At 47.8% G+C, this 115,343-nt stretch carries 83 protein-coding genes and 2 pseudogenes (1 of these 85 running past the window's edge); 73 read left to right on the top strand and 12 right to left on the bottom strand.

All coding sequences use genetic code 11. From position 1 onward, the window contains the following. Positions 1-1,459: the 3' portion of a sensor histidine kinase gene (locus tag E0496_RS13010; RefSeq protein ID WP_141502122.1), read on the top strand. Its footprint begins 254 nt before the window's first position; only the last 1,459 of its 1,713 coding nucleotides appear in the window; the start codon falls outside the window, past its left edge; it ends in the stop codon at positions 1,457-1,459. A 17-nt stretch (positions 1,460-1,476) separates the two neighbouring features. Further along, complete coding sequence (locus E0496_RS13005) at positions 1,477-3,090, top strand: response regulator transcription factor (RefSeq protein ID WP_141502121.1); 1,614 nt, start codon at positions 1,477-1,479, stop codon at positions 3,088-3,090. Positions 3,091-3,326: 236 nt separating this feature from the next. On the opposite strand, the gene E0496_RS13000 is transcribed toward E0496_RS13005, so the two are convergent. Then, entirely contained in the window at positions 3,327-3,779 is a 453-nt protein-coding gene (locus E0496_RS13000) for a putative periplasmic lipoprotein (RefSeq protein WP_206669766.1), read from the bottom strand. Positions 3,780-3,839: 60 nt separating this feature from the next. After that, positions 3,840-5,489, bottom strand: a complete 1,650-nt coding sequence (locus E0496_RS12995; protein WP_141502119.1) for a hypothetical protein — start codon at positions 5,487-5,489, stop codon at positions 3,840-3,842. A 526-nt stretch (positions 5,490-6,015) separates the two neighbouring features. Between E0496_RS12995 and E0496_RS12990 the strand changes: the two genes are divergently transcribed. The 5 genes from E0496_RS12990 to E0496_RS12970 all read left to right on the top strand — a co-directional run bounded on the left by E0496_RS12990 (position 6,016) and on the right by E0496_RS12970 (position 11,474). After that, on the top strand, positions 6,016-6,582 hold the full coding sequence (locus tag E0496_RS12990) for an RNA polymerase sigma factor (RefSeq protein WP_241674780.1): 567 nt from the start codon (positions 6,016-6,018) through the stop codon (positions 6,580-6,582). 431 nt (positions 6,583-7,013) lie between these two features. After that, positions 7,014-8,465, top strand: coding sequence for a sensor histidine kinase (locus E0496_RS12985; protein ID WP_141502118.1), 1,452 nt, complete (start codon positions 7,014-7,016; stop codon positions 8,463-8,465). Next, a complete protein-coding gene (locus E0496_RS12980) occupies positions 8,458-9,141 on the top strand; it encodes a response regulator transcription factor (protein ID WP_141502117.1) in 684 nt (227 codons plus the stop codon). Before E0496_RS12985 ends, E0496_RS12980 begins: the two co-directional genes overlap by 8 nt. 198 nt (positions 9,142-9,339) lie before the next feature. Next, on the top strand, positions 9,340-10,704 hold the full coding sequence (locus tag E0496_RS12975) for a DJ-1/PfpI family protein (protein WP_141502116.1): 1,365 nt from the start codon (positions 9,340-9,342) through the stop codon (positions 10,702-10,704). Between the two features lie 269 nt (positions 10,705-10,973). Continuing rightward, complete coding sequence (locus E0496_RS12970) at positions 10,974-11,474, top strand: hypothetical protein (RefSeq protein ID WP_141502115.1); 501 nt, start codon at positions 10,974-10,976, stop codon at positions 11,472-11,474. A gap of 338 nt (positions 11,475-11,812) precedes the next feature. Here the strand turns inward: E0496_RS12970 and E0496_RS12965 are convergent, their stop codons facing one another. Then, a complete protein-coding gene (locus E0496_RS12965) occupies positions 11,813-12,670 on the bottom strand; it encodes an SDR family oxidoreductase (protein ID WP_141502114.1) in 858 nt (285 codons plus the stop codon). A gap of 396 nt (positions 12,671-13,066) precedes the next feature. Here E0496_RS12965 and E0496_RS12960 point away from each other — a divergent pair, with 396 nt between their 5' ends. The 8 genes and pseudogenes from E0496_RS12960 to E0496_RS12925 all read left to right on the top strand — a co-directional run. Next, the gene (locus tag E0496_RS12960) at positions 13,067-13,954 is read left to right on the top strand and encodes a carbohydrate ABC transporter permease (RefSeq protein WP_141502113.1); all 888 of its coding nucleotides are present in this window, start codon (positions 13,067-13,069) and stop codon (positions 13,952-13,954) included. Positions 13,955-13,972: 18 nt separating this feature from the next. Next, positions 13,973-14,830 (top strand): carbohydrate ABC transporter permease, encoded by an 858-nt coding sequence (locus E0496_RS12955; protein WP_161601400.1) that lies wholly within the window; start codon positions 13,973-13,975, stop codon positions 14,828-14,830. A 138-nt stretch (positions 14,831-14,968) separates the two neighbouring features. After that, positions 14,969-16,243 (top strand): ABC transporter substrate-binding protein, encoded by a 1,275-nt coding sequence (locus tag E0496_RS12950; protein ID WP_141502111.1) that lies wholly within the window; start codon positions 14,969-14,971, stop codon positions 16,241-16,243. A gap of 153 nt (positions 16,244-16,396) precedes the next feature. Further along, complete coding sequence (locus E0496_RS12945) at positions 16,397-17,998, top strand: glycoside hydrolase family 43 protein (RefSeq protein WP_141502110.1); 1,602 nt, start codon at positions 16,397-16,399, stop codon at positions 17,996-17,998. A 7-nt stretch (positions 17,999-18,005) separates the two neighbouring features. After that, positions 18,006-19,058, top strand: coding sequence for an NAD(P)-dependent alcohol dehydrogenase (locus E0496_RS12940; RefSeq protein WP_141502109.1), 1,053 nt, complete (start codon positions 18,006-18,008; stop codon positions 19,056-19,058). Positions 19,059-19,135: 77 nt separating this feature from the next. Next, positions 19,136-20,908 carry a sensor histidine kinase gene (locus E0496_RS12935; protein ID WP_141502108.1) on the top strand — a complete coding sequence of 591 codons (1,773 nt, stop codon included), beginning with the start codon at positions 19,136-19,138 and terminating at the stop codon, positions 20,906-20,908. Continuing rightward, positions 20,883-21,653 carry a response regulator transcription factor gene (locus E0496_RS12930; protein ID WP_141502107.1) on the top strand — a complete coding sequence of 257 codons (771 nt, stop codon included), beginning with the start codon at positions 20,883-20,885 and terminating at the stop codon, positions 21,651-21,653. Before E0496_RS12935 ends, E0496_RS12930 begins: the two co-directional genes overlap by 26 nt. An 11-nt stretch (positions 21,654-21,664) precedes the next feature. Next, positions 21,665-22,006 (top strand): annotated as a pseudogene (locus tag E0496_RS12925) (oxidoreductase); the annotation flags it as partial. Between the two features lie 234 nt (positions 22,007-22,240). Here E0496_RS12925 and E0496_RS12920 read toward each other — a convergent pair. Further along, complete coding sequence (locus E0496_RS12920) at positions 22,241-24,226, bottom strand: beta-galactosidase (protein ID WP_141502106.1); 1,986 nt, start codon at positions 24,224-24,226, stop codon at positions 22,241-22,243. A 116-nt stretch (positions 24,227-24,342) separates the two neighbouring features. Here E0496_RS12920 and E0496_RS12915 point away from each other — a divergent pair, with 116 nt between their 5' ends. The 23 genes from E0496_RS12915 (at position 24,343) to E0496_RS12815 (ending at position 56,411) form a co-directional block, all read left to right on the top strand. After that, the gene (locus E0496_RS12915) at positions 24,343-25,185 is read left to right on the top strand and encodes an AraC family transcriptional regulator (RefSeq protein ID WP_141502105.1); all 843 of its coding nucleotides are present in this window, start codon (positions 24,343-24,345) and stop codon (positions 25,183-25,185) included. 74 nt (positions 25,186-25,259) lie between these two features. After that, positions 25,260-25,403, top strand: a complete 144-nt coding sequence (locus E0496_RS36170) for a hypothetical protein (protein ID WP_206669765.1) — start codon at positions 25,260-25,262, stop codon at positions 25,401-25,403. A gap of 40 nt (positions 25,404-25,443) precedes the next feature. Beyond that, entirely contained in the window at positions 25,444-26,337 is an 894-nt protein-coding gene (locus E0496_RS12910; RefSeq protein ID WP_139993517.1) for an ABC transporter permease, read from the top strand. 3 nt (positions 26,338-26,340) lie between these two features. Further along, complete coding sequence (locus E0496_RS12905) at positions 26,341-27,237, top strand: carbohydrate ABC transporter permease (RefSeq protein ID WP_138755973.1); 897 nt, start codon at positions 26,341-26,343, stop codon at positions 27,235-27,237. Positions 27,238-27,309: 72 nt separating this feature from the next. Next, positions 27,310-29,010 (top strand): type 2 periplasmic-binding domain-containing protein, encoded by a 1,701-nt coding sequence (locus E0496_RS12900; RefSeq protein ID WP_141502104.1) that lies wholly within the window; start codon positions 27,310-27,312, stop codon positions 29,008-29,010. A gap of 90 nt (positions 29,011-29,100) precedes the next feature. After that, positions 29,101-30,888, top strand: a complete 1,788-nt coding sequence (locus E0496_RS12895) for a cache domain-containing sensor histidine kinase (protein ID WP_141502136.1) — start codon at positions 29,101-29,103, stop codon at positions 30,886-30,888. Then, positions 30,888-32,486: a response regulator transcription factor gene (locus E0496_RS12890; RefSeq protein ID WP_241674777.1), complete on the top strand. Its 1,599-nt coding sequence runs from the start codon at positions 30,888-30,890 to the stop codon at positions 32,484-32,486. The genes E0496_RS12895 and E0496_RS12890 overlap by 1 nt, the downstream gene beginning before the upstream one ends. Before the next feature lie 36 nt (positions 32,487-32,522). Beyond that, a complete protein-coding gene (locus E0496_RS12885) occupies positions 32,523-35,336 on the top strand; it encodes a glycoside hydrolase family 2 protein (protein ID WP_206669764.1) in 2,814 nt (937 codons plus the stop codon). A gap of 233 nt (positions 35,337-35,569) precedes the next feature. Continuing rightward, positions 35,570-37,360: a cache domain-containing sensor histidine kinase gene (locus E0496_RS12880; protein WP_241674775.1), complete on the top strand. Its 1,791-nt coding sequence runs from the start codon at positions 35,570-35,572 to the stop codon at positions 37,358-37,360. A gap of 4 nt (positions 37,361-37,364) precedes the next feature. After that, a complete protein-coding gene (locus tag E0496_RS12875) occupies positions 37,365-38,960 on the top strand; it encodes a response regulator transcription factor (protein ID WP_141502102.1) in 1,596 nt (531 codons plus the stop codon). 179 nt (positions 38,961-39,139) lie between these two features. Then, entirely contained in the window at positions 39,140-40,576 is a 1,437-nt protein-coding gene (locus E0496_RS12870) for a carbohydrate ABC transporter substrate-binding protein (protein WP_141502101.1), read from the top strand. A gap of 224 nt (positions 40,577-40,800) precedes the next feature. Continuing rightward, complete coding sequence (locus E0496_RS36165) at positions 40,801-40,941, top strand: hypothetical protein (RefSeq protein ID WP_206669763.1); 141 nt, start codon at positions 40,801-40,803, stop codon at positions 40,939-40,941. Positions 40,942-40,993: 52 nt separating this feature from the next. Next, the gene (locus E0496_RS12865; RefSeq protein WP_141502100.1) at positions 40,994-43,132 is read left to right on the top strand and encodes a discoidin domain-containing protein; all 2,139 of its coding nucleotides are present in this window, start codon (positions 40,994-40,996) and stop codon (positions 43,130-43,132) included. Between the two features lie 345 nt (positions 43,133-43,477). Next, entirely contained in the window at positions 43,478-44,374 is an 897-nt protein-coding gene (locus tag E0496_RS12860; RefSeq protein WP_241674773.1) for a carbohydrate ABC transporter permease, read from the top strand. Position 44,375: 1 nt separating this feature from the next. Then, positions 44,376-45,215 carry a carbohydrate ABC transporter permease gene (locus E0496_RS12855; RefSeq protein WP_141502099.1) on the top strand — a complete coding sequence of 280 codons (840 nt, stop codon included), beginning with the start codon at positions 44,376-44,378 and terminating at the stop codon, positions 45,213-45,215. 43 nt (positions 45,216-45,258) lie between these two features. Beyond that, the gene (locus tag E0496_RS12850; RefSeq protein ID WP_141502098.1) at positions 45,259-47,013 is read left to right on the top strand and encodes a glycoside hydrolase family 35 protein; all 1,755 of its coding nucleotides are present in this window, start codon (positions 45,259-45,261) and stop codon (positions 47,011-47,013) included. 23 nt (positions 47,014-47,036) lie between these two features. After that, positions 47,037-48,491 carry an alpha-L-fucosidase gene (locus tag E0496_RS12845; RefSeq protein WP_141502097.1) on the top strand — a complete coding sequence of 485 codons (1,455 nt, stop codon included), beginning with the start codon at positions 47,037-47,039 and terminating at the stop codon, positions 48,489-48,491. Further along, positions 48,472-49,554 (top strand): peptidylprolyl isomerase, encoded by a 1,083-nt coding sequence (locus E0496_RS12840; RefSeq protein ID WP_141502096.1) that lies wholly within the window; start codon positions 48,472-48,474, stop codon positions 49,552-49,554. Before E0496_RS12845 ends, E0496_RS12840 begins: the two co-directional genes overlap by 20 nt. A gap of 390 nt (positions 49,555-49,944) precedes the next feature. Then, positions 49,945-51,015: a Gfo/Idh/MocA family protein gene (locus E0496_RS12835; RefSeq protein WP_141502095.1), complete on the top strand. Its 1,071-nt coding sequence runs from the start codon at positions 49,945-49,947 to the stop codon at positions 51,013-51,015. Between the two features lie 159 nt (positions 51,016-51,174). Beyond that, complete coding sequence (locus E0496_RS12830) at positions 51,175-51,945, top strand: sugar phosphate isomerase/epimerase family protein (RefSeq protein ID WP_141502094.1); 771 nt, start codon at positions 51,175-51,177, stop codon at positions 51,943-51,945. Between the two features lie 78 nt (positions 51,946-52,023). Continuing rightward, positions 52,024-54,360 carry a helix-turn-helix transcriptional regulator gene (locus E0496_RS12825; RefSeq protein WP_141502093.1) on the top strand — a complete coding sequence of 779 codons (2,337 nt, stop codon included), beginning with the start codon at positions 52,024-52,026 and terminating at the stop codon, positions 54,358-54,360. Positions 54,361-54,583: 223 nt separating this feature from the next. Continuing rightward, the gene (locus E0496_RS12820; RefSeq protein WP_139993490.1) at positions 54,584-55,486 is read left to right on the top strand and encodes an ABC transporter permease; all 903 of its coding nucleotides are present in this window, start codon (positions 54,584-54,586) and stop codon (positions 55,484-55,486) included. 16 nt (positions 55,487-55,502) lie between these two features. After that, the gene (locus E0496_RS12815; protein ID WP_141502092.1) at positions 55,503-56,411 is read left to right on the top strand and encodes a carbohydrate ABC transporter permease; all 909 of its coding nucleotides are present in this window, start codon (positions 55,503-55,505) and stop codon (positions 56,409-56,411) included. Positions 56,412-56,450: 39 nt separating this feature from the next. On the opposite strand, the gene E0496_RS36160 is transcribed toward E0496_RS12815, so the two are convergent. Then, a complete protein-coding gene (locus E0496_RS36160; protein WP_206669762.1) occupies positions 56,451-56,717 on the bottom strand; it encodes a hypothetical protein in 267 nt (88 codons plus the stop codon). Between E0496_RS36160 and E0496_RS12810 the strand changes: the two genes are divergently transcribed. The 6 genes from E0496_RS12810 (at position 56,716) to E0496_RS12790 (ending at position 67,934) form a co-directional block, all read left to right on the top strand. Beyond that, positions 56,716-58,080, top strand: coding sequence for an ABC transporter substrate-binding protein (locus E0496_RS12810; protein WP_206669761.1), 1,365 nt, complete (start codon positions 56,716-56,718; stop codon positions 58,078-58,080). The two genes, E0496_RS36160 and E0496_RS12810, sit on opposite strands and share 2 nt — an antisense overlap. Positions 58,081-58,184: 104 nt before the next feature. Then, entirely contained in the window at positions 58,185-64,226 is a 6,042-nt protein-coding gene (locus E0496_RS12805) for an Ig-like domain-containing protein (RefSeq protein ID WP_206669760.1), read from the top strand. Between the two features lie 16 nt (positions 64,227-64,242). Beyond that, positions 64,243-64,407, top strand: a complete 165-nt coding sequence (locus E0496_RS35570; protein ID WP_161601399.1) for a hypothetical protein — start codon at positions 64,243-64,245, stop codon at positions 64,405-64,407. Next, complete coding sequence (locus tag E0496_RS12800) at positions 64,404-66,989, top strand: beta-mannosidase (protein WP_161601398.1); 2,586 nt, start codon at positions 64,404-64,406, stop codon at positions 66,987-66,989. The genes E0496_RS35570 and E0496_RS12800 overlap by 4 nt, the downstream gene beginning before the upstream one ends. A 12-nt stretch (positions 66,990-67,001) precedes the next feature. Next, positions 67,002-67,292, top strand: a complete 291-nt coding sequence (locus tag E0496_RS12795) for a hypothetical protein (RefSeq protein WP_141502088.1) — start codon at positions 67,002-67,004, stop codon at positions 67,290-67,292. 363 nt (positions 67,293-67,655) lie between these two features. After that, entirely contained in the window at positions 67,656-67,934 is a 279-nt protein-coding gene (locus tag E0496_RS12790; protein ID WP_141502087.1) for a hypothetical protein, read from the top strand. 8 nt (positions 67,935-67,942) lie between these two features. Here the strand turns inward: E0496_RS12790 and E0496_RS36155 are convergent, their stop codons facing one another. The 3 genes from E0496_RS36155 to E0496_RS12780 form a co-directional block, all read right to left on the bottom strand. Then, the gene (locus E0496_RS36155) at positions 67,943-68,098 is read right to left on the bottom strand and encodes a hypothetical protein (RefSeq protein ID WP_206669759.1); all 156 of its coding nucleotides are present in this window, start codon (positions 68,096-68,098) and stop codon (positions 67,943-67,945) included. Between the two features lie 82 nt (positions 68,099-68,180). Then, on the bottom strand, positions 68,181-69,440 hold the full coding sequence (locus E0496_RS12785) for a Gfo/Idh/MocA family protein (RefSeq protein ID WP_141502086.1): 1,260 nt from the start codon (positions 69,438-69,440) through the stop codon (positions 68,181-68,183). 145 nt (positions 69,441-69,585) lie between these two features. Then, on the bottom strand, positions 69,586-70,587 hold the full coding sequence (locus E0496_RS12780) for a LacI family DNA-binding transcriptional regulator (protein WP_161601397.1): 1,002 nt from the start codon (positions 70,585-70,587) through the stop codon (positions 69,586-69,588). Positions 70,588-70,831: 244 nt separating this feature from the next. On the opposite strand from E0496_RS12780, the gene E0496_RS12775 reads away from it, so the two are divergent. The 15 genes from E0496_RS12775 to E0496_RS12705 all read left to right on the top strand — a co-directional run bounded on the left by E0496_RS12775 (position 70,832) and on the right by E0496_RS12705 (position 96,350). Further along, the gene (locus tag E0496_RS12775; protein WP_141502084.1) at positions 70,832-72,109 is read left to right on the top strand and encodes a Gfo/Idh/MocA family protein; all 1,278 of its coding nucleotides are present in this window, start codon (positions 70,832-70,834) and stop codon (positions 72,107-72,109) included. 58 nt (positions 72,110-72,167) lie between these two features. Then, positions 72,168-73,643 carry an ABC transporter substrate-binding protein gene (locus E0496_RS12770; RefSeq protein ID WP_141502083.1) on the top strand — a complete coding sequence of 492 codons (1,476 nt, stop codon included), beginning with the start codon at positions 72,168-72,170 and terminating at the stop codon, positions 73,641-73,643. Between the two features lie 62 nt (positions 73,644-73,705). Further along, positions 73,706-74,650: a carbohydrate ABC transporter permease gene (locus E0496_RS12765; protein ID WP_141502082.1), complete on the top strand. Its 945-nt coding sequence runs from the start codon at positions 73,706-73,708 to the stop codon at positions 74,648-74,650. Positions 74,651-74,676: 26 nt separating this feature from the next. After that, positions 74,677-75,513, top strand: a complete 837-nt coding sequence (locus tag E0496_RS12760) for a carbohydrate ABC transporter permease (protein WP_141502081.1) — start codon at positions 74,677-74,679, stop codon at positions 75,511-75,513. Beyond that, positions 75,510-77,420 carry a beta-N-acetylhexosaminidase gene (locus E0496_RS12755; RefSeq protein ID WP_141502080.1) on the top strand — a complete coding sequence of 637 codons (1,911 nt, stop codon included), beginning with the start codon at positions 75,510-75,512 and terminating at the stop codon, positions 77,418-77,420. The genes E0496_RS12760 and E0496_RS12755 overlap by 4 nt, the downstream gene beginning before the upstream one ends. Positions 77,421-77,452: 32 nt before the next feature. Beyond that, positions 77,453-83,188 (top strand): DUF4838 domain-containing protein, encoded by a 5,736-nt coding sequence (locus tag E0496_RS12750; protein WP_141502079.1) that lies wholly within the window; start codon positions 77,453-77,455, stop codon positions 83,186-83,188. Between the two features lie 346 nt (positions 83,189-83,534). Beyond that, positions 83,535-84,425 carry a carbohydrate ABC transporter permease gene (locus tag E0496_RS12745; RefSeq protein ID WP_139993480.1) on the top strand — a complete coding sequence of 297 codons (891 nt, stop codon included), beginning with the start codon at positions 83,535-83,537 and terminating at the stop codon, positions 84,423-84,425. Positions 84,426-84,439: 14 nt separating this feature from the next. Then, the gene (locus tag E0496_RS12740; protein WP_141502078.1) at positions 84,440-85,276 is read left to right on the top strand and encodes a carbohydrate ABC transporter permease; all 837 of its coding nucleotides are present in this window, start codon (positions 84,440-84,442) and stop codon (positions 85,274-85,276) included. 50 nt (positions 85,277-85,326) lie between these two features. Next, complete coding sequence (locus tag E0496_RS12735) at positions 85,327-87,072, top strand: cache domain-containing sensor histidine kinase (protein ID WP_241674771.1); 1,746 nt, start codon at positions 85,327-85,329, stop codon at positions 87,070-87,072. Beyond that, complete coding sequence (locus E0496_RS12730) at positions 87,069-88,703, top strand: response regulator transcription factor (RefSeq protein WP_141502076.1); 1,635 nt, start codon at positions 87,069-87,071, stop codon at positions 88,701-88,703. Before E0496_RS12735 ends, E0496_RS12730 begins: the two co-directional genes overlap by 4 nt. A 134-nt stretch (positions 88,704-88,837) precedes the next feature. Beyond that, positions 88,838-90,244, top strand: coding sequence for an ABC transporter substrate-binding protein (locus tag E0496_RS12725; RefSeq protein ID WP_141502075.1), 1,407 nt, complete (start codon positions 88,838-88,840; stop codon positions 90,242-90,244). A gap of 74 nt (positions 90,245-90,318) precedes the next feature. Continuing rightward, the gene (locus E0496_RS12720; RefSeq protein WP_141502074.1) at positions 90,319-92,196 is read left to right on the top strand and encodes an alginate lyase family protein; all 1,878 of its coding nucleotides are present in this window, start codon (positions 90,319-90,321) and stop codon (positions 92,194-92,196) included. Next, complete coding sequence (locus E0496_RS12715; protein ID WP_206669758.1) at positions 92,193-94,631, top strand: hypothetical protein; 2,439 nt, start codon at positions 92,193-92,195, stop codon at positions 94,629-94,631. The genes E0496_RS12720 and E0496_RS12715 overlap by 4 nt, the downstream gene beginning before the upstream one ends. Positions 94,632-94,688: 57 nt before the next feature. After that, positions 94,689-95,003, top strand: a complete 315-nt coding sequence (locus E0496_RS12710) for a cupin domain-containing protein (protein ID WP_141502072.1) — start codon at positions 94,689-94,691, stop codon at positions 95,001-95,003. Between the two features lie 558 nt (positions 95,004-95,561). Continuing rightward, complete coding sequence (locus E0496_RS12705) at positions 95,562-96,350, top strand: TerC family protein (protein ID WP_141502071.1); 789 nt, start codon at positions 95,562-95,564, stop codon at positions 96,348-96,350. A gap of 656 nt (positions 96,351-97,006) precedes the next feature. On the opposite strand, the gene E0496_RS12700 is transcribed toward E0496_RS12705, so the two are convergent. Beyond that, positions 97,007-97,657 carry a hypothetical protein gene (locus E0496_RS12700; protein WP_206669757.1) on the bottom strand — a complete coding sequence of 217 codons (651 nt, stop codon included), beginning with the start codon at positions 97,655-97,657 and terminating at the stop codon, positions 97,007-97,009. A gap of 39 nt (positions 97,658-97,696) precedes the next feature. On the opposite strand from E0496_RS12700, the gene E0496_RS12695 reads away from it, so the two are divergent. From E0496_RS12695 to E0496_RS12680, 4 genes and pseudogenes are all read left to right on the top strand, one after another. After that, positions 97,697-98,032 carry a PIG-L deacetylase family protein gene (locus E0496_RS12695; protein ID WP_141502069.1) on the top strand — a complete coding sequence of 112 codons (336 nt, stop codon included), beginning with the start codon at positions 97,697-97,699 and terminating at the stop codon, positions 98,030-98,032. Between the two features lie 12 nt (positions 98,033-98,044). Beyond that, positions 98,045-98,662, top strand: a pseudogene (locus E0496_RS12690) (fumarylacetoacetate hydrolase family protein). Positions 98,663-98,995: 333 nt separating this feature from the next. Then, complete coding sequence (locus E0496_RS12685) at positions 98,996-100,219, top strand: chromate transporter (RefSeq protein ID WP_141502068.1); 1,224 nt, start codon at positions 98,996-98,998, stop codon at positions 100,217-100,219. A gap of 140 nt (positions 100,220-100,359) precedes the next feature. Continuing rightward, positions 100,360-101,220 carry an AraC family transcriptional regulator gene (locus E0496_RS12680; RefSeq protein WP_175598053.1) on the top strand — a complete coding sequence of 287 codons (861 nt, stop codon included), beginning with the start codon at positions 100,360-100,362 and terminating at the stop codon, positions 101,218-101,220. A gap of 66 nt (positions 101,221-101,286) precedes the next feature. Here the strand turns inward: E0496_RS12680 and E0496_RS12675 are convergent, their stop codons facing one another. Next, complete coding sequence (locus tag E0496_RS12675) at positions 101,287-103,335, bottom strand: Na+/H+ antiporter (RefSeq protein WP_141502066.1); 2,049 nt, start codon at positions 103,333-103,335, stop codon at positions 101,287-101,289. A gap of 344 nt (positions 103,336-103,679) precedes the next feature. Here E0496_RS12675 and E0496_RS12670 point away from each other — a divergent pair, with 344 nt between their 5' ends. Together E0496_RS12670 and E0496_RS12665 are read left to right on the top strand one after the other, a co-directional pair. Beyond that, entirely contained in the window at positions 103,680-104,333 is a 654-nt protein-coding gene (locus tag E0496_RS12670) for a FusB/FusC family EF-G-binding protein (protein WP_141502065.1), read from the top strand. A gap of 240 nt (positions 104,334-104,573) precedes the next feature. Then, entirely contained in the window at positions 104,574-104,918 is a 345-nt protein-coding gene (locus E0496_RS12665; RefSeq protein WP_141502064.1) for a DUF805 domain-containing protein, read from the top strand. A gap of 170 nt (positions 104,919-105,088) precedes the next feature. On the opposite strand, the gene E0496_RS12660 is transcribed toward E0496_RS12665, so the two are convergent. Beyond that, positions 105,089-105,538, bottom strand: a complete 450-nt coding sequence (locus tag E0496_RS12660) for a YdeI/OmpD-associated family protein (RefSeq protein ID WP_141502063.1) — start codon at positions 105,536-105,538, stop codon at positions 105,089-105,091. A 721-nt stretch (positions 105,539-106,259) separates the two neighbouring features. On the opposite strand from E0496_RS12660, the gene E0496_RS12655 reads away from it, so the two are divergent. The 6 genes from E0496_RS12655 to E0496_RS12630 are packed head-to-tail and all read left to right on the top strand — an operon-like array spanning position 106,260 to position 111,901. Further along, a complete protein-coding gene (locus tag E0496_RS12655) occupies positions 106,260-107,111 on the top strand; it encodes a class I fructose-bisphosphate aldolase (RefSeq protein ID WP_141502062.1) in 852 nt (283 codons plus the stop codon). Beyond that, the gene (locus E0496_RS12650) at positions 107,104-108,264 is read left to right on the top strand and encodes a Gfo/Idh/MocA family protein (RefSeq protein WP_141502061.1); all 1,161 of its coding nucleotides are present in this window, start codon (positions 107,104-107,106) and stop codon (positions 108,262-108,264) included. The genes E0496_RS12655 and E0496_RS12650 overlap by 8 nt, the downstream gene beginning before the upstream one ends. Position 108,265: 1 nt before the next feature. Further along, positions 108,266-109,507 carry a carbohydrate kinase family protein gene (locus E0496_RS12645; protein ID WP_241674764.1) on the top strand — a complete coding sequence of 414 codons (1,242 nt, stop codon included), beginning with the start codon at positions 108,266-108,268 and terminating at the stop codon, positions 109,505-109,507. Continuing rightward, positions 109,504-110,052: a D-lyxose/D-mannose family sugar isomerase gene (locus E0496_RS12640; RefSeq protein ID WP_141502060.1), complete on the top strand. Its 549-nt coding sequence runs from the start codon at positions 109,504-109,506 to the stop codon at positions 110,050-110,052. Before E0496_RS12645 ends, E0496_RS12640 begins: the two co-directional genes overlap by 4 nt. A 3-nt stretch (positions 110,053-110,055) precedes the next feature. Then, entirely contained in the window at positions 110,056-111,087 is a 1,032-nt protein-coding gene (locus tag E0496_RS12635) for an aldose 1-epimerase family protein (RefSeq protein WP_141502059.1), read from the top strand. Positions 111,088-111,142: 55 nt separating this feature from the next. After that, positions 111,143-111,901 (top strand): DeoR/GlpR family DNA-binding transcription regulator, encoded by a 759-nt coding sequence (locus E0496_RS12630; RefSeq protein ID WP_141502058.1) that lies wholly within the window; start codon positions 111,143-111,145, stop codon positions 111,899-111,901. A 305-nt stretch (positions 111,902-112,206) separates the two neighbouring features. Here the strand turns inward: E0496_RS12630 and E0496_RS12625 are convergent, their stop codons facing one another. Then, complete coding sequence (locus E0496_RS12625) at positions 112,207-112,533, bottom strand: hypothetical protein (RefSeq protein WP_141502057.1); 327 nt, start codon at positions 112,531-112,533, stop codon at positions 112,207-112,209. 1 nt (position 112,534) lies between these two features. Between E0496_RS12625 and E0496_RS12620 the strand changes: the two genes are divergently transcribed. Then, positions 112,535-113,230, top strand: a complete 696-nt coding sequence (locus E0496_RS12620; RefSeq protein WP_141502056.1) for a hypothetical protein — start codon at positions 112,535-112,537, stop codon at positions 113,228-113,230. Positions 113,231-113,588: 358 nt separating this feature from the next. Next, positions 113,589-115,145, top strand: a complete 1,557-nt coding sequence (locus E0496_RS12615; protein WP_141502055.1) for an ABC-F family ATP-binding cassette domain-containing protein — start codon at positions 113,589-113,591, stop codon at positions 115,143-115,145. The last annotated feature ends 198 nt before the right edge of the window (positions 115,146-115,343 follow it).

The following is a 115,343-nucleotide window of genomic DNA, read 5'->3' as shown; positions in this document are numbered from 1 at the left end:
CGATGTCTTAGATAAGTATAGAATCAATCGAACGGTCTCCGAAGAAATTAATCGGCTTGCCGGTTATGGCGATTGGAAAGCCGTGATTGCCGTTCTCTACCCTCGTACTGGAATCGTCATCAAAAGCAACTCCAGCCTAAATGCGCTTCCGAAACAGTTTCCCGCGCAGGATACATTTTGGCAATACTATTCCGATCCTAATGAAGACTATTTTATGGAAATATTGTCTTATCCGGAAAATTCAGCGGAGTCAGGCGATGCGCATATGAGAGTGTTGCTTAAATTCGGCGTGGCAGCCTTGCGCAGCGCGTTATCTGAATTTAAAGGCAATGGCTCGGGAGATCCCTTCTTGTATCATCCGGGAGCAGATCCTATTTATAATTACACCGTAAACGTAGATCAAATTGACGAATTTCTTCCTAGGCTTGGAGAGATCGACAGCTCAATGGAAAGCGGATACATGCTGCTTAAATCCGATAAGACGAGGTTTCAGGTCCACTATCAAAAGCTGGAATCCTTAGGCTGGTATCTGGTTGATTACGTGCCCATCAGCCATATTATGGCGCCCATCAGCCGGAATCAGACGATGTTTTATGTGATAAGCGGAATGCTTCTGTTTATGGGGGCGTATCTTGCTTTTGTGATGTATCGTAATATTCAAATCCCCTTCCGTAAACTGATTCAGAACATGAATTTGATCGAAAAAGGCATCTATTCCGTAAGGATGGTGGACAAGCCCAAAGGGGAGTACCGATTTCTATATGAGAAATTCAACTCCATGGCTGCAAAAATAGAGAAACTGATCGAGGATGTGTTTAAAGAGCAGCTTCGGTCGAAGGATGCGACGCTGAAGCAGCTGCAATCGCAGATCAATCCGCATTTCCTGTACAATACGCTGGCTTATATCAAAAGCATGATTGAGCTGAAGGAAGACAAAGCAGCCATTTCAATGACCATGAATTTGAGCAAGTACTACCGCTACACAACCAAGACGGGGAACAGAATGGTACAGTTGAAGGAAGAGCTGGATTTGGTCCATTTCTATCTGGAAATCCATTGCATGCTGAGAGATGATTTTGAATTTCATATCGAGGTTGAGCCGCAGATGGGAGACCTGGAAATTCCGCGGTTAATCGTTCAGCCACTTGTTGAAAATGTCATCCTTCATTCGTTCAATAATCATTCAGAATATGGTTTGATTCGAATCCGGTGCTGGAGAGATGGAACCATGAACCATGTAGCGGTTGAAGATACGGGCACGGGCATAGATTATGCGGTAATCGATTCGATTAGAAGAAAGATTCATTCGAGCAATGAAGAAATAGAGTCCGGCCTAAAAAATGTGCATCAACGTCTGCGTCTAATGTACGGTGGCGACTCAGGTTTGCTGCTCAGCCAATCGAAATTAGGCGGGCTTTGCGTAGAATTATGCTGGAGCGGCAGGGAAGACGCGTCTTGAACTAAGGAGGGACAAGGATGTACGAGATATTAATCGTGGACGATCACACACACTTGGTTGACAGTCTGGCGATTGGGCTTCCGTGGGAGCAAATGGGGATCACCAATGTCTATAAGGCTTATTCCGGCGAGGAGGCCCTGGAGCTGCTCAATTACCGTTCCGTTGATATCGTGGTTACGGATATCCATATGAACGGAATGACTGGACTTGAATTGATCGCCCGAATCAATGAGAAATGGAAAAACACAAAAGCGGTGATTATAACCGGATTTGATGAATTTCAATATGCGAAGGAAGCCATCCAACAGCAAGTAAGCGATTATCTCTTGAAGCCGGTATCGAATGAGGAATTGGAGCAAACCCTAAGAGGCATTATTAATCGGATTACAGAAGAAGGAAATGAGCTGTTGAATCAGCAAAAATTCGTTTACCGTTTCCGCGAAAGCCTGCCCAAATTAAGAGAGCTGTTCTTGTATGAACTGATATCCGGCAAAAACTACCCCATAGCTGCCTTGAAGGACAAAATCAATCTCTATGGGCTTCCATTCTCTGTTGAAAAGGAAGTGATCCTCTTAGGTATGAGAGTGGAGGAGGATTATTCGAATACGGATCTTTACAGTCTCTCGTTGATTGAATATGCAATGTTTAACATCGTAGAAGAAGTCTTTTCAAATAAATTTAATGTGATGTATTGTAAGGACTCGCATGATTATTTGATTTTCTTGGTTCAAGTAAGTTCAACAGAGCAGTCAGACAAAGAAAACTCCGCTATGGTAGAAGATTTGGCTAGGCTCTCCCAGCATCAAATCAAATTGTATTTAAAATCGAAGGTTTCCATCGTACTGAGCAATTGGGGGGGATTTCCGAAAGACATCCTGTCGATGTACCATTCTGCTTTATCCATCTACACCGATTACATCGGTTATCAGACGGAAAGCTTTTTTCATGTGACGCAAATAAAAGAAGAGTTCGAAATTCAGCCGCTCGCAGAGCTTTATCGTTCTCAAACGTTAATGGAGTTAATTGATATCGAACAGTGGACGGCATTTGAGAGCAAGCTGAACCGGATATTCGATGAGCTTGAACGTGCGGGCAATGGAGTTCGTGAATACGGGGTTGAAGTATACGTTACGTTGCTGCAAACCTACTCCTATTATTTGCACAAGAAAGGCAAACGGATCTTTGAAGTGTTTGGAAGAGATATCGAGAAAATGCTGAAAGTGGATGCCAGCTGGAGCGTGGGGCCGTTAAAAGAATGGGCTTTCGCCAGCTATGTCCAAATCAAAGCATACAGCCACAGCCGTTCGGATAATATTCGATTTGACTTGATGGATCGAATTCGCCGCTTTATACAAGAAAACGTAAAGGATATCACCCTTCAAACGGTAGCTGATCATGTCAATCTGCATCCCGTATATGTATCCAACTTATTTAAGCAGGAAACGGGAGAGAACTTCTCCAACTATGTGCTTCGCCTGCGAATGGAGAAAGCGGTACAAATGTTGAAGCACAAGGATTTGAGGATCAGTGAAATTGCGCATGAGGTTGGCTACCAAAAACCGCAGTATTTTATTAAGCTGTTTAAATCCCACTACGGGATGACGCCGCAAGAATTTAAGAATAGTTTATGAGGCGGGATGGCGGGGAAGCAAATAAAGGTACTTGACCGGGAGGCTTGGAACATCTGATGCTATTATATGCAGAAAAACCGCGATTTCCGCGGTTTCTGCTGCATAGATGTTCTTATTTTTAAGAAGTGACTTATTTAGCAATATTGCATAAAGGGGGAATGATTTTTTCTTTTTATTGAAGAACAGGTCTCAGATATAAGGACACTTTTACTTTTACATCATGACCTATTTATCAATTAATTTTGTAAAGTAATGATATTATCATTTACAGAGAAAAAAAGTGTTTTAATATTAGCTCGTTTATTTCCATTATTACTAGGTGTCTCGACAGTAATATCGATTTGATAATTACCATCTTCTACCTTTTCCAATGTAACTTTTTCTACACTTTTTTCATTTAATGATATATGGCCTTTGAAAAAGGTATCATCTTTGATCAACTTTGGTGAATCTGCTATCTTTCGAGTAAAAAACTTATAAGATCCTGTAATTTCGCGCTTTTCCTCCCGATTTAAAGAAATGATAATATTTAACTGAATGTTTTGATTTGTTAAATTTTCTGATGGAAAACTCGCATCAATGACTATTGTGTCCTCGGTAGGTTCTTTAATTGGTTTTGATTCAGTTTTCTCGCTACAGCCAGTTAAAACGATAAGGAGAAGAAAGAATATAAAGTATTTTTGTCTCATCACGATGTGTCTCCTTTCGATAAGAAGCCGTTATCAGACCACATAATGGATAATCACAATTTAGGAATACGTTATAGAGTTTTGTTTTATGCATTCTTTTGCGTTAGTGCTGTATCCGAGAGTTTTCCATTTAGCCCAATACTCGCTGAATGTATTAACTTTTGAATCGTACATTGCACGATATATTGAACTGAATGAAAAATTGTAGATATCCGTACCATCATTCGTTGAATCATACATATCCCAGAGTGCTCCTGCCACACGTCCTTCTACACTATCACCGCTTGAGAACGAAGAAGTATTTTCAAGATTATCGGTACTTCCCCCTGTGTACTCATAAATTGGACTAAAGTTAACATAAAGAGATATAAAATTCGCCCATCCTTCAACCCATGCACAACCTTGGCTTGAAGCAGTTCCCATATAATGCGGACTGCAACTTGGAGATGACGGCATACTTCCATAAATATTATACATATAGTTATGAGCAATTTCATGAACTGTAACCGACTTTGATGATGGACTATTTTGATTCAGGTAGATTTTTCCTCCATGGGTATAGTATGAGCCACTCGTATTTGTTGGATACCAAACAATTGTAATAATTCCGCCATTTACATAACTTCCAATAGTTTCTTTGGTTCTTACAATATCCTCAAAACTCCAAAATGCTTTTTGCTGATCAGAACCACTCGTCACATACCACGTACCGATGCTACCGCCTGTTGAAAGATCACTATACTGAGTGTAACTATAGTATAGCCCACCACTTTGATTTTGCACCTCGCCGTACGAAGGGTTTTTAGAGTAAACGCGTACTTCCCATAAGTTAGATTGAGAAGGTGTATTATAAGATGCTGACCAATTACCTGAGGAATCTGTATAGGTAGTTGCTGCTGTTCTCCAGATATAAAACTGATCCCGATAGAGAACTTCAACAAGAGCGTATCTAACATTTGTTGTTCCACCATCACGTGTATACCTCGACCATTTTCCTGAAGAATTCACTAGTGCGTTCACACTAATTGTATCTTGTTGAATTTGTTCTACTTCACCAGGTGATGCTTGGCTTTTCCCATATTCATTTGAAAATGGTTGGGATAAAATTTGTGTTTTATCTCCGTTTATTCGTTCAGCTGGTAAATATGATGGTAATTCTATATCCCAACCATTTTTAATTCCTTTAGCTGTAACATGAAAGAAGACAGTTTCTTCATTTGCAATTATTGTTCCATCATTTTGATATCCTTTAGCTGTGACTACTAGTTTATAGTACACACCTATTTTTAATGCATTCAAAGAGATAGGCACACTTTGTGAATGGTTAATTTGTAATCCCTTTTGGTTAATTTTTTGTTGTATTATTGATTGAATTTGAATCCTATCATCAGCAAGTTGATTGAGTTCATAAGAAACTTCAATTTCATTATCTGGATCTTTGTTAAGAAAAATAGATGTGTTGAAAATGGCATTCCAATCTGTTTCAGATTCTTTTTCGGAATCTAGTTTTACGCTAATTGTAAGAGAATCATTGAGAGGCTCATACGTCCGAACCTCATTAGTATTTATATCAGCAGAATAAGATGCCGCTGTAGCTAAACTAGGAAGGAAGATGGAGCCACCTTCATCTGCACCAAGACCCAATGAACCTATTAATACTGATGTAACAGTTAACAAGGATATAATCAGCTTTTTTGATTTTTTTTGCACCTATAAAACCTCCTGTTTTTAGCGATATTCGCTTGATAATAACTATGATTGAGAATGTGAATAATTATAATAAAGAACTAACTAATTACTCTTTACTATTCCTTCTCAAAATCATTATTCCAACAATGGGCTCTAAACCTCCTCTCTAAATTAAAGTAGGTTAGGTGAAATCATGTTGCATACTTATATAACGTTTGTTACATGGATAATCTTACGGTATTTTCAAAAAAAACTTAAATTATTTATTCCATATAATAGATGAAATAGGTTTAAAGTAATAGCTGACCAGAGATCTTATGGAGCATATACAAGTATAATAATCTGTCTGTCCAAGTAGGGAAGCCTCAGGAATAAGGAATCTAGTATCTGATCTGAATAAGCTCAAGGCATTTGAAAAATAACCTAGCAATTAATTTCATTAAATTTCCTTTAAACCCAATTATGAAGTATAATAAAATGAAGAAATTGAAATATAATTTTATATTAATTGTTTAAAATGGCCGTTTGGCACCGCGGAGGACCTTTTATGAAACAATGGTTTTACATGTTGCGTAGCCCATTTAACAGTTTAGATATCGACACACAAAATTGGGTATATCGATCTTTCTATCAATTCGTGTATAAAGACATATATTTTATGACGCGTGATCATGCACTTACTGAAGATATTATTCAAGAAGTATTCATCAAATCATCCGCTAAAGTGCATCAGCTACGTTTGAATCCCTACATACCAAGTTGGATTAAAACAGTTGCAAGGAATACTACCATTGATTTTTTGAGAAAGTTAAAAAAAGAACGTCAGATGTTAAGCACTTCCTGGGTTAATATAGTTGATATCAATCTAAATGAAACATGTGTTGCAATAGAGTTTGAATTAAGAGAAAGAAATAAGCTGCTTTATCAGACAATCAACGAGTTGAAGCAGGACTATCAAACTGTGCTAATACTGTTTTATATAGAAAGCAAATCATACAGGGAGATTTGTGAATATCTTCAAATCACGGAGAGTGTCCTTACTCAGCGGATGGTGCGGGCAAGAAAAAAATTACTTAACCACTTTCTAAGAAAGTGGGCTGATGATAATGATTGAATCAGATGTAAAGGACCGCAGGGCGATTTACATAAGTAATTATATGTTTGTGTACGCAGCGATCAAGTTTCTTTAGAATCTCGCCATACTATCTGGAAATTTTATAAGTACTTTATAGGTCATGAACTTGAAGACATTAATTAGTTGAGACAAAAAAACTGGTAACTAACGCTCTCGTTGGAACGATGTATACATTACATGGTACGGTCCTGATGACATCGACCCCAAGGGGTCTTTTTTTTATTTGGCAGGCATTTTTGGGAAATTGTCAAACCGCATTCCCTGTGCGAAAACATGAAAAATTAATAAAGATTATTCAGGTGTTAATCAGTCTTAAACAGGAGTTAATAAAGATGGGGTATGATACTAGTTGAAGCGAAGCGAGAAGCGTTTGGCTAGAACTGCTAATCTTAATGATATAGAGGGATGTTATGTCGATTCGTGCTCGTTTATTGTTATCCTATATATTAATGTCTTTCCTGCCGTTGATTCTGTTAGCCGTTACCGTGTACATCGTTTTGAATGCTTTTGTGGGTGACTTTATTGGGCGTTACAATCTTGACTTTAGCCATAATAATAACCCCTTTAAGACTATCTTAGCACAGGAAAAAGAGGTCTTTACCGATATGAAGCTGCAGGCCTCTACAAATCCTGACCAACTGCTATTGGAACCATTGTTGCTTGAAGGCTGGGATAGCAAGCTTAAAGAAATGAATATGGCTATTGTTTTGCTGAAAAACAATCAAACGGTGTATGCGTCTACTTCTTTGGATAAAGCGGAGGTCGTTAAAGCGTTTGATCATGATGAGATAACCGGCAGCTTTGTTGATTTTTTCTTCATTTCAAATGGCTATACTTTTCAATACAATGATCTGAGCGAGGGCAGTTTTTATATCGTGACGGATATCGGGCCCTTGTCTGAATTTATTGGGAAATACTTCGTTATTTCCGTTTTGTTATTGGTTTTTATTCTTTTGCTCACCAATGGCGCGCTTACTTATTTTGTATTTCGCAGTACGGTTACCCCGTTAAAAGCATTGCGACGCGCCGTTGACCAAATCAAGCAGGGCAATTTGGAATTCGCTGTGAATTTTAAAAAAGATGAAATTGGTGGCTTGTTTCAAGCCTTTGAAGAAATGAGAGAGCAATTAAAGCATTCGATTGGCATACAGCAGCAGTATGAGGAAAATCGGAAGGAGCTCATCTCGAACATTTCGCATGACTTAAAAACGCCAATTGCGAGCATTAAAGGTTATGTAGAAGGGATTTTAGATGGCGTAGCCGACAACCCGGATAAGATGGATAAGTACATCAGAACCATTTATGCCAAAACGAAAGATATGGATCGTTTGATTAATGAGTTGTTTATGTTATCCAAGCTGGATATGGGTAAGATCCCGTTTTATTTTGAAAAGGTAGATATCATTGAATTTCTTGAGGATTGTACGGAAGAGATGCAATTTATTCTGAATGAAAAAGCGATCACACTTACATTGGAGTTATCAACGAATGAACCTGTTATGATTACGGGGGACCGTGAAAAGCTTAAGCGAGCCATCAGCAATATTTTAGATAATGCCGTTAAATATATGGATAAAGAATGGGGAACCATTCGGATTCGAGTAGATGAAGAAAGCGAATGGGTCAAATTGCTGTTTGAAGATAATGGGCAGGGGATGCAGCAGGACGAGCTTCCTTATATATTTGAACGATTTTACCGTTCCGATCTATCGAGAAATTCGGAGACGGGTGGCAGCGGACTAGGTTTAGCTATCGTCAAACAAATTATTGAAGAGCATGGCGGAGAAGTACAGGCTGCAAGTGAAATTGGAGTTAGCACAAGTATAACGATTAGGCTAAGGAAGGTGAGGGGACATGAGTAGAATCTTAATTATAGAAGATGAGAAAAGCATTGCCGAGCTGGAGCGGGACTATTTAGAAATCAACGGATATCAAGTGGACGTGGAGCATAGTGGCGATAAAGGATTAATTCTTGCTTTAAACGAGTCCTATGATTTGATTATTCTTGATGTTATGCTGCCCAAAGTAGATGGCTTTGAAATTTGCCGTAAAATTCGCAGCGAAAAAAATACACCGATTATTTTGATCTCCTCTAAAACGGAGGACATCGATAAAGTCCGTGGGCTAGGCCTGGGCGCTGACGATTATATCATTAAACCGTTTAGCCCAAGTGAAATGGTAGCTAGAGTAAAAGCGCATATTTCTCGTTATGAGCGTTTTCTAGGAAAACAGCAAAATGAAGAAATAAGTCTGGGCGGACTCCGGATTGATAAACTGTCGAGAAGAGTCTATTTGAATGAAACGGAGGTGCAGTTTACGACCAAGGAATTTGATCTTCTCTCATTTCTGGCAGCAAATCCGAATCGTGTTTATAGCAAGGAGCAATTGTTTGATCGGATATGGGGCTCGGAGTCTCTTGGGGATCATAATACAGTGGCGGTACATATCCGTAAATTGCGTGAGAAAATCGAGCCGGACAGCTCCAATCCGCAATACATTGAGACGATATGGGGAGCGGGATATAGGGCTAGGCACTGACAAATGGTCTTTGTGTCAATAGACTTCCAGCGAAACAAGCTGGAGGTCTTTTTTTCGTTTTTTTTATTTAAAAATGTTTATCAAAATTTAATACATTATTATTTTATCAACCAAAGGTTTTTAGCGGCAGATAATATGGCGCAGCTAGAATTGTAAATATAGAAAATAGAACCGAATGCATAAAAGGAGAAGTCAAACATGAAAAAGATTGTACGTATGGTTGTTTATTTATTAGCCTTTATCCTTCCGCCTGTCGTTGCGGGATTAGCCAGCATTAGCAGCTTGCCGAAGGCTGGTAGCTTCACCGTACAGCCTTCCGCGGAACAGATAGCCGGCAATGCAAAGCCCCCTGTGTATGACTCGCAAAAACCAACCGTGGCTATCATGCTCGGCGATGAGAAAACCGAGGCGATCGACTTTATGGCGCCCTACGAATTGTTTGCAGCATCCGAGTCCTTTAACGTTTATGCCATCGCTCCTGAGAAACGAGCAACTACGTTAACGGGAGGACTCAAAGTGATGCCTCATTATTCCTATGTTGAGCTTGATGAAATGCTGAAGAAGGAGCCGGATGTCATCGTTATCCCTTTCATCCCTCCAGGCTCGGAGAAGGGGCAGCAAGCGGTACGTGATTATTTGATTAAGCACTCAACCGAAAAAACAATTTTGTTGTCCATTTGCAACGGAGCGGAAAACTTGGCAAGCACGGGGTTATTGGACGGGTTGTCGGCAACGACCCATTGGGGAGATATTGGCGGGGTGGAGAAAAGATATCCTAAGGTGAACTGGGTTCGTGGACTAAGGTATGTGGACTCTGGCCATATCGTGAATTCCTCTGGCCTTAGCTCTGGCATCGACGCATCGCTCTATGTGATAGCTAAATTTGCCGGTGAAGCTACCTCCAATAGATTGGCCGAGAGCATAAATTACCCAACATATCATTTTGTTAACAACCCTGAAATGGAGCAGTATCAATTACAGATGAGCGATGCCTATGTTTATTTAAATTATGCATTTAAGATGAAGGAGCCAACGGGCGTACTTCTCTACCAGGGAATGGATGAGCTTTCGTTAATCACTTTATTCGATACCTATGCAGCAACCGGAACGACTGATCTAATCACAATTGCTAATACGATGGAACCCATTCGGACAAAACACAATCTTTATCTCTTCGCTCAGCACGATTTTGCAAGTGCGCCAAAAGTAGACAGAATGCTGCTGGCGGGAGCTGAAGTGAAAGAGCTCGCCAACACCGATTTAGAACATTGGAATAGCTTGAAGACTGATACAGAGATGGTCTATTTGAATGCGAATGTTCCAGACCGCTACGTTCTGGAGCCGATACTGGAGGATCTGGCGAAACATACGGATATTTTGACGGCCAAATACGCTGCAAGGCGATTGGAGTATAGAGGCGAGGACATGCATTTGGGAGGGAGTTTTGTTGCATTTGGCAACGTGCTAAAACCGCTGGTGATTGGATTGTTATCTTTACTGCTGGTCATTTATTTAGATAATCGATTTATTAAGAAAAGAAAGAGCAAACGCCCAATAAACTAAACCATTCATGTAAGTAAAGGCCCAGTTGAGTTCATCAACTGGGCCTTTACCATACAGTGAAAATGACAAGTGCATCACCATTCCATTACTGCTCACTAAGGTTATTAACGGACATCCGGTCTTCGGAATGTATTTGTGAAACCTTAGTAGAGTTCAATACGTCAGAAGGAGTAAATTCTATTATTTTGGAATGGCGTCATATTGTTAACGATTAAAAATTTTGAATAATACAAGTAAGGAACAGTCTTATAGAAAACGGAGGAATTAAGATGATAAACGCTAAGATATTGTTCGGAACCGTTTGGATTGCGCTTGCCTTACTACTTGGGGCCTGCTCCCAGCATGAAAATAACAATGTTGCTAAGGATAATATAAATAATGCAAAATCGACAGTTGTCGAAAATGCAAATCCAGAGAAAATTGCATTTCATGAAGGAGTCACTATTGATATTACGCAGTATGAAAATGAAGAACAATATCATTCGCTTTTACAAACACTACAACAAAATCTCAAGGCTATTGTTCAAAAAGACAAGGCCGAGTTTGAAGAAGGATTTCTATCACAAGCAGCAGTTGAGGCAAATATATTCTGGATAGAAAATTCGAATAGGTATCAATTTTTAGGTAAACCAATTATCACCGAACAAAACGCATATCGAATTGATATTTCAGTAGAGTATAGGACTAGTGACGATGGAAAAATAAAAACTACAATATATAATTTTGGGAAAAATGACGATGGCGATTGGAAAATTACTCTTATCGATTAATTATCTATTTGCACTATGAAGATGCTCATGCCTATTTGGAAAGACGAAACGTAAACAGACGAAGTTCCGAGTGTTTCCATTTTCACTTCGTCATATGCGATTCCAAGGGTTGAGGAAGCCGACGGCTGTAGCGATTTCTGTTGCCTTTAATGGAGTCACGGCCAGCATTTGCTTGGCATGGTTGATTCGGATTCGGTTAAGATAATTGTTGAAGGATTACCCCATTCTCTTCTTGAACAATTACGCGTTTGCAAAAGAGTACAAAACGACCGCCCCTGGGTGAATACCGGGGAGCGGTCGTTTGGCATTTTCGGAATGAGTACCGTACTCTATCTAAATTAACGCGCAGCTAGACCTGAAACAAATACGTTCAAAGGAGTAGCGGGGCGACCAAGCAGCGTCTCCAGATCAGCACTTTCTACATCAAGGGAGCCTGCACGAATTGGACCTTGCATATCTACAAACATCGCAACGACAAAGTCCGGCAATCCCGCATCGCGCAAAGCTTGGCCAAAGGCTGCGTCGTCTACCTCTATGACGTTAATTGCTTTGCCGAGCACCTCGCCCGTAATCGCGGCTAGCTCCGCTTGCGTAAGAGGCTTGCCGGACAGCTCGTAGATCGTATTGTCATGTCCTTCGCCAGCGAGAACAACGGCAGCCGCTTCGGCGTAGTCGCTGCGCAATGCCCAGCCTGCGCGTGCGCTACCGGCAGCATTCAGCCAAGGCGCGCCATGGATGGCACCTTGCACGCTGCCTGCTTCGTTCTCGGCGTACCAGTTGTTTCGCAGGAACGAATAAGGAATTCCCGTTGCGCGAATCGCTTCCTCTGTCGCGCGGTGCACTTCGGCAAGAGAGAGGGTACTTTCATCTGCTTTGGCTACGCTTGTGTAAGCAATGAAACCAACGCCTGCTTTCTTGGCCGCGTCGACAGCAGCTTGATGCTGACGAATGCGCGTGGCATTATCTCCGTCAGCGGAAACAATCAACAGGCGGTCTACGCCTGCAAAGGCTTGATCCAGTGTTTCCGGCTGATCGAAGTCACCGTGGCGTACATCAACGCCTTGAGCTTGCAAATGCGCTGCTTTTTCTGGCGTACGTACACTTACGGCCAGCTTCTCCGCAGGTACTGTCTTTAACAAAGTATCGATTACGATAGATCCAAACTGTCCCGTTGCACCAGTTACTAATATCGTCATTTTTCATTCCTCCATTGGGTATATGTTTATGAAAAAAAGGTATTCACAGCGTAGTTTGAAATTCTTATGGGAAGCGAAGCAATGTCCCTTAGGAATGGCTTCATTGTTCACATCCCTCTTGTAACTATAATAGTTACATGTCGGCGTGTTGTCAACCCGTGCTGTAAGAATAGCTGCTCATCCTACTTGAAAGAAGCTGACTTTTCATATCAAATGCTGCATTCGGAAGAATGCGGTTGTTTGTATTCTTTCCAGTATGCTATCGGATGAACCAATGAAAGTGCTATTTTACCTAATCAACGTATCATTACAATGATTTATTAGCTTGATAGAATGATGAAAACGGATACAAAGAAGTTAGACATCATGCGCATGAAGCCGGAGAGGGTGTTACGGATGAACGAGACAGGCGCCAGTCGCTTGGGAAGCAGGCTGTTTTTTATGGGACCTGCGCTGTTGATTTTTTTGGCGGTCATTATTGTGCCGATCAGTATGAGTATTTATTATAGCTTCTTCCAATGGAACGGAGTATCGGCAAAGGTTTTCAACGGAGTTGGCAATTTCAATCAGCTGCTTCATGATCCGATTCTATGGATTTCATTGAAAAATTCGGTGTATTTGACATTGGGAGCGCTTTTAATTCAGCTTCCGGTCGGATTATTTCTAGCGATTGTGCTTGGTTATAAGCTAAGAGGCTCCAATTTTATGAAAACGATTTATTTCACGCCGGTGATGCTGTCTACAGCGGTACTCGGCATCTTGTGGGGTCAAATCTACGATCCGAATTTCGGGCTATTGAACAATTTGCTGGTGCAGCTTGGACTGGATCAGTGGGCGCACGCGTGGCTAGGAGATGAAGCGACAGCGCTCGGTTCGGTTATCGCCGTTGTGGCGTGGCAGTTTATCGGCTTTTACATTATCGTTTACTTCGGTGCGCTTCAGGGAATCTCAGACGAGGTGCTGGAGGCGGCACGGGTAGAGGGTGCAGGAGAGTGGAAAATCATTTTCAGTATCCAGATCCCACTAATTTGGCCGACCATTACGTTCACAGTGCTGAACTGCGTCATCAATTCTTTGAAATATTTTGATTTGATTTATATTATGACCGGTGGCGGTCCGAATAATAGCAGTGAAGTGCTAGCAAGCTATATGATGAAAAATGCATTTCGGATGATGGATTTTGGTTACGGAAGCACCATCTCGACCTTCCTCCTGCTGTTTGGTCTTTGCCTTGCATTAATTATATCAAAGGTTCTGGGCCGCACTGGCGCCAGATTTCAATAGGAGAAAGGAGAGATGAAGATGAGCGCGACTCAAACGATGCAGCCGGCAGGGACACGCGGCAAAGGCTTATCCCGATTGCTGCTGTACGTACTGCTTCTGGTCCATCTCGTATTTACAGGATATCCGTTCGTATGGATGGTCATTTCATCATTTAAGACGAATAAGGAATACTTCGCCAACCCATGGGGGCTGCCGAAGTCCTGGCATTTCGATAATTATGTACAGGCATGGAACCAGGGAATCAACGGCTACTTGTTCAACAGCTTGTACATTACTTTTTTCTCCGTTGTCGGACTGCTGGTTGTAGCAACGCTAATCGGATTTTACTTATCGATTCGTCCTTTTAAAGGCTCGAAGCTGCTGCTGGGGGCGTTTTTTCTCGGCATGCTGATTCCGATCCACAGCACGTTGATTCCGCTGTTTACAATGGCGAACAAGCTTGGCGTATACGATACGTTTTGGGCATTATTTTTCCCTTATGTCGCTTTCAATCTCCCGGTTGCAGTCTTTATTGCCCACGGGTTCTTCCAAGGCGTGCCGAAGGAGCTGGAGGAAGCGGCGATGATTGACGGCTGCTCGATCTATCAAACCTTCTTTAAGGTATATTTTCCGATTGCGAAGCCTGTGCTCGCGACGATTACGATTCTTTCTTTCTTCAATATTATGAATGATTTCGTCTTTCCGCTGGTCATGGTATCCAAAGAATCGCTCAAAACCTTGCCGCTTGGCCTTATGATGTTTAAAGGAAATTTTAGTGCGGATTATTCACTCATTAGCGCGGCACTCGTCATTACGACCGCCCCCATTATTATTTTGTATATGTTTCTGCAAAAGTATATACAAAAGGGGGTGGTAGCCGGAGCGGTGAAGGGTTAATGGGCTGGCATGGAAAAAGGGGATTGCAGGCTTGAAGGAAAAAGAGAAGACGGAATAAGCCGCCTGTTTCATCATGCAGGGAGCCTGTTTGATTGAGCATGCGGCATTCGACACTCACTATACTAGGAGGAAATCAATATGAAAAAAGCTCTTATCTTACTATTAGCGATGATGATCGTAGTTGTGGCGGGCTGCTCTAGCGCAGGAAATAAAGCAGAGGGCGGCAAGAACGGAGAAGCCGCAGGCGATGTGACCAAGCTGACCATGTGGAGCATGGAGACGAGAAACAAGGCGATTATTGAAAAGTCGATTAAGCAGTTTAATGACGAGCATCCGAATATTCAGCTTACGGCCGAGTTCTTTGAGGACGAGGCGTTGAAAACGAAAATGAAAGTGGCGATTACAGGCAACCAGGTGCCGGATATTATTACGTACTGGAGCGGTGAAACCTTCGAAACTCTGGTATCCAACAGCATGCTGGGTGATATCACAGAGCAGCTCAGCAAAGATGAAGCCTTCAAAAACGATGTGCTTAACGGCGGTTTGGAAACGTTCTCTTATGACGGCAAAAACTACGGCATTCCGGTTCTGTTCAGCGGAGTATCCCTATGGTACAATAAGCAGATTTTTGAGGAAAACGGTCTGACTCCTCCGACAACTTACGCGGAGCTGCTTACGTTGGTGGATCAGCTTAACGCCAAAAATATCGTTCCGATTACAGTAGCAGGCAAAGACCGCTGGCCGGTTCTGCACTGGTTCTCTTATCTGGCACAGCGGATCGGTGGCATGGAGCCGTTCGAGAGCGCTCAAAAAGGCGAAGCGGATTTCACTCAGGACACGTTCGTAAAAGCGGGCGATATGCTTCGTGAGCTTGCGGTAGATCACAAGGGCTTCATTAACGGCTTCTTGGGTCTGGATTATGCGGCGGCGGAATCGCTGTTTACGAGCGGCAAAGCGGCTATGTACCTTCAAGGCGAATGGGCAATGAACTCCTTCCTGGACGATGATTTTGCCGATAAAGTAGGCTTTGTTCCGTTCCCGGCAGTAGATGGCGGCAAAGGCGGTATTAACATTTACCAAGGCGGCTTTGGCGCAGGCATGGCGATTTCTTCGAAGACGAATCAAGAGGCTGCTTATGAAGCAATCCGTTTCCTTACCGATTCCGTACAGCGGAAAGAAATTAACGAAGGCGCGAACATCAGCCCGATGAAAACGCCAGGACTTGACCAGTCGAAGATGAATCCGCTCTCGTATGCCTACGGCAGCTCGATCAGCAGCAGCCTGGAAGGATTCTTCAGCTATTACGACCAAGCGCTTGACGCCAAGCGTGCGGAGCAGTTCCTGAATTCGGTTGGCGCGATTGTTGGCCAAAACAAGATCAGCGTCAAAGACGAGCTGGCGAAAGTGAAGTAAGCTGTCAACAGTTAATTAGTAGCAACAACTAAATGAATTGCACTTGAAAATAAAGTTTCAGCGAAGCGAGAAGATCATTCTTGAGGAACGCAGTGTTCGCCTTTGCGGCCGTAAGAATGATCTCCTTGCGCAGCGAAATAGGAGGCGTTTACGATTAACGTAATCAACAATCCGATATTGCGGGGCTTCAACCCCGATCCTTCGATTATACGTGTCGGCGACGATTATTATATTGCGACCTCGACCTTCGAATGGTTTCCCGGCGTCCAGATTCATCACTCACGCGATCTGGTGAATTGGCGGGTGCTCACGCATCCGCTAGCTCGGGCCAGCCAGCTGGATATGATTGGAAATCCCGACTCGGGCGGAGTGTGGGCACCTTGTCTAAGCTATGACAACGGGACATTTTATCTAATATTTACGGATGTGAAGAGCCATATGGGACCCTTTAAGGACACCCATAACTATATGGTAACGGCTGCTGATATTAAGGGGCCATGGTCGGAACCGATTTATTTGAATAGCAGCGGCTTCGATCCTTCCCTATTCCATGACGAGGATGGCACCAAATGGGTGACCAATCTGACATGGGATCATCGGAAAGGTAAAAATCCGTTCGGGGGGATTGTCATTCAGCAGTATTCCGAGGAGCTGAAGGCGCTGACGGGGCCGATTCATACGTTATTCGGCGGTACGTCCCTTGGCTTGACCGAAGGGCCTCATATTTACCGTCATGACGGTTATTATTATCTGATCACGGCCGAAGGCGGCACGCGCTATGGGCACGCGGCCACCGTGGCCCGCTCGCGGACGCTGCTTGGCACATACGAAGCCGATCCGGCAGGCCCGCTCGTTACATCGGCGGACCGCCCTGAGCTGGAGCTGCAGAAGGCGGGGCATGCCAGCCTCGTAGAGACACAGGATGGACAGCTTTACATTGTCCACTTATGCGCGCGGCCGCTGAGTACGCTGGGAAGCTGCACGCTGGGCCGGGAAACGGCCATTCAACCAGTGGAATGGACAAAGGACGGCTGGTTGCGTCTGAGCAATATGGGCCACTCGCCACAGGTCCAAGTGAAAGCTCCCGGACTGCTGGAGCATCAACATGAGGCGGAGCCGGAGATCGAGCATTTTGACAGAGAAATGATCAGTATTCATTTGCATACGCTGCGTGAGCCGCTCGGGGATCAATGGGCAACATGGAAGGAACGTCCCGGTTATATGCGGCTTAAAGGAAGAGAGTCACTCTATTCCACGCACCGGCAGAGCCTGATCGCGCGACGCCAGCAATCGTTCACGGTGGATGCGGAAACCGTGGTTGAATTTGAGCCAGATACCTATCAGCAGCTAGCTGGACTTGTTTACTATTACAATACAAAGAATTATTATTATTTATGGATCAGTCGCGACGAGAAACTGGGCAAATGCCTAGGCTTGATGTCAAGCGACCGCGGCGTATATGACGAGCCGCTTGAGCAGCCCGTATCGATTGACGGGGCAGAGCGCTGCTATTTGAAGGCGGAAATCCGCCATGAAGCGCTGCAATTTTATTATTCGCTGGATGGGTTGGCTTGGCAGCCGATTGGCCCGGTTCTGGATGCCGGCAAAATATCGGATGAGAACGCGGAGCTGGTGAAGGATGGTTTTGCACTGGATCAAGGCTTCACAGGGGCCTTTATCGGCATTTGCGTGCAGGACTTGAGCGGACAGGCTAAGTATGCGGACTTTGATTATTTCAAGTATTCCGAAGGGTGAGATGATAATGAGCATGAATATGATGGATGCAGCCGTTATGAATAAACCGCTGGATATAGAGATCAAGAAAGTACCGGTTCCAACACCGAAGGACGATGAAGCGCTTGTCAAAGTTTACTGTATTGGCGTATGCGGCTCGGACGTTCATTACTATGAGCACGGAAGAATTGGCCGCTATGTGGTGGAGAAGCCGATTATTCTCGGCCATGAACTAGCTGGCGAGGTGGTTGCTGTCGGCAAGGGCGTAGCCAATGTAGCGGTAGGCGACCGCGTAGCCGTAGAGCCGGGCGTGGCTTGCGGACGCTGTGAATATTGCAAATCGGGGCGTTACAATTTGTGCCCGGATGTTGTGTTTATGGCAACGCCGCCGGTTGACGGCGCATGGGCCGAGTATGTAGCAGTACGCAGCGACTTCCTGTTCAAGCTGCCGGATGAGATTAGCTTTGAGCAAGGCGCTCTTCTGGAGCCGTTGTCCGTTGGCTTGCACGCGATGAACCGCGCGAAGGTTACGCCGGCAGACCGTCTGCTGGTTACGGGGCTAGGCCCAATCGGCCTGCTTGCGATTCAAGCAGCTAAAGTGTACGGCGTTAGTGAAATTTATGCGACCGACGTTGTGCCGTTCCGGCAGGAGCTGGCGAAGGAAATGGGCGTTACAGCGGTCATTGATCCGATGAAGGAAGATGTACAAGCTCGCATTGCCGAATTAACAGGCGGCAAAGGTGTCACAGTTATCGTCGAGACATCAGGAAATGGACGAGCAATCGCAGATACTATCCGTACGGTTAAGCGCGGCGGGCGCATCGTGCTTGTCGGGATGCCGGCAGCTTCCGAAATTTCGGTTGATGTGAATGCGATTATCGATGCCGAAGTGGATGTGCTCGGATTATTCCGCTATGCGAACACCTACCCGGGTGCTATTCAAGCACTCAGCCAGTCGAGCGTAGACATTGAGAAGGTCATTACGCATAAATATTCGCTTCAGGATACGAAGGCAGCGGTGGAAATGGCCCGCACACAGAAGGACACTAGTATAAAAATTATGATTTATCCAAATAAATAAACCGTATGCGGACAAAACCTATCCACTCGTGTAAGAGAGGATAGGTTTTGTGCCAGTTTCTCTGGAGGAACAAGCAATTGGGATATCTCAAAAAAATAGGACTGGATCAGACGAGAGGTCAAATTTTTTTCAGCTTTATTTTGACGATGACACTGGTCCTGCTGCTTACGGTAAGCAGCCTCTATGTGCTGCTGTCCAAAGTGCAGCGGGACAACGCGGCGCTTTACATTGATGAGATTGCCCTGCAAACCAGCGGCAGACTGGAATCGCAGCTTAACGAGGTTAACGTTCTGACGCTGCAGCTGGCGATGGATGACCGGATACAAGAAGTGCTGAGCTTGGAGAAGCAGGGGCATGAGACGGTCTATGACGAGAGAATGAAGCTGAGGAAGCTGCTTATTGAGAAGACGGCTTACTCCGATACGATAAAGGATATTGAGCTATACAGCTTGACCGGCAGTCTCTACCCGATCGTGGAGAAGAGCATCGAAGAGCGGATAGAAGAGCGTTATTTGAAGCAGGCCGATGATATTCATCATGCGGGCGAAATGATATGGATCGGACGCGATCCGGAAAATCCGGATGATTTGCTGGCCGTCAGGCAGTTAAAGATCGAGAAGGAGAAATACGCCAGCGGCGGTTATCTGCTTATTCGGCTCAAGCCTTCGATTATCGAGCTAGGCACTACGGATAAGGCGAAGGATAAGGGTCGTGTGACGCGTCTGCTTGATGAGAACAACGACAGCATGGTTGTTGGGGAAGAAAGCGGACTGCTCTTATCTGTGGGTACGCTTGAAGGGGGGAGCAGCGATTATGTGACGGTAGAGCGAGCCATTCGGTCAACGGGCTGGAAGCTGCAAATCATGATTCCGAAACAAACGCTGACCGCCGATATTTACTTTTTGCGCGATGTGCTGCTTTGGGCAAGTGTGCTGAGCATCTTCGCATTTGCGATACTGTCCTATTATTTATCCAAGTTTATTACATCGCCAATCAGAAGCCTGACGCGCATTATCCAGGGCGGCAAGCATGGCAGTCCACGGGAGAATCCCGATCAGTATTTCAACCGCGAGGTCAATCAATTGAGTTTGACGTATAACCAGATGGTTAAGCAGATTAATCATTTGATTACCTCGGTGTACGAGATTGAAATTGTGAAGAGCAAAAGTGAAATTAAAGCGCTTCATTCGCAAATCAATCCGCACTTTTTGTTCAACACGCTCGATTCGCTTTATTGGGACCATATCCGCAAGGGCGAGCAGGAGCGAGCCCAAACGGTTATTGAGCTAGCTGACCTGTTCCGCTATACGATTCATTCGAGCACGCAGGACGGATTTGTGACCATTGATGAGGAGCTGGAGCAGGTTAAGCGTTACGCCGATATTATGAAAATGCGCTGGCGCGACAGGCTGACGATTGAGATCGACTGCGAGCGGGAACTCGGTGACATTAGAATTCCGAAGCTTTCCATTCAGCCGCTGGTGGAAAATGCGATCGTGCACGGCATCGAGCCGATGGAGCACGGCGGCACGATCAGGCTAAGCGTAAAGAAGGAAGCGGGCATCATTTCCTTTACGGTGCAAGATAACGGCATCGGCATTGTCCCAGGCCAGCTGCATCAGATCAGAGAACGCTTACAAAATGACGTGAGCATTGCCTTTGTAACAGGGAGCAACGGGATCGGGCTATTCAACGTGTGCAAGCTCATCCAGCTCCACTACGGGAAGCAGTACGGCTTGACCATTGACAGCGTGCCGGGCGCAGGAACGACAATTGTTTTGAAGATACCGCTGCAGCTCGAGCCAGAGAGGGGAACTACGGACGATGACTCACAACATCCTGGTCGTTGACGATGAGTACAACTCTCGCATGGGAGTAACATTCACGCTGGAGCAATGGGGAGAGGATAGGGTAAAGGTCGATATGGCCGATAATGGCAAGCAGGCGATTCGTCTGCTGGGCGAGAATCCTTACGATTTGCTCATTACCGATATTCGAATGCCTCTGATGTCGGGCATTGAGCTGCTTGAGACATTGCGGGGCGAGCAGAATGAGATTAATACGATTTTGCTCACCGGCTTTGCAGAATTCGAGTATGCACAGAAGGCGCTGAGGCTTGGTGCCGTCGATTATTTGCTGAAGCCGATCCGGCAGGAGCAGCTCATTGCATCGGTAGGGAAAGTATTTCAGTCCAAATCGGAGGAAACGGCAAACTTGCTGTCGTATGGCATCCCATCCAGCAACGCCTATATCCTTAGTGCGGTTAAGTATATTCATGAAAGCATTGGCATGCCCTTGTCCATTAAGGAGATCGCGCAGCATGTCCATCTGAATCCGAGCTATCTCAGCGTTCTGTTCAAGGAAGAGACCGGCGTCAGCTTCAGCGATTATGTCATTCGTCTGCGAATGAAGCGGGCCAAGGAGCTGCTCTATCATTCCCCGCTCAGCATGGATAGCATTTCGGAGCAGATCGGCCTTCAGACGGCGAGCTATTTTATCCGGATTTTCAAAAAATACGAAGGCATTACGCCGAAGCAGTACAGGGAGCAGCATAAGGCGATCACGGCTGGAGGCAGCCAGGGTTCTCATTCATAAGGGGAAGAGCTAGCACTGCTTATGCCAAAGAATATCAAGCAGCTGGAGTAGATATGTTTGATATTACTTCCGGCGGCGGAGAAGGACCTATCGCTGCATGGGGCAGACCTGGAACTCATGCTGCATATCAGGTTCCACTGGCTAAAGGGATCAAAGAAGCTATAGATGTTCCGGTGATAGCCGTAGGTAGACTGGATGACCCCATTTTGGCAAATGCCGTTATTGGTAATGAAGAAGCGGATTTGGTTGCCGTGGGCAGAGGATTGCTGAGAAACCCTTACTGGGCACTGGAAGCTGCTTCAAAATTAAGTAAAGAAACACAAATTCCTAAGCAGTACACAACAGGATTCTAATCAAAAGCTGAAGGTGATAACGAGCAGCATTGCACGAAAGGCGTAGTACATTCAAGTAATCCGCGCGGACCAGATTAAAGAGACTTACGAACGTGAATTGAAAAGTGATGTGAGTTGTCGGCTTGTAATTGAGGTATCAACTTTATAAAAACTAAAAGAAAAACTCAGAGACATGTCTCTGAGTTTTTTTGGCTGTCGAGCAAAATTCCTTCAATAAGATGCAAGCCGCTGATCTTATAAAGTTAGAATATCTACTCCCAAAGCTGGGAGCGTCATTTTCAGCTCCAATTTCTCGCTGGTTAACAAACTGCGATAGGGAACGTCAAGCGTAACCTCACGTTCCTCGTTCGTCAAGTTGATCAGGAACAGGAAGCATTCCTCCCCCTTTGTTCGAATTGACAGCTCGACACCTTCCGGCAGCTGGAGCTTAGGCGCCAACTCCTTTTCCTTTAATATGCCTTCGAACAGCTGATAGAAATACGATGGCTCCGGCCAAGTGCCGACATAGTACACTTCACCTTCACCAAGTTTATTGACTGTAACCGCCGGCACACCCTCGAAAAAGTCGTTGTCATACCAGGCAATCGGTTCTGCTCCTCGCAGTTCAAGCAGATCGCACCATTGCTTCGCAGCGAATGTCTGGCCCTCTGCATTCCGAATTCGATGCTCGCTGTTGCCGATGGCATCATATTCACTAACGACAACACCCGCCGCTTCCGCCAGCAGCCCCGGCAGAGGCAGCATCTCACATACATTCCTCATGTTCTTCACGCCTGTTCGATTGGTGAGGACGACCGTACCGCCCCCGGCCGCGAACCGCTCCAGCCGCTGCGCTACTTCTTCACTTAACAGAAAGAGGGAAGGGACAATGACCAGCTTGTAGCCATCAAGCTCCTCGGACCAGTTGATAACGTCCGTACCGACGCCCATTTTCAAAAATGCATTGTGCATAGAGGACAAGTTGTCTATATAGTGCATTCCTCCCTCTGCCTGTGGCTGAAGGGAAAGCGCAGTATGCTGGTCATGCGAATGCAGAATCGCAACCTGGGTAACGATTGTCGAGCCAGCAAGCAGTTCTCCTAGCTGGTTCACCTCGCGAGTAAGCTCCGCGAACTCTCTGAACCTGCGTCCATGAACATTGCTATGATCGATAAGCCCGTGCCAGAACTGTTCGGCTCCGACGGCAGCACTCCGCCAGCGGAAATGGACGACCATATCCGCGCCGCGGGCAATTGTCTGCCAGGAACGAGCTCGGATCAGTCCAGGATAAGGGGTGCGTTGAATCGGCATCCAGGCGCCCTGCGGTCCGCTGAGCTGCTCCATTACCCAGAAATTGCGGCGCTTGATACCGCGAACCAAGTCCAGCGACAGCGCTCCATTTCTCGGAAATCGATCGCCATAATCGCGATACAGCTCATTCGGATAATAATCTACAGAAACGAAATCCAGCTCTTTGTGGAGATCATAATAGTCCAGGGTATTCGGAAATTGCCACATGTTATGCGTTGCGAATTGGCCTGGACAGTTTCTACGTAGAATTTCAAGCTGCCATCCCAGCAGATAGCCTACGCTGTCCGAGCAGAATCGTTTGTATTCCAGAAGATAGGAAGGATTCATCGGCTTGCTGCCACCGAGCGGCGTCGTTACCTCGGCCCAACTGCTGTATTCCCCGCTCCAGACGACCGTGCCCCATTCCCGGTTCAACTCCTCCAGACTGGAATAACGTTTCTGAAGCCAAGCGACAAATGCACGATTGCACGTATCGCAATGGCATTCCTGATAGTGCATCTCGTTATCGATTTGCCAGCCTATGATGGCGGGATGCTTCGCATAGCGCTGTGACATCGCTTCCACAAATTTGGAGCCCAGCATTCTCAAGGAATAGCTGTTGTTGCAGCGATGTCCACGCACACCCGGCCGGATTATTTGACGCTGCTCATCCATTGGCAGCACATCCGAATAACGGGTTGTCATCCAGTTCGGCGGGGTATTGGTAGGTGTGCATAACACGATCTCCATGCCGCGTGCGGCGAATACTTCTATAGCCGCATCCAACCATTCAAACCGATAATCACCCTCGGTTGGTTCCATTCGGCTCCAGGCGAACTCCGCCATTCGCACAACAGCAACACCCGTCTCTTGCATAAGCGCTGCATCCTTCTCCCATAGCTCGACAGTCCATTGCTCTGGATAATAATCAATTCCGATCTTAATCGTCATCCTGTGATCTCCTTTATTCATCAATATATTGCGATTATATGCTATATTAATTCGAGTGAATATCTTAAATAATTAATACGATATAACAATATTAAGTTGAAAGGAGAATTGGTCGCATGCCTCATCCCCATCGCGCTTTCCCGGTACTATCCGCTCGAGACAAGCTGCTCCCTTTTTATTTGCTTGGCATTGGTCTGCATCATGAACAGGAGCATATACGCCGAGACACGGGGATTCAGGATTATCAGTGGATTCAATGCCGCAGTGGCGAGGGTAAGCTCAAGCTAAGTGAAACGGAGCATATCGTCAAGCCAGGCATGGGCATGCTGCTGTTCCCCGGCCAGAAGCACGAATACTATGCTTTATCGGGGAGTTGGGAAGTGGACTGGATCATCTTCGATGGCAGCGGGTCAGCGAACTTGTTTGAAACAGTCGGCATTGTCGACACATGCGTATACACGCTTGCATCACCCGATTACCTTCTATCCCGAATGAGGGAGCTGCTGCAAGCTGCCCTTACGCCTCATGAGCAAACGTTAAGCAATTACGCGTGCTCCGCCATCCTCTATACCTTATTGACGGAGATTATTCAACGTGTCTCTGTCGAGGGCAGCGATACCGTCGGGCAGCAGTATGAACGGTTAAAGCCGGTCCTGGACTATATTGACCAGCATTATGCCAAAGAGATTACTTTGCAGACGCTCGCCGGACTGATGTGCGTCACACCGGAATACTTTTGCCATTTGTTCAAGAAGACGACAGGCATTCGTCCCATCAGCTATGTCAATCAGGTAAGGATCAACAAGAGCAAGGAACTGCTGCTCGACAATGTGCAGCGCGGGATGCAGGATATTGCTCATCAAGTCGGCTTCGAATCTGCCAGCTATTATGGAGCAATCTTCAAGAGGCTGGAACGGCTAACACCTGGCGCCTTCCGCCGTAACTATAAGAAGTCGTAACATTTGTACTCTCCGTGCTCGTTTTGGTGAATAAAGGTGTAGAATAAACGCAGCAAGCGGTCCTTTTTCTCCAAATGGATAAGGTAACAATAAGCATTCTCAAGAAAAAAATGAAGATATTAACAGGCGGCCTCATGGCCGCTTGTTTTTTGTTATCGTACAAAGAGCAAATCATTACGATGAAAATCCAATCAACGTTATATGGTTTACCTATTTGAAACCCCTTACAATGTATAACAGAAGGAGGAATGCGACATCATGTTAGCACAACTATACAAATATCGTTGGCAATATGTCATGATTTTACCGGCAGTTTTGCTTTTGTTTCTATTTAATTATGTTCCTATGGCGGGCATTCAAATCGCATTCCGCGATTTTCAGATCGGGTCCTCCATATGGGACAGCGCTTGGGTTGGATTGCAAAACTTCACGTTTCTGCAAGAGCCTCAGTTTTGGATCGTTGTCAAAAACACATTGTTCATCTCGGTATTAAAATTTGTATTCGGATTTCCGGCTCCAATTATATTGGCCATTATGATTAATGAATTGGTGAGTGCAGGCTTCAAAAGATTCGTTCAATCGGTCAGCTACCTGCCTCATTTCTTCTCATGGATTGTTGTCGCTTATATTTTGCAATCATTTCTTACGTTAGACGGCGGCTTGGCGAATGATTTGATTACAAAAATGGGCGGAGAGCCTATCTTCTTCCTAGGCTCGGAGAGCTGGTTCAGACCGATGATCGTCTCCAGTGGATTGTGGAAGGAAGTAGGATGGAATACGATTCTTTATCTCGCAGCCATTACAGCTATTGATCCTCAGCAGTATGAAGCAGCCAAGGTGGAAGGCGCAGGGAAGTGGGCGCAAATCCGGCATGTTACGCTGCCAGGCATGATCCCGACGGTTTCAATCGTTCTCATTCTTAGCATTCCAAGTTTGATTACCGTGGGCATGGATCAAATTTATCCGCTCTTGAATCCGGCGAACATGCAGGTGGCGGACGTTCTCGATACGTATGTGCTTCGAACCGGCCTTCAACAGGGGTATTTCGGAATGGCTACAGCAATCGGTCTCCTGTCATCCGTTATCGGTCTTATTCTAGTGGTGCTCACGAATCAGATATCTAGAAAATTGAATGGCGAGGGGTTATGGTAATCGATGAAACGTACATCTGGAGAGATCATTTCCCAAATCATTCTTATTGTTCTTATGCTTCTGCTATGTTTATCCGTGCTCTATCCATTCGCGTATATGCTGGCGATCTCACTGAATGAGGGAACCGACGCAGCGAAGGGCGGCGTATATTTGTTGCCACGGGCATTTACACTAATCAACTATGAAATCGTGCTTGGCAACGAAGTGATCCAGCATGCTTATCTCATTACGATCCTTCGTACCATTGCAGGTACGATAGCTGGCCTTATGGTCACACTGATGGTGGCATTCGGTTTATCTTATACGAAGGTGCCATTCCGCAAATCGATTCTGAGCTATATTTTGCTCACGATGCTCTTCAGCGGCGGACTTGTCCCCCTCTATATTCAGCTCTATAATTTGGGTCTTATAAACAATTTCTTGGTTTATATCATACCGGGTATGTTCTCTGCCTGGAATATGTTTGTCATGCTGAAGTTCATTCAAGGTATTCCAGAGGCACTTGTTGAGTCGGCGGAGCTGGATGGCGCAGGGCCATTCCGCGTATTGCTTCAAATCATCGTCCCGCTGTCGAAGCCAATGCTTGCGGCAATCGGATTGTTCACAGCCGTAGGTCATTGGAATGATTGGTTCGCTGGAGCATTCTATGTAACCAAGCAAGATTTGATTCCCGTACAAACGTTTCTGCAGCAACTGTTGTCGGCGCAGGATATGTCGGCCATCTTGGGCTCGAACTCGAATCAGGAAGCACTCGCAAGAGGAACGCAAATGCAGAACGTGACGCTCATGTCGGTCAAAATGGCGACGGTAATGGTCAGCGCGATTCCGATTCTATGTGTTTATCCTTTCCTTCAGAAGTACTTCGTGAAGGGTGTATTGATCGGCTCCGTCAAAGGATAGGAGCGGCTACTTTAGGGTATTGGGCATCATCACATACCGTTAATCATGCAAGTGAAAAGGGGAGAAATAAGCATGCAGAGCAAATGGGTAAAGAAGACCGGTTTAATGGCCATGTCCGCGGTGGTATTGCTTTCTGTGGTCGCAGGATGTTCAGGCTCAAACACACCTAAGAACGAACCAAAAAGCACGAATGCGGCGCAAGGCGGAACGGAAACGACAAAAGGCTCACAGAAATTCAATCTATGGTTGGGCTGGTCGGCAACGGTTAATAATGATAGCCTTGTCCAAAAAAATTGGAAGGAAGCGGAGCCGGGCATTGAGGTTGTGCTTGAAGCTACTCAAGGTGACGCCGTCACGGCGCTTAACTTGAAGCTGAATACGGGCGGCTTCGAAGATGCAGCTGTCTTCAACCGCAGCGAAATCGTAAAAGCAGCGATGATCCGTTCCAATAAAATTCTGTCAGTAGAGCAATATTTCGATATGCCTGATCAATATCCTAACCTTGCAGCGATTCCTAAGCTATATTTGGACCAAATGAAGGATGCGGACGGGCATATTTGGTCCATTCCGACCTGGTTCGACCAAAACCCTGACAATCCATGGCCGGGCTGGGCGTCGCAAACATGGCTTGTTCGTACGGACGTTCTGGAGAAAGCCGGAATGACCAAAGCGGATTTGGCTACGATTGAAGGCGTTGAAGCGTACTTAAAAAAAGCCGCTGAGCAAAAAGACGCGTCAGGCAAGCCGCTGATTCCGCTTAGCTTCTTAATGGATCCTAACGATACGGCTGGCTGGAATGATGAAAATGCGATTTTGAGCGCATTTGGCGTAACGACAGGAGGCGGTATTATCCCGGTAGAAAAGAAGGGTGACGAACTTGTCCTCTTGTATGACGACCCACAGTATAAAGCGGCTTACCAATGGATCAACAAAATGTATCGTTCCAATCTGGTGGACCCAGAGGTTGTAACCGATAAAAAGGAACGCTACAAAGAGAAAAACAAAGCTGGACGCGTAGCGATGAACGTAGGCTCCTTCTTTAACGTAGATAATTCAATCTGGGAGACGCTGGACGGCCCGACTGAGCCAGGCTGGTTCTATGAAGTCGTTCCATTCCCTAAGGTAGAGGGCGTTGAGGCGCTTGGAGCGAACACTGTCATCAACCCGTATCCAGGATATGACGTCTACCTTAGCAAAGATTCCAAAAATCTAGAGGCGGTTCTAAAGTTCCTTGATTACACGCTTCAGCCTAAAGCGGATCAGCAGCAAGTCGTTAACGAAGGACCAGAAGGAACGTTCTGGGGCTGGGTCGATCAGCCGCTAGGACGATGGAAATATATTGATGCAGAATATGATAAAGCACGTAATTCCGGCGAGCCTGCGCAGAAAGCGAAAGTTACGCCAGAGCTGTATATGATTTCTTCCTACAATAATGACTGGTATCCGTGGTGGAATTACGGTGAAGGAGATAAAGTCGGAAACGACAAAACGTCGAAAATGACGGAAACGGTTGGACAAATGGGAGCCGTGCGCAGCACGCAAACCTATGACTTGGTTAAAGCGAAGGGAGGCGGACTGCTAGAGAAATACTTGCCTGAGCTCGAAAACATTCGCAAAGAGTATAGAGCGAAATTCATCATGTCCAAAAGCGACGAGCAGTTCGAAGCAACCTGGCAGGCGTTCCGTGATGCCCTTGAGAAACGTGGACACTGGACTGAAGTTAAGCAAGAATGGCAGGAGCAATATGAAGTGCTGTTGAAAGAACAAGGCTAGCTGTAAACGATGGTGGAGCAACCCCTTCTAGGAGGTTGCTCCCTTTTCCATTGTTACGAATACGATTACAATACGGAAAGGAGGGATATGATGCAATTTCGCCGCAGCCTTGAACGAATCGTTATCAAGTACACCCAGAAAATGAATCTTCGTACAAAAATATTAATTCTTTATGGAGCGATTATTTTTGTTCCCACGATCTTTTTAGGCATTGGAGCGGGTTATCTTGCGCTTGAAAGCTTCAGAGCGAATTATTTGGTTACCATTAATGAAGCGATGCGCCAAACTGTTCAAAATATAGACTTTCGCAAGCAGAGCTACGATGTGCTTGCCACGCGGACGGCAACGGACGGGGAACTAATCTCGCGATTAAGCCGCGATTATTCGGATATGTTCGAGCAGTTGAACACAGTCGAGTATGTGGACCGTTCATTCGTATTCACGAGTAAATATTTGCCGGGTATCGACGATTTTCGAATTTATCACACGAATCCGACGCTTGTGCAGGATGGACGATTACTTTGGAAGCCGGAAGGGCGTATGTTACAGCCTGGCTTAAATGAAACGGATTGGTTCACAAAAACGGCCGAGGCTTCAAGCTCGTTAATATGGAGCAATGTAAACAAGGATAAGCTTGTAATCTCCCATAAAGTGATGAGTCCTGCCGGCAATATGCAGGGCATTATTTATATGCTGCTAGACTATAAGTCGGTCTTCGGCAACCTTTTTAATCAGCCGTTCAGCGGTTCGGGTGAATTATCGATTATTGACGATTACGGCACGATCATCGTTTCCTCCGATCCAGAAAAAATCGGATTAAAGATTCAATCGACAACGCTGAACAATCACTGGAATGAAGCGAGCCTATCTGACGGCGTAATGGTGGGTGGCAATCTGCTTATGGTCAGGCCGATTGATTCGAACTGGCATGTGGCCGCGCTGATCCAGATGGATCAGCTTGAGCGCCAGTCCAAGACGATTTTATACGGCATTATTGCTGTTATTTTTTTATTTCTGCTTTGTTCGACTTTTTTGATCATGACGGTGCTGAAAAATGTCGTATGGCGGATTCGTAAGCTTGGCACGCGCATGTACGATGTTAGTCAAGGACAATTCGATGTCAGTATTCGCAATACGGCTAAAGATGAGCTCGGCGATCTGGAAATTTTGTTTAATTCGATGTCCGGCCGTCTGGGTATGCTCGTTGAAGACATTACGCAAGCGAAGCTCAAGGAACGCGAGCAATCATTCAAAGCGCTGCAGGCTCAAATCAATCCGCATTTTATATACAATTCGTTAAGTTTGCTAAGGTGGCGTGCGCTGGATCTTCAAGACGAAAAACAGCTGCGCACTATAGACGCCTTGACCGCCTTTTACCGTCTGGCGCTGGACAATAAAATTAATGTTATACAAATAAAGGGCGAACTTGATCATGTGAGAGCTTATTTGGACATTCAAGAAATGCGTTATCCGGGAAGGGTGACCATCGAGTGGCATATCGAGCAAGAGCTGCTGGAGCTTTACACCATCAAGCTGTTATTACAGCCTATTGTGGAAAATTGTTATTTGCATGGCAACATTACAGGGAAGAAGGGCGGCGTTATCCGAATTTCGGCGCAGCTCGAACAAGACAACATTCGATTCGAGGTGTTCGATAACGGGATAGGCATCTCAAGCGAGCTGCTGGAACAGATTCAATTAGGAAAGCAGGCGGGGAACGGAAACGGATACGGTACGGCTAATATTCGCGAGCGGCTCCAGCTCTATTTTGAGAACAAGCATGAATTTACCATCGACAGCAAAGAGAACGAATGGACGGCGGCAACGATTATCATACCGGCAAGCGTTCATAAGCCGCAGATTAGGAAGGTGATGTAATGTTGTTACAAGCGTTGATTGTGGATGATGAGCCTACCCATATTCAGGGGCTGGTGCGCTATATCAAGTGGAAGGAGTTAGGCTACGATAGCCCTTTCACCGCAGAGTCCGGTCAAGAAGCGCTCGACATATTGCGGAATACTTCTATTGATGTGTTGATATCAGATGTATCTATGCCTGTTATGACGGGAATTGAGCTTGTAGCAAAGCTTAAAGCCACTCAGCCGCAGCTTCAAGTGCTGATGATCAGCGGCTACAACGAATTCGAATTCGTACAGGAAGCGATGAACGTTGGGGCGCAAGCGTATGTGTTGAAGCCGATTAAAGTGGAAGAGGTAGAGAGCAAGCTTATCGGGTTCCGCAAGACATTGACTAAGCTAAAGCAAATCGAGAATCAAGCACAGGAGCTGCAGCAGAAAGTATCCGGCAGCCTCGATATCGTCAGAGAACGGTTCGTATCCGATGTTATTGGGGAGGCAGGCATTCATGCCCAAATGCTGCATTCATGGGGCAGCCTGCTGGAGCTTCCTGCAAGCAACCAAGAAATCGGCTTAATCGTTTTGGGCTATGATCACTTTCATTCCTCGGTGCAGGACGCAAGAGAGCGGGTTGTGATCAGCAACGGATTTTTGAGAACGGTCCATATCGGCTTAAGTGATTTTGATCATGTTTATGTCGCAAAGACCGTCACCGATGAAATCGTGGCCTTGCACATTAATTTAACTCCGCTTGAACGCGCATCAATTGAAAAACAGCTTGCTTTCATCCAAACTGTCATGCAGGAGCAGTACGGCTCAACGGTTACGATTGGCAATAGCAGAGTATGTACCGTCTGGGAGGATGTACCGACGCTTTATAAGGAAGTTAAATTCATGATGGCAAGATTCCGCTTGATGGAGAGTGGGCAAATTCTGCACTATGATCGACTGGATGAATCCGAATTTCAACAATTTCGTCTGCGTGAAGAGATTATACCCGAGATTATACAGCTGACAGAAGATGCTGCCGATGCTCATAAGGTTGTTGACTACGTTAATAATGTGTTCGATAGGCTGATGCCTCAGCCTTCTATGCCATTTACGTATATACAAGCGTTTGGCATGGCAGTGCTCAGCGAACTGGCTCGCAAGCAGACATGGAATAAAGAGCTGGGCGGGGAAATGAATTTGGAGATGTGGCAGAAGCTGATCGATTGCAGAAGCGAGGCGCAAATTCGTGAAGTTGTGATCGATTACGTTCAACGCCATATGGCTAACGAAAAGAAAGGTGAAGCCAGCCAAAGGCATAATCTGATTGGCAAGGTTTCCGAGTATCTGGAGGCACATTTCCAAGAACATATCACAGTGAAACAAATTGCTGAAATTCATCATCTGAATGCGAGTTACTTGAGCGTGCTGTTCAAAAAAGAGATGGGCAAAACAATATCTGATTTTCTACAGGAAACGCGCATGAATAAAGCCAAAGAGCTGCTTAACAATCCAAGCATAAAGGTGTACGAGGTATCTGAGCAGGTCGGATTTCAGACCGCAGCTTATTTTGCCTATTTGTTCAAGAAGACGACGGGCTATACGCCGCAAGAATATAGAGATTACCATTAAGGCGGATCATGCCAAGAGCTGGAGGATAGGATAGAAATGATGATAGAGTCCATTGCGGGAACGTGGAGATTTCAACTAGACGAGTCGAAGAAAGGTATCGACAATCATTATTATAAAGAGCAGCTGCAAGATGATATTCAACTGCCGGGAACGACTGCCGAAAATAAAAAAGGTGAATACGACCTTGCAAGGGAAGTTGCCCATCTGACCGAAACGTATCCGTTAAATGGATATGCTTGGTACCAGCGTGATATTGAAATTAAGGAAGCCTGGGCGGGCAAGCCTATTCGGCTGTATATGGAACGAACAAGAATAACGCAGGTGTGGATCGACGAAGAATGGAAGGGTACGCAGAATAGTGTCAGCGCGCCTCATGTCTATGAATTTGGAGCGATGGCTCCGGGAACTTATACGTTAACGGTATTGGTCGATAATAGCAGCTTGCCGGTAAAAGGCGGGCATATGACATCCCCCGACACGCAAACGAACTGGAACGGACTGCTGGGCAGAATCGAAATACAGGCGGCAGAATTGATCCGTGTGGAACGGATTAATGTCCATCCCGATGTAGCGAATAAGTCGGTGCGTTTCGTCTTTCAGTTGATTAACGAAACTTCGAGCGTTGCCGATGTCCGGCTTTCATTTGAGTTGTCGGATGTTGCAGGGACAGCTCTCGCAGCCTCTAAGCACGCAAGGAGGATACTGAATATCTCTTCAGAGCCGGGCTCTCAAACGGTCGAATGGGATTACGTGATAGGCGAGGATGCTGTGCTGTGGGACGAATTTACTCCTGCGCTTTATCGTATGGGAATTAATCTGGAGGCCATTGCCGGGCAGGGAACCTATCGGGATGAGCAAGCTGTAAGCTTCGGCCTGCGTCAATTCAGCACAGAAGGAACTCAGTTTACGAATAATGGCCGAAAGGTATTTTTGCGGGGCAAGCATGACGCTTTGACGTTTCCGATTACGGGCTATTCGCCGATGACCGTGGAGGAGTGGGTTAAGGTATTGTCCATCGCGAAAGCTTATGGCATTAACCATTACCGCTTCCACACCTGTTGTCCACCAGAAGCGGGCTTTGCAGCTGCGGATTTGCTAGGCGTTTATTTCGAGCCGGAGCTGCCGTATTGGGGAGCCTTCCAAGATCCAGAGGATGAGGAGTATGATGAAGCAAGGGCGGACTATTTGCGTGAGGAAGGCTTGCGTATTCTGGAAGCATACGGAAATCACCCATCATTCGCGTTGTTTACGCTTGGCAACGAATTGCATGGAAGCCGCAAAGCGATGCTGGCACTGCTGAGGGAGTACAGGGAACGAGACAGCAGACGCCTATACGCTGAAGGAGCAAATAACTATTTCTGGGCGCCTTCCTTTACGGAAGAATCTGATTTCTGGGTGACGATGCGCACGGGTCATGCCGGTTCTATCGTTAGAGCTTCGTTCTCGCATGCGGACTTGCCGCTTGGACATGTGCAGGCAAGCTATCCATCAACGCTCACGGACTACAGGCATAATCTGCCGGATATCCAAGCACCTATCGTCAGCCATGAGATCGGTCAATATCAATCATTCCCTAACTTCGGCGAAATCGATAAATATGTCGGTGTTCTACAGGCACGTAATTTTGAAGTTTTTCGTGAAAGGCTTGGGCAGGCGGGGATGGGCGATCAAGCGGATGATTTCTTCCAAGCATCCGGGCAGCTTGCCGTTCTATGCTACCGCGAAGAAATTGAGGCCGCTTTACGCACGCCGGGCTTCGGCGGGTTTCAATTGCTCGATCTGCAGGATTTCCCTGGTCAAGGGACGGCACTAGTCGGCGTATTGGATGCGTTCATGGATTCGAAAGGTTTTATCGAACCGGAGAAATGGCGTGAGTTTTGCTCGGACATCGTGCTGCTTGCCCGTTTCCCACGATATACGTATACCGTGAATGAGACATTCGAAGCGCAATTGGAAATGGCGAATTACGGTGCTAACGAGCTCTCGGGCATTCAACTGGACTGGTCGCTTCATCAAGGCGATCAGCTAATTGAGGCTGGCGCGACAGACGCTGCAGAAGCCCAGCAAGGAGCTTTGGCTTCCATAGGAACACTTCAAATCAAGCTGTCTAAAGTGAAGGCGCCAGCTAAGCTTACGCTGCAGCTTGCATGGAAGGAGGGCGGGATCACGAATCATTATGACATTTGGGTATACCCGGAAGCAGTCGATACGAATGCAAATGGAGACATTCCTGTACGCCGGCGGCTCGACCAAGAGGTTCATGATTTGCTGGATCGAGGCGGACGCGTGCTGCTGATTGCCGAGCAGGACCAGCTATCTTCCCATATTGACGGGGCTTTCGCTTCAGATTTCTGGTGTTACCCGATGTTTAGATCCATTTGCGAAGGAAATAATGCGGCACCTGCACCGGGAACGCTAGGCTTGCTATGTGATGAGCAGCATCCCGCATTCCAGGCATTCCCGACTGAGTTCCATAGCAATTGGCAATGGTGGCCGATTATGATGAACTCGCACTCGCTTGTATTGGATGATTTGCCAGCTGATTTCCGCCCAATCGTGCAGGTTATTGACAACTTCGAGCGTAATCATAAGCTCGGCTTGATCTTTGAAGCTAAAGTAGGCAGCGGAAGCCTGCTCGTATGCGCGAGCGATCTAATTGGCCAGCAGGATAAGCCGGAAGCTAGGCAACTGCTTCACAGTCTGCGCAGCTATGCTGCCTCAGAGGTGTTTAAGCCAACAAGCGAGCTAAGCTTCGAGCAGCTTCGCAGCGTGTTAGATCCGAATGCGGCGACCGGAAGACAGTCGCATCGCGGCCAAGCGGTTATTAATCCTTCTTATCCGAACGAATAGCTTAGAATATTAACAGCCTTGCTCTCAGGTGAGCAGGGCTGCTGCTGTTGGAACCCCCTTTATACTATAGCTAATCTAAAGGGTCATCCTGATGGTATAACATTGGGGATGGTCCTTTTTGTGATGAGGAAAATTGTTTTTTTTAACATAGTAGACTGAACATTATTTTCCACTTAAGATAGAGTTATTCTTTTACGGATACATGATTGGAGTAAGAGGCGGGCGGTGCAAGGATGAAAGGAAATTTGAAGCTGAGAAATTTGCAGGACTCCACGTTTTTACGGAAATTGTCAATTAAGCATCGCTTGTTAATCGCTTTTCTGATCACCTCTCTTCTGCCTGTCGTCTTTGTTGCTCTTTATTCGAATATTAGCTACGAAAAGTCCATATCGGAGAAATTAAGCACGTCCACTCTGCAAGTACTAGCCGGCTCTGCTATAAATGCTTCACGAGAGCTTGAGCAATACGAGACGCTCAGTGAATCTATTATTATCAACAGCCTCATTCAGAACGGGCTCCAGCATGTGAACAGCATGACTGATTTCGAAAAATATGGTTTGCAGACGAATATTAAAGACGCACTGGGAGAGCAAGTGTTTCGGCTTAGCAATATTTCCAATGTAGTCATTCTTGCCAATGATGAACAAGCGTTTTTTGATTTGGGCTTCGAATGGTACCCTCATAATCAACTGAACGACGCCCTTCAAGGAATAGCGGAGACGGCGGGCAACATTAAGTGGACGCACCTGCAATCCAATCGAGGCTCGAACAAAATTGCGCTCAGCCGCATCATTTACTCGCAAGATAATCTTAACCAAAGCTTAGGTTACCTTATTATCGTAATTGATGAGAAGGTCTTCTCGCGCAACACCTTTGAGCATGTGGATCTGGGGAAAGGCGGAAGGCTTTATATTGCGGATAATAAGGGTATTGTCGTGTCTTCGGTATCTTCGTCCATTCCTCAAGGACAGTTGTACAATCAACAGAAAGTGTTCAACACCCTGATTTCCAATGCTTCGGGCCGAACCTTTTATGCGAATATCGATGGGAAAAGAGTGCTCGTAGGCAGTAGCTATATTAGGTCAGCAGACTGGTATATGATCGGACTCATTCCTCACTCGTATATTATTTCGGAGCTTGCTGTTATCAGAGAAAATATCATTTATATTTGCTTGCTCATTCTTCTATTGGCAGGATTGCTAGCCATGTGGATTTATCGCAGCATTAATAGACCCATGCGTGACCTGCTTCAGTATGCGAAACAAATCAAGCTGGGAAAATTAGAAACGAGACTTGGCGTCACCCACCCCGATGAAATGGGAAAGCTGTCCGAGACGATCGATCAGATGGTGGACCGGCTCAAAAGGCTGATCTACCAGGTGGAGGAAGAGCAGCAGGCGAAAAGGGATGCGGAGCTGAAGATGCTCCAAGCGCAGATCAACCCTCATTTTTTATTCAATACGTTAAACTCCTTGAAATGGAGCGCCATGATGAGCGGCAACGAAAACGTGGAGCAGGGAATAGCGTCACTGTCGGAATTGCTCCGCAATACGATTCTGGACACGGAGGAAATGATCACCTTAGAGAAAGAACTGGACAATGTATTGCATTACGCAGTCATCCAACGAATTAGGTACGGCGACTCGTTCAAATTAGTATGCAGCATGAATGATGTCCAGCTTTATCGCTGCCTTGTCCCGCGATTCATTTTGCAGCCGATTGTAGAAAATTCGATTCTCCATGCGGGAAGCGGGGAGGGTCGGAGAGTGCAGATCGTTGTGGATGGCTCGATTAGCGATGGAATGCTTTTGCTCAAAATTTCGGATGATGGAAAAGGCTTTGATATGGCAAAGGTACATCAGCGGAAGTATTCCCATGATAAGCTTTCAGGTATTGGGATGAGCAACGTGGATGAAAGGATACGCTTACATGTTGGAAAGCAGTATGGGATTGAAACGTGGAGTGAGCCGGATATCGGGACGGAAACCTTAATCAGATTGCCAATGACGATGAAAGAAGGGTAAAGACATGTATAAAGTGATTATCGTAGATGATGAGATGATCGTTCGCCATGCTGTCAAAACCATCATCAAATGGGAGGATAGCCGCTTTGAGTATGCGGGATCCGCTGCGAGCGGCGTGTCGGCGCTTGAATTGGTGCGGAGAACGAATGCGGATATTGTAATTACAGATATCAAAATGGCGGAAATGGATGGCCTTAAGCTCATCAAATCCTTAATGGCGGGCGGTTTTAAAGGAGAAGTCCTTGTGCTTAGCAATTATAATGATTTTGAACTTGTCCGAGAGGCACTCAAATGCGGAGCCCACGATTATATGCTCAAGCTCACGTTGAAGACGGAAACCTTTATGCATACCCTTGAAGAAATCGCGGTTAAGCTGGATGGGAAGAAGATTCATGCTGCAGCCCCCATGGACCTTAATGAGGATGTAAACGGAGAGATCGAACGGCTGTATGATTTGTTGAAAAATAATGGGCAAGGAGAAGCGGATCATCGCAATCTAGCTGCTTTCAATCAAGAGCAGCAGAGAGCGGCAGCTATTCTGGATGGCTCATGCTGTTATACGTTTAATTTCTATTTGCAGGAGGGTGAACTCCACCATAATCAGACGATAGATTTTCATGAAACGTTAGAAAAGCTTGCCGAAGGATTATTCCCGAAAAAGCTATTTTTATTTGTGTTTCATACTCACCCTAACCGTTATACGTTGATTACTGCGACGCCGTTTGTCCAAAATATCGTTGATCCTGAAGAAATTGCCCAACGTATGGTCAAGCTTTCGGAAATGTATTATGGGCTGGGCATCAATGTGATTTATGGTCAAGTAGCCGCATCATTTGAAAGTCTCATAGAGCAAATGTACAGGAACAAGCAGGCGGAGGAGCTCAGGTTCTATTCTGCTTATAAAGAAGGCTACCATTCAAATGCGAAGCTTGCGGTCGATACGGATGAAGGTTTTCGCGCAGCGGAAACGAAGCTGAAAGAGAGCCTGCGCGGCTTCGGCGGGAGCGCCATCGAGCTTTGGGTGGAAAGCGCTTTTGTTTTGATTGAATCTGCAGCGAAGCATGGCATCCATTCGAAGTCGCTTAAGCGAATTTTAGGGGGCGGCATTTGGGGGTTGTCTAACTTGATCGCGCAGCAGAAGGAAACGCCGTGGAACGAGAAATGCTGGATAGAGAAAATCGAAGCGGCGGACTCGGATTCCAGCTTAATGCTTCTCATTAAGGAAATGTCGGATGAGCTATTGGGCTCCATCGGGAAGGGCCCCCAAATTTCGGCGCTGCGTGAGGAAATCCAACAAGCCTTGGCGTATTTGGAACAACATTATGCAGACCGAGTGTCCATTTCGGATGTTGCTTCTTATGTAGCGCTGTCAGAGCCTTATCTTTGTCAAATATTCAAAGCAGAGACGGGGAGCAGCATTCTCACGCGGTTAAATGAAATACGAATGAACAAAGCCTATGAGCTGTTACTATCCGGAAAGTACCTCGTAAAGCAGGTTGCAATCGAGGTAGGCATTCCAGATCCCTTTTATTTCAACCGTTTGTTTCGAAAGCGCTTTGGCAGCGCTCCCAAAAACGTCATTGGCGTTTCTTCAAGGTAAAAGAAATCATAAGATCGTACAGGTAAGGGATGAGATTAATAAGAATCGGATAGGCTCGTTCATTCAGTTCCGGCGCAGGCTTAAAATTCTCCATCATCATCCGCTCTTTTGTTCATTTGGTAATGCCCCCGGTGAACTTATAATAAAGCTCATCACAAACGAAAGGGGTCACTAAATCCATGAGAAAAAAGAATTGGTTTACGGCTGCATCAGCCGCTATTTTGTTGACCACGATGTTAGCTGGCTGTGGATCAAGCAACAACGCAAACAATGAGCCTTCACCGACATCCTCGACTGCAACGGAGGCAGCCACCGCTGCTCCATCGGAGAGCACTGCACCAGAGAAGCAAACATTTGAAAATCCGGAGCTTGATGTCGCTGTTTTCCAAGGCGGCTATGGCAGGGAATTCTGGGACAGCGTCGCAGAGGAATTCATGAAGGATTACCCTGGAACGAAAATCAGCATTACGGCAAGTCCTAAAATAGCTGAACTCATTCGTCCGAAAATCGTTGCCGGTAATCCGCCTGATTTCATGTACATCGCGGGCAGTGACAATACGCCTCTTGTGAACGGCCTGATTAAAGACAAAGCACTGCTTGATCTGACGGCTGTATTTGATGAGTTAACGCCGGAGGGTGCACCGCTAAAGGATAAAATCCTCGATGGCGTACTGAATTCCCGCGCAACGGCACCCTATGATGACGGCAAAGTTTATTTGGCGCCCTACAACTTTGGCGTTATGGGCTTGTGGTACAACAAAGCGTTATTCGATGCCAAAGGGATTACGCCGCCAAAAACATGGGATGATTTCTTTGCTGCAAATGCGGCAGCCAAAGAGAACGGACGCGCGCTCTTTACTTACCAAGGGATTTATCCTGGCTATTTGGAAGAAATGATCGTGCCTGCCATTTATGCGGCGGGAGGACAAGACGCATTGAAGCAATTTTTCGACTTCGATCCTGAGTTTTGGAAGAGCGATACGTTCAAGCAGGTATGGGCCCTCGTTGAGAAGCTTGCGACAGAGGACAATGCCCTGATGAATGGAACGGTCGCGCTTAACCACACCCAATCGCAGACGGCATTCCTTCAAGGAAAATCGATGTTTATTCCAAACGGCAGCTGGTTCGAGGATGAGATGAAGGATGCGCCTCGAGAGGATGGGTTTAAATTCGGTTATCTGGGGGTTCCATCGTTCGGAGCGGATGCACCGGTATCAGCCCTGACCAGCGTAGAGACCGTCATGATTCCCGCCAAAGCCAAGAACCCTGAGCTTGCCAAAGCATTCCTTAAGTATCTGTACACGGACAAGGTCATTAAGCTGAATGGCGAGAAGGCCAAAGCGGTTATGGCGGTCAAAGGCGCGCCGGATCTAGTGAAGGAATACATCACGGAGACGACGTATAATGTGTATAAAGCGGCGGATGACGGAATGATCGCAGTAAACGGCAACTTTATGCCCGTAGCGAAAGGCAGCAAATACAATCCTAGCGATGAAGTGTATAAACCATTCTCCTCGATTATGAGCAAGCAAATGACCTTGGAGCAATATAGTGAAAAGCTTTATAAAGTATATTCGGCAATTAAGAAGGAATTGGATGCTGCTGGAGCACAGTAACCTATTTTGGAATCATAGCCATAAGGGGAATTAAGAAGCAGTTGAAAAGCAGGATGAGCGGAGGGATTAGCCTCCAACTCATCCTGTTTTTTTGTTGCGGGCATTTTATTTGTGAGGGACCTGAAAATCCTCTATATAGATCGTCCATTTTGTTCATTTGGTGAATTCTAATGTGAATCTATAATAAGGAGCAACTGGCGGCGCAACGCACACACTTGAAGTGAATGGCTTTACTGTCTCATTCCATGATCGGCTTGTTTCGGAATGGAGAGGGGGTGATAGGCATCTACCCGGAACCGGCAACAAACAATAGGGTTAAAGAGGTGATGTGCATTCAGGCTAACGGCAGGATAAAGGAAAGCTAGCGATTTTCCAACTTAATGAAGAGTTCAAACAAGTTTGGGAGGGAGCAATAACATGAAAAAGCATTTTTTAAGCGTATTAGCTTTGCTAGTTCTATGTTCCACTATATTTGTAATCGGGCCAGCGCCTGCAAGCGCGGCAAATACAATCTATTACGTTGATTCTGCTGCCGGAAACGATACGAACAGCGGGACCTCAACCAGTGCCGCATGGAAAACCTTAACGAAGGTGAACGCAACGACATTCCAGCCAGGCGACCAAATTCTGTTCAAATCGGGCGGAGTATGGAACGGTCAGCTATGGCCGAAAGGCTCAGGAGATGCGAATGCCCCCATTAAAATTGATAAGTACGGAGGAACCGCTCGTCCCATTATTAATGGCGGAGGAACCCAGCGCGATTATCAAGCGACAGGTGCCGTTATGCTGCGGAACCAGCAGTATTGGGAAATTAGCAACCTTGAAGTGACGAATGACGATAACTTTAACGTAGATTCGGTTACGACTACGTATGTAAGCAGCAAGCCTTCCAACATTCGAGACGGCATTCTGATCGTGCTGGATACGAATCAAGTGGCAGCAGGCGGAGACACCATCATGGACCATATTTATATTCATGATAACTATGTGCATGACGTGGATAGCCCGAACGAATGGCCAAACTTATATGGAAACGCTTCCTTTAACGGCGGTATTATGTTTTATGTCATTGGAGCGTTGAAGGCCAACATGACCTTCAACGACGTCAGGATTGAGAACAATACGATTGAGAAGGTTGATTTGCTTGCGATTGCCAACTTCAATTACACGACAACAACAGCATTCCAAGATGAGATTGGGCCTAATAATTTATGGCAAACGAATATTTATATCGGCCACAACTACATGCGCAACATTGGGCAAGGGGCCATCGATGTATGCGATGCGAAGGATGCAATTGTAGAGTACAACGTTGTCGACGGCTGGTCGAAACGCTACAACGCTGAAAGCGCAGGCATCTATCCTTGGAAATCCCAAAACGTCACGTTCCAGAACAATGAGGTTTATGGCGGTCCCACGACAACAGGTGCCAATAATGGAGATGGAACGGCCTTCGATTTTGATTCCCCCAACAGCAATATCGTCTATCAATTCAACTATACCCACAACAATCCAATGGGGTGGATGTCCTACCTTGGAAGAAGCAGCAACAATATCGCCAGATATAACATTAGTGACGATAATGCCGCATACCTGATTAAGTTCGGATGGTTCGATGTCGACACTTCGGCAACCTATTTCCTGAACAATGTGTTTATTTATAACGGCGGCGTAACGAAATTCACGAATTCCAACGCTAACCTTGCATCTACTTATTTTAAAAGTGTGCCTTATTATTTTTACAATAACGTCTTCTATGACAAAAATACGCCTTCCTCCAGCTTCTGGCCGAGCAGTTCCGGCAGCTATGGAACGGCCGTATTTAGAAACAATGCATTTTATGTCACTACGGGCAGCCATGCCGCTGGAGAACCGAATGATCCGGCGAAGGTCATCGCGCCTCCGCAAATGGTTAACCCAGGGCAAACGCCGACGCTAGGGGCTAATGGCTTTAAAAGCGGTGCTACCGTATGGGATGGATACAAGCTGCAAGCCACATCCCCATTGATAAATGCAGGATATAATGTGCCGCAGCTGGGGACCAAGGATTTCTATGGCAATTCCTTATTTAACGGAGCTGCTCCGGATATCGGCGCATTCGAATCCACCGTCATCGGCGGAGGAGGAGGCGGACCGACGTCGGTGACTGTAGGCGGAACGGTTACGGCAAGCTCGACAAGCAGCCCCGCGGGAGAAGAGAAGGAGAAAGCGTTCGATGCCAACACCTCTACGAAATGGTTAATTACAACGGGAACCGGCTGGATTCAGTATCAATTTGTAACCGGCGTTACGCATAAAGTAACCTCGTATGCGATTACGTCGGCCAACGATGTGCCGGACAGAGACCCTAAGAATTGGACGCTACAAGGCTCCAACAATGGCACGAGCTGGACGACGCTCGACACGAGGACGAATGAGGCATTTGCAAGCCGATTCTTAACCAAAACGTATACCTTTACGAACACGACTGCTTACGCATATTACCGATTGAACGTGACAGCCAATAGCGGCGGTGCAGCACAGCTGCAGCTTGCTGAGCTAGGCTTGTTTACGTAAAAGGAAGTGGAATGCCGCCGCCTGGCTTCAGACGGCGGCATTTGTACAAATATAGGAAAGGAGATCATTTCGCCAACTTTCTCTCTATTTCTACGCGAAACGTTAGCTTAGCCACCGGAGGTCGGTTTCAGCCGTTTACGCTTGGTGCTGCATCGTTAGAACCTGTACGATTTTATGATTCGGCAGGCGGAGGCGCCATGAATGTCGTGGTTTTCTCCATAAACATCTTCGCTTTTGTTCATTTGGCAATGCCCTCTGCGAATATATAATTAGCTCATCACAGACATCCGTGCTGCATGAAGCCGGCAAGAATTCGTGCAGCATGTGCGGCAGGGGGAAGGAACGATGACGATGGCCATGACCATGAAAACAAAAAGAACACTATTTATCATTGCCTGTTTATTACCGGGACTGGCGTTATTCTGTTTATTTAAAGTGTATCCCACGTTTCAAATTTTTCAGAAGTCGCTGTACCTTTGGACGGGATTAAGCGATAAGCCCCAATTTATCGGTTTCAAAAATTTTGTTGACCTGTTCCATGATGAGACATTTCTACTTTCCATGCGCAATACGGGCTTTCTTATGCTGGTTGTGCCAGTCGTGACGATCATTGTCGCCTTAATTAATGCCTCCGTTCTAACGCAATCGAAATTAAAGGAACGCGGATTTTACCGTACCGTTTTCTTTTTCCCAAGCATATTGTCGTTCGTTGTCATTGCGATTTTATGGTCCTTCATTTATCATCCGACGATGGGGTTTGTGAACTCTGGCTTAGACATCCTTGGACTTGGCGAATGGGCAAAGCCATGGCTTGGAGACCAGCGAACGGTTCTCTGGGCACTGGCTATCACCCTCATATGGCAGGCTGCCGGATATTACATGGTAATGTACATGGCAGGCATCGACAGCATTTCACCTGAGCTTTATGAAGCAGCTAATTTGGATGGAGCAACCCGAATACAGCAATTTTTCAATATTACGATTCCGCTGCTCTGGGAAATCATTCGCGTCACGATTATTTTCAGCATTAACGGTGTCCTCAGCATTAGCTTTATCATCGTCTCGATCATGACAGGGGGCGGTCCTGACCGTCATTCAGAGGTCGTCATGACCTACTTGTATTCCCAAGCGTTCACCAACTCGAATTTCGGTTATGCCATGGCTATTGGCGTTGTTGTGTTCATTATTTCGATGCTGCTTGCCTTTATAAGCAATAAACTGACGGAAAAGGGGGCGCATTAAGATGTCCACTCGAGTATCCCTCATGGGAAAAACTGCGCTTCGCCTCTTCCTACTCGTACAGGCCGTTTTGGTCGTATATCCGCTCTTATGGAATGTACTGGCCTCCTTTAAGACCAATGCAGAGGTCATGGAAAGCCCGTGGAAGCTGCCAACGAGCATCAATTGGAACAATTACGTTCAAGCATTCTCGACGGCAAGAATCGGTGACTATATGGTCAACTCGGTCATCATCGTTTTGTTATCGATGGCAGTTCTCTTGTTTGCGGCGGTTCCCTCTGCCTATGTATTGGGGCGAATGAAGTTTCGCGGCCGCGGATTTATCTCGCAATTTTATATGGCTGGACTCTTTATCGGGGGCGTCTATATTATTGTTCCGCTATTTATTTTCATGAATGATTTGCATATGCTCGATAATCGCTTTTGGTTAAGCGCGGTCTACGCAACAGGCAGCCTGCCGTTTTCGGTATACTTGCTTACCGGTTTTATGAAGTCGATTCCGCTCGATTACGAGGAAGCCGCCATGATTGATGGCTGCGGCTATTTCGGCATATTGCTGCGCATTATTGTGCCTATGGCACGGCCTGGCATTATTACGCTTATCGTATTTAGCTTCTTTGATTTTTGGAATGAATACGTTCTAGCGATGACCTTTATCACAAGCGACAGCAAGAAGACGATTCCGGTGGGCCTGTCTAACCTCATGCAAATCCAGCAGTTCGCTACCGATTGGGGCTCTTTATTTGCCGGATTAGTCATTGTGCTTGCCCCAACCATCCTCGTATATGCTTTGCTGCAGAAAAAACTGACAGAAGGCATGTCGCTTGGCGGAGTAAAAGGATAGTCCGGTATGTCTTGACTTGACAACCAGGAAGGGTGGATATCGATTGGCAACTTTTGAAGTGCAAAGGGATCAATTCATGTACGAAGGCGCGCCTGTGCGCCTGCTCTCGGGAGCGATCCATTATTTCCGGGTCGTGCCTGAATATTGGAAGGATAGACTGCTGAAGCTGAAGGCTTGCGGATTGAATACCGTAGAGACCTATGTGCCTTGGAACATCCATGAGCCTCGCAAAGGGGAGTTTCACTTTGCAGGCCAGAATGATCTGGAAAGCTTTGTTAGGCTAGCGGGCGAATTAGGATTGCATGTGATTGTAAGGCCTAGCCCTTACATTTGCGCGGAATGGGAATTTGGCGGATTGCCGGCATGGCTGCTTGAGGATGCCAATCTGCGATTGCGATGTTATGATGAGAGTTATTTGAAGCATGTAGATGAATATTTCGACGAGCTGCTTCCGCGTTTGAAGCCGCTGCTATGTCCGAATGGTGGTCCGATTATTGCGCTTCAGATCGAGAATGAATATGGGAGCTATGGGAATGACAAACGGTATCTTTCCTATATTCGTGACGCAATGGTGGGCAGGGGAATGGATGTCTTGCTCTTCACCTCTGATGGGCCGGAAGACCATATGCTGCAAGGAGGTATGATTGACGGTGTACTTGCGACAGTTAACTTCGGCTCAAAGCCGACAGAGGCCTTTCATAAGCTTCGAGAATATCAGGCAGATGGCCCGCTTATGTGTATGGAGTTCTGGAATGGCTGGTTTGACCATTGGATGGAAAGCCATCAAACTCGGCCGCCTTCGGAGGTAGCAGAGGCTTTGGATGAAATGCTAGGCGCAGGCGCCTCGGTCAATTTCTATATGTTTCATGGGGGAACGAACTTTGGTTTCTATAACGGTGCCAACCATATTCATCAATATGAGCCTACTACAAATAGTTACGATTACGACACGCTCCTTAATGAGTCGGGAGAGCCCACGCCTAAGTTTTATGCAGTGCGGGAAGTGCTTGAGAAGCATGTCCAGCTGCCCTCTTTGCAATTGCCAGAGCCCATAGCCAAACGAGCCTATGGAAGAGTAGTGATGAAGCAGCAAGCAAGCTTGTTCGAGCAGTTGGAAGCCCTCTCAGAGCCCATCTTGCGGGCTTGTCCGGAGCCTATGGAGAAGCTGGGCCAATCGCAGGGCTATATCCTTTATTCGATTTTTGTCAAAGGCCCGAGATCAGTGGCACAGCTGACGCTGCAAGAAGTAAGAGACAGGGCTTTGGTTTTTGTCGACGGTGAACATAGGGGCGTCATTGAACGTTGGGCACCTTGTACCTTGCCAATAATCGTACCGGAACAAGGTGTTCGTTTGGATATTTTGGTCGAAAATATGGGCCGTATTAATTATGGGCCATATCTCCGTGATCCGAAAGGAATTACGGAGGGGGTAAGGCTAGATAACCAGTTTCTATACGGCTGGACCATTTATCCGCTGCCATTAAGCAGCTTAAGCGAGCTGGTGTTTACGGAGCAACAAGGGGAAGGGGAGCTGGTGAATTCCCAGCCTGTTTTTTACAAAGGGATGCTTGAGATAGACCAGCCCGCGGATACTTTTATCACCCTTGATGGCTGGACCAAAGGAAATGTCTTCATTAACGGTGTTCATTTGGGCAGGTATTGGGATGCTGGTCCAACCAAAACATTGTATATTCCTGCTCCTTTCCTGCGAGCTGGAGTAAATGAGTTCATCGTATTCGAGCTTCACGGCACTGCCGAAGCCGTAGTTACGTTAACCGATCAAGCGGATTTAGGCTGATTAATTATTAAGGAGGTTAGAGAATGAGTGTTTCGGTTATAGAAGCGGCGCTTGTCGCTCCATCATTCAGGCAGCTGGCCTGGCAAGAAATCGAGTTTTACGGATTCATTCACTTTACGGTAAACACGTTTACAGATAAGGAATGGGGAACGGGGGAAGAGTCGCCCCAGCTCTTTAATCCGACAGAGCTGGACGCAGCGCAATGGGTAGCCGCATGCAAAAGCGCAGGGATGAAAGCCATTATTCTGACTTGCAAGCATCATGACGGGTTCTGTTTATGGCCAAGCGAGTGGACGGATCATTCTATAAAGAGCAGCCCTTGGAGAAGCGGCGAAGGTGATTTAGTAAGGGAAGTATCCGACGCTTGCCATGAGGCCGGATTGAAATTCGGCATTTACGTATCCCCATGGGATCGTCATGAACCATGCTATGGAGATTCCGAACGATACAACAGCTTCTTTCTGAATCAGTTGCATGAGCTGTTAACAGGATACGGAGAGCTGTTTTGCGTATGGTTTGATGGCGCATGCGGCGAAGGACCGAACGGCAAGCGGCAAGTCTATGACTGGGATGCCTATTACAGCTTGATTCGCAAGCATCAGCCTCACGCGGTCATTTCGGTTTGCGGTCCTGATGTCAGGTGGTGCGGCAATGAAGCCGGTCATACAAGGAAAGTGGAATGGAGTGTCGTACCCGCAACCCTGCAGGATAACGAGAAAATACAAGCTAATTCGCAGCAATTAGAAGGCGACGAGTTCTCGAGGCGTATCGGGTCGGATGAAGAGGATTTGGGAAGCCGTCATGTACTAGCAGAGGCAGAACGCGTCGTTTGGTATCCGGCAGAGGTCAATACTTCTATTCGTCCGGGTTGGTTTTATCATGAAAATGAAGATGCCTTGGTTAAATCAACGGAGGAGCTTGTCGATCTCTATGAGCGAACGGTAGGCGGCAACTCTACCTTTTTGCTAAATCTTCCACCTGACAGGCGAGGTCTTATTCACGAGAATGATGAGCAGCGAATGCGAGAGCTTGGAGAACGGTTAGGGAGAATGTATCGCAGAAATGCAGCTGCAGGTTCACGGGTGGTTGCCTCTGTTTGCAAAAGTGAAGAACATGAGGGGTCCCGAATAACGGATGGTCTCAAAGAGACGTATTGGCGCCCCTCTGCCGGCATTGAACAAGCTTGGCTAGAGGTAGAGCTGGGCGGCAAGCAAATGATAGACCGCATTGTGCTCAAAGAATATTTGCCGGAAGGCCAGCGCATTGAGAAGTTTCATTTAGAGTGGTTTGACGGAGAAAAGTGGCAAACCTTCTACGAAGGAAATGTGATTGGATACAAGAAGATTTGCCGCTTCGAGCCGATTGAAACCGAACGTCTCCGCATTCAAATTACCGAGTCCAGATGGTATCCGACAGTAAGCGAATGTAGCGTCTACTGGACGCGGATGGAGGAGAAACATGAACCGGACCGTGGCTAACCAATCGATGGGTACCGGTGTCAAGCATCGGCGTGCATTAATCGTTGCGGCTGTTGGAATAGTAGTGGTTGCTGCCCTATTGGCGGCAGCCTTTTTGCCGTCTCATTCTAAGGGGGACGCAGTCATCATGGAGGTCGGCGGGTTGCCCGTCACGCACAACGAATTTCTGCTTTATATGAGCAAGGAAAAAGGCGAGGTCACCAACTATTTCAATGTCACTTATGGGGCAGAGGACAGTAAACACTATTGGACGGAAACATTTGGCGATGAGCGTCCGATTGATAGGCTGAAGGAACAAGCGATGGATGAGGCTGTAAAAGGGAAAACCTTGCAGCTGCTAGCTATGGAGAAGGGGCTCATTGAAGACAGCTCTTTTCAGAGCTTTGTGATGAATTGGGAGCAAAATAATGCAGGCAGAGCCAAAAGCTTGGAAAAGGGAGAAGCTATTTTTGGGCTAGGAGAGTATGAGCTCAGCCAATACTATTTCTACTCCTTAAGCAATGTAAGGCTTGATCTCGAGAAAAAGCTTGGAGAGGATGAATTGAAGGTTTCAGAACAAGAGGTTAGCGAGAGCTACCGCACGCATGAAGCAGAGTTTGAGAATCAAACGCAAATCACCTTCGATGAATTTTCTATCCCGTATAGTGATGGAGATAGAGCAGAAGTCCTCGAAAGCATAAATCTAGCCATAAAGAGCCTAGATTCGGGAGCCGAATTCTCGGAGGTAGCGAAGGAATACAGCAAGGATGGCATCCGCAAGAGCTCCATCATTCTGAATGATCAACAATCGCCGCTAAAAGCAGACTTCATGCTGCAGCAAGCGGCTAAACCATTAAAGGTTGGCGAGCATTCTTCCGTTATTGATACAGGCACCAGCTTTACGATTATTCGGCTGATTGAGAAAAAGGAAAGCTTCGCGGTGCCGCTTGCAAGCGTGGAGTCGCAACTGCAAAGCGAGGTGCTTACGAATAAGTTTAATCGCTATTTGGAGGAGAAGGTCAAAGCCGTTACGGTCAAAGTCAATCCAAGTGCATATGACCGCTTGAAGGCAACGGAAGGGTAGCTGGATTAAGCGAACGATTTTTCCCTTGAGTCGACTCATTTAATTTTTTCTCGGAGAAATAATTGTACAAGAGGTTCTTTCAGACGTGCTATATTTTAAAATTAGCGGCAGCCATGGGTTAATGCATTTGCATCCATGGCTGTTTTTGTTCAGTAACCTTATACCGCATTTCCCCGATCATGCAATAATTCGCATGCTTTAAACAGGGTTTATTCCTCGTTTTTGCGACCTTCAGCCTTTAATCGCAGGAAAAGACGTAAATTGAAGTGTACACCCCTGGAGTGCGGCAGTTAAACTGGGGTTGCCGGAATGGACGGAGTAGGGTTGGCGCTAGCGATCAGGCCTGCCCTATTCTGCCGGAAGAACGATTAAACTAAAGGGGAACACGGGATGACCAAATTGAAAGTTGGAATCATCGGAGTCGGGGAAGTTGCCCAGCTTATTCATTTGCCGATTCTGGAATCGTTGCCAGAGCTTTACGAGCTCGCTGCATTCTGTGACATTTCGCAGCAGTTGCTCGCCAAGATGGGAGAGAAGTATCGGGTTACGAATTTGTATACGCGCGCCGAAGAGATGCTGAAATGGACAGAGCTCGATGCCGTCCTAGTATTGAATAATATGGAATACCATACCGAATGCGTCGTTGCGGCGCTGCGAAGAAACATTCATGTGTTCGTCGAAAAGCCGATGTGCATTACTGAAGCCGAAGTTCGCGAAATCATTCGGGAGCGGGATGCCTCGGACGCTCAGGTCATGGTCGGCTATATGAGAAGATTTGCGCCGGCTTACCTGCGGGCCTTGGAAGAAGTCCGGGGGCTGGGGCCGATCAATTACGCACGGGTGCGCGGCATCATCGGACCTAACGCCTTCTTCACGGGACAGTCGGGGATCCATGCTTACCGCTTCGACGATATTCCTGCCGAGGCAGCACAGGATCGCAAGGAAAGGCATGTCCGGCTTATGAAGGAAGCCGTCGGTGAGGCTTCCGCAGAGGATTATGCATCGTACGCTCTCTTGCTGGGCTTGAACAGCCATGATATATCCGCCATGCGCGAGATGCTTGGCGTCCCCCGCAGCGTGAAGGCGGCTGCATCGACGCAGGGCGGCCGATTCAAAACCGCGATTCTCGAGTTCGACGGATATAACGTGCTGTTCGAGACAGGCATGGATCGACAAGGGAGGTTCGATGCCCACATTGAGGTATTTGGGGAAAGCAAATCGGTGCTTGTGCAATACGATACCCCGTACCTGCGGCAATTGCCGACAACGCTTCACATTCGCGAGACGATTGGAGAGGCACTGGAGGAAACGGTAATCCGTCCGACCTACAAGGACGCTTATACATGCGAGCTGGAGTACTTCTATCAGGTAGCCGCCAACGGATTGCCCCCCAAGACGACGCCGGAAGATTATGGTCAGGATCTCAAAATATTCGGAATGATAATTAACGCCATGAAATAGGGAAATGACGCAATGGATTCGAAAGGGCGGCAAGGTCGGTTGGATTCGGGGCTCCTTGCCGTTCGAGCATGAGGACGTGGCGCAACTGCCGGAATGAGAGTCCGATATTAGCGGCGAGATGGAAACCGCCTGGTAAATATAATCGAAGGAGGCTGCAAATTGAAGCACAAATTTGCTGTTCAGCTGTACACGCTGCGCAAGGAATGCGAGCAGGATTTTCCCGCGACACTAAGAAAGCTCGGCCGCATGGGCTGGGGCGGAGTCGAAACGGCAGGTTTGCACGGCTTTGCGGCAGAAACGATTGCCGAAGTGCTGAGGGAAGCTGGATTGAAGGTGGCGGGCATGCATATTTCCGTCGAGCGTCTCCGCTCTGATGCGGAGAATGTCAAAGCCGAGGCGACACTGCTGGAGACGAAACGTCTGATCTGTCCATCCGTGCCCCACGAGTGGCGTAATGAGCAGGGGTATATCAAGTTGCGGGCTGAGCTGAACGCGGCGGCTTCGGAGCTGCGGGCTGATGGCTTCACGGTCGGATTCCATAACCATGCCTTCGAGTTCGAGACTAGCGTCCGTGGAATGGACGCACTGTCCTATTTGATCGAGCCGACCGATGATAATGCCGTGCTGGCGGAAATTGATGTATACTGGTTAAAAAAAGCAGGATACGATCCGGCGGCGTTTATCGTGCCGTACAGCGGCCGTATGCCGACGGTTCATCTGAAGGATATGTCCGGCGATGGACGCGGCGTCTATGCCGAAATCGGGACGGGCATTATCGATTTCACGCCGCTCCTCCTGTGGGGCGAGAATAACGGCGTCGAATGGTATGTCGTCGAACAGGATATGTGCGAGGGCGACCCATTGGACAGCGTAGGGCGCAGCCTGGAGCACCTGTACGAGCTGGTGGACCGCTTGGAGCACGGGGCGTAAAAAATCCGCGAAGGACTGGCGCATGCCAGTCTTTTCGCCATTGTTGGGTCATGACGGCAACCGGGGGGAGATATCCGCATGAAGCGATTTGGAATCAAGGTTTATTTTACGAAGATGGTGCTATGGATAAGCGTGGCGATTCTGCTCCTGATCGTTGCGCTGTCGACGGTCGTCTACATCAACGCCCAGAAGCTGCTGGTGAAGAACGAGTACGCTTCCAATCAGAAGATTCTTTATCAGGTCAAATATAATATGGCGTTTATGGACGAGACGATCGCCAACCTGTGCAAATCGCTTTATCTGAACAGCGATGTGAGCGCGGTCATGTACGCGAAGCTGGAAAATATGGTCGACGTGGCCAACCGCTTGAATAAAGTTACCAGCTCGATCACTTCGACCAATCCGTATATTCATTCCATTACGATCTATAACCGGAATCTGGACCAGACCTACAATGCGGGCAGCCCCGTGTTTTTTCATGACGAATTGCTCGACGCGCTGTACGGCAAGGATCAGCTGCCTCCAAAGATGAAGCCGATCTTCCGCAACATCAGGAAGCTCGTGAACAGCGAGACGAGGCCTGAGCATGTATTCTCCTATTTAATGTATGAAACTTCGCCCGACGATCTGAAGCCGGACGGCGTCGTTATTGTCAACGTCAGGTCGGAATGGCTGCTGAATAACATCGCCCAAATCAACATGATCGACAAGCGCAAGGGCGACGGCATCTTCATCCTGGACCAATTCGGAGAGTATCTGAACGACGGCACGGGTGATTATGAAATTATGGAATGGGCAAAAGCTCAATTGTCGGCTTACAGAAGCGCCCATCCGGACAGCGATCCGGATGGCTTTTTCGAGGGCGAGCGCGGCGGCGCGCCTTACCTAATTACGTATTCGAATGTCGGGAGCGCCGGAATGACGCTGTTAAAGATACAGCCCGTACCCGAAGTGTATCAATATATCGTCAGACTGCGGACCAGCATTATTTTCATTACGTTGATTGCCTTGCTTCTGGCACTTGTCGTGTCTATTCTAATCTCCCGCAAAATTTATCGGCCGTTCGGCAATCTCGTGAATTCAATCCGCATGGATCGGCCGCGCCGCTCGGGCGATGACGAGGTCATCGACGAAATCTCCTATTTGAACAGCGTCTACCGGCAGTCGATGGAGGAGCTCGATCTTTTCTACAAGGAGAAGGACGAATACAAGGATGTAATGCGGCATTATTGGCTAAGCCGGCTGCTGGACGAACGATTCAATATAACGCGCACAGAGCTAGCGGCTTTGTTCAAGGAAATGAGGATTTCATTGCCTGTGGAAGGTTCTTACGCGGTATGCTTATTGAAAATCGATAGCTACAAGGAGTTCCAGCAAGCCTACAGCGCCAAGGATAAGGCTACCTTTCGGTTTGCGCTGATTAATATAGCCTCTGAACTCGTCGCCCGGAAATATCCGAACGAAGGAATTGATATGAAGGAGGACCACGTGCTGCTGATCGTCGGTCTTCCGGAGCGGGACGTGTCCGGACCGGTTGAACTGGTGACGCTACTAACCGAGGCGCAGGATGTATTCAGCCGTTACTTCAAGGTAACGTTCACGACTTCGCTCAGCGACCCGGCAGATTCGCTGAGCGGCTTGCATGCGCTGTATAATCAGGTGCAGGATCAGGCGATGTACCGGCTTCAGCTCGGACACGGCTCCATCATTACGAACGCACGCATTCGCAAGAACGCCGAGAATAAAAGAGCCGGCTATTCGAAGGAATTGGAAGACTGGCTCGCGGAGACGATCAAGTCGGGCAACGTTGCCGCCATGAAGGAGGTTCTGGCGAATCTATTCGGAGAGATGGAGAAGTTGAACTATCACAATGCCCTTGTCTCGATCATTCGGCTGGTCGACGCGGCGATCAAAGCGCTGGAGGAAGCGAAGGCGCCCGCCGCACCTGCGCTGCAGATCGCCTCGATTGGCCGCCACATTTTGGAGAAGGAGACGATGGCCGAAATCCATCGGATCGTCCGGGAGGGACTGCAGGATTCCATCAACAAGGAAACGGTCGGCAATGCGGAATCGCTGAACTATTTTCTCGTCGACGCGGTCACGGAATATGTCCATAAGAACTATCGAGATTCCTCCCTGAGCTTACCCGCAATCGCTTCCATTATGAAGATTTCCTCCCGCAGCCTGAGCAAAATGTATAAGGAAGCGACGCAGCTGTCGATTCCGGATCTAATTAACGGCGTGAGGCTGACTAAAGCGGCGGAGCTCCTAATCCAGGAGGATTTGAGCGTCTACGAGGTCGTACAGCGTGTGGGTTTTACGAATGAAACGTATTTTTTCAGCCTGTTCAAGAAGAAATACAAGGTGACGCCGAAGGAATACGCCCTTCAGAGGAACGTCAATAAATTCATATAGTTCGGCTTCGAGAAGATCGAACCGGAGTTTCGGCGTTGCTGCGCTGAGCTCCGGTTTTTTGCTGCTGTAACGGCCTTATAAATGGTGCAAATGCTGCAAATGAAGCTCCAGCGACGCTTTTTTGCAGGATATTACCGGATTTAAAATATACAATTCTACTTTCCTGGCCTACAGTGAGGTTATCGCTTGTCAGACGCAACACGGAAAAGGAAGTGAGGAACGTATGCTTAAAAGTATCCGGAAAAATGCCGGCTTGTCCATGTTGGCGCTGCCGGGCTTCTTGCTCATCATTGTTTTTAATTATGTGCCGCTTTATGGGTTGCTGCTGCCCTTCAAATCCTACCGCTATAATCTTGGCATCTGGAACAGCCCCTCAGTCGGATTCGAAAACTTCGGTTTCCTGTTCAGCGGCGATGTCCTTTACCGCGTATTGAGGAACACGCTGCTCTACAATCTGACCTTCATTGTACTTGGCACGACGCTCTCCGTTATCGTTGCGCTGCTGCTGTACGAATTGAGCCGACGCTTCGTGAAGGCCTATCAAACAATCCTGTTCATTCCCTACTTTATCTCCTGGGTCGTGGCAGGTTTTGCGTTCCGCTCGCTGTTCGATATGGAATATGGCGTCATCAATCGCTTGCTGGTCTCCATGGGCGAGGAGCCGATCCTATGGTATAGCGATCCGAAATATTGGCCTTATATTATTGTGGTCGCAGCCGTGTGGAAGGGGCTCGGATACAGCTCCGTCATCTATTATGCGGCGTTGATGGGCATCGATTCGGAATATTACGATGCGGCCAAGATCGATGGAGCCAGCAAGCTTAGGCAGGCCTTCTCCATCTCGGTGCCGATCATTAAACCAATGATCGTCATGCTGGTCATTTTGCAGATCGGCAGCATCTGTTACAGCGATTTTGGTCTGTTCTACAATGTGACACTGAATTCTTCCTTGCTCTACAGCACCACGGATGTCATCGACACGTTCGTCTATCGGTCCCTGGTCGACCTAGGCGATATCGGGATGGCTTCGGCAGCCGGCTTCTTCCAATCCATCGTCGGCTTCTGCCTGGTGCTTGCGACCAATACCATTGTCAAAAAGATCAATCCAGAAAACTCTCTTTTCTAAGGGGACTGAAAGAACGATGAAAACACATTCGACGACGCTCACTGAACGAAGGGTAACTACCGGTAAGCTGTTCATTCATCTGATTTTTATTGTATTGTGCGCCGCTTGCATCTTCCCGTTCCTGGTCATTATCGGGACCTCGGTACAGAGTGAGAGCGACATTGTGAAGTTCGGCTACTCTGTCATTCCGAAGAACTTCACGCTTGATGCCTATCGCGTCATTCTACACGATCCTGCGATGTTGTTACGCTCGTATTTCGTTACGATTCTGACAACGGTTATCGGCTCGCTCGTCGGGATGTGGGTGACAACCACCTACGCTTATGCGATCTCACGCAAGGATTACCGACTGCGGTCGTTTCTCGCTTTCTTCATTTTCTTCACGATGCTCTTTCACGGCGGCATGGTGCCCTCCTACATTCTGATGGTCAAGTGGCTGGGGCTGAAAAATAATTTGCTTGCGCTCATTCTGCCTTACTTAATTAGCGGATGGTTCGTGATGCTGATGAAGGGGTTCTTGCAAACGATTCCAGAGGCGCTCATCGAATCGGCCAAAATCGACGGGGCAAGCGAGCTGCGAATTTTTGCGCAGATCGTTCTCCCGATCTCCAAGCCAGCACTCGCGACTTTGGGGCTGTTCTTCGCCTTGCAATACTGGAACGACTGGTGGCTGACCCTGCTCTACGTCGAACAAGACCATCTGATTAAGCTGCAGTACTTGCTCATCCGCGTCCTGAAAAACATGGAGTATTTGAATTCGGCGGAAGCCATTGAATATGGACTGGTAAAGCCAGGTATGATGGTCCCTTCCTTGAGCGCCAGAATGGCGATGTGCATTTTGGCCGCGGGGCCGATGCTGCTCGTATTCCCATTGTTCCAGAAATATTTTGTGCAAGGCTTGACGGTCGGGTCGGTTAAAGGGTGATAATTACAACCATAAGGCTTGTCCGCTTGCGGTTGTTAATTATAGATTAAGCACTAAACTAAGGGAGGCATTCCAGGTGAGTCTAAGAAAGAAAAAGGCATCGAAATGGCTTGTAACGGGAACGTCCGCAATTATGGCCGCAATGTTGATCGTCGTCGGCTGCAGTTCGAAGGAAGAGGGGGGCTCCAGCCCAAGCGGCAGTCCCGCGCCAACGGAGCCGGCTTCGCAAGCCGCCTCGCCGTCCGCATCACCCGAGGGAGAGGCCGGCAAAGGGACCGAAGAGTTTGTGAAGCTTAGTTGGTACATGCCAAAGCCGATCGACAACATGAAGGATCAGGAAGCGGTCGAAACGGAAGCGAACAAAATCATTAAGGAACAGCTAAACGCTAGTCTGCATCTCAATCTTATTGACAACGCCGGCTGGGAAGACAAGATGAAGCTGATCTCGGCTGCTGGCGAGCCCTATGACCTTGTATTTACCACCTTTGCGTCCAACCGGATCAACGACAACGTGCAGAAGGGCGCCTTCATGCCGCTTGACGATCTGCTGCAGAAGTACGGGCAGAACATATTGGCGAAGGTCGACCCACGCGCCTGGAAAGCGGTTACCTACAAAGGGAAAATCATGGCTATTCCCGCCCAGACGCCGTATTCACCGGCCGGTGCGCACGTCTTCAAGAAAGATATCGTCGAGAAGTACGGCTTCGACTATAAGAGCGTCAAGAGCATTCAGGATCTGGAGCCGTTCCTGGCCGAGATCAAGAAGAACGAGCCGGACATGATTCCGCTGTTGGCTACGGCCAACGGAACGGCTTCCGGCATTACCCTGTACGACTACACAACGATTACGCCAGGCATTTCGTACAGCGAGCTGGACGGAAGCATCGTTAAAATTCTCGATGTTCCTCAGAACAAGGTAAACTACAGTACAATCAACGATTTCTACAAGAAAGGCTACATCGCCAAGGATGCCGCCATAAAGACAGATTATCTGGCTGAAGCCAAATCGGGTAAATATGCCGTTATGCGGGATTCGGGCGGCTACACCGAGGACGGGTCGAAATCGACGGCTACGTACGGCTTCCCAACGGTGGAGACGATGTCCGGCTACCCGACGATCTCAACGAACTCAATGACGTCCGCCGCTTCAGCTATCAGCGCCACCTCCAAAAATCCGGAAAGGGCAATGATGCTGCTCAATTTGATCTGGGGCGACAAGTACCTGCTTAATACGCTGGCTTACGGGGTTGAAGGCAAGAACTACACCGTCAAGACTGGCAACGTGAAGGAAGACAATCCGACGATCGAGGCGACAAGCGGATCGGAACAAACGTGGGCGATCTGGCACAACTGGCTTGGGCCACTGTGGGATCAATGGGACTCTAACTGGAACTCCACAGCCGCACTGGAAGCGATGAAGGCCAACAACGATAACGGGAAACCGTCAGGCATTCTCGGGTTCATCTTCAACTCCGAGCCGGTGAAGAATGAAATCGCACAGGTCAGTGCCCTCCAGAAGGAATCGACCCCGATTCTGACAACCGGCTCAATGCCGGACTTCGAGAAGTATTACACGGAGCTGCAGCAGCGGATGAACGCTGCCGGCATGGATAAAATTCTGGCCGAAGCCCAAAAGCAGTTCGATGCTTGGAAAGCGGAAAACAGCTAATACGATGATAAACAAGAAACGGCGGCTTTGCTACAAGGTAGTAGGCCGCCGTTTGTTTAGACCAATTCATAAATCATTATCCAAAGAAAGGGGAATTCATAATGATGTTTAAGGGAATAAGGGGATGGACTGCGTTAAGCTTGTTGACAATTGTATGCGCTTTCCTGGTGTTGGCCCGGCCCCATGCGGTTGCTGCGGATAGTCCACCGGAGGGAGCCGCATATTTGGTAGATGAGGACTTCTCGTTCCTCTCTAATCTGGTGCCCGGCGAGAGCCAGCCTTCCGGCTGGGACATTCGCGCTGCGGGGGGCGCGCTCGTCAGCACATACGCCACAACGCTCAAGGTCAGCGATACGAGCTCCGTTCTTCCAGTATCCATGAGCCGAAAGTTTCCTGCGCAAAGTGAAACGACACTCACGATGGAGTACCGTTTCAAGCCGCTGGCAATTATTAATGGCATTAAGTGGCAACTGCTAGACGGTGATACACCCGGTGTAAGCATCGCGACGAGCGGCGGCAACCTTGTGCTGGAAACGTCCGGCGGCGGCATCCACACGCTGCAAGCCTACTCGGCCAATACGGAGTATGGGATCAAGGTGGTTGCCGATTTGACCTCCTCACAGGCGGATGTGTACGTTAACGGCGTTAAGAAAGCGACAGCCGCAAGCTTCGCCAATTCGGTCAATGCCCTGAATAGGTTCCAACTGTCAACGGGGGCTTCCTCGACGGGAGACTTTTTCTTCACGCCGCTCAAAATCTACAAAGGTTACGCCGTCAACGAGCGGCTGCTGTCTGTCGTGAGCGGCTTCTTGCCCCAGGATTGGTCAGCGAGCGCCGCCAGCGGCACGATTGCCGTGGAACAGATGAGCGGCGGCAGCTCCTCCCAGCCGTACGTTATGTCGCCGCGTCCGGATCTCTACAGCATACGGATGAATGCCGCGTCCGCGGCTGGCGCTATGGAGCTTGCCAAGAGCTTCGCCCCGCTGACCGACGATCTGACCGCGGAATTTAAGTTGTTTATCCCGGTGAAGACGAACGGTCTCGCTGCGGAGCTGCGGAGCGGTTCCAATACTGCGCTGAAACTGGTCACGTCGAACGGGAAACTGTCGTACCTCGATAAGGATGGACTGCCTGTTGAGTTGTACGATTACAAGGCCAACCTGTGGTACAGCCTAAAGGTGAAGCTGAGGTGGACCTCCTCAGCCCCCTTAGCCGACATTTATATAAACGGCAAGCTGCAGGCCGAGGATATCGAACTGGATGAGGGAATTTCACTTATCGACGGCATCCGGTTCTCGACCTCCGCCGTCGATAAAGGCACGATGTGGCTCGACGACATTCTCGTATACGAGAATACGCCGCTGCAGGAGGATTACGTGCCGCAGCCTGTTGCCGTAAGCACTGGAGACCAACTTGTCGGAGTACAGAGCTGTCCGATGTGGAGAGAGGGAACTCATCTAGGCTGGGACATGATTAATCCGTTTCCCGACAGGACGCCTTATCTCGGCTTCTATGACGAAGGCAACCCGGAGACGGCGGATTGGGAAATCAAATGGATGGTCGAGCACGGCATCGGATTCCAGATGTCTTGCTGGTTCAGGCCGATCGGCGGCGAGAACGCGCCAGTCAAGGACCCTTTTATGTCCAATGCCCTGCATGATGGCTACTTCAACGCACAATACAGTGATCAACTGCAGTTCGCGATCATGTGGGAGAATCTAAACTCCAGGGCTGCCGATAGCAACGACTTCCGGACGAACCTGGTGCCTTATTGGGTAGAGTATTATTTTAAGGACCCTAGGTATTTGAAAATCGACAATAAGCCTGTGTTTACTATTTACAATTACAACGAATTCGTCAAGCTTTCAGGCTCGATCATCGGCGCCAAAGCAGACATAGATTACTTGCGGAACGCGGCGATTGCAGCCGGCTTCGACGACCTAATTATACTGAACGTATACAACGGCACTAGCGCACAAGATTTAATCAATCGCCGATCGGCGGGCTTCGACGCGGTGTACGCCTACTCGTGGGGCTCCTTCGGCGGGCATCAAGAATTCCAAAAGCTAAGGCTGACGACCGAAAGCGGTTTCGGACAGCTTGATGTCATTGCCGGCTTGAGCATGGGACGGGACGATACGGCATGGGGGCTAGCCTCCGGGTATTATGCGACGCCAGGGGAGTTCAAATCGCTGGCGCAGTGGACGAAGGATAGTTATATCCCTTCTTTGTCCGCGGACAATCTAGGCAAAAAGCTGGTCATGCTTGACAATTGGAACGAATTCGGTGAAGGGCACTTTCTTATGCCTGCGGGTCTGGCCGGCTTCGGGTACGTTGATGCGATCCGCGACGTATTCGCGGCTGGGGCTGGATCGCATACGGACGCGGTACCGTCGCAGGATCAGAAAGACAGGATCGGTGTTCTGTACCCTGCGGGCAGAATAGTGCCGAACCGTACATTGAGTCCCCCCGCCATTTCTGCCAATTCCGTTGTCTCTTGGGAATTCAACACCGACGGCGACAGCGAGGGCTGGAGCGTATTGAAGCAGATCGTCTCGGCTGGCGTCGCAGATGGGAGCTTTACGGGCACTTCCAATAATACGGACCCCGGTATTATATCCGCGGACCATCTTGGCATTCGGGCGGAGGACGTTCCTTACCTGAAAATCCGGATGAAGAATGACGCCAACGATATTGACGGCCGCGTGTTTTTTACAACGGAGCTCGACGGGGACTGGAACGAGACGAAAGCGATGGGCTTCTACGTGAATCCGCAGGACGACGGATATACGGACTACTACGTCGAAATGTGGAGGAACAAAAGCTGGACGGGGAACATTCGGCAAATCCGGATCGATCCGATCTCAGCGACGGGCAAGATCAGCATCGATTATATCCGGGCGGTCGCGGACGACTCCACGGACATCAAGCTATATTTGGATGGTAAGCGGAGAAGCTTCAGTCAACCGCCGCTTGTTCTGGACAATGTTCCTATGATTCCGATCAAGGATGTGTGGCTGCTGATGGGCGTCAAGTCCGAATGGGACGCCGCGGCGCAGAAGCTGATCGGTGTTTCCGCCAAAGGAGGCAGCGTGCATGAACTGGCGGTCGGCAGCATGGCGGCACTTAAGGATGGTCAGTTCGTGGCGCTGGACCATTCGCCTGTCCTGCTCCCGAACGGCACGGTGCTCGCGCCGCTCACGTATCTCCGGCATGCTTTCGGCTCAACCGTGAGCTGGGACGATATCACGGGCAAGATCGGGATTTATCCGGGCGGGGTCCTCTGGGACTTCGAGTTCGCGGACGGCTGGATGGCAAACGGGCAAATTGCGGGCAGCGTGGTGTTGGGAGGGACTTTCGACGGCGTTTCCTTGGGCGTCTCCGGCGCGACGGAGCCTGCCATCAGCTCGCCCGACTTGCTGGAGCTGGACGCGGCTTCCATTAAGCGCATTCGGGTAAAACTTCGCAATGGGACTGCGGGGAACGAAGCGCGGATTTACTATACGGTCAATGGAGATACGGCCTGGAATGAGCTCAAGATGATCTCGTCCTACATCCTGCCGAACGAACCGCTCTACCGGGAATATGTATTTGATGCGACTGCGGCTGCCGGCTGGACCGGCGTCATTCGTCAGATCAAGATCGTACCGACGCGGTCTTCCGGCGATTTTAGCCTCGATTCCGTGCGGCTGGATACGGAGACTTCGCTGTCAATCTTGGGCGATAACCTAGTAACTGATCCCGGAATGGAGGGGAAGACGCTTAGCGCGATGACGCAGAACACTGCGCTGGGATTGGATAGCTCGCAGTTTCACAGCGGCCGCCAATCGTTGAAGGTCATAAAGAATGGCCGATACAGCAGTGCGATGTTCAAGCTTAACGGCGTTGTGCAGGGCCAGGAGTATCGTTATTCGATCTGGTCTAAGCTGGCGGCCGAACCGACGCTTTCAGAGCCGCTGAGACTTTGTTTGCAGTACACGGTGGACGGACAGGTGAAGCAATTTATCATGTACACAAGTCCGGGGTTAAGCGCACAGAAATGGACGCAGGTGCAGGGCAATTACACTATCGCAGAAACAAGCGCCGTTTCCAACGTATACTTGTTCGTCTATACCGAGGTTGACGGCAACCACGATTATTACGTTGACGATGTCGAGGCCAGGCCGGTGACCTATTCGACGAGCCCGACTTGGGTCAACGTTACGGGTTTAAGTTTGGAAGCAGCCACTACCGTCTACTACGGGGAAACGCTGACGCTTAAGCCGACGTTCCAGCCCGCAAGCGGAGTCGGCAACAAGGAATTGATCTGGAGCTCGGATCGTCCGGAAGTGGCGGTTGTCGATATTAACGGCACCGTTTACGGCAAAGGCTTGGGGACGGCGCAGATTTCCGCAATGTCTGCGGATGGCGGCTTCGTGGCTACGACCGCAGTGACGGTTGCACTCAGTCCGAGCCTTGCGGCCAATGCCGTGTTAGAGAGTAATCTTATTGTCGACGGCGGTATGGAAGGAAGCGCACTGCCGTCGGCGTATTATGGCTCTAGCGCGACAGTATCCCTTGTGTCATCAGAGCATCGCAACGGGGCTCAGGGGCTGCGCGTCGTCAAAATGAACAATAATCGGTACGCCGCGGTCTTTATGCCCGTTGCGGTGGAGAAAAGCAAACTCTACTACTATTCCGCATGGGGCAAGTTGGGAGCCGCGCCGACCAGTCCTGGTCTGCTGCGTATCTGTCTCCAATACAAGCTGGACGGCGTAGTGCAACAGAAAATTTTGTTTACGAGCGCGACGCTTGGCTATGCCGGGTGGGTCCAAGCGCAGGGCTTTTACGAGATTCAGGAAACCGGGGTGGTTACGGATACGCGTCTGTATCTCTATACCGAGCAGTTGGGCGCGGTTCAGGATTTCTATGTTGACGACGTCGAGGTTCGGGAAGTGAGCTATGCTGCTACGGGAATCGAGCTGAATAAGAGCGCGACAGTTATTCCGCTCGGTCAGACGGAAACCTTGGTGGCCACGGTGCTGCCAGCTAATGCAACGAACAAGAGCGTCGTCTGGAGCTCGGCCAATCCGGCGGTCGCTACGGTTAATAGTGACGGTACGGTGACGGCCATCGACGAAGGAACGGCCGTTATCACGGCGACGACAGCGGACGGAGGATTCGTGATGTCCGCGATGGTCTATGTCGATGCGACGGCCCCCGTTACGACGGCCGGCCTCAGTCCGGCGCCGGACGGGTCGAGCGGCACGTATGAAGGACCGGTTTCGCTGACGCTGACGGCGACCGATGACATATCCAGCATACAGCAGACGGAATATAGCCTGGACAGCGGCGCAACGTGGTTGCCGTATTCGACGGCGCTGGTATTCAGCAAGCAAGGCTCCTATACGGTGCAGTACAAGTCAACTGACCTGGCGGGCAACACGGAGACGGCGGCGAGCGTCAGCTTCAGCCTGACAGCAACCGCTACGACAATCGAGCTAAAGGACAGCGAGGGTAACCCGATTAGTGGCGCCATGGTCAAATATTTTGACGGCACTTGGAAGGAACTAGGGATTACGGACGCCTCGGGCCAAGCGACCAAGTCGCTGCCGGAACGGAGCTATACGTTTTCCATGACTTATCGGGGCGTAACAAAACAGCTGGCTAGGAATACGGCGGTGGATACGGCAGAGGTCGTCTTCCAAACGGTCAAGGCGCGCGTACAGCTTCTGGACAGCGGGGACAACGGGCTTGCAGGCGGCAGTGCGAGGGTATATACAGGCGGCAGTTGGCAGGCGATCGGCACGACGGGAGCCGGGCAAATCGGCATGGAGCTACTTGCCGGCTCCTATACGTTCGGAATGACGTACGAGGGCGCATACAACGAGCTGGTTCAGGATATCGGAGACGACGGCACGGTTGTTTTCCGGACGACAAATGTTCTAATTGGGCTGGAGGACGCGCTGGGCAATTCGGTGGACGGGGGCCAGGCTAAATTCTATTCGGGAGGCAGCTGGCGCGTCATTGGCAGCACGGTTGGCGGGAAAGTCCGTAAGGAGCTGCTGCCGGCAACCTACACGTTCGGCATGACCTATGGGACAGCGCTCCCGAACGTTCAGCAAAATATCGCGGCGGATTCGACGGTTGTATTTCAGATACCATAGTCTGTGCCTCAGGTGGATGCCCGGCGAGGATATGGGACCGCCGGGCGATACCCAAGATGAGGGATTCACATTCTTCGGTGGTACGGTTCGAACAGAATGGACCGATTGGGGCAGCGGGCATAAAACCAACAACGAAGCGGCACAAAGCAAGTTTATAGATAGTGGGGAGCAATGGACATGAAGCGGACATTGATGCTGACGGGAGCATGGCAATTGACAGGCGAGGGAGATGGTGATGACGAAGGGCCGACGGGAAATCAGACGAAAATTGCGATCGAAGCGCAAGTGCCTGGACACGTGCACCAGGATTTGCAGGCGGCTGGGCTGATCCGGGACATAGGATACCGCAAGCAGGCAGACGAATGCGAGTGGGTCGAGCGCTGGCGGTGGGCGTACCGCCGCGAATTCGTGGTTGACAGTCTTGAACTTAGTCGAGCGGTGCTGGAATTTGAGGGTTTGGATACGTATTCGGAGATTTATTTGAACGGGACGTGGCTAGCTCGAACCGACAATATGTTTATCCGTTACCGGTTCGACGTGTCGGGGCTTCTGCGGGCAGGAACAAATGAGCTTGTGGTCAGGTTCTGCACCATAGCCGACGGTGTGGAGGGCAAAGCTTATATCGGCCGCGGCGCGGCGTTTACGAGCGAACGCCTGTATGTGCGGCGTATGCAGTGTACCTTCGGCTGGGATTGGGTAGGCCGTCTTGTAAGCTACGGCATCTGGCGTCCGGTTCGGCTCGTATTTGAAGAGCTCGCGGCCATCGACGATCTTCATGTGTATACGAAGGCGATTGATGGCCGAGGAGCTTCAATCGGATTTGCGGTGGAGACGCGCCGGCATAACGTGCAGGCGCTTCGCGTGGAGGCGGCGATCCTCGATCCGGGCGGCCATTCCGTATGGGAATCCTCCAAAAAGCTGATCGGCAACCAACTGGAGCTGTCGGCGGATTTGGCAGAGCCTGCGCTGTGGTGGCCAGCCGGGTACGGTGAACAGCCATTGTATAGAGCAGTTGCTAGGCTAGTCACGGAGACGGGCGTCGTCGTCGATGTAAGGGAGTGTACTTTCGGCATCCGCACGGTCCGCATAGAGCAGTTGCAGGACCAACCCGGAAGCGCGGAAGCGCGGATGACCGACCGGCTGCGCGCGTCCGGAGCGGAATGGGATGCAAACGGGGGCCGGCCGGGCAGCGGCTTTGCGCTGCTTGTGAACGGAGTTTCAATCTACTGCAAGGGAGCCAACTGGGTGCCGTGCTCCCCCTTTCCGTCGCGCGTTCCGGCTGCGCATTACGAGCATCTTCTGCGACTGGCTTGCGATGCCGGCATGACCATGCTTCGCTGTTGGGGCGGGGGCATCTATGAACCCGAGCCGTTCTGGAAAGAGTGCGACCGGCTGGGATTGCTCGTCTGTCAGGATTTTATGATGGCATGCGGCACTTATCCCGAAGAGGATGCAGAATGGACGGCGTCGTTGGCGATTGAGGCGGAAACCGCCATTCGCTCGCTGCGGAATCATCCGAGCCTCGTCTGGTGGAACGGAGACAACGAAAACGGCATGTTCGGCAATGAAGAAGATCCGGACTACATCGGCCGGGCCATCGCTGAGCGGATTACGGGCCGGCTGTGCGCGGAGTTGGACCCGCAACGGCCCTTTCTGCCTACCAGTCCTTACGGAGGCATGACGAACAATTCGTTTACGATCGGTACCGCTCATTATACCGGAGCATTATTTGAGATGTTCGATGTCTTCCGCAAGACGGATTTACGCGATTACCGCGCTTATTTTGAGGGCTTGCTCAGTCGGTTCTGTCCGGAGTTTCCGATGTTCGGCACACCCGAGCTTCATACGCTGCGCCGATTCATGAGCGAAGAGGATTTGAACGATCCCGCTTTCGACATGCTGGAATATCATACGAAGAACCACCCGGGGCTCGTCGATTTTTCACTCTTTGGGGCGCTTCAAACGCTGGCTGATAAGCTGACGCCGACGCCTGCTTCCAGGGTCGAACAAATTCGAAACATGTCCTTTGTTCAGCACGAATTGACCCGCCTTGTTGTCGAAGCTTACAGGCGCAACCGTCCCTATACGGGAGGAATTCTGTTTTGGATGTACAACGATTGCTGGCCAGCGAGCGGATGGAGTCTCGTCGATTATTACGGGTTTCCGAAGGCCGGATACTACGGCTTCAAACAAGCCGCAAGGCCAGTAATCGCTTCGATCGAGCGAAACAAAGCCGATAGCCGTTATGCATTCTGGGTATGCAGCGACCTGCCGGATGAGGTTCGCGGCAAGGCGAAGCTGCGCATCCTGAATTTGGAAGACGCGGTCGGCTCCGCTGCGGAATGGGAGCGCGAGATCGCCTTTACGCTCGGACCGGGTACTTCTTCTATCATCGCAGATGCGCCGCTCGCTGAGCTTGATGCGTTGCTGTTGAATGACAATCGGATAGCCGTGATGGAGATTACCGGGCCGTTCGGCGCCGAGCGCTGCATTTACTTCGCCGGAGTTCCCGCGGATATGAAGCTGCAGTCCTCTGGAGTGCGAATTGAAACCCGCGTCAGCGGGTCCGAAGGAGGAGAAGTGACCGTTATCGCAGACAAGTTCGCCAAAGCCGTTCTGCTTCATGGTGCCTACGTGTTTTCGGACAATTACTTCGATCTGTTGCCTGGCGAGTCCAGAACGATCGAATACCGCAAGCTTGTCGCTGAGAAACCGACACTGGAAGAGGATGAACAAGATATCGAGCTGTTCAGCTGGAATTAATGAGTCGTACGTATGAGGAGAACGGAGCTGGAAAGAAATAAGTGGTATTTAAAAAAGGCGCGAGTAGGTGTTATCACTGTTGGCCACGAGCTGTATTGGGGACAAATCCACCGTTTGCGTGAGGAATTGGAGGGCTACGGCCGTCAATTCGAGCAGATGGTTGGGCGATGCGATGTGGAGGTAATATCGGGCGGTTTTGTGGTCGCTTGCTGGGCAACCGGCATGACTTGTTCGTTATTAATAGATTCGTTATATGAAGGCCGTTTCTTTGCCGTGAGGCGAAGGAACGGTTTTTTATCTTGAGTGGGTAGACGCAGATTTCCGTAGTATTTCGCAGGCACCAAAAGGCACAATGGGTAGCGGTGCCTCTGTTTGCAAGAGTGAAGAACATGAGGGGGCCCGAATAACGGATGGTCTCAAAGAGACGTATTTACGCCCTCTGCAGGCATTGAGCAAGCTTGGCTAAAGCTGGGCGTCAAGCAAATGATGGACCGCATTGTGCTCAAAGAAGATTTGCCACTTCGAGCCGATTGAAACCGAACGTCTCCGAATTCAAATTATCGAGTCCAGATGGTATCCGACAGTAAGCGAATGCAGCGTCTATTGGACGCAGATTGAGGAGAAACATGAATCGGACCGTGGCTAACCAATCGATGGGTACCGGGTATGAAGCATCGGTGTGCATTAATCGTTGCGGCTGTTGGAATAATAGCGGTTGCTGCCCTATTGGCGACAGCCATTTTGCCGTCTCATTCTAAGGGGGACGCAGTCATCATGGAGGTCGGCGGTTTACCCGTCACGCAAAACGAATTTCTCCCTTATATGAATGAGGAAAAAGGCGAGGTCACTAACTATTTCAATGTCACTTATGGGGCAGAGGATAGCAAACACTATTGGAGGGAACAAGGTTGGCGAGCATTCATCTGCTATCGATACGGGCACTAGCTTTACGATTATTCAACTGCTTGAGAAAAAGGAAGGTTACGCAGTGCCGCTTGCAAGCGTGGAGTCGCAGCTCCGGATGCAGCGAGTATGTACCGGAAGTTGCTATCAGAATAATAAGATGCAGATACGGTTATTATGGAGACCAGCCAGCTGCCTAATCTCATACATCTTCCACAAAATGAAGAAAGAGCCGTTTGCTTCACCCCAACCAGGGTGAAGCAAACGGACTTTGTTGTGTGGATCATCTCAGGTGCCAGAAATAACGGATTGAAGCTCGAAAGGCATACCGCTAGCAAGACGGGATTTTTCAGCGGCAAAAGCGATTAAATGGCTCTGTAGAGAGGCTGATGCCGATGACAAACCTTCATTTTTCCTATCATATAATCTAATTTCCTTCACGAAGGAGCTAATGAAGTAATTGTCGCCTCCTCCATGCCCGTCATGCGTAATATCGAATTGATGCTCTAAGCTCTGACCTGCTGAGAAAAGATAAGTTTGAAATCGTCCTTCTTCCATATTCCCCTTTATCTCTCCATGCGTCCCCATAATTTGTACCGTGCGTGCAATATGGCGAGTAAAGCCTGAAAGAGTGAACGAGGCGACGCTGCCATTTTCAAATTCCATGTTAACAATTTGATGATCAACAACATCGTTGTCACATCGGTACACGCAACGTCCATAGGGACCATCCTTTAAAGCTTGTAAAATATGCTCAGGAGTAGGATCGTTCGTGATATTACGAGCATAATCAGGTTCATTGGTTTCCAGATAAATCTTAATAGCAGAATAGGGGCATGATCTTTCCACGGAGCAACCATCGGTACACCGGCTTGTAGAACCAATAGGAGCCTGATCTTCCCGGAAATGCATTAGGCTGCCAAAAGAACTGACACGTTTGCATTTTTGATCCATAAGCCATGAAATAAGATCCAGATCATGACTGGATTTGGCTAGAATAATTGGACTGGATAGGGCGTTATTTCTCCAGTGCCCGCGCACATAGCTATGGGCCATATGCTGATAGCCGATATTTTCAGTGAGTTGTATGGAAGTAATCTGACCGATTTTCCCTTCAGAGATTATATCCTTAATACCTGCCCAGAAAGGAGAGTATCTTAGAACATGGCTAACCATCAGCAGTCGGCCATGCTTACGCGCTGCTTCCTCCAATAGAATGCATTCATCTGAAAATGTGGACATCGGTTTTTCAAGAATTATGTGATAACCGAGCTCAAGTGCCTTCATCGCTGGCTCGAAATGCATGCGGTCTTGAGTGCTAACGATGACTGCGTCGGCGATTTTTTCTTGTGCGAGCGCTTCTTCCCATGAAGCGAAGGTTTGTTCCGTTGCAATATTATGCAAGGTGCCAAATGCTTCCCTTCTTTGGGAGTCTGGCTCCGCAACAGCTACAAAAACAAGATCGTTAGGATACTTTTTCGCGAAAGGACCATAAATGAAATTCCCTCTGCTGCCAGCCCCTAATAAAACTGCTGTAATAGGCTTCATTGACAAACAACCCCTAATTTTTTTTGAGATTAATGGATGAATCATAAGATAATAGGCCTTTATAGTTTGCGTTATGCACAATGAAGCTGTTTTTGGAATATAACAAACGTTATATTCAAATTTATAAGGTTAAAAGCAGTTGTAGTTATTGTTTATTCTGTTTGCAAGGAGCTGCTGTACCTCCATCGAAACGCTCAAACTCTGTAATTTGTGAGGAGAACGATCCCTCAGGATTGCGATTATTGATAATTTCAAACAGGATGGATACGGTTTTGGCTTTCTCCTCACCTGAGACGTAATAAGTGGTGAGTTGTGGGCTACTGACCTTGACCAGCTCGGTTAAACCAGAACCAATCAGGCTGATTTCGTTCGGAATGGAGACGCCTACACTTTGAAGGTACTGAAGAGCGCCGAATTGAATAATGGTATTCGCGCAGAAGGCTGCCGTATAATCCAGTTGCAGCAGCGCTGCTCTTTTGCAGAGCTCGTAGCCATTTTCATCATTACTGATTTGAATAAGGGATTTATCTAACGGGATACCGTTTCTTTCATGCGCTTGGCGGTAACCTTCCAATGCAAGTTGATGGATATGGTAATCTAAGCTCCCTATAAATAATGCGATTCGGGTGTGACCAAGCGAAAATAAATATTCTGTTGCATCAAGAGCCAGCTTTCTCTCGTCAAACGCAATGAAATTAAGGCCTTCAGCTTTATCGCGTAAAGGCATTCCATAAAAAATATAAGGAGTATTTGATTGGCGAAACAAATCAAGCAATTTCTCATCAACGTCACCGGATACGATAAAACCTTCAATTTCTTGATTGTCGAGGTATTTCTGCAATTTACTCAGAGAATCCGGGGCATGTGTAATATTCATGAAGACCAATCCATAATTCAATTGGCTGGCAGCGGATTCCATAATTTTTAAGTCTGTTAAATAACGGGGATCATCTGCTTCCCTATCATAGAGCACGTAACCAAGCTTTGGGGATACTTCAATATCGCGATAACCAAGATCTTTCGCTGCTTGAAGTATCTTATTACGGGTTTCGGTTGAAATTGTCCCGCTTGGCGTATTGTTTAAAACCAGCGAAACAGCAGTCCTTGAAATTCCAAGGTGCTCAGCAATCTCTTTTTTAGTGACCATAAGGCAATCTCCTTCTAAGGTATTCATGATATAACGATGGTTATATTATAGTCTAAATAGAAGAAAGTAGTCAAATGACATCTAAAAAAAGAGCTGAAACAAGATGGTTTCTTACAATAACAGCGCTTACAATATCTATTTTTTCATGTAATTATAGTGTTGACAATAAAATATAACGAGTGTTACTATGATGTTGCAATCAAGTTTACCGAGGTATTTTGGCGAGGAGGAATCATTTAATATCGTGAATCAAATGACTGCAATACTGGTAGGGGCCGGCGCGAGAGGGAGATTCGTATACGGAGCGTATGCGAAAAAATACCCAGAAGAAGTCAAGATTGTAGCAGTTGCTGAACCAGATAAAGAAAGAAGAGAACTTGCTGCAGAAGAATATGGGCTCTCATCCGATCAATTATATGATAGCTGGGAACAAGTATTATCCATTTCAAGAAAAGCGGATGTGGCTGTGATATCTACACAGGATCGCATGCATTATGCTCCTACGATGAAGGCGTTGGAGCTGGGTTATGATGTTCTGCTTGAGAAGCCAATGTCTCCATTGCCTGGTGAGGTCATTGCTATGGCGGAGGCGTCCCGCAGGTATAACCGTTTACTGACGGTCAGTCATGTGCTGAGATATACTCCATTTTGGTCAAAAATCAAAGAGTTGATATTAAGCGGCTCCATCGGTCGGATTGTCTCCATCCAATTAAGCGAGAATGTAGGTTATTTCCATATGGCGCATAGCTTTGTTCGCGGAAACTGGAATAAATCCGAAGAAACGAGTCCGATGATCCTGCAGAAATCCTGTCACGATATGGACATCTTGTCATGGTTAATGGATGATCGATGCATCAAAGTTAGTTCCTATGGATCCCTTCTGCATTTTCGTAAGGAGAATGCTCCTACTAGCTCGACACCTCGGTGCACGGATGGATGCGCGGTTGAACGCGAGTGTCCTTATTCAGCAATCCGTATATATGAAGAGGATGAAAAGAACGAATGGAACCGTTTTATTACAAATAATGTAACGCCGGACGGAGTTAGAGAAGCGCTTCAAAGCGGCCCTTTTGGACGCTGCGTTTATCATTGTGATAATAACGTTGTCGATCATCAGGTCGTTAATATGGAATTCCAAAACGGTCCAACCGCGTCATTTACAATGTCAGGATTCTCTCACGATATGTCTCGAACCGTTCAGATTATGGGAACGTTAGGTGAAATTAAAGGTTATATGGAAAAGAATGAAATTGTCTTTTACCCTTTTGGTAAAAAAATGATTGAAATTCCCGTTGCCGTTGAGGCAGGAGGCCACGGAGGAGGAGACGAGGGCGTGATGCGTGAATTTCTGAAGCAGGCTCGCAAGGAAAATGGCATCGATAACCAAGGTCTGACATCGGCTGAGGCATCTGTTCAAAGTCACATGATGGCATTTGCAGCAGAAGAATCAAGGCTGAACGGTGGGAACTCTGTTGCTATTGAGGAAATGAATCGGCGTTATACCCATTCTTCTTGCAGTTGAGCTGAGTTTTTGGCAGCTTCATATAGCATCAACTGAAAAATATTTAGGGGGCATATCGATGAGAAAGCTAACGGGTATATTTTTGTCTGTGTTCATGGTAGTGATTTTGTTAGCGGGATGCGCAGGGAATAAAAACAATGAGCCAGTAAGTACAGAATCCAATGTAAATCCGAATGCAAGTGATTCAAGTTCCGGAAGCGAAACTAACGTATACCCGGAGATCGGCCTGTCTAAAGATGAGAAGGTTACACTGAAAATGGGGTTTTGGGAAGCTGGGTCGGGTCGTATCTGGATGGATTTAGCGGTAAAGAAGTTTACCGAGAAGTATCCGAATGTCAAATTCGACATTACATCAACGCCAACGCTGTCAACCATACTCGAACCAAAAATTGCAGCCGGCGATGATAATGATATGTTCGATTTGTTTGTACCAAACTTCTCCGCGGTAGGCCAGCTTGAACGCTTGGCTGATATTGGAAAGCTGGAGCCGCAAGATGAGTTATGGGATCGGGAATTGCCTGGAGAGACAGGTAAAACGCTAAGATCCGTTATTTCCGATGATGCATACGATTCAGCTCTTAGTTTAGGATTTACCGCAAGGGTGCCCATTGCGGGATATACGGCAGGACTGTTCTATGATCAAAAGCTATTTGATGAGAAAGGCTGGAATAAAAGCCCGTCTACATGGGACGAGTTTGTAGCACTTTTGGATCAGATTAAAGCTGACGGCATCATTCCAATTACGTTTCCAGGTGTGTATGCCGGATATTTGACAGATTATGTGTTTAATACGATTCAATTCAGCTTGGCTAAAGCTAATGGTAGCTTTGATTCCTATATTCAGAATTTTCGTAGTTTCACAGGTGCGCAGCTCGTAACCACGGAAAACAAAGACGCTTGGAATCGTTTATATGAATTTGGTAAGAAAGATTATTTTCCTGCGGGAGTTGCTGCACTGAACCATACACAATCACAAATGCAGGTCCTTCAGCATAAGGCTGCACTCGTTTCAACTGGGGATTGGGTAGGGAATGAGATGAAAGAAAGCACACCAGAAGGCTTCACTTGGGGTTTCATGGCCATACCCGCAACGAACGATGCTGATCAAACCATATTCGTTAATTCAGGGGTAGGTGATACCGCATTTGTCATTTGGAAGAACAAACCTGATCTCAATAAACAATGGGCAAAGGAATTCATCCTAAGCTTATATGATTTTGAAATTCAGGAGTCCATTGCTTCGGAAGCGGGAGCTTATCCATCTAGACTTGATTATGGTGATGATGCTGCTCGTATCGCGAAGCTGCAGCCTACTCAAGCGGCCGTCATGGAATATGCAACTAAGCATAATGTACAGTACATTTCTTATCGCCGCGAATTTGGATTGACCAGTCCTGAAAGCGGACAGGCTGACAAACTGTTGAGCGAACTAATAACAGCAGCAGCTACTGGGAAGAAAGATCCCTCATCTGTGCTGGAAGAAGCAGAAAAATTAAAACAAATAGCCATTGAGAAAGACCGGCCAAAGAAGTAGGCAGTTTAGGTTCGGGAGGAAGGTCTGTCCTCCCGAATATTTACACTTAAGGAGGAGATTGATTGAATGCAGGAATAAACGGAAATAAAGCTTTCGTATCCAAACGACAGGGATTTGATAAAGCCAAGAGACAGCGAACCGTCTTTTTATTCCTTGCTATTGCTCCGTCATTAATTGGGTATTTTTTGTTTACCTTGTATCCGAACTTGATGTCGGTCTATTACTCGTTACTGAATTGGGATGGATTAACAGATGCCGTTTATATCGGCTTTGAAAACTATGTAAATTTGGTTAAAGATCAGTTTGTCTGGCGTGCGATGTACCATAATCTCCTTTATATGATCGTAGTGCCCACGCTCATCGTCTTTATTTCATTATTGCTGGCGTATTTACTTAACAATAAGTCTTATAAGGAAAACTCCTTATATAAGGTAATCTTTTTTTTCACAAATGTGCTTTCTACTGTTGTTATTGCTTTGTTATGGTCGTTTATATTTGATGGCAGTTTTGGGATGCTCAATGGAATATTAGAGCTATTTGGTTTTAATATGAATGATTTTTACTGGCTTGGAGATACGAGGACGGCCTTTTGGGCGCTGGTACTACCAATGGTATGGGGTGGGGTTGGTTTATATGTGGTCATTTTTATGAATGCGATAAGTGCTATTCCTAAATCCATTTACGAAGCAGCGTTTCTGGAAGGCGCGCGACCGATGGCCATTTTATTTCGAATTACGATTCCGCTCATTCGCAACGTGATTAGGGTTTGTATCGTGTTCATCATTCTTGGCTCGATTAAAGGGTTTGAAATCATTATGGTTCTTACGAACGGCGGGCCGGAAGGATCAACGGATGTCATTGGTTTATATATGTTCAATCTGGCATTCGGAAAAGAATATCATAATTATGGATATGCCTCTGCGATCGGCATGTTTTTATTCGTCGTGCTTGTTGGGGCAAAACTAATTATTGATAAATTTTTCCCAGAGGACAGTGTCGAGTTCTAGAAATGTAATCAAGGAGGTAATAAGGTATGGCAGAGCGGCGAACTTTAATGGATGGTATATGGAGACTTTTATTGCTTCTGTGGGCCGTATCCATCATTTTCCCTGTCGTATGGATTCTATACCAATCTTTCAGAACAAACACTGCTTTCTTTCAAGATATATGGGCCTTACCAACGAGCCTGAATTGGGACAACTATTCGAAAGCCTGGAATGATTATAACATTGGTCGATCATTAGTGAATACGGTGTATTATGTCGGTGTGAGTTTGGTTTTGGGTACCTTTTTAACAACCCTTAACGCTTATGCGTTAACGCGAATGAATTTTCGCGGAAGGAAGCTGATTTGGGCCTTAATCATGCTTTCACTGTTTTTGCCCGGAATCAACGCCTTGGTTCCTCAATACATCCTGATGAAGAGCTTGCATTTGACGAATAGTCTAACGGGTCTCATTATTTTGGACAGCTTTGGAGAAAATGTGTTTTTTCTAATGCTTCTTGGCGGTTTTATGTCCTCGCTTCCTAGGGATTTGGAGGAGAGTGCTTTTATGGATGGAGCTTCGATTTTCCAGACGTTCTGGCGAATCATTGTACCGTTGTCGACGCCTGGTATCGTAACCGTTGCCATCTTTAAGTTTCTTGGGTTGTACAATAACTTTCTGGGGCCGTTTATTTATTTGGGTGATCCAGCTAAATATACGATCGGGGTTAACATGTATCAAGCTAATATGAAAATGCAATATACCTCGGATTGGGTGACGATGTTTGCGGGAGTTATTATCGTGATGGTGCCTTCCATTTTATTTTATATGATGTTTCAAAAAAGAATTATGGAGGGTGCAACGATGGGGGCGATGAAAGGATGAGCAGGCATCAGCAGGTATTCTCTTTTTTCGGCGAGATCGGCGACGTAAATGGGGGAATAGATATCCTATGCAATAGGCTTGGTGTGAAACGATTGGTCTATGGAGGCTGGCCAGTCACACTCGAACGAAGGGAAAGCACTCTGTTGGTTGTCATTATTGAAGAAGCTGGTGCAATCATCCGTTATACCCACAACCATCATTTGTTTCGAGCGCTTGGGTTGTTAGTAGAGTCAATAAGAGAGAATCGATTCCAAGAGATTCGGGAGGAGCTGCAGTTCGATACGATAGGGATGATGATGGATTGCTCACGCAATGCCGTTCCTACAGTAGAGAGTGTTAAGGACCTGCTGGTTTATATGGCTCTGATTGGCATGAATACCCTTATGCTATATACCGAGGATACTTATACTATTACAGCTGAGCCATACTTTGGCTACATGCGTGGAAGATATACGGAAAGGGAATTGCAGGAATGTGATGACTTTGCGGCACGACTTGGCATTGAACTGATTCCATGTATACAGACTCTTGCACATCTGGAATCATTCCTAAAATGGGAAGCGTCGGCCCCTTTGCGAGACTCGAATGATGTTCTATTGGTAGGGCTGGATCAAACCTATCAGTTGATCCATCGCATGGTTGAAAGTGTGTCGCGCTGCTTTCGCAGTCGCCGCATACATATTGGGATGGACGAGGCTCAGGGATTAGGAAGGGGCAGGGGACTTGATCTATATGGCAACAAAAACCGTTTTGAGCTTATGAATGAGCATTTATTGAAGGTTAAGGAGATCACGATGCAGTATGGGTTGGAGCCAATGATTTGGAGTGACATGTATTTCCGGATTGGCTCTGCAACACATGAGTATTATGATCTCGAGACTGTGATCAGCAGAGCACATGCTGATCAAATTCCGCGAGGCACACAGCTCGTTTATTGGGATTATTATCATTATGATCAGGAATTTTACGCAGCTATGATAAGAAAGCATAAGGGGTTGGGTTCTGTCCCGATATTTGCTGGCGGGATTTGGAGTTGGGTGGGCATGTGTACGCATTATACTCGTACTTTTAAGTGCTCCAATGCGGCTTTATTGGCATGTAAGCAGGAAGGTGTCCGAGAGGTGTTCGTAACGGCCTGGGGAGATAACGGGGCGGAAAATGCAATAGAGACCCTCTTGCCAGGTATGCAATACTATGCTGAACATGCCTATGCCCGAGTGTTGGACGAACATAAACTGCAACAAAGAATAAGCTTTTGTACGGGAGTTCCGTATGAACATTTTATGAATATTGAATGGCTGGATCATATACCGGACATGCCTACACCGCATGAGGATTTCTCTAATCCATCTAAATTTTTGTTATGGCAGGATGTATTAATGGGTCTCTTTGACAAGCATGTCGAGAACGTAGCGCTTTCAGCGCATTATGGACGACTAGCAGAGCTGTTTCGTGAGCAAGGTAGAGTTGCAGGGGAGCAGGCCAAGCTTCTGTTTAGTCTACATGCCTCTTTAAGCGATGTACTAAGATTAAAAGCTGATTTAGGATTACGACTAAGGAAGGCTTACAAGGAAGGCGATCGTATTGTCCTAGCTCAAATAGCAGAAGATTTGTTGCCTGAATTATTGTTAAATGTTGAAGCATTGAGGATTTCTCACCGCAAGCAATGGATGAAGACGAATAAACCGCAGGGGTGGGAAATACTCGATATTCGCTATGGAGGTTTATTGGCAAGACTGGAGTCGGCGCAAGCCAGAATAGTTGATTTCTTGGAGGGGACAATCATTCAAATAGAGGAGTTGGAAGAAGAGAGAATCTATTTTGACAATAGGTTAGGAGCTGGGGGTATACAAGCAGATTATTATACTACCTATCATCTTATTGCGAGTGCGAATAAGTTTACTTGAATCAAATGGTGCCTATATAAGGAGGAGATCAGATGAACCGTAACAAGATAAATGAGAGCACTAAGCCTATATTTATTAGAAAGTTCTTTATCATGTTCTTTGTTTTAATTTTACTAAGCAGTTATTTACCTTTAATTCAGGAAAATACAATAGCAGCGGCAACAATATCAACTGCTACGAACTCTGATATTTCGGGACATTGGGCAGAAGCAACGCTAAGTCGCTGGATAGAAGAAGGAAATATCAAGGGGTATGAGGACGGGAGATTTGCTCCAGAAAAATGGCTTACTCGAGGAGAGTTAGCGGCATTAATTAATCGTACTTTTGATTTTACAGAGAAGAAAGAGCTCACATTCACTGATTTGTCCAAAAGCGATTGGGCTTATGAGGATCTTGCCAAGGCACTGCAAGCAGGTTATCTTCAAGGCTATGAAAATGGAACGATCCGTCCGAAGAATACGGTAAGTAGACAGGAAGCGGCGGTTGTCATTGCCCGACTACTCGGAGTAGAAGCGGAAGACGAGAGGAATACCGCAGAAAGTTTTAGTGATTATACGTCTATTGCTCATTGGAGCCAAGCTGCGGTTGGGAATCTGACTCATCGCAAGATTGTTACCGGTTATGAAGACGGCAGCTTTAAACCGTTATCCTCTTTGACCCGAGCGGAGGCTGTGGTTATATTGGACCGTGCATTAGCGGCCAAATCTTCAGATGCCCATTTTAATCAAGTGGGTGTTTATGGTGGCAAGGATAAAAGTCGAACGATCGCTGGAAACGTTTTTGTAAGCGCTACCGATGTGTCGTTGGAAAATATGATAATTGAAGGCGACTTGATTTTACAAGCGGAAATTGGTGAAGGAAATGTATTTCTAGAGAATGTTACTGTTCATGGGAACACCATTATTCGTGCAGGTGGAGAGAACAGTATCCACTTTACGGATTGCGTATTGAATAAGGTGATTATCGACAAAAAACAAGGCAGTGTCCGTGTGGTTGCCCATGGCAGCACCAAATCTACTAATGTCATCATAAGATCGTCAACAATCCTAGAGAATGCGGAGCCAGAAGGAACCGGATTTAATCACATTACATTGGATGCCCGGATGCCGGCACAATCGGTGGTTAAGCTTATTGGAAGCTTCGACGTTGTCAATGTATTGTCTGGGAAAATTGAAATCATTATAGCTTCAGGTGTTATTCAAACCTTAAAGATAGTGGAGAGTGCAGTTGAAACAAAGTTGACCGTGCAGGAGCAAGGGAAGATTATTCAGCTTATTTTGGAGAGCGTCGCAGCTGTATGGGGGAAAGGGGAAATTGAAAAGGCTGTATTAGGCTTAAAGGCAGAGGCAACCAAGTTTGAGAGAGCGCCTTTGAAAATTGTGAGAGGCTCGTCAGATTCAAATAGTGGAAATGCCAGCGGCAATGGAAATAATAACGGTCATGGAGGGGAAACGGGTCCGGTTAACAATGTAACCAGTGTTCGTGCGACTAACGGAACGATAACGATAAAATTAGCTGTTTATCCGTCAAGCGATCTATCAGCTGCCGATTTTATCATTCGGCAAAGAATCAATGATCAATCGCTAGTCATTGTTACCCCTAGCGCCATTACAGGATCGGCGATAACACAGCAGGTAGTTATATCAGTACCTGCTATTCCATACGGAGTTGTGGAACAACAACTTTCGTATAGTGTCTCTTACAATAATGGTCTTGCTGTTGAGTCTGATCCGCTGACGGTTGCTTCAGGTCTGGCCATAATCTCAGGCGGTCTTGCGCAATCGGTTATCGTTGCGCCTGATCAGAACGATAACGCCAAAGCGAGAGCAGCGGCATTGAAGTTAAGTAAATATATTAAGAAGACTACTGGAATTGAGTTGCAAGTTCTGACCTTTGGGGCGGTTATACCGGAGCATTTGCTGCCCATTTATGTGGGACTTACAAATGCTAATAACAAGGAACATATTGACGAATTACTATTGGAAGTAGAAGGTGACGGTTTTGTCATCGATTCCGTTTCTGACTCAATTACGATTATCGGATCTACAGATTGGGGAACGGAGTTCGGTGTCGACGAATTTCTGGAGGCCTATGTAGGGGTTAGGTGGCTTATGCCGGGAGCTGATGGAGAGTATATTCCTCAGAATGCGAGCTTGAACATCCCTAAGACAACCGTAGTTCAGAATCCATCTTTCTTTTCTAGATTGTTTGGTTCAAGTAACCGTGTCTCTTGGGCAGAGGATAATCGAGTTTATCGACAAATCAGTTTAAGCCATTCCATGTTTGATTTGTTTGCTCCCTCAAAATATTTAGAAGAACATCCTGACTGGTATCCAACAAGTATTCCTAACCCAATTGGCGGCTGGCAGCCTTGTTACAGTAATAGCGCAACGGCGGATAAAGCCATTGAACTCATTAATCAATATTTTACAGACCACCCGGAGGCGATTTCCTTTTCCATTTCTGTTAATGACGGCGGTGGCTATTGTGAAGCAAACCCTAGCCATCCCGGTTATACCGATAAAATCAATTCTCTTGGTATGCCAAATATGTCGGACATCTACTTTAAGTGGGTGCAAACAGTGGCAGAAGGCGTAAATGAGCAGCACGCGGATAAATATTTAAGTACCATTGCTTATCATGAAACCTATGAGGCTCCTTCCATTGCATCAGGCATTCAACTGCCTTCTAATGTGCTTGTCTATATTACAGACGAAAGATTGAGCTGGGCAGATCCGGTTATGGCCAGTAAAGGTAAGCAACTGACAGAGCGCTGGAAGCAGGTTGCTCCGGGAGCATCCTTCTATGAATATTTGTATGGAGGACCCTATGTTCTTCCTCGCTCATACTTTCATCAAATGGCAGATAATTACAGGTACGCTTATGAAACAGGTATTCAAGCACAAACCACAGAGTTGGCGCCGAATTTCGGTGAAGGTCCTAAAGGTTGGATCGCAGCCAAGCTGCAATGGGATGCTACTGCGGACGTAGATGTGCTGCTTCATGACTGGTATATTAATGCAGTTGGTGCCGATGCTGCGCCGTATTTAGCTAAGTATTATGCTCACTGGGAAGATTTTTGGCAAAATCGTATCTTTGAATCGGATTGGTATAAGGCATGGAGTTTGGCGAACCCTCGTTTTAATTTTATGACATTCATGGATGCCAGCTATTTGCAAATCGTAAATGATACCGAGATGGCACAAAGTCGTCAATGGCTGGAACAGGCAGTGGCGAAAGCACAGTTGACGGGCACGGCCTCCCAGCTTGTACGTGCTCAGAAGCTGTTAAAGTCATTTGAATACTACGAATCCTCCGTGTTGACCTACCCGGGTAATTTGGAAGCGTCAGGTGCGATTACAAGTGAAAGTATGGGAATTTCCTTACTGAATGAAATCATAAGCCGACTTGCGCTATCCGATAAGCGAAAAGAACTGGTAGAAGAGTTTAAATCCGATAACATTCTATCCATCGAATGGTCGCCGGAAGCTTATGGGATGATGTGGTCAGGCATTAAAAGCAGCGACATACAATCTTTGGTGGAATGGATAAAGAGTGAACCGCCAACGGGCGGAGTAAGAATTCGAATGAATGACATCATTCAAACGGAGGCTTCCGCATACGCCGTTCATTATGTAAAGCTGATCCTAGCAATGGCAGATGAAGGAACGACAATGAATACGAATACTTCCTTTGAGCAAGGGAATGGAATAAATTCTGAGGATTGGTGGTATTGGTTGGAGTTTGGACAATCCTCTGAAGACAATATTCATCGAAGTAATGAATATCCGAGATCAGATGATTATGGACTGAAGTTAAATGGACTGAAATTGGGAGGACCTGTCTATGAACTCGGTGAGGTGAATGCTGGTTATCATGGTATGTCGGCTTATTACTATGTACCTGAGGCATTGCAAATGGAAGGGACATTGCAATTATTTATTTATTATAATGATGCAAACGGTAATTGGCTGGCGTCTTCATACAATGAAGAGAAGCAGCTGAAAGATGCTGAAAGCGGATGGAATTTGGCTGAATGGGTGGGCAATATTCCGGAAAAGGTTGACGGAATACCTGTTAAAAAATTGCAATTTGGCGTCAAAGTGAGTAACTTAAAGGATAATAAAATTATTTATTTGGATGATGTGGATTTTTTCAGATTGAGTGATCCTTATATACCTCCAATTACAGGTGAACTACCGTTAAATCAGAACAGTTCATTTGAGATTGGTTCTGTAGGGGCAGATGATGCCCTCCCATGGTCTTATTGGATTGATGGAAGCAATAAGTATATCACTACGGGAGTAGGGAGGAGCGACGAGCAGCATAGGACGGGGAATGTTGCTTTGAAGGCCGAAAGTATGAAGGCGGGTGCGGTAAGTCAAATTGTAGCTGTCGAACCTGGTAATTATCGAATATCTTCATGGTTTAAGACAGCGACGGGCGGTTCAGCGAACGGTAAGCTGAAGCTATATGTAGATTTGCTTAACCAGAACAACGCAATCATTGGTGAGATCGTTATGAATCCCGAACAAGTAGGTGATACGAACGGAGAATGGAAGGAGACTGAGTGGTTAGGCATCGTGCCAGAGCAAATCAGCGGTCAAGCTGTAGCTCGAATTAGAATGTCAATATTGCTGTCCGATTTCGCAGAAGGGGAAATCATCTATTTGGACGATGTGGAACTGTTTGAGCAAGAGCCTCCTAATCTAGATTATATATTGAATAAGAATGCATCCTTCGAGGAAGGATCGGCAGGTACAGATGATGCTTTGCCTTGGTCATACTGGATTAACGAAAGCACCAGATTTGCCACTACCGCCATAAATAGAAGTAATGAGCAGAATAAGAAGGGAGTCTTCAGCTTAAAGGCTGACAGTGTGAGCGCAGGAGCGATCAGCCAAATAGTCGATGTGACTCCCGGAGATTATCAAACGTCGCTTTGGTACAAGACTGAGACAGGCGGCTCAACCAATGGCAAACTTAGGCTGTATGTGGACTTTCTCAATCAAAATAATGTCATATTAGGCGAATTTCTGATGGACCCTGTTGAGGTGGGTGATACACAAGGGGAGTGGCTGGAGACGAAATGGAAGGGAACGGTACCCGACTCCATTAATGGTCAAGCTGTAACCCGCGTGCGGATTGCTTTGTTGTTGAACCAGTTTGGGGAAGGGGAAGTTGTATATTTGGATGATATGGAGTTTTCTATACAAGAACCAACTCCTGTTGAAGATTCTCCATTGAACGACAATATATCCTTTGAGGAAGGTTCGGCAGGCACGGATGACGCGTTGCCTTGGTCTTATTGGATTGATGGGGGAAATAACTTTGTAACTACGTCGATAAGCAGAAGCGGTGAACAATTCAAAACCGGTGATTTCAGCTTGAAGGCGGATGGCGTGAATCTAGGAGCCATTAGCCAACTTGTCAACGTAGTCCCTGGAGATTATCGCATGTCAACTTGGTACAAAACTGCGGCAGGCGGTTCAGTAGCAGGCAAGATAAGGCTATATGTCGATTTTCTTAACTCAAATAATGCTATTATAGGCGATTTGTTAATCGATCCCTTGGAAGTAGGAGATACGCTGGGAGAATGGAAAGAGAGGGAATGGGCAGGTACGGTGCCGACTGAATTAAATGGTCAGGCTGTTAGCCGTATCAGAATTAATATCTTGCTTACGGATTTTGCGGAAAGTGAGATTTTATATCTGGATGATATGGGTTTGTATTTACAGGAGCTTGCTCCTGCAGATTCATCCATTTGAAGTAACACATGCTGTCTTTGATGCCAACTTTGCGGCAACAGTTTCTCATTCTAATCATGAATATGAGCGATACGGATAGGATTAACTTGGTTTTTTAATAACTTTAAATATGTGCCTCCATCCCCGTTGAATAGCATGGGGTGGAGGCTCATTGTATTATTTAGATTTGTGAAGGATACAGCAACTCATCGATTTGCATACGGGAAGTAACACCAATGAAATAAGCCGATCGATAAGTCTTACACCATAAAAGTAGTTTCGTCCCCCCACATTGATGGATTGCCCCATCCCGTTAGCCCGTCTCCTTCTTATACAATGAAGCTACAACACGGGAGGAGATGGAAGCATGCAAAGAAATCGAATAGGTGCCTACTTGTTCAGCTTTCCCAGTTTTTTTCTGACAATGGCCCTTGGCGTATATCCGGTATTTTGGGCGCTTCGATATATGTTTTATGAATACCAGGGTTACGGGACGCCTAAATTTATTGGGCTTGAGAACTTTGCCAGAGTGGCGCGTGATACAGAGTTCTGGCAGTCAGTGGCGAATACGTTTGTGTATGCGGGAGGCAAACTGATTATAACGCTTCCGTTATCGCTAATTCTGGCTGTTATCCTAAATCGCAAGCTGCGCGGCCGCCATGCTTTCCGAGCGATCTTTTTCCTGCCGACGATTTTTAGCGCTTCGGTTATGTCCATCGTGTTTTATATTGTTTTTAACTCTTACAACGGTATTATCAACCAATACCTCATAAAGCTGAATATCGTATCGGGTCCCGTCGATTGGCTCGGTGCAGCTCATGCGATGCTAACGATTATTATCATTGCAGTATGGGGAGCCGTGGGCAACTATATGCTTCTCTTCATTGCAGGTTTGCAGGGCATTCCTGAGGATGTCTACGAAGCTGCGTCGCTGGACGGCGTAAATCCGGCTCAACGCTTATGGTACATTACGATTCCGATGCTGGGGCCTGTGCTTCAGATGATTATCATGCTGGCGATTACAACTTCTCTCAAAGGCTACGAGAGCATCATGGTCTTGACCGAAGGCGGACCTTTTGGCAAAACAGAAGTTATGTATCTCTACTTGTATAAATTGTTTTTCCCGCTTACCACGACAGGCACCTCTGTGCAAAATATCGGTTACGGCAGCGCGGTCGGCTTCACGACAGCCATCATCGTCGGTTTGGTCACCTGGCTTTACTTCTGGATGTCGAAAAAGCTGAACAACGTTTATTAAGGGGGGAATAAAACATGACTATTCGTAAATTGCTGGTTCGAACGCCGGTATGGATTTTGCTGATCATTACGGCGGGGCTTATGCTGTTTCCAATCGTAATCGCGCTGCTTGGCTCCTTCAAGACCAATTTGGAGCTGACGACGGGAGCGACGGTGTTCCCTATAAAATGGCAATTTCAAAACTACGTAGAGGCATGGAATAAAGCTGATTTTTCCGGCTTCACGTTCAATAGCGTATATGTTGCCGTATTCACTACGATAGGGACGCTGCTCGTAGCCGCTATGGCGGCCTATGCAGTCGACCGTGTCGCTTTCAGGGGGAAAAAGCTGTTTATTTTTCTCCAATCGTTTACGCTGTTCATTTCGATTGGAGCCGTGGTGTTGAAGCCGCAGTTTAATCTCATGGTAGCCATCGGTTTGCAGAAATCATTATGGGGTGTCATAATCATTCTAATCAGCGCCCACGCTACCGCGTTCTTCATGATCATTGGCTTTTTCCGCGGCATTCCGAAGGATTTGGATGAAGCGGCACTCATTGACGGCTGCAATTTTTATTCGACCTTTTGGAGAATTATTTTGCCGCTCCTTAGGCCGGCGCTGGCTGTCGTGGCGCTATTCACCTTCCGAAACGCTTGGAATGAATATATCCTGCCGCTTGTTTTCTCGCTATCACGTCCTGATCTGCAAACGCTGCCTGTAGGGCTCGCGAATTTGAGATATGGGGCAGGAGCAGCCGTAGAAAATCAACTGATGCTGGCAGGCGCATGCATCTCTATTTTACCTATGCTGATCGTATACATTTTTGCTAACCGTTCCTTCATGCAGGTCACGGCTGGTTCGGTAAAGGGCTAATTATTTCATATATTGAGGCGATGGACAACATGAAACAGCTATTCAGAAAGATGTCGCTAAAAAGACGGATTTGGGTCTCTTTTGTTTTGCTCACCGTCGTTTGCATTTCAGTCACGGGAACTTATGTTTCCGTGTTTTTTTCTCGTGAAATGAAAACACAGGCAACCAAGACAAGTCAGGATACCTTAAACAAAACGGCGCAGGTGTTTGACGAGCGGCTGCGGAATATCGTCGTCTCTGTGTCTACGCTCATGATGGGCGAGCCGTTCCAGCGCACGATGCGTGATGTTCAAGCAAGCAACAGCAAGGAATATTATAACCGCCTCTCCCAGTTGCAAACCCCTTTTGCCCAGATGATGCTTGCCGAGCAGTCGATTGATTCTGTGCTGGTGCATACGTCCATCGGTGACTTTTACCCGACAGAGAGCAAGCGCAGCTCGTTTCACATCACGGATACTTTCATTAATGCCATGATCCTGAAAGCGCCGAAGCAATGGGCAACGCTTTGGGTAAGCGGGCACACCGATCAGCTGTTCAGCCGAGGAAATTCAGTTATATCTTTAATCATCAAACCACTATACGAAATGCAGCTGCCAGGCGTTTATGTCATTGTTAATATTCGGGAAGATTATTTGGAAGAGCTGATACAGGCTCATCTGCAGGAGGGCAGTCTAAGGCAGCTTGTCGTTGATCGCAGCACCGAGCAGGCTGTATTTTCCACGGAGACGGGTTTGCCCAATGATAACAAGCTGCTTTATGAACAGGTAGCCCTCAGCAGCAGAGGCCATTTTGAATATTTATCGGAGAGCAACAATCCCTTTCTGGTGAACTATGTAGCGCTTGGCATGAATCCTGACTGGGTTCTTATCGGCTACCAATCCAAATCCAAGCTGCTGGAGCCGGTCCAGCACATGCGCTGGACGATTCTTACGATTATGGGGGTTTGCGTCGTATTGGCGCTGGTGATGTCCAGTATGCTGTCGGAGCTTCTGCTGAAGCCGCTGTCCAAGCTTCGCAACCTGATGCTCAAGGTTGAGCAGAATCAGCTTGACGTGCGTTTCGAGAGCGTATTCGAGGATGAGATCAGTCAGGTTGGCCACAAGTTCAACCGAATGCTAGGGCAAATCAGTGAACTCATTGAAGAGGTCAAAGTATCCGAGCAGGCGAAACGAAAATCAGAAATTAAGGCGCTGCAGGCCCAAATCGATCCTCATTTTTTGTACAACACTTTAAATACGATTTATTGGAAGAGCGAGATGGAGGAGCAGCAGGATGTCAGCGGCATGATTGTATCGCTGTCGCTTCTGTTCCGGCTCGGTCTTAATAATGGCAAGGAAATCACAACACTACGGCAGGAGCTTGAGCATGTTGCGCAATATTTGAAGCTGCAGGCGATGTGTTATCCTGATTTGTTTACCTATGAAATGCCGACCGTGGATGAGGAGCTTATGAATATACCGGTGCTCAAAATTATCCTGCAGCCGCTCGTGGAAAATTCGATTTTGCATGGCTTGCAGGAGCTTCCGCATCTTGGAATCATTCGAATAGAAGTGGCTGCCGCGGAGGGGATGCTGATGCTCACCGTAACGGATAACGGAAGCGGGATGGATGCAGCGCGCGTAGAAAAGATGCTGAACGGCGCTGACACGGAGCATACAAGCTACGCGCTCTCTAATGTAGGAGCCAGATTGTCGCTATATTACGGGTATAAGGCTGCAATGAAGCTCGAAAGCGAGCCGGGCGTAAAAACGTCGGTTACGCTAATCATGCCTATTCAAGAGGTGATCAACGAATGAACGGGATAACGATGTGCATTATCGATGATGTGAGAACAGTGATAGACGGCATTCTAAAAAAGATTCCATGGTCGGAGCATGGCATCGAAATAGCAGGCACGGCTATGAACGGCAAGGATGGCCTGCAGCTCATCAAGGACAAGCATCCCGATATCGTGATGACGGATATCCGGATGCCGATGCAAAGCGGAATCGATATGGTTCGCGAGTTGAAGGAGAATGGAGAGCAAGGCCCGCAAGTCATCTTTTTCAGCGGCTACTCCGACTTCACTTACGCGCAGGAATCGGTCCGGCTTGGGGCGTTCGATTATTTAGTCAAGCCCTTTACCACCGAGCAAGTGGTGGATGTGGTATTACGCGCTAAAGCCAAAATTGAAGCGCAAAGGCTGGAGCAACTGGACCGGCTGGCACTGGAGAGAAAGGTAAGGGAGAGTCTGCCTTATTTGCGGCAGGAGTATTTCCGATTATTGATCCGCCATGACGAGCTGCCTGAACGGGCATATGAGAAATGGGATTTTCTCGGTATCGATATGGGAACCTGCGGTTTTGTCGCCATGGCGGTGCAAATTGACGGCTTAATGAACGAGCGTTCGCCATTGCCTGTACGAGAGGTAGAGCTTATCCGGTTTGCGATCCAGAACATTTTGGAGGAAACGATTAAGAAGCAAGGCAAAGGAATCGTGTTTCGGGAGCACTTAGGCCAGTTTGTCGTGCTGCTGAACCCGGAGCGGGAAGTCGATGTGCTCGCAATCGCAGAAGCATGCAGGCATCATGTGAATCTTTATGCGAAACGTGATATTTCCATAGGCGTCGGAGGCTGGGTGGAAGGCATCGGGGAGATTGCCTTGTCGTATGAACAAGCCAAAACGGCGCTCAGCTATCAATTTTATTCCGGAAGCGGCTGTATTATTTCCTATCGAGATATTGAGCGGCAGGATCATATTACGCCTCATTATTCCGCAGACAAGGAGACGGAGCTGCTGTATTGTCTGCGTTCGGGCAACCGGGAAGGAACCGATCGGCTGCTTGCCAGCATAGCAGAAGAATGTCTCCGTTATCCGGCTCCGCCTGATCCGGATGTGATGACAAACTTATTTTACGGATTGGCCTTCTCTATGTACCGAGTCATTGCTGAGAAAGCGGACACAAAGCAGCGCATTTGGCTGGATGATCGTTTGAGTGCAATGAAGAAGGGGCGCTACCTCTCGACGGAAGAGCTGATCAGAGATGTGAGAGAGCTGGGGTTAACCGGAAGCGAATGGGTTCAGAAGCGTCAGAAAAATGATGTGGGCCAACTGATCCACCAAGCCGTGAATTATGTGAGCGGCCGACTGGGCAGCGATTTGACGGTACAGGAATGCGCGAGTGTTGTCCATTTAAGCCCCAGCTATTTCTCGAATTTGTTCAAGAAGGAAATAGGCATGACGTTTATGCAGTACGTAACGACCGCGCGAATGGAACGGGCCAAAGAGCTGCTGCTGGAAGGCATGCAGGTGCAGGACATCACCTTTGAGCTCGGCTATCGGGATCGGCCATACTTCAGCGAGCTGTTCAAGAAGCATACCGGGCAGACGCCTACGGAATTTCGCAGCAAATACGAAAGCACAGAGAGCAAAGGCGAATCAGAGTGATTTTCCCCTCCTAGGATCGTGTTTTTGTCCTTCTTGGGATGAAGCGCTTAGGTGCTACAATGAGGGCAGCAAGATGAGCCGGACGGGTTATGCCGGAGGAACATCACTTGCCACACAAAGGGGAGGTACGACAGATGAAGAAAAGTTTTGTAACGAAGAGTACACTTTCGGTCTGTTACTTACTGGTTATGGCTTTAATGCTTGCAGCATGCTCGTCGAACAACGGGTCGAACGAGAATTCAGAAGCTGCTGAAGGCAGCGGCGGAACGGCCAAGACAAAAATTGCTTATTGGACGATAGACCGCCACGATATGGATTACATGCAGCAGCAGGTGGATAACTATAACGCTACAAACACGGATAATATTGAAGTCGAAATGAAAGTCATGGCAGATAATTATAATCAGGCGGTAGAGGTTGCTTTTGCAAGCAATCAGGCACCTGACATTTTCCGCAGCGGCGATTTCCAAACCTATGTGAACAAAGGATATTATGCTCAGCTTGACACGTTGTTAAGCGACGAGTTTCTAGCTAAATTTGACGGCTTGCTGGTAGATGACATTTACACGAAAGATGGACATGTCTATACGCTTCCGAATACCGGCCAATTTTGGCGTTTGCTTTATAATGTGGATTTGATGGAGAAGGCAGGCTACACCGAGCCTCCTAAGACGCTTGATGAAATGGTCGAAATGGCCCGAAAAATAACGGAAATGGGCAAGTCGGAAGGCGTATACGGCTTTGCAAGCAACTTTAAAAACGGTTCCGGATTTACACGTCCGGCGTTTGCATCCGGCTCGCTAGGCTCGGAATCCAGCCATGAGGGCTTTAATTTCCAAACGGGAGAATTCGACTTTGGCATGTATGGCGACATTGCACAGGCTCTTCGCCAAATCAAAGTGGATGGCAGCATGATTCCTGGGGCGGAATCACTTGATATTGATCCGCTGCGCGCACAATTTGCACAAGGGAAAATTGGGATGTATGTAAATCATTCTAGCGAGCCAGCGGTGTATACCTCGCAGTTCCCGACGGATATTCGTTGGGCATCCACCATTGTACCAACAAAAGATGGTCAAATTAACGGTGTTTCCTGGGTCAATGCTGGCGGCTATATCGGAATTAGCGCCAAATCGAACAAGCAGGAAGCAGCTGTGAAATTTCTTGAGTATTTGTATAACGTAGAGCTTCGTTCAGAATATCAGGAGAAGGGCCTTGGCCTCTCTGTTCTGCCTTATGTCAATGAGGTGGCGGGCAAGCCGGAACTGGCAGGGATTGAAGGGTTTCTTCCAACGAAGTATGATGGTATTTATCCGGCAACGCCTCTTTCGATCACGGAGACGAAGCTTGAAGGCAAGAAATTCACCGATGTCTTCATTGAATATATATTGACGGGCAATCAGGAGCTTGGCACCGCGATTGAGGATTTGAACGCCAGATATGGCAAGGCGCTCGAAGCAGCTCGTAAAGAAGGATTAACGAATGTTCAGGCTAATCCCTCATTCAGCGCCAAGAGCCTTCAGGGCTCCCTAGGCGAATAGGTTTTCAACTGAAGGAGAGACTGCCTGCCCAGGCGGTCTCTCCTTCTTGCATTAGTTAAAGAGGAGGAGCTCGAATGGACCATTTATTCTTTCGTGCAGAGCAAAGAAGCGAATGGGGAGAGCAGTTCAAACAGCTTTTTCCCAAGCAAGCGTTGGAAGCCATTGCAGAGGCAGACCGTTGGTGCGCAGGCAACCGTTTGGTTTGGAAAAACCTCGAAATCGACTTGGGCGATCCTGTGGACTGGCTTCATAATCCGACGGGAGATAAGGAGTTTACATGGGGAATCAACCGCTTCAAGCATCTCCGCTGCTTAGGCATCGCTTATGCCTGTACCGGCGACGAGAAATATGCCGCCAAAGCCTTGGAGCATATCTCGGGATGGATAGACACCCAGCCATGTCCGCGCAATTTGCCTGCGGAGGAACTAACGTATTTCCAAAGGCCAGGCCCTTGGCGGCTGTTGGAGACGGGACTTAGGCTCCGCCAATGGGTGTATGCCTATCATTTTTTCCATGGATCGGACAGCTGGAGCGGTGAACGGGAGCAACGGTTTTATGAGTCGGTGAAGGAGCATGCCTGGTTCCTCTCTACCTTTACGGCAAGTATTGAAATCAATCATTCGATTATGCATATGATCGGTCTGCTCAGCGCGGGGTTAACCTTTGTGTCATGGGAGGAAAGCGAGGGCTGGCGCACCAAAGCGGTCGAGAGGCTGGAGGATTGCATCCGCGTACAGGTATTGCCTGATGGCGTCCATACGGAGCTTACTCCGCATTATCATATGGTGTCGCTTGAGCTATTTGTCGATTGCGCAGTCATGCTGAAAAAACGCGGGCACGCCTTCTCGGCCGAATTTGAGCGCATATTGGCAGGGATGATGCGCTTCGCGGGTTGCATGACGAGACAGGATGGCACGATGGCTCCGTTCGCGGATTCTTATGCGAGCCAGCCGCCCGATCTCAACGCGGCGGCCCTTTATTATGATGATCCGAGCTGGGTGCTTGGCGAGCAGCTGCATGAGCAGTTTTGGACGGTAGGGCCTGAGAGAATTCACGGGCTTCTTGAAGAGGCTGGGCAAAACCGCGCTTCGGCAATCTCAGATGATTTGAGGCTCCCCTTTGCTTTCCCGGCAGCCGGGTATTATGGGCTGGGCAACGAAGAACAAAAGCTGATTTTTGATGCTGCTGCATTAGGTGGCCCGCATGGGCATGCGGATGCGCTCTCCTTTGAATGGTGCGCATTCGGTGAAGCCTTGTTTGTTGACCCCGGTACGTACACATATATGGAAACGCCTTGGCGCTGTTATTTCAAAAGCACATCCGCGCATAACACCGTTCTTGTGGATGGGCAGGACCAAACGCCGTATTTGCGAACGCAAAGGTGGGGAGTGCCCGAAGCGGGAGTTTCCTTGCTTGCATGGGAGCCAGAGACGCAAATGGTTTGTGCGGAGCATGACGGCTATGCGGGGCGCGGAATTAGGCATAGGCGAGCCGTATGGTTTCTGGACAGCGGGGAATGGGTGATTTATGACGCTTTGACGGGAGAAGGAGAGCATACCTTCCAGCATCGGCTTCATACCAGACTATTGGAGTGGCAAGTAGAGAAGCTTCCCGCAGCCCAGAACGCGCTATATTTCGCGAAAGGCAGCGGCTTGGACGGAGGATCATCGCCGCTGGGCTGCGAAATGCTGGTCTTCGGACCGGAATCGATGGAGCTGGACGTGGAGGACAGCTGGGAATCGGTTCATCCGATGACGATGCAGCCGCTAAAGGTGCTGCAGAGCTTGTTGACGTCGAAGCAAGGCGGCTGGTTTATTACCGTGCTGAAGCCTTGCCGCGAAAACGGTGAGTGCATGCCGGCGGAGTGGAGTATCCGCATGGATGCGCATAACGTACCCGTTCTAAGCTTAAACCGAGCGGAAGAGAAAAAAGATTTTTATATGCCAGTGTGACAAATGCCGGTGTGACAAAAACGGAGGTGGCGGATGTGGAGGGCTTCAACGGATTTATTTCTCATTATCTCATTTCAGGACCGCAATTTACTGATTTTATCGCCGATCAAACGGACAAAAACCAGATTCGCTTTGAGCAATATATGCGATCGATCGTTGCCGAACGAGATAAGCAGGCTCCCTCCGGCCCGATCCGATTGGGCCAGCCGAGCGAATTGGGACTCCCGTGGGAGTATTATTATCCGCGCAGCGGCTTTGTGAATATTAGCCAGTTTTCGGTCACGCCGAAAAAGGTGGAGCTGCTGGCGGCAACAGGGCTTGTTGTACAGGAAGATATAGAAGTACGGGCTGTTCTATGGACTTACACCGCAGTGGATGTATGGCTTGGCGAGCAAAAGATTTGTTCCGTTGAGGTACCGGTGTACAAGCCGATTATGAAAAAGGAAATCACGCTGTCTCTCAAAAAAGGCTATAATTCCTTGCTCATTCGCATGCAGAACTTGGCGGTTCGGGACACAAGGAACATATTCGGGATTCAACTGTTGGACAAATGGGAGGACATTGAATCCGTGCTTCCAGACGCAGAGAACGCAAAACCGTTCCTTGCCTTGGATCAGTGGTTATCCAATATTGAGATGAATGGAAAGCGGATATTTATTCCCGCCAATCCTCCGTGTCCGGTCTATCTGACCTATCGCGATATCCACAATGACGAGCAGCGTGCCGACATCAGCGGCATGAGCCATGTGGATGTGCACGAAGATGAGCTCATGGCTGTCGTTTATGGGGAAATTGGGAATAAGAGGCTATCCCGCAAAATCGAATTGCTGCAAAACCGCAAGCCTGTTTATCGCAAAACCGAGACTTCCGCCGAAAGAAGCCAGCATATGTTCGAAGAGCTTGCTGCTTTAGGGGCGGGCCAGACGTTCGAGCCGCTGCGTTTTGGATTGTTTTACGTGCTGGCACGTTGGGAGCTCGGGAAGAAAGCCGTTCATGACGAGGCTCATATCCGGCAGGCACTGGATCAAATAGAGCGAAGGGAAGACTGCTCGGACTTTTTCCTGGCAGGGCTTCTCCGCCTGATGCGCTCCCACTCTTTGCCTAATTCCTTGTCCGCTCAGGCAGAGCAAGCCATTCTGAATTATCGCTATTGGATGACCGAAGACGGCTCTGACGGGATGTGTTTCTGGAGCGAGAATCATGCGCTGATGTTCTATATTTGCGCGTATATGGCGGGCTTGCAATACCCGGATCGCTTGTTTCCTAGGTCAGGACGCACGGGAGTCGAAGTCAGCAAGGTGGCAAAGGGCAGGATTCAGCAATGGCTCGAAGATCTAGAGGAATACGGCTTTGAAGAATTTCTAAGCGCGGATTATATGTGCGTAACCTTAGGCGCTTTATTAAACGTTGTGGATTACATGGAGGAAGAGGAATCCGGCCGGGCTGCCCGCTTGGTGAATTCGATGCTGCGATCGTTTGCTTGCCATACCTTCCGCGGCTCCATCATTGCCCCGCAGGCGAGAATTTACCGTTCGGTTATTCTTCCGTTTACCCAATCCGCCCAGTCGTTGATGAGCTTGCTGAACGGAGATGCTCCGGTTGGCAATAGCGAGTGGATGGTCTTCCTAATGAACAGCAGGTATCAGCTGCCTGAATCATTCGTCTATCTGATGGAAGAGACATTGGAGATGGAATACCAAACCGGCAATGCCTGGGTTATGCTGAATAAAGAGCAGGATTATATGCTTACCTCCGTCCAATCGCCGAGACAGGATGCTAACCCGGTTTTCTGGGAAAATATTAGCTTTGACGATTCCGCAGACATTGAATCCAATGACTATATCAAGTCCTTCAATGAGCGCTTTCACGGCACCTCCCGCTTTGAGCCGGGAGTGCAAGGCTATCAGCAGCATATGTGGTATGCAGCGCTGGATAATGATACGGTTGTATTCACAAATCATCCGGGAGAGATGACGGATGATGGCGGCATGCGTCCGGGCTATTGGTACGGGAATGGCATCATGCCCGCCATTAAGCAGCAGAAGAGCATGTTCGGTGCCATCTATGATATCGGCGAGGAGCATCCGGTTACCTTTACGCATCTGTTTTTTCCAACCAGTAAATTTGATACGGTGTCACAGAGTGGGCAGTGGTTGTTCGGACAAAAGGATGGCGGCTACGTAGCCATATGGAGCAGCGGCGAACTGGTGCCGCATAACGATCAGCTGTTTGAGTGCGAATATCGGTTATATGGAAAGCGAACGGCCTATGTATGCCAGTGCGGTTCGAAAGAGGAGTTTGCAAGTCTCAGCCAGTTCCAAAGCTATTGCGAGCAGCTATCCCCTGTATTCGATTCAACTAAGCTTCAGCTGTCTGCTTCAAACGGTTTTGAGCTGACCTTTGTACAAAGCGAGAACAAAAGCCAATATGTTTAAATTTAAGCGAATGAAAAGAAAAAATTATAAAATCAAACCGAATAGGAGAATGCCACAATGAGCAGATTAAACGTATGGGAAAATGCCGAGCCGGGCGTGAAGCGAAAAATCTTTACCCCGGGCCAAACGGTTATGATGATGGAGGTACATTTTGAGGAAGGCGCGGAAGGTTATTTGCACAGCCACGTGCACGAACAGCTCTCCTATTGTTTGGAAGGACAGCTGGAATTTTCGATCAATGGCGAGAAAAAGGTTATCTCCGCAGGGGAAACGATCTATATCCCAAGCCTTGCCGAGCACGGCTGCCGCGCCCTTCAGAAAAGCAAACTGCTCGATACCTTTACGCCGCTTAGACAGGATTTAATTGAATAATCGGGGAACCAATATACGTTGGAGCAAAATCGTTAATCGTAGCAAATGTTTAAGACATTAAATTTCACGAACAGCTTGCAGCTGTACCATATTAGATTGCCTAGATTTTAGGATCTCACGTATTATGCCAAACGTTATTCAGGAAGTATCCTGAATTCGTTCGGCTTTTTCCTTTTGTTTTTCCCCTTTAATTCTGACCCAACAGTTGGGAATTTATAGTTGCCTACTTCAATCCTAAGTGTTACGTTTTCATATTCATTTTTTAATTATCTTTAAAATTTTTCTATGAATCCTGAAACCATTGTTGTCCACTCCTCGTATCACATTTTATTAGACGCTTAAAGCAAGATGTTCTATCGCAACTGAATAGTTAACCCAAACGCAAATGGGGAGTAGCTGTCACATAAAAGTCGTCAATACGAGAATGAAAGTTCTCCGGCTTTATGGGCATTGCCGATAGAGGCATTGTTAGCGAGACCTTTGCCTACCGAGGCAAAGGTCTCTTGGCGTTTGGGAGTTAGATGGCAAGCCCATCATTTTATTTTAGGAGGATGTTAAATGGATTTTGGAATACTGATGGAGTATGGCTGGGTACTGCTCGTACTGATTGCACTTGAGGGGCTGCTCGCAGCCGACAACGCACTTGTACTGGCGATCATGGTCAAGCATTTGCCTCCTGTAGAGCGTAAGAAGGCATTGTTCTATGGCTTGGCAGGCGCGTTTGTTTTCCGGTTTGGTTCGTTATTCGCCATTTCGTTTTTGGTGGATGTCTGGCAGGTGCAAGCGATAGGAGCGCTTTATCTTCTGTTTATTGCGCTCAACCACATTTTCCGAAAGCTCATCGTGAAGAAAGGCGAAGATTCCGCAGCCAAGAGCTCAGGCAAGGAACCGAAGAAAAGCGGATTTTGGATAACGGTATTGAAAGTTGAAATCGCGGATATCGCTTTCGCAGTCGACTCGATACTGGCAGCTGTAGCACTGGCTGTAGCATTGCCAACAACAACATTGCCGAAAATTGGAGGCATGGATGGCGGTCACTTTATCGTCATTTTCCTAGGCGGATTTATCGGCCTGATCATCATGCGTTTCGCAGCGAATATGTTCGTGAAGCTGCTTGAAAGCAGACCTGCTCTGGAAGTCGCTGCATTTTTCATCGTCGGCTGGGTTGGCGTGAAGCTTGCGGTCCATACATTGGCGCATCCATCGCTCCACGTTATCCCGCATGATTTTGCGGAATCGACGGGTTGGAAAGTAACCTTCTACGTGGTACTTGTTCTTATCGCCGTAATCGGCTGGTTCGTATCAGGCGGCAAGGAGAAGCAAAACCAAGCTTCGGAAGCGGCTTAAGTGTAGCCGTAGAATTTGCAGGGCTTTACCATAGCAAGATTTAAGAAATGAATACATTCAGTTGAGACTGCCTGTGGGCAGTCTCTTTTTTTTGCATTTGATATCATTCTCGACAGCTTTAGTACCATGGAGTAGAAATAAGCTTTTAATGCCACGCAAGACAGGGAACTAGAAATGAAGATGTGCAATAAAGGCAGGAGCTGGGCTTATTGAAGGCTCGAATGGGGTTGGATTAAGCCGGGAAGCGAAGCTGCCAGGGCGGAGGCGGCAGTTCTGATTTATCGATTATATCAATTTGGCGAACAGCACTAAGCTAAGGCAAAACCATTCATATCAATGGGAGCAGCCACTATCCTTTAGGATAATGGCTGAACTTTGCTTATGTACTTTTTTTTGATAAGCAGAAAAAGCTTGCTGCGACGCAGCTCTAAGCACGATTTTAGGAGGGAATTCCAAATAAGGCAGTGCTTATTTTTTCAATGGAAGGGGTATCTCCTACAAAATAAAAAAAACTGGAGACGTCTACGAATCGGCCTGGAATAGCAATGGGTAAGGCTGGGGAGTGATATTCAAGCTCCGCAACTTCCCCCCCAATTGCCCACCGTCGTAGTAGAACTGCATGCACGATCCGAGTTAGTCCGGCTGGGAAAACATCGTTATTGGACGCACCGAGCCGTGCGTTGCAGCTGAAATCTCACCCTCAGGCGGCACTTCGCGATAATCCAAAGATTGCAGTAGCCTGGAGGGGATGCGAACGATTCAGTCAAGGGAACCGAATGTAACGGTGTTAAGTTTATTTCGGTATAGACTTCAAATCCGACATGTGAAACACTTGGGCAATCCGGAAATAAAGAAGAATGGTTCATTAGAAAGGGATTCGGAACTAAGGTATATCGCTTGTCCAAATCTATTCTAATTTTTTTGGACGAGCCGGAATGCTGGAGGTCGCAGGTCATGTTGGCAACCGCATGCGACTGGGATAATTGAGTTAATTTCCAACTTCCTGGATCCAAATGTTCTGGTACGTGGTAGATGCCGGAGCTGTCCTGGAAATAATCCAGCTCCGGACTTAACCATGTGCGGTCACCACCGGAATTCCAATTCTTATCATCATGAAGAGCGTTCAGGTCATGCCAAAATGCGGAGGGCTCGTCTTCGACTGCTTTCAAATCCAGAGCTCGTGCGCCTTTCTCTAGAATGATTAACCGTCCGCCATGGTCATTGTTTAAAACGGCATAGGTTTGGCCCATTTGTTGGAGCCTTGTTAGAGTGTTTGGCATATTATTGGTTCCCGGATTCGGATTCATCAATGAAACAAAGCAAACAATCCTCATCTTGGATATGCCGTGTCCAAAGGGCTTCAATCTGCTCGGCAGAATCATTCTGGAGCGCATGCAATAAGGCTGCGTGATCTTCTACAACTTTATTTAAATCGGTACAATTCCGACCATACCATAACTGGTCAAATCGCCAATGATGTGGCCATTATGACTACGGTACCCAATAATGTGACGGATAGCTTGCCGCTTCCTAAAATCCCGATCGTGTATTTTATTGAAAGTGTTGCTGGACTGGACTTTCAGCCTGAAGAATATGTGGACATCACCGATACGTTCGATGTAAAACAAGCCATGCTTGCCAAGCATGAGAGTCAGGTTGGGGATTGGTTACAGGATCAATAGGGCTCCAATGCCATGGAAATGATCGATCATGTCATCGAATCCAATATGCAAGTGCCTAAGGTGCCTGTACTGTTTCCTAAATACAATAACTGCTTAGCGGGTCATGAGGATGACATAACGATTCTCCGGGAAGTGCAGCAATGTGATTATGAGGTAGAGCTTGCTGTCGTCATCGGGAAAACGGCCAAAAGGGTATCCAAGGAATCGGCGATGGATTACGTTTTTGGCTATACGGTGCTTAATGACGTGAGTGCCCGCGATATTCAACTGAATGAGCCGCAGTGGACCCGTGGAAAAACCATAGATGGTTTTGCGCCAACCGGACCGTGAATCGTGACTGCGGATGAAATCGATCATCCAGGCAAGCTGAATATCTCCCTTTCGCTTAATGGGGAAGTAATGCAAAACTCGAACACGAAAGAGCTTATCTTCGATATTCCGTACCTGGTTTCGTTTCTTTCGAATACGATCACTCTCCAGCCTGGGGATATCATTAGCACCGGCACGCCGCCTGGCGTTGGAATGGGGAAGAAGCCACAGGTATGGCTGAAGGCAGGCGATCTTGTGGAAGCGACAGTGGAAGGAGTAGGTACGCTTAGAAATACATTTATTGCGGATGCTGAAGGCTGATTCAGAGAGATATAGGATAGAGTAGATATGTAGAATGAGAGTTTAATTCGTAAAGTTAACTTCGTATGCCTTCAGGATTGGGTAGCGGTTCGGTGAAGGGATGACCAAAAGAGAAGCTTCGATAAGCAGACTGCTTGTCGGAGCTTCTCTTTAGGTTTATTTCACGGATAGCAACGATAAATGAAGCCGAAATATAAAATTATCGTAAAAGCATAGAAAAAAGGAGGCTCTCATGCCTAGAATAGAGTCAACTTGGCTATCCAACACATAAGCGGGCCGATATATGGTTAAATAAAATTTGAAATGTTCGATAAAAAGGAGACATCCGAACCTATGCATCCGACCGTTCCTACAGAACATTCACCAACGAAACCCATTCCAAAGGGGAAGCTTGCCGCTCTTCTGGAGGTGCTGTGCGTTTCTACAAAGCTGGGGCTCACCTCCTTTGGAGGGCCGATTGCCCATCTTGCTTATTTTCATAATGAATACATACGCCGCCGCAAATGGATGGATGAACGCAGCTACGCCGATCTGGTCGCCCTGTGTCAATTTCTTCCGGGACCTGCGAGCAGCCAGGTTGGCATTGGGATTGGCCTTATGAGAGCTGGCTGGCTTGGAGGCATTGTCGCATGGTTAGGCTTTACATTCCCGTCCGTTCTGGCCTTAGTTGCGTTCGCTTTCCTACTCCAAGGCTTCGATATCGCGAGCACAGGCTGGATTCATGGGCTGAAGATCGTCGCGGTAGCGATAGTAGCCCATGCGATTTTGGGAATGGGACAGAAGCTAACGCCTGATCGGAGCAGAGCAACCATGGCTGTGATGGCCGCAGCGGTAACGCTATTGTGGCAAAACGCCTATAGTCAGGTGCTAGTCATCCTTGCCTCCGGTTTGTTTGGGCTGTGGCTGTATCGGAAGAAAGCTTCCGAACGGACCCCCGAGCTGCCGATTCCGGTTAGCCGAACGTTAGCCGCCTGCTGCCTGATTTTGTTTGTGCTGCTGCTCATTGGGCTTCCGCTGTTAACGAGTTCGGGAGAAGAAGGGTGGCTGGCGATGTTCGACAGCTTTTACCGATCCGGTGCTTTGGTTTTTGGGGGAGGGCATGTCGTGCTTCCGCTTCTGGAGCGGGAATTGGTGCCAACGGGATTCATAAGCCAAGCGGATTTCTTGGCAGGTTACGGAGCAGCCCAGGCGGTTCCGGGTCCATTCTTCACCTTTGCTGGTTACCTGGGCGCTATGGCAGACGGTATAGGCGGTGCAATAGTCGCCACGCTCGGCATTTTTTTGCCAGCGTTTCTGCTTGTTGTCGGTGCGCTCCCCTTTTGGAACCAGTTAAGAAATAATCACAAAGTGCAGGGAGCGCTGGCTGGCGTGAATGCGGCTGTCGTTGGCCTTTTGTTAGCGGCTCTTTATGATCCGCTTTGGACAACCGCAATCTTGGGGGCGCTTGATTTTGCGCTGGCAGCTGTTTTGTTTGTGATGCTTGTTTTTTGGAAGCTTCCGCCTTGGATGATCGTCCTTGCTGGAGCTGAGGGAGGCATGCTGCTTGGACTCCTGTAGGTGTAATGGTTTGCGCAATAAATGTGCTATGATTTAGGAAACCCTAAGGAATAGGATAGCACCTGTTATCTAAAAGCACGCAATGACAGGATACTCTGATCTGCCGATGATAAGATGGATAACAAAGGGAGGTGATGCGGATGGAATGGTTGCTCAGAATGAAAGAGGCGATCGATTTGATGGAGAAGAAGATGGAGGAGCCGCTGAATATCGAGGAAATTGCCAAGGCGGCGTGTGCGTCTCCGTTTCATTTCCAGCGAATGTTCCTTATGCTGACCGGGGTGACCGTAGCGGAGTATATGCGCAAGCGCAAGCTCACATTGGCAGCGCAGGAGCTGGCGATGTCGCCTGTCAAAGTCATCGATGTTGCCCAGAAATACGGATATGACTCACCGGAATCCTTTGCCAAGGCTTTTCGCAAAATACATGGCATATCACCTTCGGAGGCACGTAATCCCGGCAACAGTCTGAAGGCCTTCCCCCGCATTGCATTCCAGTTATCATTGAAGGGAGACAAGGATATGGATTATCGTATTTTGAAAAAAGAGGCATTTACAGTCGTAGGAAAATCCTTTCGGCTAAGCTGCGAGGATAATCAACAAATGAGAGAAATTCCGAAGCTCTGGCAGCAAGCTCATCAAGATGGGACCATCGCTAAGCTTGGAGCCATTGCTGCCGAGGGGGATTTGCTGGGCATTATAGCGAATATGCAGCCTGGTGGGAATGAATTCGATTATTGGATTGCTGGCGAATCTGACGCTGCATCCGGTACGGAATCATTTGATCGAACTGTCATTCCGGCATCCACTTGGGCAATCTTCACATCGATCGGTCCGATGCCTGGAGCCATTCAGAGCGTATTTGAGCGCATTTATCAGGAGTGGTTCCCGGCTACCGGATATGAGCACGCGGGGACGGCGGAAATGGAGCTTTACCCTGAAGGCGATACAACGGCTGAAGACTACCGCTGCGAGATTTGGATTCCGGTTGTGAAGAATTAAAGCATCCCAAAACCCCAAACAAAGAGGTTCTGAGAGAATGCTCTCAGAACCTCTTTGCATTCATCGCTATTCCTCACTGTTATCCAGCAGCAGCATCTCGTCATAGTTGATCGTCTGCAGCAGCTCAAAAACCATTTCGGAAGAGATTTGTTTCGTTTCCTCTAATTCTTGAATCTGGTCGCGCTTGACTTGAATGCTCCGCAGCTGAATGCCTTTGACCTCGTGCTGGAACTGCTCGCTATCGATTTTGCTCGCTTTGGCTTGCTCGACTCTGCGGCTGTAATGTCGAATAACGAGCATTGCTTCAAATCGGTCATCCTCTGTAGCTTGGCTTCGGATTTCTTCTACGGCAGCTTGCTGCAGCTTGTCCTCCACGCTTTTTAACTCCATGATTAAATCCTTGGCTTTTTTCGCTTTTTTGTACAAATCGGACGAAGGGTCCACCTGGTCGAGCCGCTTTAGATTGCGTTTGATCCAGTACATTTTGAAGTTGTACCACAGCTTTCTGAAAATAGAGCGAAGCGTAAACAGCTCCTGCGGCTGATGGAAGAGCGGGAACAGCATCTTCAATTGCGGAGACAAAAGCCCCTCCTCAATCATTTGATTCAGCTTGTCCAGCTCGGCCTCGCGTCCGATATGCTGAAATTCTTTTATTTTGGAGCTGGAATATTGAAGTGCCTTGCCTGTTTTGATATAGCGCAGCTGTTCTTCCAAATCGGAAATAACCTTGGCAGTGGCTCCGGGCTGATTGGGCGAGTATTCGGCTTTCAGGTGCTGAATCGTTTTTTTAATAATGAGCTTATGGGCAGCCTCCGCCGTTAGGGGCATTTCCTCAGCATCCTGCTCCTCCGGATTTCTGCTGATAAAGGGCAGTACAACCGTCGCAAACACCAAGCTGATCAAGATGACGCCAGAGGCTATAAATAAAAAGGTATTGCGGAGCGGGAACGGAGTGCCCTCCGAGATCTCAAAAGGAACGGACAATGCGGTAGCCAGCGTAATCGTTCCATGAATGCCGCAGGTCGCTGCCAAAAAAGCATAGCCGCCCCTCGAGCCTAGCTTAGGCTTCAGCCTTTTTCCTCCGGCATCCGTCTCGCGCGCGGCAAAATTCCGATGAAGCAAAAAGATCCATAAGTAACGAATAAGAAAGAGGCACACTGCGATAATAAAGGTCAGTCCGAGTGCTTTGCCGATGGTAATTTCTTTGCTTTCGATCAAACCCTGCAGCACTTCGGGCAGCAGAAAGCCAAGCAGAACAAAGACGAAGCCGTTTAGAATATAGCCCAGCACAGACCACGTCGTTATGGAGGTGAGTTGGATTTTCGTCGATGTCTGCTGCAGCCTGTCCCTCTCGATGCCATGGATAATTCCTGCGGCAACGACAGCCAAGATGCCGGATACGGACAGCTCCTCCGCAATGATGTAGATGATGAAGGGAGTGACCAACTGAATGGCGACCAGAGAGTTGACCTCTTCAAATCCGCGCTGCCGAAGCGTTAGTCTTAGCTTTACAAACAGGAAGCCTAGCACAAGTCCGGCAAAAAAACCTCCGATCGATACAAACGCAAAATTCAGTGCCGCCGATTGAACGGAAAAGACGCTCGTTAGCACGACAGCTAAAGCGACCTTAAAGGAGACGATGCCTGCCGCATCATTTAGCAAGGATTCTCCCTCTAAAATGGCCATCAAGCCTTTCGGCAACGAAAGCCCTTTCGTAATCGACTTAACCGCGACCGCATCCGTAGGCGATAATACAGCGGCAAGCGCGAAGGCTGCTGCAAGAGGAAGCGAGGGAAGCAATAAATGAATAAAGTACCCAAGTCCGATCACGGTAATGATGACGAGTCCTATGGCGAGCAGTAAAATTGGTCTTTTGTAAGCCCATAGCTCTTTGCGCGAGATGACGCGGGCATCCCCGAATAGCAGAGGAGCGATCAGGCAGATCATAAATACCTCAGGCTCAAATTCAAGGGAAACATGCAGCGGAAGCCAGGATACGAGTGCGCCCAAACCAATTTGAAACAGCGCTAACGGTATTTTGGGGTATTTTTTATTGAGTACGGTGGCCATAACAATGACGGCAATTAACGCTAAAAAGGAAATTAAAAACTCCATTTGCTACCTGCTTTCTGATGTGTGATGGTTCTGTTTTTATGTATGCTTTTATTTCCATGCTTATCTATTCTTCCTCACCTATAGGCGGTTAATTCCATAGCTCGCAGGGTTGAGAACGCGGGCCATGTTGATTATAATAAAGCTATCGCAAACGCAAGGGGGTAGGTCGTCATGGCAATCAGAGATTGCTGGATTGGTAATACTCATGCAAAGCCTGTAATGGAGGCGATACTTTGCATGGGCGGACAGGTAGGACTAACATCGCCTAAATGAGCACTTATCGTTTCTAATATATGGCTTTGCACCTTATTTATCTTACAATAACAATAAGGGGCTGAACTTCAATGTTCGAAGCATTTATTAGAAACCATCAATATAATTATATCAAGAAACAAGTGGGAATCGTCCAGCATGCACTTAGAACAAACCCGGATCCGAAAATTTTGGAGTCAGTACGAGACGGAGCCGAGGCTAAAATATTGGAATTGTTCCCAGCTGCCACAGATGCTCAGAAAGAAATGCTTGGACGTTTTACAGCCTTGAAGACCACGGAAGACTTTCAGAAGTACGTGAAAGATTTGGAGCTCTATATAGTTGAATTTCCGCAAATAACCGTGAAGCAAATTCAGAAGCTCTTTCCGAAAAACAAGAAGCTCAAGCTGCCTGATTTGGTGAATATTGATTTTCGTTTTGTAACTTATCTAAGCTGGATGGATATATCCACTAATAAATTGTTTATGGTTTATCATCAGAACGGACAGTTTCTTGGCATCGAAGGCAGATATACGCCGACGAACAAGAAAAGCTACTGTTTTGTTTGCAACAGGTTTGAGGAGCTTGTTTTGTATTCTGCCGTATCGAAGACAAAGCCGGCAAAAGCCTCGTCCGACTATTATAAAGCAATTGGCAATTATTTGTGCATGAACGGACGTGATTGCAACAAGAACATTGCCGATGTTGCTTCATTAGAAAGATTTATTCATGTCGTTATCGGTTAGTGTAATGAAATTTCTATATCCTTAAACAATAACTTATGATGAGAAACGGTCCTTAGCGAATTTTCGCGGGATCGTTTTTTTTATTGTTAGGAGGAGAATGGATGAATTGGGTTAATTGGATAATTTTATTGTTTTTTTATTTACTTATAACAATTATCATATTTTGGACGATAAAGAATATAGATATGGGGTTGTTGAATTCCGTAGCAAGATCAATATACAAATGAGGTGAATCAAAAAATGGAATGGTATTTGAAGGTCATTAAAAACTACGTGGAGTTTTCGGGAAGAGCAAGGCGCACAGAATATTGGATGTTTATCCTTTTTAACATCCTTGCTTCTATCGTGCTGAGCATAATCGAAAGGATTATTGGCATAGAACCGGCTTTATCCGGGCTTTATTCTTTGTTTATTTTGCTGCCTTCTTTAGCTGTAGGGGTGCGTAGGCTTCATGACACGGGAAGAAGCGGCTTGTGGTTGCTGCTTAGTTTTATACCTTTGATTGGAGCCATTATTCTCCTTGTATTTTTCTGCCAAGACAGCGAGGACAATAATCAATACGGGCCAAATCCAAAGGTGTTTTAAGCGAAGCGCAAGAGGCAAGAACATTATACAAGGGACTATCCCAAAAGGTCAAAGCGACCTCAAGGAGAGCCCATGCATGTTAGAAGGTCAACCGGCGATGTATGGTTGGCCTTTTTGGTATGAGCATGGGCAGGTTAACAAAGCACAACGGGAAGAGAAGGCTAGGCTGCCTAAGGCATGCGATCTTCTTTTAGCGAGGCGATTGCTTTCTCCACGCGCCGCTGGCGGGTTTCGGCGGTTTTAGCTCCCTCGATGTTGAGCACGATACGCCGCTTATTGCTATAAGACAAGGTATCAAAGTATTTATTGGCGGCAGCCTCGGCTTCAAGCGCAGTCAATAAGTCGTCAGGCACGGCCAATTCGCGGGGTTCAGCATCGAGCGCAATGTCAACCTCAATCTCGTCACCGGCTGCGACGCCTGCGCCATTGCGATTTTCTGCGCTAAGGGGAATCATAAATCGCCCGCCCATAGAAGCGACAGTGCTGCGGTAAGAAAAGTCACGGATCGTAAGTGTAACGGCAGGCTTCTTACCCGAACCGAGGCTCTCGACAACTTCCGCAGGAACCTCGAAACCGGTAGCAGTCTTCCCGGCAAGCTCAACTGTAGTTTTGAATCTCATAAATAGACGCCTCCTTTATCTAGAGTATATACCAAATTAGCAAAGTTAACGGATTAAAAGCTACTAATCTGTAGATGCGATACGATTTTGGGTTAAGGACGGACATTGATGTAACCTTTTGAACTTCATCGGACGTATTCGAACTATATATTGGCGGAAGTAAGCTTTATGGTAAAAGCACGAATCAGCAATGATCGCAAAAAACGTCAGCCTCAAACTTTTTAAACTATATAGGTTGAACTTAAGTTTTCGTTTTGGTCGCTACGCGAGTAGATCATTCTTACGATCGCGGTTGTAACCAGATTCTTTGATTGGATTAGACATTTAAAGGTTAGAATCCGGCTACAAAGGCGAACACTTCGTTTCTCCAGAACGATCCTCTCGCTTCGCTTTAACTGCAATTCTTTAGTTCAACTTATATAACCCAAATTGATCTAAAAAACAGGCTTATTGCCGCTAAAATTGCCTGAAAGGGAGAAATAGGTCTAGAAAATAGACCTATTCCGGCGTATGGCGCTGCAAACCGCCTTAAATTTCACAAACTAACTCAAATAGATCAAAAAACTCGGCAGACAGGCAACCAACAGAACCATGCAGGCTGCGCGTAGAAGCTGCTTGCGAGCTCCTTACAACTTTTGCTAGACATATGTTACATCTCATTCTATAATAATGTTATAAACGAACATTATTGTTTGAAAACAACAGTTGAGGGTGAAGCCAAATGTCAGCACAGGCACGGTTGAAGAGGATGTTCAGCGAGGAAGGCAAATGTTTTGACGTAGCGATTGATCACGGTTTTTTTAACGAATTTTCTTTTCTGGCATCGATCGAGAATATGAAGGAAGCGGTTGAAACCGTCGTACGGGCCAATCCGGATTGTATCCAGCTTAGCCTTGGCCAAGCTAGACATTTGCAAAATATACCGGGCAAGCACAAGCCAGGACTGGTGCTTCGTACGGATGCGGCGAATATTTACGGCTCCAAGCTGCCGGAATATTTGTTCAGCGAGGTCGTTGATCACGCGATTGAGCATGCGGTTCGCTTGGACGCGGTTGCGGTATGCGTGAACCTGCTTATGCTCCCGAACCAGCCGGAATTGCATTACCAATGCGTTAAAAACATCTCAAAGCTGAAAACCGAATGCGAGCGGTTTGGCATGGTTCTAATGGTGGAGCCGCTTGTCATGCTGCCTAACGAGCAAAAGGGCGGTTATATGGTTGACGGCGACATCCAGAAAATTATGCCGCTGGTCCGCCAAGCGGTTGAGCTTGGTGCAGATGTCATCAAAGCCGATCCTTGTGATCAAATCGAACAATATCATCGGGTTATCGAGGTCGCTTCCGGCATTCCCGTTCTGGTACGCGGCGGCGGCCGGGCATCGGACGAGGAGATCGTTAACCGTACGGTGAAATTAATGGAGCAGGGTGCAGCAGGCATCGTATACGGACGCAATGTCATTCAGCATTCCGATCCGGAGCGCATGACGCAGGCACTTATGGGCATTGTGCACAAAGGAGATAGCGCGGAGAAAGCACTTGCGGTTTTGAATGGAGAGGGTGGAGCTCATGTCTAAAAAAGAAATTCGTTTCGGCGTCATTGGCTGCGGCCTGATGGGCAAAGAATTTGCCAGCGCGGCAGCGCGCTGGTGCCATTTGACGGATGTGGATTTTGCTCCGGTCATCACGGCTGTATGCGATGCTAATCCTGCGGCAACCACTTGGTTTGAGCAAGCGGTGCCGACCATTAAGCGCACGTATCAGGATTATAAGCAGCTTTTGGCAGACCCGGATGTGGATGCTGTTTATTGCGCAGTGCCTCATAACCTGCATGCCCAGCTATATACCGATATCATTCGGTCAGGCAAGCATCTGCTCGGAGAGAAGCCGTTTGGCATTGATCAAGAAGCGAATGCGCTCATCCGCAAGGAAATGGAAGCGCATCCGAATGTCATCGTGCGCTGCTCTTCGGAGTTTCCTTTTTATCCAGGTGCCCTTCAGCTGTCCAAGTGGGTAATGGAAGGCAAGTTTGGCAAAATCATAGAAGTGGAGGCCGGTTTCTGGCATTCCAGCGACCTTGATCCATTAAAGCCGATTAACTGGAAGCGGAGAATCGCAACGAATGGCGAATATGGTTGTATGGGCGATTTGGGCATGCATGTGCTGCATCTTCCGCTTCGCTTCGGCTGGCAGCCGCAAAATGTTAGAGCGCTGCTAAGCAAGGTCGTGGAAGAGCGGCCAGATGGCAAAGGCGGCATGTCGCCTTGCGAGACGTGGGACAATGCGATTTTGGCATGTGAGGTAAAGACGGAGGAGCAGCAGTTTCCGATGGTGCTTTCTACGAAACGGATTGCGCCCGGCCATGCTAATACGTGGTTTATTAGAATACAAGGGACGAAATTATCCGCCGAGTTCTCGACGAAAAATCCGAAGCAGGTAGCCTGGCTGCCGTACGAGCCCGGCGGAAGCCAAGCGTGGCATGTAATGGATGCGCCTTACCAATCGGCTTATGGCACGATTACGGGCTCCATCTTTGAATTTGGCTTTTCCGATTCCATTCTTCAAATGTGGGCAGCCTTTTGCGATGAGGTGGCGAACGGAGCAGAAGGAATGTCACAGCCGTTCCGATGCGCAACGCCGGAAGAGTCGGAGGGAAGCCACCGCGTATTCACGGCAGCATTGGAATCGAACCGATCCGGCAAGACCATTCCAATTCAATGGGGGAACTAAGTTGGCAAAACGAGCGGCTTCTTATTCTGTCATCGTAGGCGGACATATCTGTCTGGACATTATTCCTTCCATTCAGGGCGGGCCGTTCCAAATGGTGCCAGGCAAATTGCTCAACATCGGAGAGGCTGCCCTCTCTACCGGGGGCGCAGTAGCGAATACAGGGCTGGCCCTGCATCGGCTAGGCATTCCTGTACAGCTGATGGGCAAGGTAGGCAATGACTTTTTTGGCGAGGCAATTCTCTCGATTTTAAAAAAACAGCATGAATCGCTTGCCGAAGGCATGATCGTAGCGGAAGGGGAGCCTAGCTCCTATTCGATTGTCATTAACCCGCCTCACGTAGACCGGATGTTCCTTCATTGCACAGGAGCCAACGATACGTTTCAAGCGGATGATATAACGGCAGAAGCATTGCAGGAGGCGGGGCTGTTTCATTTCGGCTATCCGCCGCTCATGAGACGCATGTATGAGCATGGTGGCGCTGAGCTGAGCCGCTTGATGCAAAAGGCGAAGGAAGCAGGCGCCACCACGTCCATGGACATGGCGAAGCCGGACCCGGACGCGAAGGCGGGGCAGCTCGACTGGCGACTTCTGCTAGCGGATGTGCTTCCTTATGTGGATTTGTTTTTGCCCAGCATCGAAGAAATCTTGTATATGCTTAGAAGAGAGACTTATGAGGCGATGAAAGAAAGCCATGGCAGCGAGCAACTGATTGAGCATGTGGAGGCTTCCTTGCTTGCGGAGCTCTCTTCGGAGCTGCTTGCCATGGGGGCGGCTATCGTTGTGTTCAAGCTGGGCGAGCATGGTTTGTATATGCGCACGACAAGTGAAGCAGCACGGCTGGAGAGTACTGGCCGTTGTGGCCCTAAGGAAAATGCAGCAGGCTGGCTTAATCGTGAGCTTTATGTTCCGTGCTTTAAGGTAGAGGTAGTGGGAACGACTGGCGCAGGCGATTGCACCATTGCGGGCTTTCTCGCCGGCTTCCTGCAAGGCTTGCAGCCGGAGGAGACGCTGCTTGGCGCGGTGGGCACCGGGGCGTGCAATGTCGAGAGGCCGGATGCCGTAAGCGGAATCCCGACTTGGGCGGTTGTGCAAGCTCGCATTGCTGCAGGCTGGGAATCGTATCCGCCTAAGCCAGCTTTTGCGGGTGCTCGAATTCCATTGCCAATGAATACGGCGGTGTGGCAGGGGACACGAGATCTTGGAACGACAAATGAATCGGTAAAGGGGGCGAAAAAGCTATGATCACCCGCAGTCAGGTTAAGGCCGCTCAAGCGCGTGCGGCTGAACTGCTTCAGGTTGCAGGAATCGTGTTGTCGCCGGAAGAGCGCGAGCAGCTTGAAGTAGCATCCTTTGGGCTCAATGATTTGGAGACGCAAGGGCTTCAGCTTGTGACTTATGTGAATACGGACCGCTATTGTGCGAAGGAGCTTGTGTTGTTTCCCGGTCAGACTTGTCCGGAGCACAAGCATCCAGCGGTAGGCGACTTGCCTGGGAAAATGGAAACGTTCCGCTGCCGGGCAGGCAAAGTGCTGCTTTATGTGGAGGGCGAGCAGTCGGACATTATTGAAGCCATCCTACCGCCGAGAAGCCAATCGCATTACACCGTATTTCATGAAATCGTACTGTATCCCGGCCAGCAGTATACGATTCCGCCGGAGACGCTGCACTGGTTCCAAGCTGGGAGCGAGGGAGCGGTCGTGTCGGAGTTCTCCAGCACGAGCCGTGATGAGTTTGATATCTTCACGGACCCGAACATTCTGCGTATGCCTGTTGTCATCGAGGACTAATCGATGTATTTATATGGCCGGAACTGGACGCGCAGGGAACTGGCTGCGCATGTGGGCCGCATCGAGCAAATCGGGGGCATCCGACGCTATTTGGGGGATGAGGGACCGGAGCGCGGCATGGAATTTATACAAGTGAGGACAGGCGCGGGACTAGCGTATACCGTCACCCCGACCAAAGGCCTTGATTTCTCATTGGCAGAATATGGCGGCGTGCCAATAAGCTGGCAGTCAGCAGGAGGCGACATTCATCCGATGTATTACGAGTCCGAGGGTGCAGGCTGGCTGCGAACGGCCTCGGGTGGTCTGATGATGACCTGCGGATTAATGAATATGGGGTCTTCTTCTGTCTATGAAGGGAAAAGCTATGGACTGCATGGACGTGTTCACCATCTGCCGGCTCGCCAGGTATGTGCCGAGGGAGTATGGCAGGGAGACGAATATGAGATGGTGATTCGGGGCACGGTCGAGGAAACGGCATTATTTGGCGGCCATTTGCGCATGCATCGCGAGATCCGCTCACGCTTCGGAGAGAACAAAATAACAGTGACCGACCTTGTGGAAAATGCAGGCAGCGACCCTGCGCCTCATATGATGCTTTACCATTTTAATTTTGGTTATCCGCTTCTGTCCCCGGAGTCTAGGATCCATTTTCCTGCCGGTTCAGTTACACCAAGAGATGCCGCTGCGGAATTAGCTGGTTACGATAAGTGGCAGGAGCCAGAAGCGGGATTTCAGGAGCGCGTCTATTATCACGGGCTGGAGCCGGCTGCGCAGGCGGAGGTTAGGCTATTTCAGCCTAACTTTCCGCAAGCCGGACACAGGACCGTTCCATTAACCGCTGCGTTAAGCTGGTCTACGGATACGCTTCCGCATCTGGTGCAGTGGAAAATGGCGGGCGCGGGCAGTTACGTGCTCGGCATTGAGCCTTCGAATGGCTTAGTAGGGGGCATTACGGAGGAATCACAGCAGCGCCGTTTGCTTATTTTGCAGCCAGGACAGTCCGTTCGTTACAACTGGGAGTTGAACATTGGCTGAACCATTGCAATAATAAGGAGATATAAATGAAATATTGTAACGGGAGTGGCGCAGCATGCCTACCAGCTTAAACGATCGGCAGCAACGGATAAAGGAGCAGCTCGAGATACACGGAGAAATCCGTATGAATGATATGAAAACGATGTTCGCGGTGACGGAAATGACGATCCGCCGGGATTTGGAGAAGCTGGAGCAGGCGGGCATCCTGCGAAGGACGTTCGGCGGTGCGATTTTGCTCGGCAAGGATATCGCCCTGAAGGACCGAACCGGGCTTAGGGCGGATGAGAAGGCAAGCATTGGCCGCACAGCGGCAGCGCTGATTCAAGCCGGTGAGTACATCTTTATTGATGGGGGAACAACGACGATTGAAGTCGCGCGTGCGCTGAAGCCGGGACTTGGCATTACGGTTGTCACGAATGCGCTAAACGTCGCGAATGAGCTTCAGGAAAAGCGAATACCGACGATTTTGTCCGGGGGCATGATTTTGGAGGCGACCTCGACCGTGATCGGGCCCTTTGCCGAAAATATGATCGGATCGATGGCTTATTCCCGCGTATTTTTGGGAACGACCGGATTGTCTGCCGAGCATGGCTTCAGCAATTCCAATATGTATGAAGCGGAAATCAAAAAAACGGCCATACGCCAAGCCTCGGAAGTCAATGTGCTGATGGACCATACCAAATTCGGCGCCAAGGACTTTATCTCCTTCGCCGAGCTTGGGCATGTGCACCGCGTCATTACGGACAAGCTTCCCGCAGCGGAGCTGAATAAAGCGTGCAAGAAAGCAGGCATCGAGCTTGTCCTAGGCACGTGATTTAAGGGAATGAAGGAGCCAGTCAGGTGCAGCCTGCGGCTCCAGTAACCGTATGATTTTGGACTTCTGTCAGCAGCTTTATTCCTGATTTGTGTCTATCCTGTCTACGTTTTTACTAATTCCGATAAAAACGATGGGAAATAAAAGAAATAAAGATTGACAGGAGTACATCAGGCGAATAAGATAGGAATACGAACAAAATAATTAACCAATGATTTTGTTGGATAAATAAGAACGATAAATCTACTGGACCACCAGAGATTCAATGGGAAAGCGCAGCGGCGCTCCTGTTGGGTCTTCTTTTTTTATCCGAGTACAGAAGCCAGAAGGGGGAAAGTCCATACCGACCATACAAATAACGATCTGGCCTTGGCTGTTTCTCTTGGCATAGCTGGCGTACCGGAGACTGCACTCATGACTGCAACAGCAGTGGCTACCGCAGCAGGTCTGCTGACATCAACCGGATTTTGTTTCAGCAGCATCATTGCAGATATGGCAAGAACAGTAACCAATGCTGCCGTCTGGCCGTTCGCCGTGATTGGGAACAAGCTAGCGGTAATACCAGAAAAATGATTTCTATGACTGTATTGATTTTCAAAAAAAAACAGGAAATTCGGAAGGATGATCTTCATTATGAAAAAATTGACTCTTACATTAAGCATTGCAGCTGCGGTTGCGCTGATCTCCACTTACGCGGCGGTATCCGCAAACAAACCAAACGATGAGGTTTCGGCAGCGAAAAGCAATCCGGTAACCACTCAAGTACAGCAAGCAAAAGCAGCAACAGATGCGACTGACAGCAAACCAGAAGTCGTTTCAGCTCCGGTAACAGAAGAGAAGAAAGTCGATATAGCGTCTGAAAGCAGCGCGCCTGCCGTGAACACGGCAGCAGCAGCTGAAAAAGAGCAACCAGCAGACAGCGCAGCAACAAAAGCTCAAGAGCCTGCGAAAGCAGCTTCTACAGCAAAAGAAGAAGCGCCTTCCAAAACAGCGGTATCCACGGTTAAAGAAACAACGACTACTAAAGCAGCAGCCGTTGTAAAAGAAGAAACAACTGCGAAACCAGCGGCAGTGAAAGAAGAAGCAGCTCCTAAGGCGACTGCAGCACCTGTCAAAGAAGAGGTTAAGCCTCAAGCGACTGCTGCCCCTGTAAAAGAGGAAGTAAAAGCAGAACCAACAGCAGCTCCAGCAAAAGAAGATAAAAAATCGATTAGCTTCGTGAAAAAAGAAGAAGTGAAACCAAAAGCAACAGCTGCTCCATCTTCTTCGTCATCAGACTCCCAGCCTTCCTCTTCTGGAAGCGGCAGCGCGGCTGAAGAGATTTGCTAATAACGCAGTAGCGAATGAAGCATTAGCTCAATAATAAGGACTAATTTATTAGCATTCGACTCGATTTTGAGTTTATGGTGAGGGTAAACCTCTCATGAATCAGGTTGGAAGGGACCCCATGGCGGCTCGCCGTGAGGGTCCCTTTGTTGTGTCTACTTTTTACCTTTGTCATTTTGGGCTGAATCCTTGGAATTAACGGGACAAATTTCATGTAAATCAAATGGGACTAGTCAATGCGCATTCTGAAATTATGAATTTAACCACGCTAAACATTGCTCACGGCTGTGTTTTCACTTAAAATGTGGATAAGACAATATCGTATAAACGCGAGAATATTCCAAAAGAAAAGGTGTCATGCATGAGCATATTAAACGTAGAAAGATTAAGCCACGGCTTTGGAGATCGCGCGATCTTCAATGACGTATCGTTTCGCCTGCTGAAAGGCGAGCATATCGGATTGATCGGCGCCAACGGCGAAGGAAAGTCCACTTTCATGAACATCATTACAGGCAAGCTCCAGCCCGATGACGGCAAGGTGGAGTGGTCGAAGCGCATGCGCGTAGGCTACCTTGACCAGCATGCGGTGCTGAGCAAGGGTTCAACGATTCGCGACGTTTTGAAGGGTGCTTTCCAGTACCTGTTCGACATGGAACAAGAGATGAACGACATGTACCTGAAGATGGGCGATGTATCCCCGGAGGAGCTCGAGAAGCTGTTAGAGGACGTTGGAACGATTCAGGATACGCTGACGAATCAGGATTTTTATTTGATCGACGCAAAAATCGAAGAGACTGCCCGCGGCCTAGGGCTTACTGATATCGGATTGGACAAGGACGTGAATGACCTGAGTGGCGGTCAGCGGACGAAGGTTCTGCTTGCCAAGCTGCTATTGGAGAAACCGGATATTCTGCTTCTCGATGAGCCTACCAACTATTTGGACGAGCAGCATATCGAATGGTTGAAGCGTTATCTGCAGGAATATGAGAATGCATTTATTCTGATCTCGCATGACATTCCATTCCTCAACAGCGTTATTAACCTGATTTACCATATGGAGAATCAGGAGCTGAATCGCTACGTAGGCGATTATGAATACTTCCAGCAGGTTCACGAAATGAAGAAGCAGCAATTGGAATCGGCATTCAAGCGCCAACAGCAGGAGATTGCGGATTTGAAGGATTTTGTGGCACGCAACAAAGCCAGCGTCGCGACCCGCAATATGGCGATGTCCCGGCAGAAGAAGCTCGATAAGATGGAAGTCATTGAGATTGCCAAAGAAAAGCCAAAGCCGCAGTTTAATTTTAAGGATGGCAGAACCTCAGGCAAGCTTATTTTTGAAACGAAAGATCTTGTCATCGGCTATGACAGTCCATTGTCCCGTCCGCTTGACCTTCGTATGGAGCGCGGACAGAAGATTGCGCTCGTCGGCGCCAACGGAATCGGTAAAACGACGCTGCTGCGCAGTATTTTGGGCGAAATTCAAGCGATATCCGGAACGGTGCAGCGTGGCGAGCATCAGCAGGTAGGCTATTTCCAGCAGGAAATGAAGGACACGAATTACAACACTTGTATCGAGGATGTGTGGAAGGAATTTCCTTCGTACTCGCAATTTGAGGTGCGTGCAGCGCTGGCGAAATGTGGACTTACGACGAAGCATATCGAGAGCAAAATCGCAGTGCTGAGTGGCGGCGAGAAAGCTAAGGTCCGTCTCTGCAAGCTGATCAACAGCGAAACAAACCTACTTGTGCTCGATGAGCCGACTAACCACTTGGATGTCGATGCGAAGGAAGAGCTGAAGCGTGCTTTGAAAGCTTACAAAGGCAGCATCATACTCATTTCCCATGAACCGGAATTTTACCGTGATGTCGTAACGGACACATGGAACTGCGAATCGTGGACGACGAAAGTATTTTAAATATTAGACGAAAAGTGGCTGATCCATCTGTAGCTTTGAGCTGCGGGGGAACAGCCCTTTTTAATTGCTCATGTCAATCGTCTGTGAAAATGTCACCTTAACTGTGCTATGAAAATGTCACTCTTTAGTTTGGAGGCCGCCCTTACCAGGAGGCCTCTGAATAATGGTTATGTTGTGAATACATGACGTCTTGGAACG

The sequence above is a fragment of the Paenibacillus luteus genome, from assembly GCF_006542765.1.
GTDB classification, from domain to species: domain Bacteria; phylum Bacillota; class Bacilli; order Paenibacillales; family Paenibacillaceae; genus Pristimantibacillus; species Pristimantibacillus luteus.
This window is presented reverse-complemented; position numbering and strand designations above follow the sequence as displayed.

Excerpts from the sequence above, each read along its gene's own strand:
- E0496_RS12725 (WP_141502075.1), top strand. The coding sequence starts at position 88,838 with ATGAAGAAAAGTTTTGTAACGAAGAGTACACTTTCGGTCTGTTACTTA.
- E0496_RS12900 (WP_141502104.1), top strand. The coding sequence starts at position 27,310 with ATGCAGAGCAAATGGGTAAAGAAGACCGGTTTAATGGCCATGTCCGCG.
- E0496_RS12895 (WP_141502136.1), top strand. The coding sequence starts at position 29,101 with ATGCAATTTCGCCGCAGCCTTGAACGAATCGTTATCAAGTACACCCAG.
- E0496_RS12615 (WP_141502055.1), top strand. The coding sequence starts at position 113,589 with ATGAGCATATTAAACGTAGAAAGATTAAGCCACGGCTTTGGAGATCGC.
- E0496_RS12840 (WP_141502096.1), top strand. The coding sequence starts at position 48,472 with ATGAACCGGACCGTGGCTAACCAATCGATGGGTACCGGTGTCAAGCAT.
- E0496_RS12785 (WP_141502086.1), bottom strand. The coding sequence starts at position 69,440 with ATGAAGCCTATTACAGCAGTTTTATTAGGGGCTGGCAGCAGAGGGAAT.
- E0496_RS12885 (WP_206669764.1), top strand. The coding sequence starts at position 32,523 with ATGATGATAGAGTCCATTGCGGGAACGTGGAGATTTCAACTAGACGAG.
- E0496_RS12650 (WP_141502061.1), top strand. The coding sequence starts at position 107,104 with ATGTCTAAAAAAGAAATTCGTTTCGGCGTCATTGGCTGCGGCCTGATG.
- E0496_RS12625 (WP_141502057.1), bottom strand. The coding sequence starts at position 112,533 with ATGAAGATCATCCTTCCGAATTTCCTGTTTTTTTTTGAAAATCAATAC.
- E0496_RS12760 (WP_141502081.1), top strand. The coding sequence starts at position 74,677 with ATGGCAGAGCGGCGAACTTTAATGGATGGTATATGGAGACTTTTATTG.
- E0496_RS12990 (WP_241674780.1), top strand. The coding sequence starts at position 6,016 with ATGAAACAATGGTTTTACATGTTGCGTAGCCCATTTAACAGTTTAGAT.
- E0496_RS12780 (WP_161601397.1), bottom strand. The coding sequence starts at position 70,587 with ATGGTCACTAAAAAAGAGATTGCTGAGCACCTTGGAATTTCAAGGACT.
- E0496_RS12735 (WP_241674771.1), top strand. The coding sequence starts at position 85,327 with ATGTCGCTAAAAAGACGGATTTGGGTCTCTTTTGTTTTGCTCACCGTC.
- E0496_RS12805 (WP_206669760.1), top strand. The coding sequence starts at position 58,185 with ATGTTTAAGGGAATAAGGGGATGGACTGCGTTAAGCTTGTTGACAATT.
- E0496_RS12730 (WP_141502076.1), top strand. The coding sequence starts at position 87,069 with ATGAACGGGATAACGATGTGCATTATCGATGATGTGAGAACAGTGATA.
- E0496_RS36160 (WP_206669762.1), bottom strand. The coding sequence starts at position 56,717 with ATGTACCAACTAAGCTTCACAAACTCTTCGGTCCCTTTGCCGGCCTCT.
- E0496_RS12860 (WP_241674773.1), top strand. The coding sequence starts at position 43,478 with ATGACGATGGCCATGACCATGAAAACAAAAAGAACACTATTTATCATT.
- E0496_RS12665 (WP_141502064.1), top strand. The coding sequence starts at position 104,574 with ATGGAATGGTATTTGAAGGTCATTAAAAACTACGTGGAGTTTTCGGGA.
- E0496_RS13000 (WP_206669766.1), bottom strand. The coding sequence starts at position 3,779 with ATGAGACAAAAATACTTTATATTCTTTCTTCTCCTTATCGTTTTAACT.
- E0496_RS12865 (WP_141502100.1), top strand. The coding sequence starts at position 40,994 with ATGAAAAAGCATTTTTTAAGCGTATTAGCTTTGCTAGTTCTATGTTCC.
- E0496_RS12875 (WP_141502102.1), top strand. The coding sequence starts at position 37,365 with ATGTATAAAGTGATTATCGTAGATGATGAGATGATCGTTCGCCATGCT.
- E0496_RS12905 (WP_138755973.1), top strand. The coding sequence starts at position 26,341 with ATGAAACGTACATCTGGAGAGATCATTTCCCAAATCATTCTTATTGTT.
- E0496_RS12685 (WP_141502068.1), top strand. The coding sequence starts at position 98,996 with ATGCATCCGACCGTTCCTACAGAACATTCACCAACGAAACCCATTCCA.
- E0496_RS12810 (WP_206669761.1), top strand. The coding sequence starts at position 56,716 with ATGCCAAAGCCGATCGACAACATGAAGGATCAGGAAGCGGTCGAAACG.
- E0496_RS12910 (WP_139993517.1), top strand. The coding sequence starts at position 25,444 with ATGTTAGCACAACTATACAAATATCGTTGGCAATATGTCATGATTTTA.
- E0496_RS12965 (WP_141502114.1), bottom strand. The coding sequence starts at position 12,670 with ATGACGATATTAGTAACTGGTGCAACGGGACAGTTTGGATCTATCGTA.
- E0496_RS12855 (WP_141502099.1), top strand. The coding sequence starts at position 44,376 with ATGTCCACTCGAGTATCCCTCATGGGAAAAACTGCGCTTCGCCTCTTC.
- E0496_RS12670 (WP_141502065.1), top strand. The coding sequence starts at position 103,680 with ATGTTCGAAGCATTTATTAGAAACCATCAATATAATTATATCAAGAAA.
- E0496_RS12770 (WP_141502083.1), top strand. The coding sequence starts at position 72,168 with ATGAGAAAGCTAACGGGTATATTTTTGTCTGTGTTCATGGTAGTGATT.
- E0496_RS36165 (WP_206669763.1), top strand. The coding sequence starts at position 40,801 with ATGGCTTTACTGTCTCATTCCATGATCGGCTTGTTTCGGAATGGAGAG.
- E0496_RS12745 (WP_139993480.1), top strand. The coding sequence starts at position 83,535 with ATGCAAAGAAATCGAATAGGTGCCTACTTGTTCAGCTTTCCCAGTTTT.
- E0496_RS12955 (WP_161601400.1), top strand. The coding sequence starts at position 13,973 with ATGAGCGCGACTCAAACGATGCAGCCGGCAGGGACACGCGGCAAAGGC.
- E0496_RS12675 (WP_141502066.1), bottom strand. The coding sequence starts at position 103,335 with ATGGAGTTTTTAATTTCCTTTTTAGCGTTAATTGCCGTCATTGTTATG.
- E0496_RS12700 (WP_206669757.1), bottom strand. The coding sequence starts at position 97,657 with ATGAATCCGAATCCGGGAACCAATAATATGCCAAACACTCTAACAAGG.
- E0496_RS12740 (WP_141502078.1), top strand. The coding sequence starts at position 84,440 with ATGACTATTCGTAAATTGCTGGTTCGAACGCCGGTATGGATTTTGCTG.
- E0496_RS36170 (WP_206669765.1), top strand. The coding sequence starts at position 25,260 with ATGGATAAGGTAACAATAAGCATTCTCAAGAAAAAAATGAAGATATTA.
- E0496_RS12635 (WP_141502059.1), top strand. The coding sequence starts at position 110,056 with ATGTATTTATATGGCCGGAACTGGACGCGCAGGGAACTGGCTGCGCAT.
- E0496_RS12980 (WP_141502117.1), top strand. The coding sequence starts at position 8,458 with ATGAGTAGAATCTTAATTATAGAAGATGAGAAAAGCATTGCCGAGCTG.
- E0496_RS12755 (WP_141502080.1), top strand. The coding sequence starts at position 75,510 with ATGAGCAGGCATCAGCAGGTATTCTCTTTTTTCGGCGAGATCGGCGAC.
- E0496_RS12985 (WP_141502118.1), top strand. The coding sequence starts at position 7,014 with ATGTCGATTCGTGCTCGTTTATTGTTATCCTATATATTAATGTCTTTC.
- E0496_RS12930 (WP_141502107.1), top strand. The coding sequence starts at position 20,883 with ATGACTCACAACATCCTGGTCGTTGACGATGAGTACAACTCTCGCATG.
- E0496_RS12800 (WP_161601398.1), top strand. The coding sequence starts at position 64,404 with ATGAAGCGGACATTGATGCTGACGGGAGCATGGCAATTGACAGGCGAG.
- E0496_RS12750 (WP_141502079.1), top strand. The coding sequence starts at position 77,453 with ATGAACCGTAACAAGATAAATGAGAGCACTAAGCCTATATTTATTAGA.
- E0496_RS12795 (WP_141502088.1), top strand. The coding sequence starts at position 67,002 with ATGAGGAGAACGGAGCTGGAAAGAAATAAGTGGTATTTAAAAAAGGCG.
- E0496_RS12705 (WP_141502071.1), top strand. The coding sequence starts at position 95,562 with ATGGATTTTGGAATACTGATGGAGTATGGCTGGGTACTGCTCGTACTG.
- E0496_RS12890 (WP_241674777.1), top strand. The coding sequence starts at position 30,888 with ATGTTGTTACAAGCGTTGATTGTGGATGATGAGCCTACCCATATTCAG.
- E0496_RS12950 (WP_141502111.1), top strand. The coding sequence starts at position 14,969 with ATGAAAAAAGCTCTTATCTTACTATTAGCGATGATGATCGTAGTTGTG.
- E0496_RS12680 (WP_175598053.1), top strand. The coding sequence starts at position 100,360 with ATGGAATGGTTGCTCAGAATGAAAGAGGCGATCGATTTGATGGAGAAG.
- E0496_RS12940 (WP_141502109.1), top strand. The coding sequence starts at position 18,006 with ATGAGCATGAATATGATGGATGCAGCCGTTATGAATAAACCGCTGGAT.
- E0496_RS12655 (WP_141502062.1), top strand. The coding sequence starts at position 106,260 with ATGTCAGCACAGGCACGGTTGAAGAGGATGTTCAGCGAGGAAGGCAAA.
- E0496_RS12970 (WP_141502115.1), top strand. The coding sequence starts at position 10,974 with ATGATAAACGCTAAGATATTGTTCGGAACCGTTTGGATTGCGCTTGCC.
- E0496_RS12835 (WP_141502095.1), top strand. The coding sequence starts at position 49,945 with ATGACCAAATTGAAAGTTGGAATCATCGGAGTCGGGGAAGTTGCCCAG.
- E0496_RS12720 (WP_141502074.1), top strand. The coding sequence starts at position 90,319 with ATGGACCATTTATTCTTTCGTGCAGAGCAAAGAAGCGAATGGGGAGAG.
- E0496_RS12915 (WP_141502105.1), top strand. The coding sequence starts at position 24,343 with ATGCCTCATCCCCATCGCGCTTTCCCGGTACTATCCGCTCGAGACAAG.
- E0496_RS12620 (WP_141502056.1), top strand. The coding sequence starts at position 112,535 with ATGAAAAAATTGACTCTTACATTAAGCATTGCAGCTGCGGTTGCGCTG.
- E0496_RS12960 (WP_141502113.1), top strand. The coding sequence starts at position 13,067 with ATGAACGAGACAGGCGCCAGTCGCTTGGGAAGCAGGCTGTTTTTTATG.
- E0496_RS12660 (WP_141502063.1), bottom strand. The coding sequence starts at position 105,538 with ATGAGATTCAAAACTACAGTTGAGCTTGCCGGGAAGACTGCTACCGGT.
- E0496_RS35570 (WP_161601399.1), top strand. The coding sequence starts at position 64,243 with ATGCCCGGCGAGGATATGGGACCGCCGGGCGATACCCAAGATGAGGGA.
- E0496_RS12710 (WP_141502072.1), top strand. The coding sequence starts at position 94,689 with ATGAGCAGATTAAACGTATGGGAAAATGCCGAGCCGGGCGTGAAGCGA.
- E0496_RS12790 (WP_141502087.1), top strand. The coding sequence starts at position 67,656 with ATGAAGCATCGGTGTGCATTAATCGTTGCGGCTGTTGGAATAATAGCG.
- E0496_RS12630 (WP_141502058.1), top strand. The coding sequence starts at position 111,143 with ATGCCTACCAGCTTAAACGATCGGCAGCAACGGATAAAGGAGCAGCTC.
- E0496_RS12920 (WP_141502106.1), bottom strand. The coding sequence starts at position 24,226 with ATGACGATTAAGATCGGAATTGATTATTATCCAGAGCAATGGACTGTC.
- E0496_RS12820 (WP_139993490.1), top strand. The coding sequence starts at position 54,584 with ATGCTTAAAAGTATCCGGAAAAATGCCGGCTTGTCCATGTTGGCGCTG.
- E0496_RS12825 (WP_141502093.1), top strand. The coding sequence starts at position 52,024 with ATGAAGCGATTTGGAATCAAGGTTTATTTTACGAAGATGGTGCTATGG.
- E0496_RS12815 (WP_141502092.1), top strand. The coding sequence starts at position 55,503 with ATGAAAACACATTCGACGACGCTCACTGAACGAAGGGTAACTACCGGT.
- E0496_RS12640 (WP_141502060.1), top strand. The coding sequence starts at position 109,504 with ATGATCACCCGCAGTCAGGTTAAGGCCGCTCAAGCGCGTGCGGCTGAA.
- E0496_RS12870 (WP_141502101.1), top strand. The coding sequence starts at position 39,140 with ATGAGAAAAAAGAATTGGTTTACGGCTGCATCAGCCGCTATTTTGTTG.
- E0496_RS12880 (WP_241674775.1), top strand. The coding sequence starts at position 35,570 with ATGAAAGGAAATTTGAAGCTGAGAAATTTGCAGGACTCCACGTTTTTA.
- E0496_RS12975 (WP_141502116.1), top strand. The coding sequence starts at position 9,340 with ATGAAAAAGATTGTACGTATGGTTGTTTATTTATTAGCCTTTATCCTT.
- E0496_RS13005 (WP_141502121.1), top strand. The coding sequence starts at position 1,477 with ATGTACGAGATATTAATCGTGGACGATCACACACACTTGGTTGACAGT.
- E0496_RS12845 (WP_141502097.1), top strand. The coding sequence starts at position 47,037 with ATGAGTGTTTCGGTTATAGAAGCGGCGCTTGTCGCTCCATCATTCAGG.
- E0496_RS36155 (WP_206669759.1), bottom strand. The coding sequence starts at position 68,098 with ATGAGATTAGGCAGCTGGCTGGTCTCCATAATAACCGTATCTGCATCT.